The sequence below is a fragment of the Pseudomonas sp. PAMC 25886 genome (assembly GCF_000242655.1).
Classification (GTDB): Bacteria; Pseudomonadota; Gammaproteobacteria; order Pseudomonadales; family Pseudomonadaceae; genus Aquipseudomonas.
This window is the reverse complement of record NZ_AHHC01000083.1, coordinates 225,131-334,311: the sequence shown is the minus strand read 5'-3', so window position 1 is coordinate 334,311 and position 109,181 is coordinate 225,131. Positions and strand designations below refer to the sequence as shown.

General features: G+C 58.7%; 114 protein-coding genes and 1 pseudogene (2 of these 115 running past the window's edge). 35 read left to right on the top strand and 80 right to left on the bottom strand.

The genetic code is table 11. From position 1 onward, the window contains the following. The 13 genes from MUM_RS0128170 to ccoN (MUM_RS0128110) all read right to left on the bottom strand — a co-directional run. Nucleotides 1–713 carry the 5' end (the start) of a heavy metal translocating P-type ATPase gene (locus tag MUM_RS0128170; RefSeq protein WP_010176383.1) on the bottom strand. The gene continues 1,738 nt to the left of window position 1, outside the view, so 713 of the gene's 2,451 nt are visible here — the first part of the coding sequence; the start codon lies at nucleotides 711–713; the stop codon falls past the left edge of the window. Between the two features lie 135 nt (nucleotides 714–848). Beyond that, a complete protein-coding gene (locus MUM_RS0128165; protein WP_010176382.1) occupies nucleotides 849–1,388 on the bottom strand; it encodes a FixH family protein in 540 nt (179 codons plus the stop codon). A 14-nt stretch (nucleotides 1,389–1,402) separates the two neighbouring features. After that, nucleotides 1,403–2,818, bottom strand: a complete 1,416-nt coding sequence (gene ccoG / locus MUM_RS0128160; protein WP_010176381.1) for a cytochrome c oxidase accessory protein CcoG — start codon at nucleotides 2,816–2,818, stop codon at nucleotides 1,403–1,405. A gap of 207 nt (nucleotides 2,819–3,025) precedes the next feature. Then, on the bottom strand, nucleotides 3,026–3,436 hold the full coding sequence (locus MUM_RS0128155) for a type II toxin-antitoxin system VapC family toxin (RefSeq protein ID WP_029616137.1): 411 nt from the start codon (nucleotides 3,434–3,436) through the stop codon (nucleotides 3,026–3,028). Then, the gene (locus tag MUM_RS0128150) at nucleotides 3,436–3,690 is read right to left on the bottom strand and encodes a type II toxin-antitoxin system Phd/YefM family antitoxin (RefSeq protein ID WP_010176379.1); all 255 of its coding nucleotides are present in this window, start codon (nucleotides 3,688–3,690) and stop codon (nucleotides 3,436–3,438) included. Before MUM_RS0128150 ends, MUM_RS0128155 begins: the two co-directional genes overlap by 1 nt. A gap of 171 nt (nucleotides 3,691–3,861) precedes the next feature. Then, complete coding sequence (ccoP, locus tag MUM_RS0128145) at nucleotides 3,862–4,839, bottom strand: cytochrome-c oxidase, cbb3-type subunit III (protein ID WP_010176378.1); 978 nt, start codon at nucleotides 4,837–4,839, stop codon at nucleotides 3,862–3,864. After that, on the bottom strand, nucleotides 4,836–5,021 hold the full coding sequence (locus MUM_RS0128140; protein WP_008437575.1) for a CcoQ/FixQ family Cbb3-type cytochrome c oxidase assembly chaperone: 186 nt from the start codon (nucleotides 5,019–5,021) through the stop codon (nucleotides 4,836–4,838). Before MUM_RS0128140 ends, ccoP (MUM_RS0128145) begins: the two co-directional genes overlap by 4 nt. A gap of 5 nt (nucleotides 5,022–5,026) precedes the next feature. Further along, nucleotides 5,027–5,635 (bottom strand): cytochrome-c oxidase, cbb3-type subunit II, encoded by a 609-nt coding sequence (ccoO, locus tag MUM_RS0128135; protein ID WP_003193167.1) that lies wholly within the window; start codon nucleotides 5,633–5,635, stop codon nucleotides 5,027–5,029. After that, nucleotides 5,635–7,077: a cytochrome-c oxidase, cbb3-type subunit I gene (ccoN, locus tag MUM_RS0128130; protein ID WP_003219015.1), complete on the bottom strand. Its 1,443-nt coding sequence runs from the start codon at nucleotides 7,075–7,077 to the stop codon at nucleotides 5,635–5,637. The genes ccoO (MUM_RS0128135) and ccoN (MUM_RS0128130) overlap by 1 nt, the downstream gene beginning before the upstream one ends. Before the next feature lie 473 nt (nucleotides 7,078–7,550). Continuing rightward, complete coding sequence (gene ccoP / locus MUM_RS0128125; RefSeq protein ID WP_010176377.1) at nucleotides 7,551–8,498, bottom strand: cytochrome-c oxidase, cbb3-type subunit III; 948 nt, start codon at nucleotides 8,496–8,498, stop codon at nucleotides 7,551–7,553. Continuing rightward, nucleotides 8,495–8,701, bottom strand: a complete 207-nt coding sequence (locus MUM_RS0128120) for a cbb3-type cytochrome oxidase subunit 3 (protein ID WP_010176376.1) — start codon at nucleotides 8,699–8,701, stop codon at nucleotides 8,495–8,497. The genes ccoP (MUM_RS0128125) and MUM_RS0128120 overlap by 4 nt, the downstream gene beginning before the upstream one ends. A 3-nt stretch (nucleotides 8,702–8,704) precedes the next feature. After that, nucleotides 8,705–9,313 (bottom strand): cytochrome-c oxidase, cbb3-type subunit II, encoded by a 609-nt coding sequence (gene ccoO / locus MUM_RS0128115; RefSeq protein WP_010176375.1) that lies wholly within the window; start codon nucleotides 9,311–9,313, stop codon nucleotides 8,705–8,707. 10 nt (nucleotides 9,314–9,323) lie between these two features. Continuing rightward, entirely contained in the window at nucleotides 9,324–10,748 is a 1,425-nt protein-coding gene (gene ccoN, locus MUM_RS0128110) for a cytochrome-c oxidase, cbb3-type subunit I (RefSeq protein ID WP_010176374.1), read from the bottom strand. 79 nt (nucleotides 10,749–10,827) lie between these two features. Here ccoN (MUM_RS0128110) and MUM_RS0128105 point away from each other — a divergent pair, with 79 nt between their 5' ends. Further along, nucleotides 10,828–11,523, top strand: coding sequence for an alpha/beta family hydrolase (locus MUM_RS0128105; RefSeq protein ID WP_010176373.1), 696 nt, complete (start codon nucleotides 10,828–10,830; stop codon nucleotides 11,521–11,523). Nucleotides 11,524–11,628: 105 nt separating this feature from the next. Here MUM_RS0128105 and MUM_RS0128100 read toward each other — a convergent pair whose 3' ends face one another. From MUM_RS0128100 to acnA, 3 genes are all read right to left on the bottom strand, one after another. Beyond that, on the bottom strand, nucleotides 11,629–13,194 hold the full coding sequence (locus MUM_RS0128100; RefSeq protein WP_008437582.1) for a methyl-accepting chemotaxis protein: 1,566 nt from the start codon (nucleotides 13,192–13,194) through the stop codon (nucleotides 11,629–11,631). Nucleotides 13,195–13,278: 84 nt separating this feature from the next. Continuing rightward, nucleotides 13,279–14,070 (bottom strand): CPBP family intramembrane glutamic endopeptidase, encoded by a 792-nt coding sequence (locus tag MUM_RS0128095; RefSeq protein ID WP_010176372.1) that lies wholly within the window; start codon nucleotides 14,068–14,070, stop codon nucleotides 13,279–13,281. A gap of 111 nt (nucleotides 14,071–14,181) precedes the next feature. Then, nucleotides 14,182–16,923 carry an aconitate hydratase AcnA gene (gene acnA / locus MUM_RS0128090; RefSeq protein WP_010176371.1) on the bottom strand — a complete coding sequence of 914 codons (2,742 nt, stop codon included), beginning with the start codon at nucleotides 16,921–16,923 and terminating at the stop codon, nucleotides 14,182–14,184. 191 nt (nucleotides 16,924–17,114) lie between these two features. On the opposite strand from acnA, the gene rlmM reads away from it, so the two are divergent. Both rlmM and tusA read left to right on the top strand, forming a co-directional pair. Further along, the gene (rlmM, locus tag MUM_RS0128085; RefSeq protein WP_010176370.1) at nucleotides 17,115–18,188 is read left to right on the top strand and encodes a 23S rRNA (cytidine(2498)-2'-O)-methyltransferase RlmM; all 1,074 of its coding nucleotides are present in this window, start codon (nucleotides 17,115–17,117) and stop codon (nucleotides 18,186–18,188) included. A 106-nt stretch (nucleotides 18,189–18,294) separates the two neighbouring features. After that, nucleotides 18,295–18,546 carry a sulfurtransferase TusA gene (gene tusA / locus MUM_RS0128080; protein ID WP_003218998.1) on the top strand — a complete coding sequence of 84 codons (252 nt, stop codon included), beginning with the start codon at nucleotides 18,295–18,297 and terminating at the stop codon, nucleotides 18,544–18,546. Here the strand turns inward: tusA and MUM_RS0128075 are convergent. After that, a complete protein-coding gene (locus MUM_RS0128075; protein WP_010176369.1) occupies nucleotides 18,543–19,931 on the bottom strand; it encodes an MATE family efflux transporter in 1,389 nt (462 codons plus the stop codon). The two genes, tusA and MUM_RS0128075, sit on opposite strands and share 4 nt — an antisense overlap. Nucleotides 19,932–20,241: 310 nt before the next feature. Here MUM_RS0128075 and pdxB point away from each other — a divergent pair, with 310 nt between their 5' ends. Further along, complete coding sequence (gene pdxB / locus MUM_RS0128070; protein ID WP_010176368.1) at nucleotides 20,242–21,384, top strand: 4-phosphoerythronate dehydrogenase PdxB; 1,143 nt, start codon at nucleotides 20,242–20,244, stop codon at nucleotides 21,382–21,384. Nucleotides 21,385–21,435: 51 nt separating this feature from the next. Here the strand turns inward: pdxB and MUM_RS1000000134645 are convergent, their stop codons facing one another. Then, entirely contained in the window at nucleotides 21,436–21,609 is a 174-nt protein-coding gene (locus MUM_RS1000000134645; protein ID WP_010176367.1) for a PA1571 family protein, read from the bottom strand. 216 nt (nucleotides 21,610–21,825) lie between these two features. Between MUM_RS1000000134645 and MUM_RS0128060 the strand changes: the two genes are divergently transcribed. Next, nucleotides 21,826–23,634, top strand: coding sequence for an ABC transporter transmembrane domain-containing protein (locus MUM_RS0128060; RefSeq protein ID WP_177325018.1), 1,809 nt, complete (start codon nucleotides 21,826–21,828; stop codon nucleotides 23,632–23,634). Between the two features lie 54 nt (nucleotides 23,635–23,688). Here MUM_RS0128060 and MUM_RS0128055 read toward each other — a convergent pair whose 3' ends face one another. Further along, a complete protein-coding gene (locus MUM_RS0128055; RefSeq protein ID WP_010176365.1) occupies nucleotides 23,689–25,617 on the bottom strand; it encodes a transglycosylase SLT domain-containing protein in 1,929 nt (642 codons plus the stop codon). A 212-nt stretch (nucleotides 25,618–25,829) separates the two neighbouring features. On the opposite strand from MUM_RS0128055, the gene MUM_RS0128050 reads away from it, so the two are divergent. Further along, nucleotides 25,830–27,749 carry an ATP-binding cassette domain-containing protein gene (locus tag MUM_RS0128050; RefSeq protein WP_010176364.1) on the top strand — a complete coding sequence of 640 codons (1,920 nt, stop codon included), beginning with the start codon at nucleotides 25,830–25,832 and terminating at the stop codon, nucleotides 27,747–27,749. Between the two features lie 64 nt (nucleotides 27,750–27,813). On the opposite strand, the gene MUM_RS0128045 is transcribed toward MUM_RS0128050, so the two are convergent. Further along, a complete protein-coding gene (locus tag MUM_RS0128045) occupies nucleotides 27,814–28,254 on the bottom strand; it encodes a universal stress protein (RefSeq protein ID WP_010176363.1) in 441 nt (146 codons plus the stop codon). 105 nt (nucleotides 28,255–28,359) lie between these two features. Here MUM_RS0128045 and MUM_RS0128040 point away from each other — a divergent pair, with 105 nt between their 5' ends. The 7 genes from MUM_RS0128040 to MUM_RS0128010 all read left to right on the top strand — a co-directional run bounded on the left by MUM_RS0128040 (nucleotide 28,360) and on the right by MUM_RS0128010 (nucleotide 36,728). After that, nucleotides 28,360–28,797, top strand: coding sequence for a hypothetical protein (locus MUM_RS0128040; protein ID WP_010176362.1), 438 nt, complete (start codon nucleotides 28,360–28,362; stop codon nucleotides 28,795–28,797). 452 nt (nucleotides 28,798–29,249) lie between these two features. Next, the gene (fadB, locus tag MUM_RS0128035; protein WP_010176361.1) at nucleotides 29,250–31,397 is read left to right on the top strand and encodes a fatty acid oxidation complex subunit alpha FadB; all 2,148 of its coding nucleotides are present in this window, start codon (nucleotides 29,250–29,252) and stop codon (nucleotides 31,395–31,397) included. A gap of 29 nt (nucleotides 31,398–31,426) precedes the next feature. Then, nucleotides 31,427–32,602 carry an acetyl-CoA C-acyltransferase FadA gene (fadA, locus tag MUM_RS0128030; RefSeq protein ID WP_010176360.1) on the top strand — a complete coding sequence of 392 codons (1,176 nt, stop codon included), beginning with the start codon at nucleotides 31,427–31,429 and terminating at the stop codon, nucleotides 32,600–32,602. 97 nt (nucleotides 32,603–32,699) lie between these two features. Next, nucleotides 32,700–32,936, top strand: coding sequence for a DUF1653 domain-containing protein (locus MUM_RS0128025; RefSeq protein WP_010176359.1), 237 nt, complete (start codon nucleotides 32,700–32,702; stop codon nucleotides 32,934–32,936). Nucleotides 32,937–33,050: 114 nt separating this feature from the next. Then, complete coding sequence (gene topA / locus MUM_RS0128020; protein ID WP_010176358.1) at nucleotides 33,051–35,672, top strand: type I DNA topoisomerase; 2,622 nt, start codon at nucleotides 33,051–33,053, stop codon at nucleotides 35,670–35,672. A gap of 126 nt (nucleotides 35,673–35,798) precedes the next feature. Continuing rightward, nucleotides 35,799–36,320 (top strand): DUF6586 family protein, encoded by a 522-nt coding sequence (locus MUM_RS0128015; RefSeq protein WP_010176356.1) that lies wholly within the window; start codon nucleotides 35,799–35,801, stop codon nucleotides 36,318–36,320. 174 nt (nucleotides 36,321–36,494) lie between these two features. Further along, nucleotides 36,495–36,728, top strand: a complete 234-nt coding sequence (locus MUM_RS0128010; RefSeq protein WP_003218969.1) for a hypothetical protein — start codon at nucleotides 36,495–36,497, stop codon at nucleotides 36,726–36,728. 216 nt (nucleotides 36,729–36,944) lie between these two features. On the opposite strand, the gene sulA is transcribed toward MUM_RS0128010, so the two are convergent. Together sulA and lexA are read right to left on the bottom strand one after the other, a co-directional pair. Further along, a complete protein-coding gene (gene sulA / locus MUM_RS0128005) occupies nucleotides 36,945–37,418 on the bottom strand; it encodes an SOS-induced cell division inhibitor SulA (protein ID WP_010176355.1) in 474 nt (157 codons plus the stop codon). A gap of 10 nt (nucleotides 37,419–37,428) precedes the next feature. Continuing rightward, nucleotides 37,429–38,037, bottom strand: a complete 609-nt coding sequence (lexA, locus tag MUM_RS0128000) for a transcriptional repressor LexA (RefSeq protein WP_003172575.1) — start codon at nucleotides 38,035–38,037, stop codon at nucleotides 37,429–37,431. Between the two features lie 262 nt (nucleotides 38,038–38,299). Here lexA and MUM_RS0127995 point away from each other — a divergent pair, with 262 nt between their 5' ends. Further along, nucleotides 38,300–39,007, top strand: coding sequence for a TetR/AcrR family transcriptional regulator (locus tag MUM_RS0127995; RefSeq protein ID WP_010176354.1), 708 nt, complete (start codon nucleotides 38,300–38,302; stop codon nucleotides 39,005–39,007). 170 nt (nucleotides 39,008–39,177) lie between these two features. Further along, complete coding sequence (gene nagZ, locus MUM_RS0127990; protein ID WP_010176353.1) at nucleotides 39,178–40,188, top strand: beta-N-acetylhexosaminidase; 1,011 nt, start codon at nucleotides 39,178–39,180, stop codon at nucleotides 40,186–40,188. A gap of 93 nt (nucleotides 40,189–40,281) precedes the next feature. On the opposite strand, the gene MUM_RS0127985 is transcribed toward nagZ, so the two are convergent. The 3 genes from MUM_RS0127985 to mfd are packed head-to-tail and all read right to left on the bottom strand — an operon-like array spanning nucleotide 40,282 to nucleotide 47,012. Further along, entirely contained in the window at nucleotides 40,282–42,972 is a 2,691-nt protein-coding gene (locus tag MUM_RS0127985; protein WP_010176352.1) for a DEAD/DEAH box helicase, read from the bottom strand. Nucleotides 42,973–42,981: 9 nt separating this feature from the next. Next, nucleotides 42,982–43,551 carry a CsiV family protein gene (locus MUM_RS0127980; RefSeq protein WP_010176350.1) on the bottom strand — a complete coding sequence of 190 codons (570 nt, stop codon included), beginning with the start codon at nucleotides 43,549–43,551 and terminating at the stop codon, nucleotides 42,982–42,984. An 11-nt stretch (nucleotides 43,552–43,562) separates the two neighbouring features. Further along, a complete protein-coding gene (mfd, locus tag MUM_RS0127975; protein ID WP_010176349.1) occupies nucleotides 43,563–47,012 on the bottom strand; it encodes a transcription-repair coupling factor in 3,450 nt (1,149 codons plus the stop codon). Nucleotides 47,013–47,352: 340 nt separating this feature from the next. Between mfd and MUM_RS0127970 the strand changes: the two genes are divergently transcribed. After that, nucleotides 47,353–48,816 carry a glyceraldehyde-3-phosphate dehydrogenase gene (locus MUM_RS0127970; RefSeq protein WP_029616136.1) on the top strand — a complete coding sequence of 488 codons (1,464 nt, stop codon included), beginning with the start codon at nucleotides 47,353–47,355 and terminating at the stop codon, nucleotides 48,814–48,816. A gap of 163 nt (nucleotides 48,817–48,979) precedes the next feature. On the opposite strand, the gene MUM_RS0127965 is transcribed toward MUM_RS0127970, so the two are convergent. Beyond that, complete coding sequence (locus tag MUM_RS0127965; protein WP_010176347.1) at nucleotides 48,980–50,278, bottom strand: MFS transporter; 1,299 nt, start codon at nucleotides 50,276–50,278, stop codon at nucleotides 48,980–48,982. A 172-nt stretch (nucleotides 50,279–50,450) separates the two neighbouring features. Then, on the bottom strand, nucleotides 50,451–50,993 hold the full coding sequence (locus MUM_RS0127960) for a chalcone isomerase family protein (protein ID WP_010176346.1): 543 nt from the start codon (nucleotides 50,991–50,993) through the stop codon (nucleotides 50,451–50,453). Between the two features lie 64 nt (nucleotides 50,994–51,057). Here MUM_RS0127960 and MUM_RS0127955 point away from each other — a divergent pair, with 64 nt between their 5' ends. Beyond that, a complete protein-coding gene (locus MUM_RS0127955) occupies nucleotides 51,058–52,068 on the top strand; it encodes an FAD:protein FMN transferase (protein WP_050543230.1) in 1,011 nt (336 codons plus the stop codon). A gap of 189 nt (nucleotides 52,069–52,257) precedes the next feature. Continuing rightward, entirely contained in the window at nucleotides 52,258–53,652 is a 1,395-nt protein-coding gene (gene sthA / locus MUM_RS0127950) for a Si-specific NAD(P)(+) transhydrogenase (protein WP_010176344.1), read from the top strand. A gap of 42 nt (nucleotides 53,653–53,694) precedes the next feature. On the opposite strand, the gene MUM_RS0127945 is transcribed toward sthA, so the two are convergent. Next, entirely contained in the window at nucleotides 53,695–54,417 is a 723-nt protein-coding gene (locus tag MUM_RS0127945) for a glycerophosphodiester phosphodiesterase (RefSeq protein WP_010176343.1), read from the bottom strand. A gap of 66 nt (nucleotides 54,418–54,483) precedes the next feature. Next, on the bottom strand, nucleotides 54,484–55,068 hold the full coding sequence (locus MUM_RS0127940; protein WP_010176342.1) for a PilZ domain-containing protein: 585 nt from the start codon (nucleotides 55,066–55,068) through the stop codon (nucleotides 54,484–54,486). A 94-nt stretch (nucleotides 55,069–55,162) separates the two neighbouring features. Between MUM_RS0127940 and MUM_RS0127935 the strand changes: the two genes are divergently transcribed. Genes MUM_RS0127935 through MUM_RS0127925 form a run of 3 tightly spaced genes read left to right on the top strand, consistent with a single transcriptional unit; the run spans nucleotide 55,163 to nucleotide 58,407 of the window. After that, nucleotides 55,163–56,413 (top strand): lipoprotein-releasing ABC transporter permease subunit, encoded by a 1,251-nt coding sequence (locus tag MUM_RS0127935; RefSeq protein WP_010176341.1) that lies wholly within the window; start codon nucleotides 55,163–55,165, stop codon nucleotides 56,411–56,413. Between the two features lie 7 nt (nucleotides 56,414–56,420). Beyond that, a complete protein-coding gene (gene lolD / locus MUM_RS0127930) occupies nucleotides 56,421–57,104 on the top strand; it encodes a lipoprotein-releasing ABC transporter ATP-binding protein LolD (protein WP_017477213.1) in 684 nt (227 codons plus the stop codon). A 58-nt stretch (nucleotides 57,105–57,162) separates the two neighbouring features. Next, nucleotides 57,163–58,407: a lipoprotein-releasing ABC transporter permease subunit gene (locus tag MUM_RS0127925; RefSeq protein ID WP_010176339.1), complete on the top strand. Its 1,245-nt coding sequence runs from the start codon at nucleotides 57,163–57,165 to the stop codon at nucleotides 58,405–58,407. 115 nt (nucleotides 58,408–58,522) lie between these two features. On the opposite strand, the gene MUM_RS0127920 is transcribed toward MUM_RS0127925, so the two are convergent. Next, nucleotides 58,523–59,875, bottom strand: a complete 1,353-nt coding sequence (locus MUM_RS0127920; protein ID WP_010176338.1) for a heavy metal sensor histidine kinase — start codon at nucleotides 59,873–59,875, stop codon at nucleotides 58,523–58,525. After that, entirely contained in the window at nucleotides 59,875–60,555 is a 681-nt protein-coding gene (locus tag MUM_RS0127915; protein WP_010176336.1) for a heavy metal response regulator transcription factor, read from the bottom strand. Before MUM_RS0127915 ends, MUM_RS0127920 begins: the two co-directional genes overlap by 1 nt. Before the next feature lie 156 nt (nucleotides 60,556–60,711). On the opposite strand from MUM_RS0127915, the gene copI reads away from it, so the two are divergent. After that, entirely contained in the window at nucleotides 60,712–61,236 is a 525-nt protein-coding gene (copI, locus tag MUM_RS1000000133885) for a copper-resistant cuproprotein CopI (RefSeq protein WP_010176334.1), read from the top strand. A 57-nt stretch (nucleotides 61,237–61,293) separates the two neighbouring features. After that, complete coding sequence (gene queF, locus MUM_RS1000000133880) at nucleotides 61,294–62,124, top strand: NADPH-dependent 7-cyano-7-deazaguanine reductase QueF (protein WP_010176333.1); 831 nt, start codon at nucleotides 61,294–61,296, stop codon at nucleotides 62,122–62,124. Nucleotides 62,125–62,250: 126 nt separating this feature from the next. Here the strand turns inward: queF and MUM_RS0127900 are convergent, their stop codons facing one another. Both MUM_RS0127900 and MUM_RS0127895 read right to left on the bottom strand, forming a co-directional pair. Beyond that, nucleotides 62,251–62,517 (bottom strand): DUF4404 family protein, encoded by a 267-nt coding sequence (locus tag MUM_RS0127900; protein ID WP_003218929.1) that lies wholly within the window; start codon nucleotides 62,515–62,517, stop codon nucleotides 62,251–62,253. Nucleotides 62,518–62,627: 110 nt separating this feature from the next. After that, nucleotides 62,628–63,239, bottom strand: a complete 612-nt coding sequence (locus tag MUM_RS0127895; protein WP_010176332.1) for a hypothetical protein — start codon at nucleotides 63,237–63,239, stop codon at nucleotides 62,628–62,630. A 196-nt stretch (nucleotides 63,240–63,435) separates the two neighbouring features. Here MUM_RS0127895 and MUM_RS0127890 point away from each other — a divergent pair, with 196 nt between their 5' ends. The 3 genes from MUM_RS0127890 (at nucleotide 63,436) to rssC (ending at nucleotide 66,135) form a co-directional block, all read left to right on the top strand. Then, nucleotides 63,436–64,125 (top strand): MlaA family lipoprotein, encoded by a 690-nt coding sequence (locus tag MUM_RS0127890; protein WP_029616133.1) that lies wholly within the window; start codon nucleotides 63,436–63,438, stop codon nucleotides 64,123–64,125. 346 nt (nucleotides 64,126–64,471) lie between these two features. Then, nucleotides 64,472–65,653 (top strand): two-component system response regulator RssB, encoded by a 1,182-nt coding sequence (gene rssB / locus MUM_RS0127885; protein WP_003218921.1) that lies wholly within the window; start codon nucleotides 64,472–64,474, stop codon nucleotides 65,651–65,653. Further along, entirely contained in the window at nucleotides 65,653–66,135 is a 483-nt protein-coding gene (gene rssC, locus MUM_RS0127880) for an anti-sigma factor antagonist RssC (RefSeq protein WP_003218919.1), read from the top strand. Before rssB ends, rssC begins: the two co-directional genes overlap by 1 nt. A gap of 87 nt (nucleotides 66,136–66,222) precedes the next feature. On the opposite strand, the gene tal is transcribed toward rssC, so the two are convergent. Beyond that, the gene (tal, locus tag MUM_RS0127875; protein WP_010176330.1) at nucleotides 66,223–67,149 is read right to left on the bottom strand and encodes a transaldolase; all 927 of its coding nucleotides are present in this window, start codon (nucleotides 67,147–67,149) and stop codon (nucleotides 66,223–66,225) included. A gap of 328 nt (nucleotides 67,150–67,477) precedes the next feature. Next, nucleotides 67,478–68,488, bottom strand: a complete 1,011-nt coding sequence (gene dusA / locus MUM_RS0127870; protein WP_010176328.1) for a tRNA dihydrouridine(20/20a) synthase DusA — start codon at nucleotides 68,486–68,488, stop codon at nucleotides 67,478–67,480. A gap of 103 nt (nucleotides 68,489–68,591) precedes the next feature. Between dusA and MUM_RS0127865 the strand changes: the two genes are divergently transcribed. Then, nucleotides 68,592–69,743, top strand: coding sequence for a site-specific integrase (locus tag MUM_RS0127865; protein ID WP_010176327.1), 1,152 nt, complete (start codon nucleotides 68,592–68,594; stop codon nucleotides 69,741–69,743). Here the strand turns inward: MUM_RS0127865 and MUM_RS0127860 are convergent. The 9 genes from MUM_RS0127860 to MUM_RS1000000133645 form a co-directional block, all read right to left on the bottom strand. After that, nucleotides 69,718–69,993, bottom strand: coding sequence for a pyocin activator PrtN family protein (locus tag MUM_RS0127860; protein WP_010176326.1), 276 nt, complete (start codon nucleotides 69,991–69,993; stop codon nucleotides 69,718–69,720). The two genes, MUM_RS0127865 and MUM_RS0127860, sit on opposite strands and share 26 nt — an antisense overlap. A gap of 287 nt (nucleotides 69,994–70,280) precedes the next feature. After that, on the bottom strand, nucleotides 70,281–70,544 hold the full coding sequence (locus MUM_RS0127850) for a hypothetical protein (RefSeq protein ID WP_010176324.1): 264 nt from the start codon (nucleotides 70,542–70,544) through the stop codon (nucleotides 70,281–70,283). A 142-nt stretch (nucleotides 70,545–70,686) separates the two neighbouring features. Beyond that, on the bottom strand, nucleotides 70,687–70,914 hold the full coding sequence (locus MUM_RS01000000132760; protein WP_010176323.1) for a hypothetical protein: 228 nt from the start codon (nucleotides 70,912–70,914) through the stop codon (nucleotides 70,687–70,689). Nucleotides 70,915–70,957: 43 nt separating this feature from the next. After that, nucleotides 70,958–73,675 (bottom strand): toprim domain-containing protein, encoded by a 2,718-nt coding sequence (locus MUM_RS0127840; RefSeq protein ID WP_029616132.1) that lies wholly within the window; start codon nucleotides 73,673–73,675, stop codon nucleotides 70,958–70,960. A 12-nt stretch (nucleotides 73,676–73,687) separates the two neighbouring features. After that, nucleotides 73,688–73,921, bottom strand: a complete 234-nt coding sequence (locus tag MUM_RS0127835; RefSeq protein ID WP_010176321.1) for a hypothetical protein — start codon at nucleotides 73,919–73,921, stop codon at nucleotides 73,688–73,690. A 70-nt stretch (nucleotides 73,922–73,991) separates the two neighbouring features. Then, the gene (locus MUM_RS0127830; protein WP_010176320.1) at nucleotides 73,992–74,357 is read right to left on the bottom strand and encodes a hypothetical protein; all 366 of its coding nucleotides are present in this window, start codon (nucleotides 74,355–74,357) and stop codon (nucleotides 73,992–73,994) included. Then, complete coding sequence (locus tag MUM_RS0127825) at nucleotides 74,357–74,644, bottom strand: ogr/Delta-like zinc finger family protein (protein ID WP_010176319.1); 288 nt, start codon at nucleotides 74,642–74,644, stop codon at nucleotides 74,357–74,359. The genes MUM_RS0127830 and MUM_RS0127825 overlap by 1 nt, the downstream gene beginning before the upstream one ends. Then, nucleotides 74,641–75,114 carry a YmfL family putative regulatory protein gene (locus MUM_RS0127820; protein ID WP_029616131.1) on the bottom strand — a complete coding sequence of 158 codons (474 nt, stop codon included), beginning with the start codon at nucleotides 75,112–75,114 and terminating at the stop codon, nucleotides 74,641–74,643. The genes MUM_RS0127825 and MUM_RS0127820 overlap by 4 nt, the downstream gene beginning before the upstream one ends. A 29-nt stretch (nucleotides 75,115–75,143) precedes the next feature. Next, nucleotides 75,144–75,344, bottom strand: a complete 201-nt coding sequence (locus MUM_RS1000000133645) for a DNA-binding protein (RefSeq protein ID WP_010176316.1) — start codon at nucleotides 75,342–75,344, stop codon at nucleotides 75,144–75,146. A gap of 84 nt (nucleotides 75,345–75,428) precedes the next feature. Here MUM_RS1000000133645 and MUM_RS0127810 point away from each other — a divergent pair, with 84 nt between their 5' ends. Together MUM_RS0127810 and MUM_RS0127800 are read left to right on the top strand one after the other, a co-directional pair. Continuing rightward, nucleotides 75,429–75,767, top strand: a complete 339-nt coding sequence (locus MUM_RS0127810) for a helix-turn-helix domain-containing protein (RefSeq protein ID WP_010176315.1) — start codon at nucleotides 75,429–75,431, stop codon at nucleotides 75,765–75,767. 477 nt (nucleotides 75,768–76,244) lie between these two features. Continuing rightward, nucleotides 76,245–76,409, top strand: coding sequence for a hypothetical protein (locus MUM_RS0127800; RefSeq protein ID WP_238535555.1), 165 nt, complete (start codon nucleotides 76,245–76,247; stop codon nucleotides 76,407–76,409). A 38-nt stretch (nucleotides 76,410–76,447) separates the two neighbouring features. Here the strand turns inward: MUM_RS0127800 and MUM_RS0127795 are convergent, their stop codons facing one another. The 14 genes from MUM_RS0127795 to MUM_RS0127725 form a co-directional block, all read right to left on the bottom strand. Then, complete coding sequence (locus MUM_RS0127795; protein ID WP_010176313.1) at nucleotides 76,448–77,542, bottom strand: DUF6161 domain-containing protein; 1,095 nt, start codon at nucleotides 77,540–77,542, stop codon at nucleotides 76,448–76,450. A gap of 62 nt (nucleotides 77,543–77,604) precedes the next feature. Beyond that, on the bottom strand, nucleotides 77,605–78,864 hold the full coding sequence (locus MUM_RS0127790) for a phage late control D family protein (protein ID WP_010176312.1): 1,260 nt from the start codon (nucleotides 78,862–78,864) through the stop codon (nucleotides 77,605–77,607). Continuing rightward, a complete protein-coding gene (locus MUM_RS0127785) occupies nucleotides 78,861–79,301 on the bottom strand; it encodes a phage tail protein (RefSeq protein ID WP_010176311.1) in 441 nt (146 codons plus the stop codon). Before MUM_RS0127785 ends, MUM_RS0127790 begins: the two co-directional genes overlap by 4 nt. Nucleotides 79,302–79,306: 5 nt before the next feature. After that, nucleotides 79,307–81,928 (bottom strand): phage tail tape measure protein, encoded by a 2,622-nt coding sequence (locus MUM_RS0127780; RefSeq protein WP_010176310.1) that lies wholly within the window; start codon nucleotides 81,926–81,928, stop codon nucleotides 79,307–79,309. Next, nucleotides 81,918–82,037 (bottom strand): GpE family phage tail protein, encoded by a 120-nt coding sequence (locus MUM_RS1000000133640; protein WP_010176309.1) that lies wholly within the window; start codon nucleotides 82,035–82,037, stop codon nucleotides 81,918–81,920. The genes MUM_RS0127780 and MUM_RS1000000133640 overlap by 11 nt, the downstream gene beginning before the upstream one ends. Nucleotides 82,038–82,045: 8 nt before the next feature. Further along, complete coding sequence (locus MUM_RS0127770; protein WP_010176308.1) at nucleotides 82,046–82,381, bottom strand: phage tail assembly protein; 336 nt, start codon at nucleotides 82,379–82,381, stop codon at nucleotides 82,046–82,048. Between the two features lie 49 nt (nucleotides 82,382–82,430). Continuing rightward, on the bottom strand, nucleotides 82,431–82,946 hold the full coding sequence (locus MUM_RS0127765) for a phage major tail tube protein (RefSeq protein WP_010176307.1): 516 nt from the start codon (nucleotides 82,944–82,946) through the stop codon (nucleotides 82,431–82,433). A 57-nt stretch (nucleotides 82,947–83,003) separates the two neighbouring features. Further along, the gene (locus MUM_RS0127760; protein ID WP_010176306.1) at nucleotides 83,004–84,179 is read right to left on the bottom strand and encodes a phage tail sheath protein; all 1,176 of its coding nucleotides are present in this window, start codon (nucleotides 84,177–84,179) and stop codon (nucleotides 83,004–83,006) included. A 107-nt stretch (nucleotides 84,180–84,286) separates the two neighbouring features. Next, nucleotides 84,287–84,886 (bottom strand): phage tail assembly chaperone, encoded by a 600-nt coding sequence (locus MUM_RS0127755; protein WP_010176305.1) that lies wholly within the window; start codon nucleotides 84,884–84,886, stop codon nucleotides 84,287–84,289. An 8-nt stretch (nucleotides 84,887–84,894) separates the two neighbouring features. Continuing rightward, nucleotides 84,895–86,853 (bottom strand): phage tail-collar fiber domain-containing protein, encoded by a 1,959-nt coding sequence (locus tag MUM_RS01000000132755; RefSeq protein ID WP_010176304.1) that lies wholly within the window; start codon nucleotides 86,851–86,853, stop codon nucleotides 84,895–84,897. After that, nucleotides 86,850–87,467 carry a phage tail protein I gene (locus tag MUM_RS0127740; RefSeq protein WP_010176302.1) on the bottom strand — a complete coding sequence of 206 codons (618 nt, stop codon included), beginning with the start codon at nucleotides 87,465–87,467 and terminating at the stop codon, nucleotides 86,850–86,852. Before MUM_RS0127740 ends, MUM_RS01000000132755 begins: the two co-directional genes overlap by 4 nt. Continuing rightward, on the bottom strand, nucleotides 87,467–88,378 hold the full coding sequence (locus MUM_RS0127735; RefSeq protein ID WP_010176301.1) for a baseplate J/gp47 family protein: 912 nt from the start codon (nucleotides 88,376–88,378) through the stop codon (nucleotides 87,467–87,469). The genes MUM_RS0127740 and MUM_RS0127735 overlap by 1 nt, the downstream gene beginning before the upstream one ends. After that, nucleotides 88,375–88,719, bottom strand: coding sequence for a GPW/gp25 family protein (locus MUM_RS0127730; protein ID WP_010176300.1), 345 nt, complete (start codon nucleotides 88,717–88,719; stop codon nucleotides 88,375–88,377). The genes MUM_RS0127735 and MUM_RS0127730 overlap by 4 nt, the downstream gene beginning before the upstream one ends. Further along, nucleotides 88,716–89,288, bottom strand: coding sequence for a phage baseplate assembly protein V (locus MUM_RS0127725; RefSeq protein WP_010176299.1), 573 nt, complete (start codon nucleotides 89,286–89,288; stop codon nucleotides 88,716–88,718). Before MUM_RS0127725 ends, MUM_RS0127730 begins: the two co-directional genes overlap by 4 nt. A gap of 136 nt (nucleotides 89,289–89,424) precedes the next feature. Here MUM_RS0127725 and MUM_RS0127720 point away from each other — a divergent pair, with 136 nt between their 5' ends. Beyond that, on the top strand, nucleotides 89,425–89,988 hold the full coding sequence (locus MUM_RS0127720; protein WP_010176298.1) for a hypothetical protein: 564 nt from the start codon (nucleotides 89,425–89,427) through the stop codon (nucleotides 89,986–89,988). A gap of 10 nt (nucleotides 89,989–89,998) precedes the next feature. Here the strand turns inward: MUM_RS0127720 and MUM_RS0127715 are convergent, their stop codons facing one another. The 13 genes and pseudogenes from MUM_RS0127715 to MUM_RS0127655 form a co-directional block, all read right to left on the bottom strand. Continuing rightward, a complete protein-coding gene (locus tag MUM_RS0127715; RefSeq protein WP_010176297.1) occupies nucleotides 89,999–90,457 on the bottom strand; it encodes a phage virion morphogenesis protein in 459 nt (152 codons plus the stop codon). Further along, nucleotides 90,447–90,929 carry a phage tail protein gene (locus MUM_RS0127710; RefSeq protein ID WP_010176296.1) on the bottom strand — a complete coding sequence of 161 codons (483 nt, stop codon included), beginning with the start codon at nucleotides 90,927–90,929 and terminating at the stop codon, nucleotides 90,447–90,449. The genes MUM_RS0127715 and MUM_RS0127710 overlap by 11 nt, the downstream gene beginning before the upstream one ends. After that, a pseudogene (gene lysC / locus MUM_RS1000000134840) lies at nucleotides 90,926–91,111 on the bottom strand (Rz1-like lysis system protein LysC); the annotation flags it as partial. The pseudogene lysC and the gene MUM_RS0127710, both read right to left, overlap by 4 nt. Further along, nucleotides 91,026–91,469 carry an Rz-like lysis system protein LysB gene (lysB, locus tag MUM_RS0127700; RefSeq protein WP_010176295.1) on the bottom strand — a complete coding sequence of 148 codons (444 nt, stop codon included), beginning with the start codon at nucleotides 91,467–91,469 and terminating at the stop codon, nucleotides 91,026–91,028. The gene lysB and the pseudogene lysC, both read right to left, overlap by 86 nt. Beyond that, nucleotides 91,466–91,669: a hypothetical protein gene (locus tag MUM_RS0127695; protein WP_010176293.1), complete on the bottom strand. Its 204-nt coding sequence runs from the start codon at nucleotides 91,667–91,669 to the stop codon at nucleotides 91,466–91,468. Before MUM_RS0127695 ends, lysB begins: the two co-directional genes overlap by 4 nt. Then, entirely contained in the window at nucleotides 91,666–92,511 is an 846-nt protein-coding gene (locus MUM_RS0127690; RefSeq protein ID WP_010176292.1) for an N-acetylmuramidase domain-containing protein, read from the bottom strand. Before MUM_RS0127690 ends, MUM_RS0127695 begins: the two co-directional genes overlap by 4 nt. After that, nucleotides 92,508–92,786 carry a phage holin family protein gene (locus MUM_RS0127685; protein ID WP_010176291.1) on the bottom strand — a complete coding sequence of 93 codons (279 nt, stop codon included), beginning with the start codon at nucleotides 92,784–92,786 and terminating at the stop codon, nucleotides 92,508–92,510. The genes MUM_RS0127690 and MUM_RS0127685 overlap by 4 nt, the downstream gene beginning before the upstream one ends. 1 nt (nucleotide 92,787) lies before the next feature. Then, complete coding sequence (locus MUM_RS0127680; RefSeq protein ID WP_019818195.1) at nucleotides 92,788–93,141, bottom strand: putative holin; 354 nt, start codon at nucleotides 93,139–93,141, stop codon at nucleotides 92,788–92,790. A gap of 27 nt (nucleotides 93,142–93,168) precedes the next feature. Next, the gene (locus MUM_RS0127675; RefSeq protein WP_010176289.1) at nucleotides 93,169–93,381 is read right to left on the bottom strand and encodes a tail protein X; all 213 of its coding nucleotides are present in this window, start codon (nucleotides 93,379–93,381) and stop codon (nucleotides 93,169–93,171) included. Next, nucleotides 93,381–93,842 carry a head completion/stabilization protein gene (locus tag MUM_RS0127670; protein ID WP_010176288.1) on the bottom strand — a complete coding sequence of 154 codons (462 nt, stop codon included), beginning with the start codon at nucleotides 93,840–93,842 and terminating at the stop codon, nucleotides 93,381–93,383. The genes MUM_RS0127675 and MUM_RS0127670 overlap by 1 nt, the downstream gene beginning before the upstream one ends. Before the next feature lie 101 nt (nucleotides 93,843–93,943). Further along, a complete protein-coding gene (locus MUM_RS0127665) occupies nucleotides 93,944–94,645 on the bottom strand; it encodes a phage terminase small subunit (RefSeq protein WP_010176287.1) in 702 nt (233 codons plus the stop codon). A 4-nt stretch (nucleotides 94,646–94,649) separates the two neighbouring features. After that, entirely contained in the window at nucleotides 94,650–95,672 is a 1,023-nt protein-coding gene (locus tag MUM_RS0127660; RefSeq protein ID WP_010176286.1) for a phage major capsid protein, P2 family, read from the bottom strand. Between the two features lie 40 nt (nucleotides 95,673–95,712). Beyond that, entirely contained in the window at nucleotides 95,713–96,543 is an 831-nt protein-coding gene (locus tag MUM_RS0127655; RefSeq protein WP_010176284.1) for a GPO family capsid scaffolding protein, read from the bottom strand. Nucleotides 96,544–96,698: 155 nt separating this feature from the next. On the opposite strand from MUM_RS0127655, the gene MUM_RS0127650 reads away from it, so the two are divergent. Beyond that, nucleotides 96,699–98,456 (top strand): terminase ATPase subunit family protein, encoded by a 1,758-nt coding sequence (locus tag MUM_RS0127650; protein WP_029616129.1) that lies wholly within the window; start codon nucleotides 96,699–96,701, stop codon nucleotides 98,454–98,456. Further along, complete coding sequence (locus MUM_RS0127645; RefSeq protein ID WP_010176282.1) at nucleotides 98,456–99,505, top strand: phage portal protein; 1,050 nt, start codon at nucleotides 98,456–98,458, stop codon at nucleotides 99,503–99,505. The genes MUM_RS0127650 and MUM_RS0127645 overlap by 1 nt, the downstream gene beginning before the upstream one ends. A 37-nt stretch (nucleotides 99,506–99,542) precedes the next feature. On the opposite strand, the gene MUM_RS1000000134385 is transcribed toward MUM_RS0127645, so the two are convergent. The 3 genes from MUM_RS1000000134385 to MUM_RS0127635 form a co-directional block, all read right to left on the bottom strand. Continuing rightward, nucleotides 99,543–100,301 carry a hypothetical protein gene (locus MUM_RS1000000134385; RefSeq protein WP_141629563.1) on the bottom strand — a complete coding sequence of 253 codons (759 nt, stop codon included), beginning with the start codon at nucleotides 100,299–100,301 and terminating at the stop codon, nucleotides 99,543–99,545. A gap of 49 nt (nucleotides 100,302–100,350) precedes the next feature. Then, nucleotides 100,351–101,718, bottom strand: coding sequence for an AAA family ATPase (locus tag MUM_RS0127640; protein ID WP_010176281.1), 1,368 nt, complete (start codon nucleotides 101,716–101,718; stop codon nucleotides 100,351–100,353). Nucleotides 101,719–102,723: 1,005 nt separating this feature from the next. After that, nucleotides 102,724–102,903, bottom strand: a complete 180-nt coding sequence (locus tag MUM_RS0127635) for a hypothetical protein (RefSeq protein WP_010176280.1) — start codon at nucleotides 102,901–102,903, stop codon at nucleotides 102,724–102,726. A gap of 221 nt (nucleotides 102,904–103,124) precedes the next feature. On the opposite strand from MUM_RS0127635, the gene MUM_RS0127630 reads away from it, so the two are divergent. Beyond that, nucleotides 103,125–103,673 (top strand): hypothetical protein, encoded by a 549-nt coding sequence (locus MUM_RS0127630; RefSeq protein ID WP_141629562.1) that lies wholly within the window; start codon nucleotides 103,125–103,127, stop codon nucleotides 103,671–103,673. A gap of 27 nt (nucleotides 103,674–103,700) precedes the next feature. Here MUM_RS0127630 and MUM_RS0127625 read toward each other — a convergent pair whose 3' ends face one another. The 6 genes from MUM_RS0127625 to MUM_RS0127610 form a co-directional block, all read right to left on the bottom strand. Next, entirely contained in the window at nucleotides 103,701–104,054 is a 354-nt protein-coding gene (locus MUM_RS0127625) for a hypothetical protein (protein ID WP_010176278.1), read from the bottom strand. Nucleotides 104,055–104,380: 326 nt separating this feature from the next. Continuing rightward, nucleotides 104,381–104,902, bottom strand: coding sequence for a hypothetical protein (locus MUM_RS1000000134380; RefSeq protein WP_141629561.1), 522 nt, complete (start codon nucleotides 104,900–104,902; stop codon nucleotides 104,381–104,383). Between the two features lie 2 nt (nucleotides 104,903–104,904). Continuing rightward, on the bottom strand, nucleotides 104,905–105,690 hold the full coding sequence (locus tag MUM_RS1000000133635) for a TIGR04255 family protein (protein WP_081480142.1): 786 nt from the start codon (nucleotides 105,688–105,690) through the stop codon (nucleotides 104,905–104,907). 213 nt (nucleotides 105,691–105,903) lie between these two features. Beyond that, the gene (locus MUM_RS0127620) at nucleotides 105,904–106,113 is read right to left on the bottom strand and encodes a hypothetical protein (protein ID WP_010176277.1); all 210 of its coding nucleotides are present in this window, start codon (nucleotides 106,111–106,113) and stop codon (nucleotides 105,904–105,906) included. Between the two features lie 437 nt (nucleotides 106,114–106,550). After that, nucleotides 106,551–106,919: a type II toxin-antitoxin system RnlB family antitoxin gene (locus MUM_RS0127615; protein WP_010176276.1), complete on the bottom strand. Its 369-nt coding sequence runs from the start codon at nucleotides 106,917–106,919 to the stop codon at nucleotides 106,551–106,553. Then, complete coding sequence (locus MUM_RS0127610) at nucleotides 106,916–107,950, bottom strand: RNase LS family HEPN domain-containing protein (protein ID WP_029616128.1); 1,035 nt, start codon at nucleotides 107,948–107,950, stop codon at nucleotides 106,916–106,918. Before MUM_RS0127610 ends, MUM_RS0127615 begins: the two co-directional genes overlap by 4 nt. 70 nt (nucleotides 107,951–108,020) lie before the next feature. Here MUM_RS0127610 and MUM_RS1000000134515 point away from each other — a divergent pair, with 70 nt between their 5' ends. Beyond that, nucleotides 108,021–108,197: a hypothetical protein gene (locus MUM_RS1000000134515; RefSeq protein ID WP_158000318.1), complete on the top strand. Its 177-nt coding sequence runs from the start codon at nucleotides 108,021–108,023 to the stop codon at nucleotides 108,195–108,197. 564 nt (nucleotides 108,198–108,761) lie between these two features. Further along, nucleotides 108,762–109,181, top strand: partial view of a hypothetical protein gene (locus MUM_RS1000000132865; protein ID WP_141629560.1) — the beginning only. The gene runs 684 nt beyond the window's last position; only the first 420 of its 1,104 coding nucleotides appear in the window; its start codon is at nucleotides 108,762–108,764; the stop codon falls past the right edge of the window.

Below are 109,181 nucleotides of genomic sequence, written 5' to 3'. Positions count from 1 at the left end.
ATCGCGCCCTTGAAGAACGGCGCGCAGCTGTAGAACACGATCGGTGTGGTGAGAAACATCGCGACCCAGCGCAGGATCACGTGCAGCTCCGGGCTCAGGTCGATATTGAATTCCGGCCACGTGGCCATCGTCGCCATCATCGCCTGGAACCACAGCAGCCCGGCCACGCCCAATTGGCGCAAGGCCAGGCGGTTTTCGCTGGCCAGCTGTTCGGCGGCGCGGTCGGCTTGGTACGGGTGGGCGGCGTAGCCGATGTGGCGCAACTCGCCGAGCAGTTGGCTCAGCGGCAATTGCCCGTCGGCCCAGCGCACGTGCAGGCGATGGTTGGACAGGTTCAGTCGCGCCTCGGCCACGGCGGGCAGGCTGCGCAGGTGTTTTTCGATCAGCCAGCCACAGGCGGCGCAACTGATGCCTTCCATCAACAGGGTGGCTTCCGACAGATCGCCGTCGTGGCGTACGAAGGGTTTTTGCACATCCGCACGGTCATACAGCGCCAGCTCGTCCACCAGTTGCACCGGCAGCGCCTCGGGGTTGGCTGAGGCTTCGCTGCGGTGCTGGTAGTAGCTTTCCAGGCCACCGGCGACAATCGCCTCGGCCACCGCCTGGCAGCCCGGGCAGCACAGTTCGCGGGGCTCGCCGAGGATCACGGCAATGAACCGGCTGCCGAGGGGAACGGGCAGTGCGCAGTGGTAGCAAGGGGTTGGGGTGGTCATGGCTCAGTTCCGATGATCGTTCCCACGCTCTGCGTGGGAACGCCTCGCTGGACGCTCCGCGTCCGCTCTTGTGACGCGGAGCGTCACGGGCTGCATTCCCACGCAGAGCGTGGGAACGATCGAACAGGTACGGTGCTATTTTTTCAGGTCTTCAGCACCCTGCAGCGGCTCGTCGCCCAGCAGCAAGTCCTTGTCATGGCTGACCTGTTCTTCTTCAAACATGCGCCAGGTCCGGTCGCCTTCCACACCGAGCAATTCGACGAAGCGGCGGCCTTCGACCTTGTCGGTCACCTGGCCAATGTAACGGCCGGGTTCGCTGTCGCTGCGGGTCAGGATGATCTTGCGGTCCTTCTCCGGCTGGGTCGGTGAAATCAGGTTGAGTTCCAGGGTGCCGGGCCCGCTGTTACCGGTGAGGTGCAACTCGACTTCGCCGGTCAACTCGTCCAGGTGCACCTTGGCGCGCAGTTGCAGGGTCTGGGCCAGCAACTCGCGGTCCAGGGAGCGATTGATGCCTTTGCCGGCCTCGTAGTAGTTGTCGTTGACCAGGTTGTCGGGGTTGTTCACCGCGATGGTCACCATGGACAAGGTCAACGTTACCGAGCACGCCAGGATCCCAATGATGATCCAGGGCCAGAGGTGCTTGTACCAGGGGCTTGCGGCAGTAGCTGCGGGCATTGTCGTGCTCTCTATTAACGAACTTGTGGGCCGATGAATCGGCTCTTGGCTTCAATGTGAACGCTTTGGTCATCAGCGTCCCTGAGGATGAATTTCACCTCGTTGGTGCTCGACGGCAGTTGCTCGGGTGCGCTCGACAGCTCCACCGGCATGCTGAAGATTTCCCCGGCAGCCACCTTGATCTCGCGCCGGCCTTGCAGCTTGAGGTCTGGCAGGCCAGCGGCGTCGAGCACGTAGGTGTGGTCGCGCTGGTCCTTGTTCATGATCTTCAGGCTGTAGACGTTTTCGATCCGGCCTTCGGCGTTTTCGCGGTACAGCACGCGGTCCTTGCTGACATCGAAACCCACCAGCGAACGCATGAAAAACGCGGCCACCAACAGACTGATCATCGCCAGCAGTACCAGGGCGTAACCGATCAGGCGCGGGCGCAGCTTATGGGTTTTCTGCCCCGAGAGGTTGTGCTCGGTGGTGTAGCTGATCAGGCCGCGAGGATATTCCATCTTGTCCATGATGTTGTCGCAGGCGTCGATGCAGGCGGCGCAGCCGATGCATTCGATTTGCAGGCCGTCACGGATGTCGATACCGGTGGGGCATACCTGCACGCACATCGTGCAATCGATGCAATCCCCCAGGCCTTCGGCCTTGTAGTCGATGCCTTTTTTGCGCGGGCCACGGGTTTCGCCACGGCGCGGATCGTAGGAAACAATCAGGGTGTCCTTGTCGAACATCACGCTTTGGAAGCGCGCATACGGGCACATGTAGATACACACTTGCTCCCGCAGCCAGCCGGCGTTGCCGTAGGTGGCGAGGGTGAAGAAACCGACCCAGAAATACGACCAGCCATCGGCCTGGCCGGTGAAGAAATCGAATACCAGTTCACGGATCGGCGAGAAGTAGCCGACGAAGGTCATGCCGGTGACAAAACCGATGATCAGCCACAGGCTGTGCTTGCTGAACTTGCGCAGGAACTTATTGGCGTTCATCGGCGCCTTGTCCAGCTTGATGCGTTGGTTGCGGTCGCCTTCGGTGACCTTTTCGCACCACATGAAAATCCAGGTCCACACGCTTTGCGGGCAGGTGTAACCGCACCAGACACGGCCGGCGTATACCGTGATGAAGAACAGGCCAAACGCCGCCACGATCAGGATGCCCGACAGCAGGATGAAATCCTGGGGCCAGAAGGTCGCGCCAAAAATGAAGAACTTACGCTCCGGCAGGTTCCACCAGACGGCCTGATGGCCACCCCAATTCAGCCACACGGTACCGAAGTACAGGAGGAACAGACCGGCGCCACCGAGCATCCGCAAATTGCGAAACAAACCGGTGAAGGCGCGGGTGTAGATTTTCTCCCTGGATGCGTAGAGGTCGACGGTGTTGTTCGAATTTTTGGCAGGCGGGGTAACGTTCTGTACCGGTATTTGGTTGCTCATCATTGCATCCCACGGCGGTGGAGATTTGCCTCGGCCAGTACGTGCCAACCGGGGTCAAAATAGGGGTGTTGCAGTGGCGTAATGATACGCCCCTGATCCCCTTCAACGGGTGCGACCTTTGGTCGCGTTGGGGGAAATCATTTGATGGTGTACGTGATCTGGATCAATTGACTTGTGAAGTATGGACGGTTTTTGCAGCCTTACCGGTCATTCGTCCCATGGATTGATCAACGCGACACCGCTGGATTGAAAGTCACTGATGTTGCGGGTAACCACTGTCAGCCCATGAACCAGCGCGGTCGCAGCGATCAGCGAGTCACATTCGTTTGCTTGGTCTGGCACATGCAAGCTGGCACAGCGCAGGGCAACTGCTGCATCAATTGGCAGGATCCGGGCATCAAACGCCGGCATTACCTGGCGCTTGAGCCATGTGCGCAAAACCTTCCCCTGAGCGGGATCACGCCGCTCCATTCGCAGGACCCCTGTTTCCAGTTCCTTCAAGGTAATGGCTGAAATATACATCCGTGGTGCGATGACACTTTTTGCCCAGGCGACCACGTTTGCATCGGCCTGGGGTTTGCGCAGTTCAGAAATGACATTGGTGTCGAGTAGATACATCAAGAGAAGTCCACGGGGCGATGAATGATCACGGCGCGTTCGGTTTCGAACTCGATATCGGCCGCTTCTGGCATCACCAACAGGTCAACGATGTCGGCATTGAGGCCTGTCAGTTTTTGGTAGTCCTCAATGCTTAGCAGTACATGGGCAGGCTTGCCCCGATCAGTGATAAAAACCGGGCCCTGGCGGGCGGCTTTTTTGGCACCGCTTGTGTCTTGATTGAATTCACGGCTGGAGATGGTGGTGATGGTCATGGGGGCTAGCCTCCTCATGGGGTGCGAATGTAGATACATTACTACTGAGGTTTTTCTTGATCAACCTCAAATGTAGATACGTTGCTAGGTAGCGCCGGATTTTTTGGATTGAAATCAAAAACGGCCCCGCCAATCTTCACTGGCGGGGCCGTTTTTTATTGCCTTTCTGCCTTACTCGGCCTCAGCCGCCTTATCCCCATGGGACAGGCTGTAAACATACGCCGCCAGCAAGTGCACCTTGTCATTACCCTGCAACTGCTCCTGCGCAGGCATCTGGCCCTGACGGCCATAACGGATGGTCTGCTGCAGTTGCGCGAAGCTCGAACCGTAGATGAACGCGCCCGGATGCGTCAGGTCAGGTGCGCCCATCGCTGGCGTACCCTTGCCCTGCGGACCGTGGCAGGCCACGCAGTTGGCGGCGAACAGTTTCTCGCCATTGGCCACGTCCGCCTTGGCACCTTCCGGCAGTTTGCGCCCGTCGAGGTTGGTCACCACAAACCCGGCCACGTCGGCCACGCCTTGCTCGCCAATGACTTCGGCCCAGGCCGGCATCACCGCGTGGCGGCCTTTCATGATGGTTTCCTTGATGGTCGCCGGCTCACCGCCCCAGCGCCAGTCGGCGTCGGTCAGGTTGGGGAAACCGTAGGCGCCCTTGGCGTCGGAACCGTGGCACACCGAGCAGTTGGAGGCGAACAAACGGCCGCCCATCTTCAAGGCTTGCGGGTCCTTGGCCACTTCTTCAATCGGCATGGCTGCGAATTTGGCGAAGATCGGCCCGAACCGGGCGTCCGACTTGGCCATTTCCTTTTCCCATTCGTGCACGCCGGTCCAGCCGGTCTGGCCGTTGGCAAACGGGGTTTGCTTGTCGTTGTCGAGGTAGGCGTAGCCCGGCAGCAGGCCTTTCCAGTTGCCCAGGCCGGGGTACAGCGCCAGGTAGCCGAGGGCGAAGATGATGGTGCCGACGAACAGCATGAACCACCATTTGGGCAGCGGGTTGTCGTACTCCTCGATGCCGTCGAACGAGTGGCCAACGGTTTCATCGGTTTGCTCGGCGCGCTGGCCCTTGCGGGTCGACAGCAGCAGCCAGGTCAGGGCGAAAATGGTACCCAGACTGAGGACTGTGACGTACAGACTCCAGAACGTAGTCATTCTTTGTTACTCCTAGACGCTTCTACGACGTGCTTGATGGCTTCGGGATCATCCGCGAAGGGCAGCAACGTCGCGTCTTCAAACTCCGACTTGCGCTTGGGGCTGAACACCCACAAGGCCAGGCCGATAAAGGCCACCATCACGACAACGGTGCCCAGGCCTCGAATCATCCCGATATCCATCCAGATCACCGTTTGCTTTTGATGATGGTGCCAAGGCCTTGCAAGTAGGCCACCAGTGCGTCCATTTCGGTCTTGCCCTTCACGGCCGCGGCCGCGCCGGCGATGTCTTCGTCGGTGTAAGGCACGCCCAGGGTGCGCAAGACTTCCATCTTCTTGGCGGTGTCCTTGCCGTCGAGTTTGTTTTCGACCAGGAACGGGTACGCCGGCATTTTCGACTCGGGCACCACGTTGCGCGGGTTGTACAAGTGCGCACGCTGCCAGTCATCGGAGTAACGACCGCCGACACGGGCCAAGTCCGGGCCGGTACGCTTGGAACCCCACAGGAACGGGTGGTCCCACACGCTTTCACCGGCCACCGAGTAGTGGCCGTAGCGTTCGGTTTCGGCGCGGAACGGACGGATCATCTGCGAGTGGCAGCCGACACAACCGTTGGCGATGTAGACGTCGCGGCCTTCCAGTTCAAGGGCGGTGCGCGGCTTCATGCCTTCCACCGGCTTGTTGGTCACGTCCTGGAAAAACAGCGGAACGATCTGGGTCAGGCCGCCGATACTCACGGCGATGACCATGAAGAAGGCCAGCAGGCCGATATTCTTCTCGACTACTTCATGCTTCATCAGTGAGCTCCCACAACGGCGATCTTGGTAGCGGCTTCGGCTTCTACAGGGTCGGAGGCACGCACGGTGCGCCACACGTTGTAGGCCATGAACAGCATGCCGCTGGCAAAGATCGCACCGCCCAGGGCGCGCACGATGTAACCCGGATGGCTGGCTTGCAGCCCTTCGACGAAGGAGTAGGTGAGGGTGCCGTCATCGTTGATTGCACGCCACATCAGGCCCTGGGTGATGCCGTTGACCCACATCGAGGCGATGTAGAGCACGGTACCGATGGTGGCCAGCCAGAAGTGCGTGTTGATCAGGCTGACGCTGTGCATCTGCGCACGGCCGAACAGTTTCGGGATCATGTGGTACAGCGCGCCGATGGAGATCATCGCTACCCAGCCGAGAGCGCCGGCGTGTACGTGGCCGATGGTCCAGTCGGTGTAGTGGGACAGCGAGTTGACGGTCTTGATGGCCATCATCGGGCCTTCGAAGGTCGACATGCCGTAGAACGCCAGGGAGACCACGAGGAACCGCAGGATCGGGTCGGTGCGCAATTTATGCCAGGCGCCCGACAGGGTCATCATGCCGTTGATCATGCCGCCCCAGCTCGGGGCCAGCAGGATGATCGACATCGCCATGCCCAGGGACTGGGCCCAGTCCGGCAGTGCGGTGTAGTGCAAGTGGTGCGGACCGGCCCAGATGTACAGGGTGATCAGTGCCCAGAAGTGCACGATGGACAGGCGATAGGAGTAGATCGGACGCTCGGCCTGTTTCGGCACGAAGTAGTACATCATCCCCAGGAAGCCGGTGGTGAGGAAGAAGCCTACGGCGTTGTGGCCGTACCACCACTGGATCATCGCGTCGGTCGCCCCGGCGTAGGCCGAGTAGGACTTGAAGAAGCTCACCGGCAAGGACGCGTGGTTGACGATGTGCAGCATCGCCGTCACCAGGATGAACGCCCCGTAGAACCAGTTGCCGACGTAGATATGCTTGGTCTTGCGCTTGACGATGGTGCCGAAGAACACCACTGCGTAGGTCACCCAGACGATGGCCAGCAAAATGGCGATCGGCCATTCCAGCTCGGCGTATTCCTTGGTGGTGGTGTAGCCCAGCGGCAGGGTGACGATCGCGCCAACGATGACCGCTTGCCAGCCCCAGAAGGTAAAGGCAGCCAATGCATCGGAAATCAGTCGCGTTTGGCAGGTTCGCTGCACGACGTAGTAAGAAGTGGCAAACAGTGCACATCCGCCGAAGGCGAAAATCACCAGGTTGGTGTGCAACGGGCGCAGGCGTCCAAACGTCGTCCATGGCAGGCCAAAATTCAACTCTGGCCAAACCAGTTGCGAGGCAATGAAAACGCCGAGCCCCATGCCAAGGATCCCCCAGACCACCGTCATGATGGCGAACTGGCGGACTACCTTATAGTTATAAGCAGTCGGACTGATTGCTGTGCTCATTCTAAGGTTCCACGGTTTAGGTTTTTTTATAGGGTAAAAATCGGTCGCAAGTATGGAGAAAGCAAGATTCCATTGCAACGCAAGGTGACCTGCGTCAATGCGTTCCAAACCAGATTCTGCGCCCTTTCCATGTTTGGCGTAAGGACAAAATTCAGGGTTAAAAGCTGACGACTTGGACAGGATTTTAGAGGGGTCGAAGGTACTTGTAACTAGGTGTGTGTAAACAAGCGGCCCGGGTGACGAATGGTCAGTGGCACGACAGCCGGTAAGTACCAGCCTTTGCGCCTGTCATCGAGCAGAAATGTTTCAACCCATCGAGTGCAAGTCGGCCATCGACCGGCCAATGCCGGTCCACTGTGCAAACAAGCGTAGACCCGAATGGCAGGAGGGGAAAGTCAGCGATCGGAAGGGTGCGACAATGGGTCGCAAAAAAGCCGCACCTGAATCAGGCGCGGCGTTTGGGTAGTGCTGGATTACTCGGGTTGGCTGTCAGGCGTTGCGCCATCGGCATTGTGGGACAGGCTGTAAACGTAGGCAGCCAGCAGGTGCACCTTGTCATTGCCTTGCAGCACTTCCTGCGCAGGCATCTGGCCTTGGCGGCCGTGGCGAATGGTTTGCTGCAACTGTGCCAGGCTGGTGCCGTAGATAAAGCCACTTGGCTGCGTCAGGTTCGGTGCGCCCATGGCTTCCACGCCATGGCCTTGCGGGCCGTGGCACGCCACGCAAGTGGTGCTGAACGCGACCTGGCCTGCGGCGACATCCGCCGTGCTGTCGGCTGGCAACGGCAGGCCCGCCAATTCGTGGCGCACATAGGCGGCGACGTTTTTCACACCGTCTTCACCCAGTACTTCACCCCAGGCCGGCATCGCGGCATGACGGCCATTCATGATGGTCATCTTGATTGCCTCCGCCGAACCGCCCCAGCGCCAGATGTTGTCTGCCAGGTTCGGGAAGCCGTAGGCTCCCTTGGCGTCCGAGCCGTGGCACACCGCGCAGTTGGAGGCAAACAGGCGGCCGCCCATTTTCAGCGCTTGCGGGTCCTTGGCGACTTCCTCCACGGGCATGGCTGCAAATTTGGCGAAGATCGGCCCGAATTTGGCGTCGGCCTTGGCCATTTCCTTGTCCCATTCCTTGGTCTGGGTCCAGCCGTCTTCATAGCCCGGCAACACGCCTTTCCAGTTGCCCAGGCCCGGGTAGAGGATCAGGTAGCCGACGGCAAACACCAGGGTGCCGGCGAACAGCATGAACCACCATTGCGGCAGCGGGTTGTCGTATTCCTCGATCCCGTCGAAGGCGTGGCCCATGGTCTGGTCCACGCTGCCCTTGGTCTCGCCCTTGCGGGTGCCGATCAACAGCCAGGTCAGGCCGATCAGGCTGCCGAGGGTCAGTACACAGATCCATGTACTCCAGAAGGTAGTCATGGCCGGTTGCTCCTTGTTGCAGGCTCTTCTTGAGCGTCGGGGGTTGGCGGTAGCGGTTCATCGGCAAACGGCAGCAGGCACGCCTCGGCGAACTCCGAATTGCGCCGGGCATTGAATACCCACAGCGACAGGCCGATGAAGGCGATGGCCACGACCAGCGTGCCGAGGCCGCGGATGGTTCCAGCATCGAATTCAAATCCCATGGCTCACCTCTTGCTCTTGATGGCAGTGCCGAGCACTTGCAGGTAGGAAACCAGCGCGTCCATCTCGGTCTTGCCCTTGAGGGTGGCCACGGCGCCGGCGATGTCGTCGTCGGTGTACGGCACGCCCAGGGTGCGCATCACTTTGAGCTTGGTCTCGGTGTGGCTGCTGTCGACCGGGGCGGTGACCAGCCATGGATACGCCGGCATCTTCGATTCCGGCACCACGTTGCGCGGGTTGTACAAGTGCGCGCGGTGCCAGTCGTCCGAGTAGCGCGCGCCGACGCGGGCCAGGTCTGGCCCGGTGCGCTTGGAGCCCCACAGGAACGGGTGATCCCACACGCTTTCACCGGCGACCGAGTAGTGGCCGTAGCGCTCGGTCTCGGCGCGGAACGGGCGGATCATCTGCGAGTGGCACTGCACGCAGCCTTCGCGGATGTAGATGTCACGGCCTTCCAGCTGCAGCGCGGTGTAAGGCTTCATGCCTTCCACCGGCTTGTTGGTCACGTCCTGGAAGAACAGCGGCACGATCTGGGTCAGGCCGCCGATGCTCACGGCGAGCACCATCAGCAGCATCAGCAGGCCGACGTTCTTTTCAATGGTTTCGTGTTTCATCATCGACTCCTCAGGCCATCTGCGCGGCGTTGGCGACTTCGGCAGGCTGTGCCGAACGCACGGTGCGCCAAGTGTTGTAAGCCATCAGGAACATGCCGCTGAGGAAGATCGCCCCGCCCACCAGCCGCACGATGAAGCCCGGGTGGCTGGCCACCAGGGTTTCGACGAAGGAGTAGGTCAAGGTGCCGTCTTCGTTGACCGCACGCCACATCAGGCCCTGGGCGATGCCGTTGACCCACATCGAGGCGATGTAGAGCACGGTGCCGATGGTGGCCAGCCAGAAGTGCGCGTTGATCAGGCCGAGGCTGTACATCTGCTCGCGACCGAAGATTTTCGGGATCATGTGATACAGCGCACCGATGGAAATCATCGCCACCCAGCCGAGGGCGCCGGCGTGTACGTGGCCGATGGTCCAGTCGGTGTAGTGGGAGAGGGCGTTGACCGTCTTGATGGCCATCATCGGCCCTTCAAACGTCGACATGCCGTAGAACGCCAGGGACACCACTAGGAAGCGCAGGATCGGGTCGCTGCGCAACTTATGCCAGGCGCCCGAGAGCGTCATCATGCCGTTGATCATCCCGCCCCAGCTCGGTGCCAGCAGCACCAGGGACATCACCATGCCCAGGGACTGTGCCCAGTCCGGCAGCGCGGTGTAGTGCAAGTGGTGCGGGCCTGCCCAGATGTACAGGGTGATCAGTGCCCAGAAGTGAACGATGGACAGGCGATAGGAATACACCGGACGCTCGGCCTGTTTTGGCACGAAGTAGTACATCATCCCCAGGAAGCCCGCAGTGAGGAAAAAGCCTACCGCGTTATGCCCGTACCACCACTGCACCATGGCATCCGTCGCACCGCCGTACAGCGAGTAGGACTTGGTCAGGCTGACTGGGATTTCCAGGTTGTTGACGATATGCAGGATGGCCACAGTGATGATGAACGCACCGAAGAACCAGTTACCGACGTAGATGTGCTTGGTGTTGCGCTTCATCACCGTGCCGAAGAACACGATGGCGTAGGCCACCCAGACGATGGTGATCAGGATGTCGATCGGCCATTCCAGCTCGGCGTATTCCTTGGAGCTGGTGTAGCCCAGCGGCAAAGTGATCGCGGCCAGCACAATGACCAACTGCCAGCCCCAGAAGCAGAACTGGGCGATCTTTGGCGCAAACAGTTGCGTTTGGCAGGTGCGTTGCACCGAGTAGAAGGAACTGGCAAACAGCGCGCAACCGCCGAAGGCGAAGATCACCGCGTTGGTGTGCAGCGGGCGCAAGCGGCCGAAACTGGTCCAGGGCAAATTGAAGTTGAGTTCGGGCCATACCAACTGGGCGGCGAGAAAAACCCCGAGCCCCATGCCGACGATGCCCCACACCACCGTCATAATGGCGAATTGGCGGACCACCTTGTAGTTATAGGCGGTACTTAAAGTAGTGTTCATGGTTCCCCATCCACGGTTCAACCCAAGCAAATGCGGCACTTGGGCTGGAGTTATAGGCAGACTAAAAAGCGAGGCAAGCATGGGCAAAGAGCACAAGGCCAGTATTGACGGGGATCAATGGGCGCAGTGTGTGCGGGAACGCGGCTGGTTGTGGAATGCCGCGACAGGGTCTATCGCGCGCGCGCCGGTGACGCTGATCCTGGCCCACGGTGCAGGTGCGCCGATGGACTCGGGCTTTATGAATGACATGGCTGCACGCCTTGCCGGGCATGGCGTGAACGTGTTGCGCTTCGAGTTTCCCTACATGGCCCAGCGTCGTGTGGACGGCGGCAAACGTCCGCCCAATCCGGCCCCGAAATTGCTGGAATGCTGGCGCGAGGTGTATGCCGAGGTGCGACGTCATGTCGCTGGGAAACTGGCGGTTGGCGGCAAGTCGATGGGCGGGCGGATGGCCAGTCTATTGGCGGATGAATTGGGCGCAGATGCGCTGGTGTGCCTGGGTTATCCGTTCTATGCGGTGGGCAAGCCGGAGAAGCCGCGGACCGAGCATCTGGCCGGGCTGAAGACGCCGACGTTGATTGTGCAGGGCGAGCGGGATGCACTGGGCAATCGGGCGGCGGTGGAGGGGTATGTGTTGTCGCCGGGCATCGAGGTGATGTGGCTGGTGGCGGGGGATCATGATTTGAAGCCGTTGAAGGCGTCGGGGTTTAGTCATGAGCAGCATCTGGAGGCTGCGGCGGTGAAGGTGGCTGGGTTTCTCGCGGGTCTTGAGTGAAACCTGTGGCGAGGGAGCTTGCTCCCGCTGGAGTGCGCAGCGCTCCTGTTTTGGGGCCGCTACGCAGCCCAGCGGGAGCAAGCTCCCTCGCCACAATTGAATCAATTACCGGTTAAAGCGCTCTACCAGCGAATACTGGGTATTCGCCGTATGCGTCAGCTCTTCACTCAACTGTGCCGAGTTCAGGGCCTGTTCCGATGTCTGGTCCGCCAGCAGCGCAATGGTGCTGATGTTGCGGCTGATCTCCTCAGCCACCGAGCTCTGCTCTTCAGTCGCTGCAGCAATCTGCGCCGTCATGTCGGTGATGTGCGCCACTGCTTCGCTGATCCCGATCAGCGCCTGATCCGCTTCCATCACCCGCGCCACACCTTCCTCCGCCTGGCGATGCCCGGCGTCCATGGTCTGCACGGCGGCGCTGGCAGTCTGCTGCAACTTGGCGATCAGCGCATGAATCTGCCCGGTGGACTCGCTGGTGCGCTGGGCCAATTGACGCACTTCGTCTGCCACCACCGCAAAGCCCCGGCCCATCTCACCGGCACGGGCCGCTTCGATGGCCGCGTTCAGTGCCAGCAGGTTGGTCTGGTCGGCGATGCCCTTGATCACATCCACCACGCCGCCGATCTCGTCGCTGTCCTTGGCCAGTTGGGTCACGGTCACGCCGGTTTCGCCGACGGCAACCGACAGGCGCTGAATCGCCTCGCGGGTTTCACCGGCGATATCACGGCCACGCCCGGTCAGGCGATTGGCTTCCTGGGTGGCATCGGCGGTGCGTTGCACATGGCTGGCAACTTCCTGAGTCGTTGCGGCCATCTGGTTGACGGCCGTGGCTACCTGTTCAGTCTCCACGCGCTGGCGCTCAAGACCGCTGGAGCTGTTGTGCGCCAGGGTGTTGGACTGTGCCGCCTGGTCGTTGAGGTGCTCGGCGGTGTCCTGCAAGCGCGTCAGACACGTCTTCAGGCGCGCCTCTTGGCTGAGGATCGACATCTCCAGGCGCGCCTGGGCGCCGCGGCTGTCGGTGTACATCTGTGCGATCAACGGGTCGGACGTGGTCTGCTCGGCCAGGCGCAGCAAACGCTTGAGCCCGCGCTGTTGCCAGCTGAGGCCCAGCAGGCCGAGCGGCACCGAGAGCGCGGCGGCCAGGGCAAACCCCCAGTGGGAATTGAGCCAGACGCCAATCAGAAAGCTCAACTGGCTGACCAGGATAAAAGGCAGCCAGTCCTGCAACACCGGCAGCCACTTGTCGCGGCGCGGAATGGCTGGCTTGCCCTGGTTGATGCGCTGGTAAAGCGCTTCGGCACGGCGGATCTGCTCGGCGGTGGGCTTGACCCGCACCGACTCGTAGCCGATCACCTGGTTGCCGTCGAAGACCGGTGTCACATAGGCGTTGACCCAATAGTGATCACCGCTCTTGCAGCGGTTCTTGACGATGCCCATCCATGGCAAGCCTTGTTTGAGCGTGGACCACATGTGTGCGAACACTGCCGCCGGAACATCCGGATGACGAACCAGGTTGTGCGGAGCACGCAGCAGTTCGTCATGGGAAAACCCACTGATCTCGACGAAAGCGTCGTTGCAGTAGGTGATCACGCCTTTGGCATCCGTGGTGGAGATCAACCGTTGCTGAGCGGGGAAGGTACGTTCGCGCTGGGTAACGGGTTGGTTATTACGCATGATTGTTCAATCCGCAAGGCTTTGACAGGTTGTCGACCGTCGCGGGGTTTTATTTAACTTATTTTTGCAACAATCGACTCAGCCTCAACCCGCCAGCATCGGATAGGTAAACAACCCGAAATGCAGCAGGTTAAGCCCGAAGTGCGTAACGATCGCCGCGCCTAACCCGCCAAAGCGATACGCCAGGCCGTAGCCCAGGCCGGCGATGGTCGCCAACAGCGTCCACTGCCAGCCCGCGCCCAGGTGCACCAGGCCGAATAGCAGTGCTGCCAGCAGCAGCGCGAGGTTTTCACCATAGGGCAATTGCTTGAACCGCCGGCTCAGGCCGCCCTGGATATAGCCGCGAAACAGCGCTTCCTCCACCAGAGTCACCAGCAGCAGGTTGTTCAGCACCCAGAGCCACGCCTGTTCCGGCCATTTCGGCGCCCAACTGATGACGCCCAACAACGCAGCGCCACCCAGTGCGGCAATCGCAGTAAGGGTCAATGCCATCGCCGTCGCATAGATCGACAGGCGCAGGGAGCGCCGCGCCACAATCCACGGGCACGCCAGCAGCAGCCAGAAGCCGATCAGCGGCTTGTCCTGGTTCAAATACATCGAGAACGGCACGGCATCATCAGTAAAGCGCTGCGGCGCGATCCCGCGTCCGTTGTAAAAACCCGGCAACCAGTGCATTGCCAACCCCAACGCGAGCACGATAAACAAACCGTGGCCCAAATATCGCACCCAAGGGTTTCGCTGTTGGCGCACGGCAAACCCGGCCAACAGCAACATGGCGACGGACAACCCCGCCATTAAACCCAGTTGCCCGAAGCTCAAGGCAAGTACATAGCCGATGGAAAGAAGCGCCAGGTACAGCCATGGCATCGCGAGCATGGGAAATCCTTGTGACTATCAAAATCTGAGGCCGGCAGTATAACGACCGTCTTGCGCCGCAAAAATGAAAACACCGCCTTTGTAGGCGGTGTTTTGTGTCGCGGGTGTCAGTTACGAGGCAATCAATTGTCGCAACACGTAGTGCAGGATCCCGCCGGCCTTGAAGTACTCGACTTCATTGAGGGTGTCGATGCGGCACAGCACCTCGACTTTCTCGCTGCTGCCGTCTTCACGGGTGATCACCAGTGTCAGGTTCATGCGCGGTTCGATCTCGGCATGGGTCAGCCCCAGGATGTCGATCTTCTCCTTGCCGGTCAGCTTGAGGGCCTTGCGGTTCTGGTCCAGCTTGAACTGCAGTGGCAACACGCCCATGCCCACCAGGTTGGAGCGGTGAATCCGCTCGAAGCTCTCGGCGATCACCGCCTTGACCCCCAGCAGGTTGGTGCCCTTGGCGGCCCAGTCGCGGCTTGAGCCGGTGCCGTATTCCTGGCCGGCGATCACCACCAGCGGGGTGCCCGACGCCTGGTATTTCATGGCGGCGTCGTAGATCGGCATTTTCTCGCCGGTAGGGATGTAGATCGTGTTGCCACCTTCTTCCCCGCCGAGCATTTCGTTGCGGATGCGGATGTTGGCGAAGGTGCCGCGCATCATCACTTCATGGTTACCGCGACGTGAGCCGTAGGAGTTGAAGTCCCGCGGTTCGACCCCTTGCTCGCGCAGGTATTTGCCGGCCGGGCTGTCGGTCTTGATGTTACCGGCGGGGGAGATGTGGTCGGTGGTCACCGAGTCTCCCAGCAGTGCCAGCACGTTGGCGCCCTTGACGTCCTCGATCACCGGCAGTGGCCCGCCAATGTCATCGAAGAACGGTGGGTGCTGGATGTAGGTGGAATCCTTTTGCCAGACGTAGGTAGCGGCCTGTGGCACTTCAATGGCTTGCCACTGTTCGTCGCCGGCAAACACCTCGGCGTATTCCTTGTGGAACATCTGGGTGCTGACTTGCGCGACGGCGTCGGCAATTTCCTTGCTGCTGGGCCAGATGTCCCGCAGGTACACCGGTTTTCCGTCGGAGCCGGTGCCCAAAGGTTCGCTGCTGATGTCCATGCGCACGGTGCCAGCCAGGGCGTAGGCCACGACGAGGGGCGGGGAGGCCAGCCAGTTGGTTTTCACCAGTGGGTGCACCCGGCCTTCGAAGTTACGGTTGCCCGAGAGTACCGAGGCCACGGCCAGGTCGGCTTTCTGGATGGCTTTCTCGATCGGCTCGGGCAGCGGCCCGGAGTTGCCGATGCAGGTGGTGCAGCCATAACCCACCAGGTCGAAGCCCAGCTTGTCGAGGTACTGGGTCAAGCCCGCCGCTTTATAGTAATCGGTGACCACTTTCGAGCCGGGCGCCAGGGAGGTTTTCACCCATGGCTTGCTCTTCAGTCCTTTCTCCACGGCTTTTTTCGCCACCAGGCCGGCGGCCATCATCACGCTCGGGTTGGAGGTGTTGGTGCAGGAGGTGATCGCCGCGATCACCACCGCGCCGTTTTTCAGGCGATAGGTCTGGCCTTCGAAGTCGTAATCGGCTTCACCGATCAGGTCGGCATTGCCGACGGCCACACCACCACCGCCTTCACTTTCCAGGCGGCCTTCTTCTTTGTTGGTCGGTTTGAATTGCAGGTCGAGGAAGTCGCTGAAGGCCTGGCCGACGTTCGGCAGAGAGACGCGGTCCTGCGGGCGTTTAGGCCCGGCCAGGCTGGCTTCGACGCTGCCCATGTCCAGGGCCAGGCTGTCGGTGAAGATCGGTTCCTGGCCAGCGTTGCGCCACAGGCCCTGGGCTTTGGTGTACGCCTCTACCAGTTTGACGGTTTCTGCAGGACGGCCCGACAGGCGCAGGTAGTCCAGGGTCACCTCATCCACCGGGAAGAAGCCGCAGGTGGCGCCGTATTCCGGGGCCATGTTGGCGATAGTGGCACGGTCGGCCAGGGGCAGGTCAGCCAGGCCATCGCCATAGAATTCGACGAATTTGCCGACCACGCCTTTTTTACGCAGCATCTGGGTGACGGTCAGCACCAGGTCGGTGGCGGTGATGCCTTCTTTCAGCTTGCCGGTGAGCTTGAAGCCGATCACTTCCGGGATCAGCATCGATACTGGCTGGCCGAGCATCGCGGCTTCCGCTTCAATCCCGCCCACGCCCCAGCCCAATACGCCGAGGCCGTTGATCATGGTGGTATGGGAGTCGGTGCCTACCAGGGTGTCGGGGAAGGCGTAGGTGCGGCCGTCTTCATCCTTGGTCCACACGGTGCGGCCGAGGTATTCCAGGTTGACCTGGTGGCAGATGCCGGTGCCTGGCGGTACCACGCTGAAGTTGTCGAAGGCGCTCTGGCCCCAGCGCAGGAAGGCGTAGCGTTCGCCGTTGCGCTGCATTTCGATGTCGACGTTTTCCTGGAAGGCGCCGGTGGTGGCGAACTTGTCGACCATCACTGAGTGGTCGATCACCAGGTCTACCGGTGACAGCGGGTTGATGCGCTGTGGGTCACCGCCGGCCTTGGCCACCGCGGCGCGCATGGCGGCGAGGTCGACCACAGCGGGAACGCCGGTAAAGTCTTGCATCAGCACCCGGGCCGGGCGGTATTGGATCTCGCGGTCGGAGCGGCGCTCCTTGAGCCAGGCGGCAATGGCCTTGAGGTCGGCGCCGGTGACGGTTTTTTCGTCTTCCCAGCGCAGCAGGTTTTCCAGCAGCACCTTGAGGGACATCGGCAGCTTGTCCAGATCACCCAGGCTCTTGGCGGCTTCGGGCAAGCTGAAGTAGTGATAGGTCTTGTCGTCGATCTGTAGGGTTTTAAGGGTTCTCAGGCTATCAAGGGATGACATTACATGACTCCTTATGGTCCGCACGGCTACGGACCTGACGGGACGAACAGAGCTTACAAATTAGCCCTGTTTTAAGTAGCTGGCTAATTACTGGACTCTATCAATAAGTCCAAGGTTCCGAACTCGGCTATCATGCGCGCGTTTTCATGACAGGCATTGCGCTATAGCAAGCCCGTGATCCAGGAGAGTTGATGAACACCCTTTTTATGCACTGCCGCCCGGGTTTTGAAGGCGAAGTCTGTTCCGAGATCGCGGAACACGCCGCGCGCCTGAACGTTTCGGGCTACGCCAAGGCCAAGACCGGCAGCGCCTGCGCCGAATTTGTGTGCACCGAAGAAGACGGCGCCCAGCGCCTGATGCGCGGCCAACGCTTTGCCGAGCTGATCTTTCCAAGGCAGTGGGCGCGTGGGGTGTTCATCGATTTGCCGGAAACCGACCGCATCAGCGTCATCCTGGCGCACCTGCGGGATTTCCCGGTGTGTGGCAGCCTGTGGCTGGAAATGGTCGACACCAACGATGGCAAGGAACTGTCGAACTTCTGCAAGAAATTCGAAGGGCACCTGCGCAAGGCACTGATGGCTGCCGGCAAGCTGGTGGAAGACGCCGCCAAGCCGCGCCTGTTGCTGACCTTCAAGAGCGGTCGCGAAGTGTTCATGGGCCTGGCCGAGTCGAACAACTCGGCGATGTGGCCGATGGGCATTCCCCGCCTGAAATTCCCCCGGGACGCGCCAAGCCGCTCGACCTTGAAGCTGGAAGAGGCCTGGCACCACTTTATCCCCCGTGATCAGTGGGACGAGCGCCTGCACAGCGACATGACCGGCGTCGACCTCGGCGCAGCGCCGGGCGGCTGGACCTGGCAACTGGTCAACCGCGGCATGCTGGTGACCGCCATCGACAACGGCCCGATGGCCGAGAGCCTGATGGACACCGGCCTGGTGCAGCACTTGATGGCCGATGGCTTCGTCTACACGCCCAGGCAGCCGGTGGACTGGATGGTCTGCGACATCGTCGAGAAACCGGCGCGCAACGCGGCCTTGCTGGAAACCTGGATTGGCGAGGGACATTGCCGCGAGGCGGTGGTCAACCTGAAGTTGCCAATGAAGCAGCGCTATGCGGAAGTCAGGCGCTTGCTCGACCGGATCGCGGAAGGCTTCAAGGAGCGGGGCATTCGGGTGGAGATCGGTTGCAAGCAGCTGTACCACGACCGTGAAGAAGTGACCTGCCATTTGCGTCGGCTGGATGTGAAGAAGCCAAAGGCCCGGTAAACCGCCCCCTGTAGGAGCGAGCTAGCTCGCGAAAACCTTGAGGGCGCCGCTGACTACCTGGCGCCCCGCGTTACCGTTAAAATGCCGGCCTGTTTAGGAGTAAACCATGAGCCTGACCCCTGATTTACCCGTCGATGCCGTTCTCGACGCCACCGGCCTCAACTGCCCGGAACCAGTGATGATGCTGCACCAGCACATCCGCGACCTGGCGCCCGGTGGGTTGCTCAAGGTGATCGCGACCGATCCGTCGACCCGCCGCGATATCCCCAAGTTCTGCGTGTTTCTTGACCACGAACTGGTGGACCAGCAGGAACAGGCCGGCACTTACCTGTACTGGATCCGCAAGAAGTCCGCTTAAACCCGGCGAATCCGCTTGCGTGCACTGCGCACCAGGCGGATCACCAGCATCGCCGCCGCACAGCTCAGGCCCACGATCAGGCCCTGCCACAAGCCACTCGGGCCGCCGGCCTGGCCTAGCCAGTCGGTCAGCCCCAGCGCGTAGCCCACCGGCAAGCCCACGCCCCAATACGCAAACAGCGTCAGCACCATGGTCACCCGCGTGTCCTGATAACCGCGCAGCGCACCGGCGGCCGTGACCTGGATCGCGTCCGAGAACTGAAACAGCGCCGCAAACACAATCAGCATCGCCGCCACCTGGATCACCAGCGGGTCCTGGGTGTAAATGGTGGCGATCTGTTCGCGAAACAGTAGCATCAGGCTGCAGGACAGGCAGGCGTAAACCAGCGCCGTGCCCATCCCCACACCGGCGGCGAAGCGCGCTTCACGGGGTTCGCCACGGCCCAGGGCCTGGCCCACGCGCACGGTGACCGCCATGCTCAGGGAGTAGGGGATCATGAACACCAGCGAGCTGAAATTCAGCGCGATCTGGTGCCCGGCCACCACCGTGGCGCCGAGGCTGCCGATCAGCAGCGCGATCACCGCGAAGATGCTCGACTCGGCAAACACCGCAACTCCGATCGGCAAGCCAATGCTCAATACGCGCTTGATCACCGACCACTGCGGCCAGTCAAAGCGCTTGAACAGCTCACTGCTCTGATAGACCGGCGCCCAACGGGTCCAGGCGGCGAGGCCGAACATCATCACCCACATCACGATCGCCGTGGCCCAGCCACAACCGATGCCGCCCATGGCCGGCACGCCGAAGTGGCCGTAGATAAACACATAGTTCAGCGGAATATTCAGCGCCAGCCCGCACAGGCCCATGACCATGCTCGGCCGGGTGCGGCCCAGGCCGTCGCTGAAGCAGCGCAGCACGTAATACAGCGCAATCGCCGGCATGCCCGAGGCGATGCCGTGCAGGTAGCCCATGCACGGCTTGATCAGCTCGGGATCGACCTTCATCAGGTGCAGGATCGGTTCGGCGCTGATCAGCAACAGCAGCGCGGTAATCCCCACCACCAGTGCCAGCCACATCGACTGGCGCACCAGTGGGCCGATTTCACCGTGAGTGCCGGCGCCAAAACGCTGGGCGACCTTCGGCGTGGTGGCCAGCAGGGTGCCGGTCATCAGCAGGTATATCGGGATCCAGATGGAGTTGCCCAGGGCGACCGCCGCCAGGTCCCGGGCGCTGACACGCCCGGCCATCACCGCATCGACAAAACCCATGGCGGTGGTCGCCAGTTGCCCGATCATGATTGGCAGGGCCAGGGCCAGCAGGTTACGCACCTCAAGGCTGACGCGGGCTGGGCGGGAGAGGGCGGTGGTGGTTGCGGCAGTGTTCACGTACGGATGTCCAGAGAGGCGGAGCGCAGGACGGCGCATTCTACGCCCTGACGTGTTGGTCAGGAAAAAACCTGTGTTGTGGATTTGTAAGCACAGCCCAGAGCAAATATTGCTGTTTGTGGCGAGGGAGCTTGCTGTGGCGAGGGAGCTTGCTCCCGCTGGGCTGCGCAGCAGCCCCAGGACCGGCAACCGACGTGTACCTGAAAAAACATGTTGCTTCATTTGGGAGCGCTCCGCACTCCAGGGGGAGCAAGCTCCCTCGCCACAAGGAAAACCGCTGTACACTGCTGATCCGCGAAAGGAGCCTGCCATGCTGATTGTTGCCGACGAAAATATCCCGCTGCTCGATGCATTCTTCGAAGGAATTGGCGAGATTCGCCGGGTCCCGGGCCGGTCCATCGACCGCGCAACCCTTGAGCAGGCCGATGTGCTGCTGGTGCGCTCGGTGACCAACGTCAACCGGGCGTTGCTCGAAGGCACGCCGGTGCGGTTTGTCGGTACCTGCACCATCGGCACCGACCACCTCGACCTCGAGTACTTCCAGCGTGCCGGCATCCAGTGGTCCAGTGCCCCGGGTTGCAACGCCCGTGGCGTGGTCGACTATGTGCTGGGCAGCCTGCTGACCCTGGCCGAGATCGAAGGCGCCGACCTGGCCCAGCGTACCTACGGCGTGGTGGGTGCCGGTGAGGTCGGCGGGCGCCTGGTCAAGGTGCTCAAGGCTTTGGGCTGGAACGTGTTGGTGTGCGACCCGCCCCGGCAGATCGCCGAGGACGGTGATTACGTCAGCCTGGAACAGATTGTCGAGCAGTGCGATGTGATCAGCCTGCACACGCCGCTGAACAAATCCGGCAACGGTTCGACCTGGCACCTGTTTGACCGCGAGCGTCTCAATCAGCTCAAGCCCGGCGCCTGGCTGATCAACGCCAGCCGCGGCCCGGTGGTGGACAACGCAGCCCTCAAGGACGTGCTGCTGGAGCGCGAAGACCTGCAGGCGGTGCTGGATGTGTGGGAAGGCGAGCCCCAGGTGGATGTCGACCTGGCTGACTTGTGTGTGCTGGCCACCCCGCACATCGCCGGCTACAGCCTGGACGGCCGGCAGCGCGGCACGGCGCAGATCTACCAGGCGCTGTGCCGGTATCTGGGCCAGGAGCCAACCATTCAACTCAGCGACTTGCTGCCGGAACCCTGGCTGGCCGAGGTCAGCCTCAACGCCAATACCGACCCGGCCTGGGCGCTGGCGGCCCTGTGCCGTGGCGTGTACGACCCGCGCCGTGATGACGCGGACTTCCGCCGCAGCCTGGTAGGCACCGTGGACGAACAGCGCAAGGCGTTTGACCAACTGCGCAAGCACTACCCGCCGCGGCGTGAGATTGATGGCCTGAAGGTACGGGTCAGCGGCGAGTCTGCCGCCCTGTCGAATATCGTGTCGGCGTTGGGCGCACAGGCAATCTGAGGGCATAAAAAACCCGGCCCTCAAGGCCGGGTTTAAAAGAGCGTGGGCGAATCAGCCTCGCTTGGCAGGCTTGACCAATTTCTGCTCCAGTTCGGCGCAAGCGCTCTGGATCATCTCTTCAGTGATTTGCACTTCGCGGCCTTGAGCGTCGATGTACGAGCAAGGCAACTGCTGCGGCTGGCGGATCACTTCAATCTTGGCGTTGCTGCTGTTTTGCAAGGACATGGCCCGTCTCCTCATCAGGTTGTGTACCTACTTTAAAACCCCCGCGTGACCGCGTTGTTACAACTCCTTACACGGTCAGCGGATCGAATGCCCAGTCCAGCAGAAACCGCTACGAATTTCCAGCCAGGCCTTAGACCGATAGCCTCTAGGGGCTATGTTCGGTAAGCATAATTAACCTGACTCATTGTGATTCGCCCAAGTTCCCCCCATGTAGCTATGCAGGTTCCCGTCTCCAACCCTCAGGTGAAACCCTCCATGCTCTCAGCCCGTCAACGCCGCGCGATTCGCCTGGCCAGTCGCTTCGTCGCACCCTACCGCTGGCAGGCCCTGGGGGCCTTGTTGGCGTTGATCGTCACCGCCGGCATAACCTTGTCCATGGGGCAGGGCATCCGCCTGCTGGTGGACCAGGGCTTCATGACCCAGTCACCGCACCTGCTCAACCAGTCCATCGGCCTGTTCATGATCCTGGTGATTGGCCTGGCCGTGGGCACCTTTGCGCGGTTTTACCTCGTGTCGTGGATCGGCGAGCGGGTGGTAGCAGATATCCGGCGGCAAGTATTCAACCACTTGATCTACCTGCACCCGGGTTTCTATGAAAACAACCGCAGTTCGGAAATCCAGTCGCGCCTGACCACTGACACCACCTTGCTCCAGTCGGTGATCGGCTCCTCGCTGTCGCTGTTCCTGCGCAACGCCTTGATGGTGATTGGCGGGATCGTGCTGTTGTTTGTCACCAATCCCAAGCTCACCAGCATCGTGGTGATCGCGCTGCCGTTGGTGCTGGCGCCGATTCTGATCTTCGGTCGCCGGGTGCGCAGCCTGTCGCGCCTGAGCCAGGACCGTATCGCCGACGTCGGCAGCTACGTGTCCGAGACCCTCGGCCAGATCAAGACCGTGCAGGCCTACAACCACCAGGTGCAGGACGAGCAGCGTTTTGCGCTGACGGTGGAAGAGGCTTTCACCACTGCCCGCAAACGTATCCTGCAGCGCTCGTGGCTGATTACCCTGGTGATCACGCTGGTGCTGGGCGCCGTGGGGGTGATGCTCTGGGTGGGCGGCATGGACGTGATTGGCGGGCGGATTTCCGGTGGTGAACTGGCGGCGTTCGTGTTCTACAGCCTGATCGTCGGCAGTGCTGTTGGTACCTTGAGTGAAGTGTTGGGCGAGCTGCAGCGCGCGGCCGGTGCGGCCGAGCGAATTGGCGAGCTGTTGCAATCGAGCAATGAGATCAAGGCACCCGAGGCCGGCGTGATCAAGCTGCCGGAGCGCGTCAGCGGCCGCCTGGACATCCAGGACCTGCGCTTCTCCTATCCTTCGCGCCCGGATCGTTTTGCCATCGACGGCTTGAGCCTGAACATCAATGCCGGCGAAACCCTGGCCCTGGTCGGCCCCTCCGGTGCGGGCAAATCAACCCTCTTCGACCTGTTGCTGCGTTTCTATGACCCACAGCAAGGCCGCATCCTGCTGGAAGGGCAACCGCTGACCGAGCTTGATCCGCTGGACCTGCGCCGCTGTTTCGCCCTGGTGTCCCAGAGCCCGGCGCTGTTTTTCGGCACCGTTGAAGAAAACATCCGCTACGGCAACCCGGCGGCCACCTCTGCCCAGGTCGAAGAGGCGGCGCGCATCGCTCACGCCCACGATTTCATCCTGCAAATGCCCGACGGCTACCAGACCCACCTGGGCGACGGTGGCCTGGGGCTCTCCGGCGGCCAGCGCCAACGCCTGGCCATCGCCCGGGCGTTGCTGGTGGATGCGCCGATCCTGTTGCTGGACGAAGCCACCAGCGCCCTGGATGCCCAGAGCGAACACCTGATCCAGCAAGCGCTGCCGCAGTTGATGGAAGGGCGCACCACCCTGGTGATTGCCCATCGGTTGGCCACGGTGAAGAACGCTGACCGGATTGCCGTGATGGACCAGGGGCAGCTGGTGGCGGTGGGTACGCATCAGCAACTGATCGCGAGTAATCCGCTGTATGCGCGGTTGGCGGCGTTGCAGTTCAGCGATGGCGAGTCCAGCGCCCACTAAATAACCGCCCATAAAAAAGCCCGCATATGCGGGCATTTTTATCGGGTGCGTTACTTACTGATCATCAAAATACCGCTCATGCCAATCCACCAGCGGCTGGGGTGCATTGAGCTTTTGCCCGTAGATCACCGAATACGACAGCACGTTCTGCACATACTGGCGGGTTTCGTCGAACGGAATGCTCTCCACCCACACGTCGAAGCTCAGGTGGTCGGCACCGCGCAGCCATTGGCGCACACGGCCGGGGCCGGCGTTGTAGGCGGCGGTGGCGAGCACACGGTTACCGTTGAACTGAGCGTGAACCTGGCTCAGGTAGGCCGCACCGAGCTGGATGTTCTTGTCGGGGTCGAGCACCTGCTGTTGCGAGGCCAGCGGAATGCTGAACTTGCGCGCAGTCTCCTTGGCGGTGCCGGGCATCAGTTGCATCAGGCCGGTGGCGCCAACGCCGGAGCGGGCGTCGTCCATGAAGGCGCTTTCCTGGCGGGTGATTGCAAACACCCAGCTCGAATGCACACCGCGGATCTTGGCTTCACGCACCAGAGTGTCGCGGTGGGCCATCGGGAAGCGGATGTCCAGGTCGTCCCAGTATTGCGCCTGGCTGATGGTGCGGATCGCCGGGAAGTACCACTTCATGTCATAGGCCAGCTTGGCCTGGGCGACCATTTCGTCACGGTTGAAGTGCCGGCTGACGTGGTACCACTCGCGACGGCCATCGACGATCTGGCCACGGGCGTAGAACTCCAGGGCGCGACGTACGCCCGGTGTATTACGCACCTTGTTCATCAACGCCTGGCTCATCATCAGCGGCTTGTTGTTCAACTGGTACGGCGACTGGGAACGATCCGCCGCCAGGAAACCGTAGAAGTCACGCTCCTTGGCCAGGCCCTTGTACAGCACCAGGGCTTGCGGGTTCTTCGGCTCTGCCAGTTCCAGGCTGCGGGCCTGCCAGTAGCGCCAGCGGTTGGTGGTGGCCAGGTCCTGAGGCAGTTTACGGGTCAACTGGTAGGCGTCTTCCCAGCGGGCCAGGCGCAGCAGCAGGCGCAGGCGCCATTCGGAAACGGTGTTGTCCCGCAGCTCCGGGTCGTATTTGGTCATCACGTCGAGGGCGCGCGGGTCATAGCGGCGTGCCAGGGTCAGGCCGATTTCCCGGGCGATCGACACTTTTTCGTCACGAGAGAAGTGCATGCTGCTGGCGTAACCATCGAGCAGTGCCATGGCCTTGTCCGGGTCCTGGCGTGCCAGGCGGCGAAGCCCCAGGCCGACGGCGTCGGACATGGCCTCGTTGGCCGGCAGGAAGCGCGACGGGTCGCTGAGCATGTCGGGCTTCTGCGCCACGTCCACCATCAGGCGGCCTTGGGCGCCGAGGGTCGGCAAGGTTTTTACCAGGCTGTTGGCCAGCGGGTAATTGCGGGCTTCGGCGGCGAGTTTGGCGCGGTCCCAGATTTTCTGTTCGGTCAGTTGGCCGTCAGCGGCCCACTGGCCGAACGTTGCATCACAGGCGGCAGGCTGGGATTTACCGGTCAGCCACAGCTTCTCGGTGGTTTTGTAGCCTTCGGCTTTTTGGTTATGGGTCAGCTGGAATTGGCCATGGAGGCAGTCCAGTTCGACGAAATTGAGTTTTGGGTCGTAGTACTTTTCAAAGGTTTGCCAGTCGCCACGGTCGGCCAGCCAGCGCAACCAACGCAGTTTCATCCAGTTGGCCTGTGGCAGGTCGCCGTTCTTGGCGAGGAATTGTTCGATTTCCTCATTGCTGGCGGTTTTCAGGCGTGCGGTCAGTTCGTCGTAGGCCAGGTATGGCGTCAACGGGTAGTCGGCCAGGGCCTGGCTGTATTGGAAATACGGGCCGCTGTCGCCTTTGGCGAGGGCTCGTTTGGCTTCATCGTAATATTGACGTTGGGTGGTGAGGTCCACGGCCTGGGCGGATTGAACGGCGGTGGCAGAAAGAAGCAGACAAGATAAAAAGCTGAAAAGGCGACTGCGCATGAGACGTCCGTGCAGAGGAATCTGGACTAGTGCCGACGTCGCCGACACTGATTGCCCCTAGCTTAGCCTTTTGGTCGCGACCGGTGAAAGCTTTGCCGGTCGCTTCGTTCAAGTTCATCTCAAATGTCCAACAGAACATGTCAGCGGCGAAAATGCCGGCCGCCTCGCGCCCTAAGTCAGGTAGAATGCGCGCCCAGTTTTTGGAGAAGCGTATGACCCTGCTCAAATTCAGCGATGTGTCCCTTGCTTTCGGCGCTATGCCGTTGTTGGACAAGGTGTCCTGGCAGATCGCCCGTGGTGAGCGGGTGTGCATCATCGGCCGCAACGGCACCGGCAAGTCCAGCATGATGAAGCTGGTAAAAGGCGACCAGAAGCCCGATGACGGCTCTGTCTGGCGCGCCCCGGGCCTCAAGATTGGCGAATTGCCGCAAGAATTGCCGGTGGCCGACGGACGGACAGTGTTCGACGTGGTTGCCGAAGGCCTCGACGGTGTGGGCGCACTGCTCGCCGAATACCATCACCTGGCGCAGAACTGCGTCACCGAAGCCGACCTGGACAAGCTGATGCACGTCCAGCAAGACCTCGAAGCCCGTGATGGCTGGCGCTTGCAGCAACTGGTCGACAGCACCCTGAGCCGCCTGCAACTGCCGGCCGACAAGACCCTCGCCGAATTGTCCGGCGGCTGGCGTCGTCGTGTCCTGCTGGCCCAGGCCCTGGTGTCCGAGCCGGACCTGCTGCTGCTCGACGAGCCGACCAACCACCTGGACATCGGCGCCATCGCCTGGCTGGAAGAAGCCCTCAAGGATTTCCAGGGCGCCGTGCTGTTCATCACGCACGACCGTTCCTTCCTGCAGAACCTGGCAACCCGCATCCTCGAACTGGACCGTGGTGGCCTGATCGACTGGAACGGCGACTACGTCAGCTTCCTGGTGCACAAGGAAGCCGCACTGTCCGCCGAAGAAACCGCCAACGCATTGTTTGACAAGAAGCTGGCCCAGGAAGAAGTCTGGATCCGCCAGGGCATCAAGGCCCGCCGCACCCGTAACGAAGGTCGCGTACGTGCCCTGAAAGCCCTGCGCGTTGAGCGCAGCGAGCGTCGCGAACGCACCGGCAAGGCCAATATCCAGCTGGATACCGCCGACAAGTCGGGCAAGCAGGTGATGGTGCTGGAGAACGTCAGCTTCCATCACCCGGACGGCCCGTTCCTGATCAAGGACTTCTCGATGGTCCTGCAGCGCGGCGACCGTATCGGCCTGCTGGGCGCCAACGGCACCGGCAAGACCACCCTGCTCAAGCTGATGCTCAACGGCCTGCAACCTACCAGCGGTAAAGTGGAAGAGGGCACGCGCATCGACGTGGCTTACTTCGACCAGTTGCGCCACCAGTTGGACCTGGAAAAAACCGTGATCGACAACGTCGCCGAAGGTCGCGACTTTATCGACATCGACGGCCAGAGCCGCCACGTACTGAGCTACCTGGGCGACTTCCTGTTCAGCCCGCAACGTGCGCGTACGCCGGTCAAGGCCTTGTCCGGAGGTGAGCGTGCGCGCCTGCTGCTGGCCAAGCTGTTCAGCAAACCGGCCAACCTGCTGGTGCTCGACGAACCGACCAACGACCTCGACGTTGAAACACTGGAGCTGCTGGAAGAGGTCTTGCTGACCTTCAACGGTACCGTACTGATGGTCAGCCACGACCGGGCATTCCTCGACAACGTGGTCACCAGCACCCTGGTCTTCGAAGGCGAAGGCAAGGTTCGTGAATACGTCGGTGGTTACCAGGACTGGCTGCGTCAGGGCGGCTCGCCGCGCCTGCTGGGCGTGACCGAGAGCAAATCCGGCAAGGCTGACCTGACTTCGGCCGTGGTCGCCCCGGTGGTGGCCGCTCCGGCGCCAGCCCAGGAAGCGCCTGCTGCGAAGAAGAAACTCAGCTACAAGCTGCAGCGTGAGCTGGAAGCACTGCCGGGTGATATCGACGCCAAGGAACAGCAGATCGCGGCCGTTGAAGCTGAAATGGCTGACGCGGGTTTCTATCTGCGTCCTGCTGCAGAAACCGCCAAGGTGATTGCCTCCCTTGAGCAGTTGAACAGCGAGCTGGAAGCACTGGTTGAGCGCTGGGCCGAGCTGGATGCCTGAGTGACACCGCAGCAATAAAAAAGCCCGGCCTCACGGATGTGAGCGCCGGGCTTTTCATATCGGTTTACTTCGGTTCTTTGACCAGTTTCACTGCCAGCACATCGCAAGGAGCGCCGTGCAGCACGTCATTGGCGGTGGAGCCCAGCAACAGCGCCAGGCCGTGGCGGCCATGGCTGCCGACCACGATCAGGTCGCAACCTTGCTCCTTGGCCAGGTGGTGGATTTCCTGGCGCGGCTGGCCGTAGGTCAGGTGGCTCTGGTCTTTTTTCAGGGCGGGGTACTTGTTGATCAGTCGCTCAAGGCGTTCCTTGGCCTGGTCGAACTGCTGCTGTTGCAGTTGGGACAGGTCCATCGGCACGTCGCCACCAAAGGCCATGGCCATCGGTTCGACGATATGCACCAGGGACAGTTTCACTGAGTCGCCTGCAAGGCCTACGGCCCGCTTGATCACGGGGTCGCATTCTTCGGTCAGGTCCACGGCGACCAGAATATGTTCGTAGGGCATGAGGAGTTCCTCCAAGGGAAAGCGATAAGTTCAGTATGGCTGGTTTCAAGCGGATGGGGTTGCGTCAGGTCAAATCCGCTCATCAAGAAATTCGGGAGTACACATATGACGGTCTGGATAGTGGTGTCAATCCTTGCGCTGGTTTTAAGCCCTCTGGCGTGGTTGCGTCCTTCGCGCCATTCGAGCGGGCGTATGGCCCTGCGCATGGAGGCGCGGCGCATTGGTTTGGCCATGCAACTGACGCCTCAGGAGTGGCCGCACTGGCTCAAGCACGAGCCGCCGAGCCCGTGTGCGCAATACCACCGGCCACGGCGCGGCACCAAACGGGTCACCTGGAGTTATTGGCAGTTGGAACCGGGCGTTTGGGTCAATCAGTGGCAGGAAATCTGCGTCGATGAAAAGTTGTTGCCACATTTTGCGACGCTGCCGGCGAACGTCTACAAAGTCGAAGCCGACAAGCAAATGATCACCCTGTACTGGGGCGAGAAGGGCGAGTTGAGCGTGTTGCAGGACATTGATACGGTGCTCAAGGCACTGGCCTGAGTTTACTGCGGGCATTAAAAAGCCCGAAAGCATCATCGGGCTGGAGTTGGCCAGGCAGGCCGGTAATTCGTTAAACGTGCCGCTAGCCTAGCCGCATATTCGGTTCTGTACAGCCCTTTAAATCAAATTTCTTATTATTGATTTCGTGAATGATAAAACATTGGCGGGGCGATACCGGCTGCCCCGGGTTCTGAAATGACTGAAAAGTCGCGTTTTTGCGGGCCTTTCGAGCGATTGACAATTCTTCGGATTTGGCTGAAGGTGATGTACCCAAATCAAACGGGCGTATGAATTGAGCGTTTGTCTTTCAGACCGTTCGTACAGAATCCCGACTATCGCGTTGGCGGGTGTGCCTGGCAAATTGGCGTTAGCATCGACGGTAACGTCAGTGCCTACGCTGAATCCTGCGTCCGACGTGTACTGTTCAGCTTCCATATCGTGGAGATCAGTTGATGATTTACGAAGGTAAAGCCATCACGGTTAAGGCTCTTGAAAGTGGCATCGTCGAATTGAAATTCGACCTCAAGGGTGAGTCCGTCAACAAGTTCAACCGTCTAACCCTGAATGAATTGCGTCAGGCCGTAGACACCATCAAAGCAGATGCTTCGGTCAAGGGCGTGATCGTCTCCAGCGGCAAGGACGTGTTCATCGTCGGCGCTGACATCACCGAATTCGTCGACAACTTCAAGCTGCCCGATGCCGAGCTTGTGGCTGGCAACCTCGAAGCCAACAAGATTTTCAGCGATTTCGAAGACCTCAATGTGCCGACCGTTGCCGCGATCAATGGCATCGCCCTGGGCGGCGGTCTGGAAATGTGCCTGGCTGCCGACTTCCGCGTGATGTCGGCCACCGCCAAAATCGGCCTGCCGGAAGTCAAGCTGGGCATCTACCCGGGCTTCGGCGGTACCGTGCGCCTGCCGCGCATCATCGGTGCCGACAACGCCATCGAGTGGATTGCCGCCGGCAAGGAAAACCGTGCTGAAGACGCGCTGAAAGTCGGCGCCGTGGATGCCGTGGTTGCTCCCGACAAGCTGGCAGAAGCCGCACTGAACCTGATCAAAGGCGCCATCAGCGGCGAATTTGACTACAAGGCCAAGCGTCAGCCAAAGCTCGAAAAACTCAAGCTCAACGCCATCGAACAAATGATGTCGTTCGAAACCGCCAAAGGTTTCGTGGCAGGCCAGGCTGGCCCGAACTACCCGGCGCCGGTTGAAGCGATCAAGACCATTCAGAAGGCCGCGAACTTCGGTCGCGACAAAGCCCTGGAAATCGAAGCTGCCGGCTTCGTCAAACTGGCCAAGACCTCTGCTGCGCAGAGCTTGATCGGTCTGTTCCTGAACGATCAGGAGCTGAAGAAAAAGGCCAAGGCCTACGACGAAATCGCCCGCGACGTGAAACAGGCTGCCGTACTCGGCGCCGGTATCATGGGCGGCGGTATCGCCTATCAGTCGGCGTCCAAAGGCACGCCGATCCTGATGAAGGACATCAACGAACACGGCATCGAGCAGGGTCTGGCAGAAGCCGCCAAACTGCTGGTGGGCCGCGTTGATAAAGGCCGCATGACCGCAGCGAAAATGGCTGAAGTGCTTAACGGCATTCGTCCTACGCTGTCCTACGGTGATTTCGGCCACGTCGACCTGGTGGTCGAAGCGGTTGTCGAGAACCCGAAGGTCAAGCAGGCCGTACTGGCTGAAGTTGAAGCCCAGGTTAAAGAAGACACCATCCTGGCGTCCAACACCTCGACCATTTCCATCACCTTGCTGGCCAAGGCCCTCAAGCGTCCGGAAAACTTCGTCGGCATGCACTTCTTCAACCCGGTGCACATGATGCCGCTGGTGGAAGTGATCCGTGGCGAGAAGTCCAGCGAGCTGGCGGTTGCCACCACCGTTGCCTACGCCAAGAAAATGGGCAAGAACCCGATCGTCGTTAACGACTGCCCGGGCTTCCTGGTCAACCGCGTGCTGTTCCCGTACTTCGGCGGTTTCGCCAAGCTGGTCAGCGCCGGTGTGGACTTCGTGCGCATCGACAAGGTCATGGAAAAATTCGGCTGGCCAATGGGCCCGGCATACCTGATGGACGTGGTCGGCATCGACACTGGCCACCACGGTCGTGACGTAATGGCTGAAGGCTTCCCGGACCGCATGAAAGACGACCGCCGTTCGGCGATCGACGCTCTCTACGAAGCCAAGCGCCTGGGCCAGAAGAACGGCAAGGGCTTCTACGCCTACGAGGCCGACAAGAAGGGCAAGCAGAAGAAAGTGGCCGACCCGTCGGTTCACGAAGTACTCGCGCCGGTCATCTACGAACAGCGTGAGGTGTCCGACGAGGACATCGTCAACTGGATGATGATCGCCCTGTGCCTGGAAACCGTGCGCTGCCTGGAAGACGGCATCGTTGAAACCGCCGCCGAGGCCGACATGGGCCTGGTGTACGGTATTGGTTTCCCTCCATTCCGTGGTGGTGCGCTGCGTTACATCGATTCCATCGGTGTGGCCGAGTTCGTTGCCCTGGCTGATCAATACGCTGATCTGGGCCCGCTGTACCACCCGACTGCGAAGCTGCGCGAGATGGCCAAGAACGGCCAGAGCTTCTTCGGTTAAGTGCCCAGACGACTAGAGCGAGAATATTTATGAGCTTGAATCCAAGAGACGTCGTGATTGTCGACTTCGGTCGTACTCCGATGGGCCGCTCCAAGGGCGGCATGCACCGCAACACCCGCGCTGAAGATATGTCGGCGCACCTGATCAGCAAATTGCTGGAACGCAACGTCAAGGTCGACCCTAACGAAGTCGAAGACGTGATCTGGGGCTGCGTCAACCAGACCCTGGAGCAGGGCTGGAACATCGCCCGCATGGCTTCCCTGATGACGCAGATCCCGCACACCGCTGCCGGCCAGACCGTCAGCCGCCTGTGTGGCTCGTCCATGAGCGCGCTGCACACCGCTGCTCAAGCGATCATGACCGGTAACGGTGATGTGTTCGTGGTCGGCGGCGTGGAGCACATGGGCCACGTCAGCATGATGCACGGTGTCGACCCGAACCCGCACATGTCCCTGTACGCGGCGAAAGCCTCGGGCATGATGGGCCTGACCGCAGAAATGCTCGGCAAAATGCACGGCATTACCCGCGAAGCCCAGGATGCATTCGGCCTGCGCTCCCACCAGCTCGCCCACAAGGCGACCCTGGAAGGCAAGTTCAAGGATGAAATCATCCCGATGAACGGCTACGACGAGAACGGTTTCCTGAAACTGTTCGACTACGACGAAACCATTCGTCCGGACACCACCCTGGAAAGCCTGGCGGCCTTGAAGCCTGCCTTCAATCCAAAGGGCGGCACCGTGACAGCCGGTACGTCGTCGCAGATCACCGACGGTGCTTCGTGCATGATCGTGATGTCGGCCCAGCGTGCCCAGGACCTGGGCATCCAGCCGATGGCCGTGATCCGTTCGATGGCAGTCGCAGGTGTGGACCCGGCAATCATGGGCTATGGTCCAGTACCGGCCACACAAAAAGCATTGAAGCGCGCAGGCCTGACCATCTCCGACATCGACTTCTTCGAGCTCAACGAAGCTTTCGCCGCACAGGCCCTGCCAGTGCTGAAAGATTTGAAAGTGCTCGACAAGATGAACGAGAAGGTTAACCTGCACGGCGGCGCGATTGCCTTGGGTCACCCGTTTGGGTGCTCCGGTGCGCGTATCTCCGGCACGTTGCTTAACGTGATGAAGCAAAATGGCGGCAACCTCGGGGTTGCAACCATGTGCATTGGTCTCGGCCAAGGCATCTCCACCGTCTTCGAACGTATCTAAACGTTTCGCTGACGGAAGCCGGGGCCCAGTGCCCCGGTTTTTGTTTTTTGGAATTTTTTATATTTTTTTTTAACAAATTTTGTAAGAGGGCCAGAGCATGAAAGTCGAACCAGGGCTCTACCAGCATTATAAAGGTCCCCAGTACCGCGTTTTTAATGTGGCGCGGCATTCCGAGACCGAAGAGGAAGTGGTGTTTTACCAAGCACTGTATGGCGATTACGGCTTTTGGGTGCGTCCCTTGAGCATGTTCCTGGAGACCGTCGAAGTTGACGGCGAACAGGTCCCGCGCTTTGCTTTGATCCAGGTCGAACCCAGCCTTTTTTCCGCGCAATAAAGGCAGGCCGCGCAGAATGCTGCGCTTGACCTCACCTTGTTGCCACTATATATAGCGTTGCCGCGTCAGGCGCCAACCGCCTTTCACTTCTCGAATTCAGGAATTTTCCGATCCATGGGCAAATCGCTGGTCATTGTGGAATCCCCGGCTAAGGCCAAGACCATCAACAAGTACTTGGGTAACGAGTACGTGGTGAAGTCGAGTATCGGCCATATCCGAGACCTGCCCACCAGCGGTTCGGCTAGCGCCAGCAAGGAGCCTGCCGCCAAGCGCGGCAAGGCGGCTGCGGGCGAAGGTCCGGTGCTCACGCCTAAAGAGAAAGCGCGCAAGCAGCTGGTCTCGCGCATGGGTGTCGATCCCGATCACGGCTGGAAAGCCAAGTACGAGATCCTCCCGGGCAAAGAAAAGGTCATCGAAGAGCTGCGCCGGCTCGCCAAAGATGCTGACACCATCTATCTCGCAACCGACTTGGACCGCGAAGGGGAGGCTATTGCCTGGCACCTGCGGGAAGCCATCGGTGGTGACGACAGCCGCTACAAGCGCGTGGTGTTCAACGAAATTACCAAGAAGGCGATCCAGGAAGCCTTCTCCAAGCCGGGCGAACTGGACATTGACCGCGTCAATGCCCAACAGGCCCGTCGCTTCCTCGACCGCGTGGTCGGTTACATGGTCTCGCCGCTGTTGTGGGCGAAGATCGCCCGTGGCCTGTCCGCCGGCCGTGTGCAATCGGTTGCAGTGAAGCTGGTAGTGGAGCGTGAGCGCGAGATTCGTGCGTTCAACCCCGAAGAATACTGGGAAGTGCACGCTGACCTGGGCACTGCCAAGGGCAACAACGTGCGCTTTGAAGTGGCCCGCGAGAAAGGCGAGGCCTTCAAGCCGCTCAACGAAGCCCAGGCCATGGCCGCGCTGGAGAAGCTCAAGGCTTCCAGCTACAGCATCGTCAAGCGTGAAGACAAGCCCACCAGCAGCAAGCCGTCGGCGCCGTTCATCACCTCCACCCTGCAGCAGGCCGCGAGTAACCGCCTGGGCTTCGGCGTGAAGAAGACCATGATGATGGCCCAGCGTCTGTATGAAGCGGGCTACATCACGTATATGCGTACCGACTCCACCAACCTGTCGCAAGACGCGGTGGCGATGGCGCGCACTTATATTGAAAGCGAGTTCGGCAAGAAGTACCTGCCGGAGAAGCCGAACGTCTACAGCAGCAAGGAAGGCGCACAAGAGGCTCACGAAGCGATTCGTCCATCTGATGCCAACACCGAGCCAAGCAAGCTGAGCGGCATGGAGCGCGACGCTGAGCGCCTCTACGAGCTGATCTGGCGCCAGTTCCTGGCTTGCCAGATGCTGCCGGCCCAATACCTGTCCACCACCGTCAGCGTGGGGGCTGGTGACTTCGAGTTGCGCGCCAAGGGCCGTATCCTCAAGTTCGACGGTTACACCCGCGTGATGCCGCAAATTGCCAAGCCAGGCGACGATGATGTACTGCCGGACATGGCCCAGGGCGACGTGTTGAAGCTGATCAAGCTCGACCCGTCCCAGCACTTCACAAAGCCGCCGGCGCGTTATTCGGAAGCCAGCCTGGTCAAGGAAATGGAAAAACGCGGTATCGGTCGTCCTTCGACCTACGCGGCGATCATCTCCACCATCCAGGACCGCGGCTACGTAGCGCTGCACAACCGTCGTTTCTACTCGGAAAAGATGGGCGACATCGTGACCGAGCGCCTGTCCGAGAGCTTCTCCAACCTGATGGACTACGGCTTCACCGCCGGCATGGAAGAGAACCTCGATGACGTGGCCCAGGGCGAGCGCGACTGGAAAAACGTGCTCGACGAGTTCTACGGCGACTTCAAGAAGAAACTTGAAGTAGCTGAAAGCGCCGAGAACGGCATGCGTGCCAACCAGCCAGTGATGACGGACATTCCGTGCCTCACTTGCGGCCGCCCGATGCAGATCCGTACGGCGTCCACCGGCGTGTTCCTGGGGTGCTCGGGTTACAGCCTGCCGCCGAAAGAGCGCTGCAAGGCTACCGTCAACCTGGTGCCGGGCGATGAAATCGCTGCCGATGACGAGGGTGAATCCGAGTCGCTGGTATTGCGTGGCAAGCACCGTTGCCCGATCTGCAGCACGGCGATGGACGCCTACCTGCTCGACGAGAAGCACAAGTTGCACATCTGCGGTAACAACCCGGATTGCAACGGCTACGAGATCGAAGAGGGCACTTACCGCATCAAGGGCTACGAAGGTCCGAGCCTGGAGTGCGACAAGTGTGGCAGCGAGATGCAGCTCAAGACCGGCCGTTTCGGCAAGTTCTTCGGTTGCACCAACCCGACCTGCAAGAACACCCGCAAACTGCTGAAAAGCGGTGACGCGGCGCCGCCGAAGATGGACCCGGTGAAGATGCCTGAACTCAAATGCGAGAAGGTCAACGACACCTACATCCTGCGTGATGGCGCTTCGGGGCTGTTCCTGGCTGCCAGCCAGTTCCCGAAAAACCGCGAGACCCGTGCCCCGCTGGTGCTCGAGATTGTGCCCCACAAGGACGAGATCGATCCGAAGTACCACTTCCTCTGCGAAGCGCCGAAGAAGGATCCGGACGGTCGCCCGGCCGTGATCCGCTACAGCCGCAAGACCAAGGAGCAGTACGTGCAGACCGAGGTTGAAGGCAAGCCTACCGGCTGGAAAGCGTTCTATGACGGTGGCAAGTGGAAGGTCGAGGACAAGCGCCAGGGCGCTTGATTCGATCAGCCGCATCAACAAAGGCCGCCTGTATAGGCGGCCTTTTTTTGCGCTTGCAGTGGACTTGGTTGATCCGTGACACTGTTCAGCCAGCATCACGCCTTATTCGTTGTGGAGACTGCCTTCATGGCCAACGAACTCTATACCCGTACCAACCAGAAAATTTACTTCGCGGGTTTGTCCCTGGAAGCCCTTGGCCGTGCCGAGGAAGGAAAGGAGATGAACGCTATCGCGCTGGTACAGGCCGGGCGTGAAGCCGCGCTGTTCCACCTGTACGGCGCCTTGCTCGGCCTGTGTCATGAGATTGCCGGGTTCTATCGCTTGCCTCAGGCCGGTTCGCCGCGTGCAGAGATGATCATCAACCGTGAGGTGCTGGAGGCCATGGCCATCCCGGAGTTGGCCGAGCTGGTGGAGATGGCCCAGAGCCCGGACAGCTGGCTGGCGCGTTTGCTGGTGGCCCACGCTGAGATGTTCCAGCCGCCACGGGTGAAACACACGCCCAAAGGCGACGTGACCCAGCCGCTGATCGTGGCCGTGAGCCTGGACGAAGAGGGGCCTGAGCCGTTGAGCCGGGACGAGCTGGAAAGCTGGCGGCAGGAGCTGAAGAAGTTGGCCATTCGGTTTCGGGATGGGTTGAACGAGTGTTGAGGGCCCAGGCTTTTGTGGCGAGGGAGCTTGCTCCCGTTGGGCTGCGAAGCGGCTCCGAGGTTTTTCAGGGCCAGTAGTGTCAGCTGTCGGGGAGCTGCTGCGCCGCCCAACGTCGGCAAGCCCGCTCGTCACAACACTGATATAATGCCGGCCTTTCGTGGAGAACAGACTTTTATGCCAACGTCCTTTCTGGAAATTGTTGAACTGCCCGACGGCCGAATCGAGCTGCGCCGGGCTGAGGACGAGGGTTCTCTGGTGATTTTGGATTTTTCCGAGGACGCGAAAGCGTTCCTGCAAGGCCAGCACGTGGAAGTGGCAAAAGCCATGTTGAGCGTAGGCGTGCAGATGGCAGGGCGCCTGGCTGAAGGCGAGCCTGAGAAGGAAGACGGTCCGCGAATTCTTCACTGATTGTGTTGAGTGGGCCTATTGTGGTGAGCGGGCTTGCCCCGCGCTGGGCTGCGAAGCGGCCCTCAATAGAATGAACGCGATGTATCAGGTATTCCACAGTGCCTGTTTTGGGGCCGCTTCGCAGCCCGACGCGGGGCAAGCCCGCTCACCACAATAATCCCTGCCACAAGCCCCTCCACAGGGCTGGCCAGTGGCACATCGTAGCGGCACATCGTTTTATCCCAACCGAATATTCAAGCTCTGCGCATCGCCCGTACGTGCGGCGCTGACCAACTGTTGCCTGGCCGCTGTAGTCAGCGGGTTCAACCAGCTGACTACCGTATGGCTACGGCCCAGGCGCAAGGCTTCGCAGGTCAGTTGCTGGGCGCTCTGAGCACCGCGGGGTTGCAGCAACAGGATACGCTCGCGATTCAGGCCGGCGTCCCGCAGCCAGGCCTGGGTCAGGCTGGAAGGCGGGGCAATCAGCGTCAGCCAGCGTGCATCCTGCTCCTCGCTCAATTCGCGAAGAATCGGCGCCAGCAGGCTGAGGCAGCTCCCGGCAGCACCGCGCAACGACAGTTCACTGAACGCCTCGGGTTCGGCGCTCCAGGGCGCTTCGACCGTTTCCTTGAGGATGGGCGCAAGGGGCTGGGCCATAAAGGCCTCAAACAGCGACAGCTGAGTGTGTTGTGGGGTCTGTAGGAACTGCATGATGCCTCCGTTAGCGGCGAATTACGCCGACGCTCAAGCCTTCAATCACCAGGTCCTGATCCTTCAGGTTCACTTCAATCGGCGCGAACTCAGGGTTCTCGGCCAGTAGCCAGACCTTGCTGCCTTCGCGCTTGAAGCGTTTGACCGTCACTTCATCGCCAATACGGGCGACGACGATCTGGCCATTGCGGGCTTCACGTGTGGTGTGGACGGCCAACAGGTCGCCGTCGAAAATGCCCACGTCCTTCATGCTCATGCCATGGACCCGCAGCAGATAGTCGGCACGGGGATGGAAGAAGGTCGGGTTGATGTTGCAGGATTCCTCGACGTGCTGCTGCGCCAGGATCGGCGCACCGGCTGCGACCCGGCCGATGATCGGCAGTGTCGACTCGTCGGCCTTGGCTTCGAAGCCAGGGATACGAATGCCGCGTGAAGCCCCCGGGGTCATCTCGATCGCACCTTTGCGGGCGAGGGCCTTGAGGTGTTCTTCAGCAGCGTTGGGCGACTTGAATCCCAGTTCCAGCGCAATTTCCGCCCGGGTCGGCGGGTAGCCGTTGTCATCGAGGCAGCGCTTGATAAAAGCCAGAATCTCAGCTTGGCGTGGCGTCAGTTTTAGCATGTTGATCGCTCTGTCTTTTTATACAGTGACTGGGATTATATACAGTGGACTGCGCTTGGCAATCACCGTTTTCAGTCACTCCGCTGGACGGTCATTTGTCACCTGTCCTACACGGGGAAGACAGCGCTGCCTACAGACCTTGGCGAATGTGATTAAATGGCCATGAAATCGGTGACCGGCCGGCCGCAAACGGACCTGCAGGCTTGACAAGACATAGCTTGAAACGTATGTTTCAAACAAGTGTTTGTCAGGCGGAGTAGCCATGGCCCAGTCGGAAACCGTTGAACGCATTCTCGATGCTGCCGAGCAGTTGTTCGCGGAAAAAGGATTTGCTGAAACCTCATTGCGGCTGATTACCAGCAAGGCCGGGGTCAACCTGGCGGCAGTGAATTATCATTTCGGCTCCAAGAAAGCGCTGATACAGGCTGTGTTCTCACGGTTCCTGGGGCCTTTCTGCATCAGCCTCGACCGTGAGCTGGAGCGTCGCCAGGCCAAGCCTGAAAACAAGCCAAGCCTGGAAGACCTGCTGGAAATCCTCGTCGAGCAGGCGCTGGTGGTCCAGCCTCGCAGCGGCAATGACCTGTCGATCTTCATGCGCCTGCTGGGCCTGGCATTCAGCCAGAGCCAGGGCCACCTGCGTCGTTACCTGGAAGACATGTACGGCAAGGTGTTCCGCCGCTATATGTTGCTGGTCAATGAAGCCGCACCGCGTATTCCGCCAATCGAGCTGTTCTGGCGCGTGCACTTCATGCTCGGTGCCGCAGCATTCAGCATGTCCGGGATCAAGGCCCTGCGTGCGATTGCCGAGACCGACTTCGGCGTCAACACTTCCATTGAGCAGGTGATGCGCCTGATGGTGCCGTTTCTTGCCGCCGGCATGCGGGCCGAAACCGGTGTCACCGACCAGGCCATGGCCGCCGCCCAGTTGCGCCCGCGCAGCAAGTCGGTGCCGGCGCCGGCCAAGGTTTAACCCCTTTCGGGTGTGCGCGGCCGCTTGCATCCGCTAAGCTAGCCGCCCATGCCGATTTCAGCTATTTATCCACAGCCCGTTGCGCTCGCTGAGCGTCCGTCTCCTGATTTAATCTTGGTGATGCGATCTCGCGAGGGCTCCGGGCTGCGTGCGTTATTTAAGGAAGTTTTATGACTCAAGCCCTGCAAGGCTCTTTGATGGTGGACGTCGCCGGTACCTGGCTGACGGCTGAAGATCGTCACTTGTTGCGTCAGCCCGAGGTGGGCGGCCTGATCATTTTTGCGCGCAATATCGAGCACCCACGCCAGGTGCGTGAGTTGAGCGCCGCGATTCGTGCGGTGCGCCCGGACCTGCTGCTGGCGGTCGACCAGGAAGGTGGCCGGGTGCAACGTTTGCGCCAGGGGTTTGTGCGGCTGCCGGCGATGCGCGCCCTGGCTGACAATCCGAATGCGGAGCAACTGGCCGAGCAGTGTGGCTGGATCATGGCGACAGAGGTGCTGGCGGTTGGCCTGGACCTGAGTTTCGCCCCGGTGCTGGACCTCGATTACCAGCGCAGCGCCGTCGTGGGCACGCGCGCGTTCGAAGGCGACCCGGAGCGCGCCGCCGTGTTGGCGGGTGCCTTTATCCGAGGCATGAACAGCGCCGGCATGGCGGCCACCGGGAAGCACTTTCCCGGCCACGGCTGGGCTGAAGCCGATTCCCACGTCGCGATTCCCAATGATGAACGCAGCCTGGAACAGATTCGCGCCAATGACCTGGTGCCTTTCGCACGGCTGAGCAAGCAACTGGCGGCCGTTATGCCGGCCCACGTGATTTATCCACAGGTGGATGCGCAACCTGCCGGCTTCTCCCGGCGCTGGTTGCAGGACATCCTGCGGGGCGAGTTGCAGTTCGACGGGGTGATCTTCAGTGACGACCTGTCCATGGCCGGTGCGCATGTGGTCGGTGATGCCGCCAGCCGTATCGAAGCCGCGCTGACGGCCGGCTGCGACATGGGCCTGGTGTGCAACGACCGCGCCGCCGCCGAGTTGGCCCTGAGCGCGGCCCAGCGCATGAAAGTCACGCCGTCGGCGCGTATCGCGCGGATGCGTGGGCAGGCGGTGGCGTCGACCGAGTACAAGCAGGATCCGCGTTGGCTGGCGGCATTGAGTGCGCTGCGGGATGCTCAATTGATTGATTAAGACCGTGTCGCGTCCATCGCAGGCAAGCCAGCTCCCACAGGGAAATGCATTCCAAATGTGGGAGCGGGCTTGCCCGCGATAGCGGTCTTAAAGTCAGCGCTTCTCTTGCTTGTGAGGCAACGGCGCAAACAACGCCTCGATGTCCTCATTCCCCAGCTTCCAATCCCCCGTCGTCCGCCCATCCAGAACGCCCGCCGCCAGATCAGACTTTTCCTTCTGCAAATGCTGGATTTTCTCTTCCACCGTGCCCCGGGCAATCATCTTGTAGACGAACACCGGCTTCTCCTGGCCGATGCGATACGCGCGGTCGGTCGCCTGGTTTTCCGTCGCCGGGTTCCACCAAGGGTCGTAGTGAATCACCGTGTCCGCTTCCGTCAGGTTAAGCCCCACGCCGCCTGCTTTCAGGCTGATCAGAAAGATCTGCAGCTTGCCGCTCTGGAAGTCTTTCACCGGTGTGCGCCGATCCCGGGTTTGCCCGGTCAGCAGCGCGTAGGCCACGCCACGCTTCTTCAGTTCGGCTTCGATCAGGCTCAGCATCGAGGTGAACTGGGAAAACAGCAGGATCCTGCGCCCTTCGGCAAACAACTCTTCGAGCATCTCCATCAAGCTGTCGAGCTTGCCCGAGCTGCTGCCCTTTGCCGGCAGGGTTGCATCATTGACCAGGCGTAGATCACAGCACACCTGCCGCAACTTGAGCAGCGCTTCCAGGATGATGATCTGGCTGCGGGCCACGCCTTTGCGGGTGATCTCGTCGCGGACTTTCTTGTCCATCGCCAGGCGCATGGTTTCGTATACGTCGCGCTGGGCTTCGTTGAGGTCGACCCAGTGAATGATCTCGGTCTTGGGCGGTAGCTCGGTCGCCACCTGCTCCTTGGTACGGCGCAGCAGGAACGGTTTGATCCGACCATTGAGGTGCTGCAATCGCACGTCGCTGCCGCGCTTTTCAATCGGCACGCGGTAATCGCGATTAAAGCTTTTTACATCCCCCAGCCAACCCGGCAGCAGGAAGTGGAACAGCGACCACAGCTCGCCCAGGTGGTTTTCCAGCGGCGTACCTGAAAGACACAGGCGCTGGCGGGCATTCAGCTCGCGGGCTGCCTGGGCGGCCTTGCTGTTGGGGTTCTTGATGTACTGCGCTTCGTCCAGGATCAGCACGTGCAAGGGCAGGGCGGCCAGTGGCTCGATGTCCTTGGGCAGCAGGGCGTAGGTGGTCAGCAGCAGGTCGTAATCCTGCAACTGCGGGAAATGTTTCTTACGCCCGGCGCCATACAGCGCCAATACTTTGAGCTGCGGCGTGAAGTGCGCGGCTTCGTCGAGCCAGTTCGGGATCAGGCTGGTGGGCATCACCACCATGCACGGCCGGTCCAGGCGCCCGGCGATTTTCTCGCTGAGAATATGCGCCAGGGTTTGCAGGGTTTTGCCCAGGCCCATGTCATCCGCAAGAATCCCGCCGACGTCGAGCTGGCGCAGCGACTGCATCCAGCTCAAGCCTTCCAGCTGGTAAGGGCGCAACGTCGCATTCAGCCCTTCGGGCGCTTCGCAGCTGAAATCCTTGATGTCCCGCAGGCGCTGGGCGAAGTTGCGGATCTTTTCGCCACCTTCCCATTGCAGCGGCAGGTCTTCCAGCGGGTTCAGGCGAATGGCGTCTGCCTTGGCCAGGCGCAGCGCGGTGGTACCGGGTTCTTGCAGGTAGAACTCGCCAAGGGTTGCCAGCACCGGTTTCAGCCGGCCATAAGGCAGCGCCACTTGCAGCGGGCCGTGGCCATTGGGCAGGCCGGGGATGTTCACTAGGATCAGTTCGTCATCACGGCGCCGGGCGAGTTTTTCCGGGTTGAGGATCTCGGTGTGGGAGCGCATCAGGTTCAGCAGGATCGGCAGCAAACTCAGGCGTTCGCCGTTGACGATGATCCCCAGCTCCAGGTCGAACCAGTCGCGCTCCGGCGTTTCGTCGACGCTGGCGTACCAGTCGTCGACGGCGCTCAGGTCGAAACCGAAATCCTCATCGATCTGCAATTCCCAGCCCTGGGCACGCAGGGTCGGTGACGCGTTCAGGGTGAAGTTCAGCCAGGCGCTGTCATTGACCATTTCGAACAGTTCGCCGGCACTTTCCGGCAGGGCCTTGCTCTGGCGCGTGGCGATCTTGAAGCCCAGCAGGCGCAGCTGTTCGCGAAACTGTTGCTCCACCTCGGGGTGACGCTTGATCCGCAGGCTCTGCTGTTCCTGGCGCACGATGATGTCGGCGTTTTTCTGGCCGCTGACGTAGTTGCCCAGATAGTTGAAGGACAACGCCGCGCGATGTTGGATGTAACGCTGCATCTTGCCGTTGCGCGGTTCGAAGGCGCTGAACTCGATACTGGCCAGCCACAAGCGTGGCACCGGCTGTACGTCCTCCATCACCACTTGCGGCAGCACCACGCGGTTGTCCAGCACCGCCTGGAGCTTCTCCAGCAGCTCGGCATCCTGCGCCGCCGCCGGGTAGGCCAGGGTTTCCTGGACCTTGAGCAGCACCGCGGCGATGTGTTTGCAGTTGGTGTGCACGGGGCAGGTGCAGCGGCTGTCCACCAGGATCAGCGTGCCCTTGGCGGATTCGCGCAGGGAGATGGTCTGGCGGTAGACATTGCCCCCCGAGCCTTCACAGCTGGCAATGATGGTGCTGTCGCCGGACTCGACGATGCGCACGCGGTTTTCCAGGGCGTAGCGCCGGCCGCGCTCAAGGCTTTGCTCTTTAAAGCGATTGGCCCACGAAGGGGCCAGGGGTTTGGTCAACGACGACGTCAGGGGCATGGTGCTGGATCAGTCCTGGACGTCGGGCGGTGGAGCGCTGGGCGGCTTGGCGGTCAGCGAAGTGATCTTGATCAGCAGGGCGAGGTGGCCGCCGTCCAGGTAGTTGAGCTGGTTATTCTTGGTGCGCACGTCTTGCTGGCTGAGGTGCTCGCTGGCGATGACGCTGCCGTTGGCGTCGAACTGGTTGATCCAGAAATCTGCGTCGATATCGGTAAAGCGCCCCAATTGCAGGCTCAGTGTGCCCTCGATGGGAAACTGGCCGAACTGTTCCTGACCGTCGCTGATGGCCAGTTTCACGGGTTGGTCACCGAGGTTCTGGTCCCAGGCGCGGTGCAGTAGCACAGTGTAATTACTGTCGGCGCTGAGTTTGTCGACGATGTTGCCCAGCCGCGGCGGGCTCATTTTGTCGGCCGGTAGGCGTGGCGCGCCGGCGTCCCAGTTTTCCGGCGCCGCGCGGCTATTGATCACCGGCTCGGCGTTCTGGCGCACCAGGATCATCTCCACCAGGTACGGGCTGTCGGCAAACGCCGAAGGAGCAACGACCACCAACAACAAGCTCAAAATGCGGAACAGGCGCATTGGGGCGTCCTTCAAGCAGATTTCGGGATGAGGCGCTCAAACAGCGCCTCCAGTGTATTAAAGCGTTCTTCGGCACGTTCCATCGGTACCATGAATTTGAACAGCGTAGCCCCTTCGAACTTGTAGCGATTGGGCTGGCCCTGAATCAGCTTGATCAGCACCAGCGGGTCTACCGGCGTTTGCGCTTCAAACTCGATACGCCCGCCTTGCGGCCCGGCGTCGACCTTCTTGATACCCAGTTGCTCGGCCTGCAATTTGAGCAGGGTCAGGCGCACCAGGTTCTTGGTCGGTTCCGGCAACAGGCCGAAGCGGTCGATCATCTCCACTTGCAGGTCCTTGAGGCCGTCTTCGTCAGTGGCCGAGGCGATGCGTTTGTACAGGATCAGCCGCGCGTGCACGTCCGGCAGGTAGTCTTCGGGAATCAGCGCGGGCAAACGCAGGTTGATTTCCGGGCCGCCACCCAGCGGTTGGTCGAGGTTCGGTTGTTCGCCCTTGCGGATGGCTTTCACCGCGCGCTCGAGCATCTCCATATACAGGGTGAAACCCACGGCCTGGATCTGCCCGCTTTGACCGTCGCCCAGCAGTTCGCCGGCGCCACGGATTTCCAGGTCGTTGGTGGCCAGCACAAAACCGGCGCCGAGGTCCTGGGTATTGGCGATCGCTTCCAGGCGCTTCTCGGCGTCGGACGTGATCTGCTGGCGCGGCGGCGTCAGCAAATAGGCGTACGCCTGGTGGTGACTGCGCCCGACCCGGCCGCGCAACTGGTGCAACTGCGCCAGGCCGAACTTGTCGGCCCGCTCGATGATGATGGTGTTGGCGCTTGGCACGTCGATGCCGGTCTCGATGATGGTCGAGGCGATCAGCACGTTGAAGCGCTTGTGGTAGAAGTCGCTCATCACCTGTTCGAGTTCGCGCTCGCGCATCTGTCCGTGGCCGATGGCGATCCGGGCTTCCGGCACCAGTTCGGCCAGGTCGGCGGCGCATTTCTCGATGGTTTTTACGTCGTTGTGCAGGTAGTAAACCTGGCCGCCGCGCAGCAACTCACGCAGCAGGGCTTCCTTGACCGTGCTTTTGTTCTGTTCCATCACGAAGGTGCGCACCGACAACCGGCGCGCCGGTGGCGTGGCGATGATCGACAGGTCGCGCATGCCCGACACCGCCATGTTCAGCGTGCGCGGAATCGGCGTGGCGGTGAGGGTCAGGATGTCGACTTCACTGCGCAGGGCCTTGAGTTGTTCCTTCTGACGGACACCGAAGCGGTGTTCTTCGTCGATGATCACCAGGCCAAGGTTCTTGATCTTCACATCGTCCGACAGCAGCTTGTGAGTGCCGATCACGATGTCGATCTTGCCTTCTGCCAGGTCGGCAATCGCCGCGTTCACTTCCTTGGCCGACTTGAAGCGGCTCATCACTTCCACGGTCACCGGCCAGTCGGCAAAGCGGTCGCGGAAGCTGTTGTAGTGCTGTTGGGCTAGCAGGGTGGTCGGTACGAGGATCGCCACCTGACGGCCGCCGTGCACCGCAATAAAGGCTGCGCGCATGGCGACTTCGGTCTTGCCGAAGCCCACGTCGCCGCACACCAGGCGGTCCATTGGCTTGGGCGCCAGCATGTCGGCGCGCACGGCGTCGATGGTGGTTTGCTGGTCCGGGGTTTCTTCGAAGGCAAAGCCGGCGCTGAAGGTCGCGTAGTCGGCCTTTGGGTCGGCAAACGCATAACCTTCGCGGGCGGCGCGACGGGCATAAATGTCGAGCAATTCGGCGGCCACGTCGCGCACTTGCTCGGCGGCCTTGCGCTTGGCTTTCTGCCAGGTCTCGGAGCCCAGGCGGTGCAACGGCGCGAGGGCGTCGTCGCTGCCGGTGTAGCGGGCGATCAGGTGCAGGTTGGCCACGGGCACGTAGAGCTTGGCGCCCTCGGCGTATTCCATGGTGAGGAATTCAGCGACCTGGTTGTCGATCTCCAGGGTTTGCAGCCCCAGGTAACGGCCCACGCCGTGGTCGATATGCACCACCGGCGCGCCTTCACGCAGCTCGGTGAGGTTCTTGATCACCGCGTCGTTGTTGGCATCGGCACGTTTTTCGCGGCGGCGACGCTGCATCACGCGCTGACCGAACAGCGGGCTTTCGGCAATCAATGCCAGGGCCGGGTCGTCCAGCAGCAGGCCTTCGTCCAGCGGAGCGATGGTGATCGCCAGACGATCCTTGCTCGCGACAAAGTCCGGCCAGCTGTCGACGGTTTTCGGTCGCAGCTTCAGGCGTTCCAGCAACTCCAGCAGCACCTCACGGCGCCCGGCGGACTCGGCGGTAAACAGCACACGGCCAGGGAAGTCACCGAGGAAGTTCGACAGCGCTTCCAGCGGCTGGTTGGCCTTGGCTTCAATCGCCAGGTTCGGCAGCGCTTGCGCCGGGAAGCGCTCGCGGCCAGCGCCTGCATCCACGTCCTGTTGGCTGGCGACTACGCGCGGCCAGTTTTTCAGACGGGCGAAGCAGTCTTCCACCGGCAGGAAAAGCTCGGCCGGTGGCAATAAAGGACGGGACGGGTCTACGCGGCGTTCTTCATAACGGTTGCGCACGTCATTCCAGAAGTTCTCTGCCGCTTGTTCAATGCCCGGCAGCGAGAACACTTGGGTGTCCTGGGGCAGGTAATCGAAGAGGGTGGAGGTTTCGTCGAAGAACAACGGCAGGTAGTACTCGATACCGGCGGGAGTAATCCCGCTGCTCAAGTCCTGGAAGATCGGGCAGCGGCGGAAGTCCACGTCAAAGCGTTCGCGGAAACGTGCCTTGAAGCGCGTGACCGCATCTTTTTGCAGCGGGAATTCCCGGGCCGGCAGCAGCTTGACCGATTCCACCTTGTCGATGGAGCGCTGATTCTCGGGGTCGAAGGTGCGCAGGGTTTCGATTTCATCGTCGAACAGGTCGATCCGGTACGGCAGTTTGCTGCCCATCGGGAACAGGTCGATCAACGCGCCACGTACCGCGAACTCGCCGTGCTCGTACACCGTGTCGACGCAGCGATAGCCGCTGGCCTCAAGCCGGGTGCGCATTTGCTCCACGTCGAGCTTCTGGCCGATATCCAGCACCAGGCTGCTGCCCAGCAGGAACTTGGTCGGCGCCAGGCGGTGCAAGGCCGTGGTGATCGGCACCACCAGCACGCCGTGGGCCAGTTCCGGCAAGCGGTACAGGCTGGCGATGCGCTGGGAAATGATGTCCTGGTGCGGCGAGAACAGATCGTAGGGCAGGGTTTCCCAGTCCGGGAAATGCAGCACCGGCAAATCGGGGGCGAAGAAACTCAGCTCCTGTTCCAGCCGCTCGGCACTTTGGCTGTCGGCGGTGAGCAGCAGGGTAAAGCGCTTGGCAGCGCTGGCAGCCTCGGCGATGGCCAGGCTCAGGGCGGCACCGGGCAGATTGCCCCAGTGCTGTTTACCTGCCGCAGCAGGGAGAAGCGGTAGACGCAGAACGGGCACGGAAGGTTGAGCTCCAAGCGTTGCGACAAAGTCGGTAATTGTAACGGCCCGGAGTGCCGCCTGTCAGTTGCTGACTGAGCCTATTACGGTTTGTAGGAAATGTAGTGGCTAAGACAAACAAAGGCGTCTTTTGACTCATTATGTAGTGCCGAAATCGGCGTATGTTTCGGAGGGTTACGGACACTTTGTCACATTGGCCCACAAGGGGGTGCTCTGGAAGCCACGTGTTTACTGGGCTCCAGCGGGGCGTTATTTTTTTTGCAAGGGGTTTTGTTGCTGGCCGCGCATTGCTCCGAAGGCGGTCGGGCGGCATAATGTAGCCCCTTTTTTCTGCCCCTACATGTGGAAGGTTCCCGTGACTCAGAAGCCCGACCAGTGTCTTGGTGAATGGATCGACCGTGAAGCACTCGCTGAAGCGATGATTCCGCTTATCGGTCAGCTCTACCGCAATAACAACGTGGTGAGCTCGATCTATGGCCGCAGCCTGATCAACCAATCAGTCATCGCGATTCTCAAGGCTCATCGCTTTGCTCGCCATCGTTCCGCCGACGACAGCGAACTCTCCGTCCACGAAACATTCCCTCTGCTTAAAGCCATGAGCGAGCTCAAGCTCGGCGCGGCCTCGGTAGACCTGGGCAAGCTGGCCTACAAATTCCGCAAGGAAGGCGCTGGCCGTACCGCCGAGCAGTTCGTGCGTGAAGAAATGGCCGATGTGGTTGGCCAGCAAAACGCCGCAGCCCGCAAAGGCACCGACGTTGTGCTTTACGGCTTCGGTCGTATCGGCCGCCTGCTGGCGCGCATCCTGATCGAAAAAACCGGTGGTGGCGACGGCCTGCGCCTGCGTGCCATCGTGGTGCGTAAAGGCGCCGAGAACGACCTGACCAAACGCGCCAGCCTGCTGCGTCGCGACTCGGTACACGGTCCGTTCAACGGCACCATCGTCATCGACGAAGAAAACAACACCATCACTGCCAACGGTAACCTGATCCAGGTGATCTACGCGAAGAACCCGGCTGAAGTGGACTACACCCAGTACGGCATCAAAGACGCACTGCTGGTGGACAATACCGGTGTGTGGCGTGACGCCGAGGGCCTGGGCCAGCACCTGGCTTGCCCGGGTATCGACCGCGTTGTGCTGACTGCGCCTGGCAAGGGCAAGCTGAAGAACATCGTGCACGGCATCAACCACGGTGAAATCACCGCTGACGACAAGATCGTGTCTGCCGCTTCCTGCACCACCAACGCCATCGTGCCGGTGCTGAAAGCTGTAAATGACAAGTTCGGCATCGTTAACGGTCACGTTGAAACGGTTCACTCGTACACCAACGACCAGAACCTGATCGACAACTTCCACAAAGGCGATCGCCGTGGCCGTAGCGCCGCGCTGAACATGGTCATCACCGAGACCGGTGCTGCCACCGCTGCTGCCAAGGCCCTGCCTGAGCTGGCCGGCAAGCTGACCGGTAACGCGATCCGTGTTCCGACGCCGAACGTGTCGATGGCCATTCTCAACCTGAACCTTGAGAAAGCCGCCACCCGTGAAGAGATGAACGAGTACCTGCGCTACATGGCGCTGCACTCCGATCTGCACAAGCAAATCGACTTCGTCAATTCCCAGGAAGTGGTGTCCACCGACTTCGTGGGCTCGCGCCACGCCGGTGTGGTGGACGCTGAAGCGACCATCACCCAGGATAACCGCGTTGTTCTGTACGTCTGGTACGACAACGAATTCGGTTACAGCTGCCAGGTGGTTCGTGTGATGGAAGACATGGCCGGGGTTAACCCGCCAGCATTCCCGCGCTAAGCATCAGCGGTAAATGAAAAAAGCCCCGACTGGTTCGGGGCTTTTTTATGCCTGTTGGTTTTGTGTTGTTTGTACCGGCCTCATCGCAGGCAAGCCAGCTCCCACATGTTGATGTGTGAATCCACTCAAATGTGGGAGCTGGCTTGCCTGCGATAGCGATCCATCAAGCGCCGCCGACTATCGAAGCCTGCGCAGTCCGCAACTCATGACGGTTGCCTTTAAACAAAATCAACGTGGCAATCAGGCCCAACACCGCCGCACCGCTAAGCCAGATCCCCGGCGCCGCCTTGTTGTCCAGCACGTGGATCAGGTAGGTACAGGCCGCGGGCGTGAAGCCACCAAAGGTCGCCGTCGCCAGGCTGTAGGCCAGGGAGAAACCGGTGGTACGCACTTCTACCGGCATGATTTCGGTCAGAGCCACCACCATCGCACCGTTGTACGAGCCGTACAGGAACGACAGCCAGAGCAACACGATCAGCAGATGGCTGAAGCTCGGGTTGGCAACCAGCCAGGACAGCGCCGGATAAGCCGTGAGGGTTGCCAGAATCGTCGCCCCCAGCAGCAGGGGTTTACGGCCGATCTTGTCGGACACCGCGCCCATCACCGGCAGCCAGATGAAGTTGGAGATGCCCACGCATACGGTTACCAGCAACGCGTCGAAGTCCGACAGGTGCAGTTCGGCCTTGCCGAAAGTCGGGGTGTAGGCGGTGATCAGGTAGAACGACACAGTGGTCATCACCACCAGCGCCATGCCGGCGATCACGATGCCGAAGTTCTGACCGATGGAGCGCACGATTTCCTGCAGGGTAGGGCGATGTTTGCGCGCCTGGAATTCAGGGGTTTCTTCCAGGGAGCGACGAATCACGAAGATCACCGGCACGATCAGGCAGCCGATCAGGAACGGCACGCGCCAGCCCCAGTCACCCATTTCTTCCGGGCTGAGCCAGTGGTTCAGGCCCACACCCAGCAATCCTGCGAATACCACCGCAGCTTGCTGGCTGGCGGACTGCCAGCTGACGAAGAAGCCTTTGCGGCCCGGGGTGGCGATTTCCGCCAGGTACACCGACACGCCGCCCAGTTCCACGCCGGCAGAGAAGCCTTGCAGCAAGCGGCCAAACAGCACCAGCAACGGTGCCGCGACGCCCAGGGTGGCATACCCGGGAACGCAGGCAATCAGGATGGTGCCGGCAGCCATCAGCGCCAGGGTGATCACCAGGCCCTTTTTACGGCCGTGACGGTCGATGTAGGCACCGAGGAAAATTGCGCCCAAAGGGCGCATCAGGAACCCGGCGCCAAAGGTCGCCAGGGACAGCATCAGGGAGGCAAAAGCGCTGTCGGTGGGGAAAAAGGTCTTGGCAATGGCCGTGGCGTAGAAGCCATAGACCATGAAGTCGAACATCTCGAGGAAGTTACCGCTGACAACGCGAAAGATCGCCTTGCCCTTGCCCGTTGTAGTGGACATGTCATGCACTCATTTTGGCTATCTTATTAGTAATCCCTGGTCGCAACCGTCCTTGCTGTTAAAGCCTCGGCACGAAGCTCGCGCTGAACAGTTTTGTAACCATATGTGTATAAGCCACCACAGGCAACAAAAAACCGATAGCAAGCTGGCGAATTGCCGCAGGGTGCGGAGATTAATTCAGGAGGGTATTGCGCAGGCTGTCGGACAGGCCTTTCGGTGCCAGCCAGATGCCGAGATACGCCTTGGCCAGCTCGTCATTGCGACTGCTGAACACCACTGTGCCGTTGATTTCCAGGCTCAGGCCGCGCTGAGGCCGAAAATCCAGCGCATAACGGTCACCACTGCGGATATCGCGAAAACTTTTGTGCAGTTGATCCAGTTCAGGCTTCAGGCGAGCGAGGGCCGCGGGTGTTTGCTGGCGTTCGAGGGTGGCGGTGGCGGCCTTGATCACATCGTTGCGGTCGATGTCGCGAAAGTAATACAGCTCCAGGCGCAGGTCTTTCTGCTGATCCAGGGTCTGTTTCGCGCTCAGGTCTGCCTGGGCGAACAGCGCCGCCGCATAGACGTCTGCCCACAGGTAGGTCAGGACAGCCTGGTTTTTCAGTCGCAACTGATGAGATTGCGCGGGAAAACCGGCTTGTTTGAGCCGATCCGCCTCATTCGCCAACACCGGCACCGAAAACATCAGCAATAAACAGATAACGACATGCCGCATAATGCCCCGTCCTGAAAAGGTGCTTGCCTACAGGTTAATTCAATTTTCGACAGCGAAAGGTTTTATGGGCTGCGTGCGGCATATCTTGGTTTTATGCGGACTTGCAGCGCTGGCCGGATGCGGCGGCGATTCGCTGGAGCGCTTCGGTGGCCCGACCATGGGCAGCACCTATTCGATCCAGTATGTGCGTGCGCCTGGCGTGCCCGGCCCCGCCGAGGTCCAGCGCTTGGTGGAGGGCATTCTGGCCGAGGTCGACCGGCAGATGTCGACCTACCGCAGCGACTCCGATATCGAGCGTTTCAACGACCTGCCGGGCCACAGTTGCCAGCCCATGCCGGCGCCCATCCTGCACCTGGTGCGTACCGGCGAGCAGTTATCCCAGGCCAGTGACGGCGCTTTTGACCTGACGGTCGAACCGCTGATGAACCTGTGGGGCTTCGGCCCGCAGGCCCGTGAGATAAAAGTCCCGGACGCGACAGCCCTTGAGCAGGTCCGCCAGCGCGTCGGCCATCAGTATTTGCACATCGACGGTAACCAGCTGTGCAAGGACGCTGCCGTCGCAGTCGACTTCAACAGCATCGCCGCCGGTTACGCGGTCGACCGTATTGCCGCGCAACTCACTCAGCTTGGCATTCATCGCTACCTCGCCGAAGCCACCGGCGAACTCAAGGCCGCTGGCGTCAAACCCGACGGCTCGCCCTGGCGCATCGCCCTGGAAGAACCCCGGGACGATCAGCAGGTGGCCGAAAAAATCATCGCCGTGGATGGCGTTGGTGTATCGACATCGGGTGACTATCGCAATTATTTCCAGCAGGATGGTCGGCGTTATTCCCACACCCTGGACGCCCGGACCGGCGCGCCGATCACCCATCAACTGGCATCGGTGACGGTGTTGCACCCTTCGGCATTGATGGCCGATGGATTATCGACGCTGCTGCTGATCCTCGGACCCGAACAGGGTTGGGAATACGCCGAAAAACACCAGGTCGCCGCGTTTTTTGTGATGCGTGAGGGCGCTGGTTTCGTCACACGGAGCAACAAGGCATTCGAGCAACTGACGGCAGTGAAGCCGTAACGAACGCCGTGTAGTAAAGGCAAAACTGGCCTACGACGCGACCAAGGGTTAATGTGCGCGGCGTTAAGCCTTCTATAGACTGTGCCCCGGCTCACACACTGAGCCTATTTGATCCTTCATGACCGCTGGCCGCGGCATGATTTAGCCTGGCGCCCAACCGTGCGCCATGGCCTGTTCTGAGGAGTACGCATGGCTGTCTACAACTACGACGTGGTAGTACTGGGTTCCGGCCCTGCTGGAGAAGGTGCGGCGATGAATGCCGCCAAAGCAGGGCGCAAGGTGGCGATGGTCGATAGCCGTCGCCAGGTCGGCGGTAACTGCACCCACCTGGGTACCATCCCGTCCAAGGCCTTGCGTCACTCGGTGCGCCAGATCATGCAGTTCAACACCAACCCGATGTTCCGGGCCATTGGTGAGCCGCGCTGGTTCTCGTTCCCGGACGTGCTCAAGAGCGCTGAAAAAGTCATTTCCAAACAGGTTGCCTCGCGTACCGGCTTCTATGCCCGTAACCGCGTCGACCTGTTCTTCGGCACCGGCAGCTTCGCCGACGAGCAAACCGTCGAAGTGGTCTGCGCCAACGGCGTGGTCGAGAAACTGGTGGCCAAGCACATCATCATCGCCACCGGCTCGCGCCCGTATCGCCCGGCGGATATCGATTTCCACCACCCGCGTATCTACGATAGCGACACCATCCTCAGCCTGGGCCACACCCCGCGCAAACTGATCATCTACGGCGCCGGCGTGATCGGCTGTGAATACGCCTCGATCTTCAGCGGCCTGGGTGTATTGGTTGAGCTGGTGGATAACCGCGACCAGTTGCTGAGCTTCCTCGACTCGGAAATTTCCCAGGCGTTGAGTTACCACTTCAGCAACAACAACATCACTGTGCGCCACAACGAAGAGTACGAGCGGGTCGAAGGCCTGGACAACGGTGTGATCCTGCACCTCAAGTCCGGCAAGAAGATCAAGGCCGACGCCTTGCTCTGGTGCAACGGCCGTACCGGCAACACCGACAAGCTGGGCATGGAAAACATCGGGGTCAAGGTGAATAGCCGTGGCCAGATCGAAGTGGACGAGAACTACCGCACCTGCGTGACCAACATCTACGGTGCCGGTGACGTGATCGGCTGGCCGAGCCTGGCCAGTGCCGCCCACGACCAGGGGCGCTCGGCCGCTGGCAGCATTGTCGACAACGGCAGCTGGCGCTACGTCAACGACGTGCCGACCGGGATCTACACCATTCCCGAGATCAGCTCGATCGGCAAGAACGAGCACGAACTGACCAAGGCCAAGGTGCCTTACGAAGTTGGCAAGGCGTTCTTCAAGAGCATGGCGCGTGCGCAAATCGCCGGTGAGCCGCAAGGCATGCTGAAGATCCTGTTCCACCGTGAAACCCTGGAAGTCCTCGGCGTGCATTGCTTCGGTTACCAGGCGTCGGAGATCGTGCACATCGGCCAGGCGATCATGAACCAGCCGGGTGAGCTGAATACCCTCAAGTATTTCGTCAACACCACCTTCAACTACCCGACCATGGCTGAAGCCTATCGGGTAGCGGCCTACGACGGCCTCAACCGGCTTTTTTGAGCGGCTCCGGCCGGTGGCCTGAGCCGGCCGGGGAGACCGATTTCAGTAATTCCCGAGGGTGGCAGTGGCCAAACCGGGAAAGTCTGTAATCAGGCTATCTACGCCGAAGTCGGCGAGCCTGCGCATCAGCGCGGGTTCGTTGACTGTCCACACGGACACGTGCAAACCCTGGCGCTGGGCTTTTTCCAGACGTTCAGGGGTGCACAACGTCCAGTTCAACGCCAGAATCTCACAGCCATAGTTGGCCGCCACTTTCAACGGGTCGAGCCAGGCGTATTCGGCTACCAGCCCACGGGACAGGTCCGGAGTGAGGTCCAGCGCGGCTTTCAATACTTCCCGCGAGCTTGAGGTCACGGTGACCTTGTCCATCAGCCCGAAACGCTGAGCCATTTCACGGATGGCCAGTACGGTGGTTGCCGCACGGGTGCGCGATGCGCTTTTGACTTCCAGTTGCCAGTGGTCGAAGTCGCACTGTTCGAACAGCTCTTCCAGGCGTGGGATCGGGCAGGGGGTGACCCAGCCCGGGCCGCCTTTGCGTGCGTCCATCTTCACCAGGTCGGCGGCCGAATACTCGACGACCTTGCCGCGTCGGTCGGTGGTGCGCTTGAGGGTCGGGTCGTGGATGACCATCAATTCGCCGTCCATGGACAGGTGCAAATCCAGTTCGCAACGGCGCACGCCGTGCTTGAGGCATTCCTGGAAGCTGGTCAGGGTGTTTTCCGGTGCTTCGCCTTTGGCACCGCGGTGGCCATAAATCAGGGTCACAGTTGCTCCTTTACGCCAGGGTTCCTGGCTGGATGGATGGCGCGACGCGCCATTCAGTGTTCGTATTCAGGTGTCGGACTCTTCGCTTTTTTCCCGTGCCAGGCGCCGTTCCTGAGCCTGTTTCTGCAGGATATAGCGCGCCAGCAACTGGCGTTGGGCATCGGTCATGGCTTCGAATTCAGTGCCGACTTCAAAGCCGCCGGTCTTGGCATCGCAATGGGTGACCTTGGCCCGCAGCAGCAGGCCGAGGGCTTGTGGCATCAGCACCAACTTGACCGCCAGGTGGCTGTCGGGCTGGATTGCCGTAGGGTTCAGGAACTCGATGCCGCCTTCGGAGATGACCACGGGCTGCGGGGTACCGATCTCGCCCAGCAGGCTTTGCGCCATGATCTGGCTAAGCAGGTCGATACGTTTGTTCTGCACTTTGAGGAAGGCGGCCAGGGTGCGGTCCCGCTCGCCGATCTGGCGCAGCAGGTGCTGGGATTCGAATTCGCTCAGGTGCAATTCGCTGAGCAGATTGAACAGCGGGGAATCATCCAGCAACACTTCCTTGCTCAGCGCTTCCGGGCCCGACAGCGGGGTAATTTCCAGTGCGATCATGTCCTCGATACGGTAGTATTCGCGGCGATCTTCTTCATCTAATGTCGACATGGCGAACCCAAGGCAGCGGTGATGGTCTGAGTGTAAAGCTGCTTACCTGACCCCGCCACAAGGACGTCTTCTTTTCCTCCGAACAAGCCCCGACATGTTCAGACCTCTCTTCGTATTTATTGGCACGCGTTATACCCGTGCAAAACGTCGCAATCATTTTGTGTCGTTCATTTCCTTGACCTCGATTATCGGGCTCGCCCTTGGCGTTGTCGTGATGATCGTGGTGCTCTCGGTGATGAACGGCTTCGATCATGAGATGCGCACGCGCGTGCTGGGCATGGTGCCCCACGCGACCATCGAGTCGGGTGAGCCCATCAGCGACTGGCAAAGCCTGGCCGCCAAGGTCAAGCAGAACCCCAAAGTGCTGGCGGTTGCGCCTTTCACCCAGATGCAGGGCCTGTTGACCAACGACGGCAAGGTGCAGAAAGTCCTGCTCAATGCCATCGATCCGGCGCAGGAACGCAACGTCTCGATCATCGATAACTTCATGCAACAGGGCAAACTGGACGACTTGTCGCCCGGCAGCTTTGGCATTGCTATCGGCGACAAGGCCGCGGCCAAGCTCGGCGTGGGCATCGGCGACAAGCTGACCTTCGTCGCACCGGAAGTCACCGTGACCCCGGCCGGTATGTTCCCGCGCATGAAGCGTTTTACCGTGGTCGGCATCTTTCATGTCGGCGCCGGTGAGATCGACGGCTACCTGGGGTTGACCAACCTGACCGACCTGGCCCGCCTGCATCGCTGGAAGCCGGACCAGGTCCAGGGCCTGCGCCTCAAGTTCAACGACCTGTTCGACGCGCCGCGTACCTCGTGGGAAATTGCCCAGCATCTGGGTGAGAACCAGTACTACGCCCGCGACTGGACCCGGACCCACGGCAACCTGTACCAGGCCATCCGCATGGAAAAAGCCATGATCGGCCTGCTGTTGCTGCTGATCGTCGCCGTGGCCGCCTTCAACATCATCTCCACGCTGGTGATGGTGGTGAACGACAAGAAGGGCGATATCGCGATCCTGCGCACCCTCGGCGCCACGCCGGGGCAGATCATGGCGATCTTCATGGTGCAGGGCACGGTGATCGGCGTCGTCGGTACCTTGATCGGCACCGTGGTGGGGATTCTCGCCGCGCTGAACGTCAGCGCCGCCATCGCCGGGCTGGAAGTGTTGATCGGCCACAAATTCCTGAACTCCGACGTCTACTTCATCGACTACTTGCCGTCCCAGGTGCAGAGCCAGGACGTGTTGATGGTCGGCGCCGCCGCGTTGGTCCTGAGTTTCCTTGCCACCCTGTATCCAGCCTGGCGCGCGGCACGTACCCAGCCGGCGCAGGCTTTACGTTATGAGTGAATCGGGCATGAGTGAAAAAGCAATCCTGAGCTGCCGCAACCTGGGCAAATCCTACGAGGAAGGCCCGGAATCCGTGGTGGTGCTGTCCAACCTGCAGCTGGAACTGCACCCGGGCGAGCGCGTGGCGATCGTCGGCAGTTCCGGTTCCGGCAAAAGTACCTTGCTCAACCTGTTGGGCGGCCTTGATACGCCGTCCCAGGGCAGCGTCTGGCTGGCCGGCGAAGAACTGTCGGCCCTGGGCGAGAAAGCCCGCGGCCAGTTGCGCAACCGTTCGTTGGGCTTTGTGTACCAGTTCCACCACTTGCTGCCCGAGTTCACCGCCCTGGAAAACGTCTGCATGCCACTGTTGATCGGCAAGACGGCGATCCCGGAAGCACGCCAGCGTGCCAAGGCGTTGCTGGAACGGGTCGGCCTGGGCCATCGCCTGGAGCACAAACCGGCTGAATTGTCCGGCGGCGAGCGCCAGCGTGTGGCGATTGCCCGCGCCCTGGTCAACAACCCGGGCCTGGTGATGCTCGACGAGCCTACCGGCAACCTCGACTCCCACACCGCCCAGGGCATCAAGGACTTGATGCTGGAGCTGAGCACCCAGATGCGCACCGCGTTCCTGGTGGTGACCCATGACATGAGCATGGCCCGCCAGATGGACCGCGTGCTGCACCTGCAGGAAGGTCATCTGGTCGCCATCTGACCTGTTTCAAGCCCGGCGCCTGACGCCGGGTTTTCTATTTTTTCAACGGTGCCCGCGAATGTTCAGACCGTTATCGATTTTCATCGGCACGCGCTATACCCGCGCCAAGCGCCGCAACCGTTTTGTTTCGTTTATCTCGATGACCTCGATGATCGGCCTCGCCCTGGGCGTGCTGGCGATGATCGTGGTGTTGTCGGTGATGAACGGTTTCCAGCGGGAAATGAGCTCACGCATCCTCGGCATGGTGCCCCACGCGACCATCGTTGGCGTGAAGCCCATCAGCGACTGGCAGCCGGTGGCGGATGCGGCGATGAAGAATCCGGAAGTCACGGCTGCGGTACCGTTCACACAGATGGACGGCATGCTCTCCTACAAGGGCGCGATGCAGCCGATCGAGATCAGCGGCGTTGATCCGGCCCAGGAAGGCAAGGTGTCGATCGTGGCCCAACATATTGTCCAGGGGCATCTGGAAGACCTGAAACCGGGCGAGTTCGGTGTGGTGATTGGCGAAATCACAGCCCGGCGTTTCCGCCTGAATGTGGGCGACAAGCTGACGCTGATCGTGCCGGAAATCAGCAGCGCCCCCGGTGGCATCACCCCACGCATGCAGCGCTTGAATGTGGTGGGTGTGTTCAAGGTGGGGGCTGAGCTGGACGGATCCATGGCCCTGATCCACATGGCCGACGCCGCAGAAATTCAGCATTGGGAGCCGAACCAAGTGCAAAGCGTGCGCCTGGCGGTGAAAGACCTGTACGCGGCGCCCAAGGTGTCGGCGGACATCGCCGCCAGCCTTGGCGCCGATTACAAGGCGGACGACTGGACCCACACCCAGGGCAGCCTGTTCAGCGCGATGAAGATGGAAAAAACCATGATCGGCCTGCTGTTGCTGATGATCGTTGCCGTGGCCGCGTTCAACATCATCGCGACCCTGATCATGGTGGTTAACGACAAGGGCGCGGACATTGCGATCCTGCGCACCATCGGCGCCACGCCGCGGCAGATCATGGCGATTTTCATGGTGCAGGGCACGGTGATCGGCATTGTCGGTACGTTGATAGGCGGCATCCTCGGCGTGATCGCGGCGCTGAACGTCAGTGAACTGGTGGGGTGGCTGGAGCGGGTGACCGGGCAGCATATCTTCAGTTCGGACGTGTATTTCGTCAGCAACCTGCCTTCGGAATTGCAGGGCGGGGATGTGTTGCTGATTTGCTCGGCAGGGTTTGTGTTGAGCTTTTTGGCGACGATCTATCCGGCGTATCGGGCGGCGAAGATCGAGCCGGCGCACGCCCTCAGGTATTCGTAGTTCTTAAGGCCGCTATCGCAGGCAAGCCAGCTCCCACATTTGACCGAGTTCGCCAGAACAACTCAGCCTAATGTGGGAGCCGGGCTTGCCCGCGATGAGGTCGGAACAGCTTGCATCAATGCCCCTGCGGCAACTCAATCACAAACCGCGTCCAACCCGCCGCCGACTCACAGAAAATCCGCCCGCCATGGGCCCGAACAATTGACTGGGTAATCGCCAGCCCCAGCCCCGCATGCTCGCTACTCCCTTCATGCCGCGCCGGATCTGCCCGGTAAAACCGGTCAAACAACCTTGGCAACAACGCCTCTGGAATGCCTTCCCCGGTGTTTTCCACGCTCAACCTCACGCTTTGCACACCCTCGACAATCCGTACGCTGACTTCGCCACCCGGCGGGGTGAAGCGCAATGCGTTATCCAGCAGATTGGAAATCGCCCGGCGCAACATGCTGCGGTCACCTGAGGTATTGGCGCCGCCTTCCTGAACCAGCCGCACCTGGACGTCTTCCGCCAACGGCGCAAAAAACTCCAGCAAGGCATCCACTTCGTCCGCCAGCGCCAGGGTTTCGCGCTTGGGCACCAGCAGCCCATGGTCCGCCTTGGCCAGGTACAACATGTCATTGACCAACTGCGCCATCCATTGCAGCTCTTCCAGATTGCTGTGCAGGGCTTCGCGGTAGTCCTCCAGCGCCCGTGGCTGCGTGAGGATGACCTGGGTCTGTGTCAGCAGATTCGACAGCGGCGTGCGCAATTCATGGGCGATGTCGGCAGAAAACGCCGAGAGCCGCTGGAAGGCATCGTCCAGGCGGCCGAGCATCGCGTTGAAGGATTGGGCCAGCTCCGCCAGCTCGGCGGGCATTTGGCCCTGGGGCAGGCGTTGGGTCAGGGAATGGGCGGACACGTTGCCGGCGACTTCGCTCATGCGCCTCAGTGGTCGCAACCCGCTGCGGGCGGCCCAGGCACCAAGCAGGGCGGTGGCCAGGGCGGATAGGCCGACGGTCAACCAGATCAGATGCTGCATGCGTTGCAGGAAGTGTTGGTGATGGGTGATGTCGAGCATCAGCGTCAGTTGGGGGGCGTCCGCGTTCCCGGGAACGAGCGGCGCGTTGTACACGCGGTACTGGGTTCCGGCGTTCTGCACACTGTGCAGGCCAGGTGTCCGGGGCAGGGTGACGCCCGGTGCGCTGTCGAACCAGCGCTGATCGCCTGCAGTAATGCGTAGCGCGAGATCGGGCTGACGATTGAGTTCTTCCCGCAGCTTTGGTTCTTGCCGCGCAAACATGGCGGGCGTGTCGGCACCCTTTAGCGTACTGCGCAGTGCCAGCAGCTTGCCGTCGAGCAACTGTTGGTCCAGCTCGATAAAGTGCGCCTCGCTGGCGTGGTTGAACAGCACGCCGGCCAGCAATGAAACCACGGCGGTACAGCCGGCAAACAGCAGCGCCAGGCGGCTGGCCAGGGAAATCCGTTTCATCAACTGAACCGCTCCTCAAGCACGTAGCCCATGCCGCGCACCGTGTGGATCAACTTGTTGGGAAAGTTATCGTCGACTTTCAAGCGCAAGCGGCGGATTGCGACCTCGATGATGTTGGTGTCGCTGTCGAAGTTCATGTCCCACACCTGGGAGGCAATCAGCGACTTGGGCAACACTTCGCCCTGGCGGCGCAGCAGCAGTTCCAGCAGGGAAAACTCCTTGGCCGTGAGGTCGAGGCGCTGGCCGTCGCGCTCTACCCGGCGGCGGATGAGGTCCAGGCGCAGGTCGGCCAGTTGCAGGCTGGTTTCCTGGGGTGTGCTGCTGCCACGGCGTAACAGGCTGCGCACCCGGGCCAGCAATTCGGAAAACGCGAACGGCTTGACCAGATAGTCGTCGGCGCCCAGTTCCAAGCCATGCACCCGGTCTTCCACGGCGTCCCGCGCGGTGAGGAACAGCACCGGCATGTCCAGCCCGGCCCCGCGCACGGCCTGAAGGATTTGCCAGCCATCGCGGCCCGGCAGCATCACGTCGAGGATCAACAGGTCATAGTCGCCGGTCAGCGCAAGGTGCTGACCGCTGGTGCCATCGGCCACCAGTTCGGTGTTGAACCCGGCCTCGGCCAGGCCCTGGCGCAGGTAGTGGCCGGTTTTCGGTTGGTCTTCGACGATCAGCAGTTTCATGGGCGGCTCATGGCGTTACGTAAACACAGACTTTATACAGCGCACACCCGGCGGTAGGCTCAAGCTGACAAAGTTGTAATCTGACAGTCAGGTGGCTGGCAGCCGTGCGTTCGTAAAGTGTCCCACAGACTGATTCCGAACCCTTGGAGTGTGAGCATGTTTTTGCGTAAATCCTGGCTGTTGGCTGGCTGCTTGATGGCGCTGAGTTTTCCAGTGCTGGCATCCCCGGCTGAAACCTTCGCCTTCGGTGAGGCTGCACCGGCGGCCAAGGCCACGCGTACTGTGGAAGTGGTGCTGCAGGACATTTCCTTTTCGCCCAAGGCCATCGATGTAAAAGCCGGTGAGACCGTGCGCTTTGTGCTGGTCAACAAAGGCCAACTGCTGCATGAGTTCAACCTTGGCGACGCCGCCATGCACGCGGCCCATCAGAAAGAAATGCTCCAAATGCAGGCCAGCGGCATGCTGACGGCCACAGGCATGGGCAAAATGGACCACAGTGCCATGGGCCATGGCGACATGGGCGGCATGAAACACGACGACCTCAACAGCGTGCTGGTAGAGCCGGGCAAGACCGCTGAATTGACCTGGACCTTTGCCAAGGCTACCGGCCTGGAGTTCGCCTGCAACATCCCCGGCCACTACCAGGCGGGCATGGTGGGCAAGCTGACGGTCAGCCAGTAAGCAACTGGGGTGCAAAGGCGGGTAGAATGGCCGCGTTTATTTAGCCAGGTTTCCGCCATGCATCCCGCAGCCGAACATTCGCCGCTGGGCAAGTCCAGTGAATACATCTCCACTTACACCCCGTCGTTGCTGTTCCCGATCCCTCGCGCCGCCAAGTGGGCCGAGCTGGGCCTGAGCGCCGAGACCCTGCCGTATACAGGCGTGGATTTCTGGAACTGCTTCGAACTGTCCTGGCTGCTGCCATCCGGCAAGCCGGTGGTGGCCATCGGTGAGTTCAGCATTCCGGCCGACTCGCCGAACATCATCGAGTCGAAGTCGTTCAAGCTGTACCTCAACTCGCTGAACCAGACCGCGTTTGCCGATGTGCAGAGCCTTGAGGCGACCTTGCGCTCCGACCTGAGTGCCGCCGCCGGCAAGCCTGTTGGCGTGCGCATCCGCAGCCTGGGCGAGGTTGAAGCCGAAGGCGTGGTTGCGTTGCCGGGTGTGTGCATTGATGACCTGGACATTACCGTCAGCAACTACGAGCATCCGCGTCCGGAGTTGCTGCGTTGCGACGATTCACGTGTGGTGGAAGAGAGCGTCCACAGCCATCTGCTCAAGTCCAACTGCCCGGTGACCAGCCAGCCCGACTGGGGCAGTGTGGCAGTGGAATACCGTGGTGCGGCGCTGGATCATGCCAGTCTGCTGGAGTATCTGGTGAGCTTCCGCCAGCACTCGGACTTCCATGAACAATGCGTGGAGCGGATCTTTCTCGACCTGCAACGCCTGCTCAAACCGGAGAAATTGACGGTATATGCGCGGTATGTGCGTCGGGGCGGGCTGGATATCAACCCGTACCGCAGTACGGAAGCTGCGCAGTTCCAGAACGTGCGTCTGGCGCGTCAGTAGCCTTCACCCAAAACAAATGTGGGAGCGGGCTTGCTCGCGAAAGCGGTGTATCAGCCAGCCTATGTATCAGCTGACGGACCGTATTCGCGAGCAAGCCCGCTCCCACATTTGATAGGTGTCGGGCTATTAGATCCCGATGTTACCCAGGGTCACCACAATATTGCGCAAGGTCCCGGCAATCCCCGGGTGGTCCAGCTCAAAGCGTTCCACCGCCAGGTTCACACCGTCGGCGATACTCGGATCCTGAATGGCGCCTTCCAACGGCTCCTGAACTTCCAGTTCGGCAATCAATGTTTGCAGCTCTTCGCGCTTTTCGAGTGGCATTTCTGGATTCTGATCCAATTGCTCGCGCAAAATTTTGACCTGTTCTTGCAGTTGTTCGCGGGCAGGCATGGCGTTCTTCCTTTTATCGATAGGCACTGGCATAGACCGCGGCACGCCGTGAAAGGTCTACGGGCTGACCTGTAGATTAATCCACTGGCGCCGACTGTGCATGATCTCGATCAGGGCTTCTCGCCCTTGAGCTGGCGTAGGCTGATGTCTGCCAGGCAGGTGGGCAGTTCGCCGAGGTGGTCAATCACCGAATGCACGCCCAGGCCATAGAGCGCGACAGTGGCCTTGGCGCGCTTCTGTTCGCGTTCCTTCTCGGAGAGTGCCTGCCAGTGCGCCGGCGAAAGCCCGCACAGCGAGCCGCAGGAAGCCAGGCCGATGGTCCACAGCCCGGCGTTGAGCCCTGATTGCAGCAGGCGCGGCTCGCCACTGACCAGGACGCAGCCTTCCAGGCGTTCGATGTTCAGTTCCATCAATGCCTGCCAGCACGCATGGGGCGCGGGCCAGCGGGTGGAGGAGGGCTGGGTGGCCTTGACCCAGCGGGGCAGCCCGGCGGCCAGGGGCGTGGAAACCGCCACGGGGAGTTCGTCCAGCCAGGCGCACGGGACGCGCTGTTCTTCGAGGCTGCGCAGGATCTTCAGCGCGCCGACAGTGGCGTGTGTGTCATTTGAGGGGGCGGAGTCGGCACGGGCCTGGGAACCAAAGTCCACCAGGCAGCCACTCAGCCCGAACAGTACGGCCGTCAAGGACGGGGCGCTGGCAACAACAACTTCGGCGTGGGGCATTTCGACGTCCCTGAAATAGCAGTCACGCTAGCGGACGCCGATGACAAGCAGGTTACATCGGTTCTATTTGTAGGAATTTTGTGCATTTACCGGAATGACATTTCTGCAAGGCTGCCTAATCTGACACTTCCGTCATATACTGACGGCCACATTCAGGGCATAGCGCCCATGACAGACCATTCAAGGAGTTCAAGCTATGCGCTGGAGCCAATGTCTAGCTCAGCTATCCGTATGTGCCAGCGTATTGCTGGTTCCTTTCGCGGCCCAGGCGGCCTCGGAAGATGATCCATGGGAAAGCGTCAACCGCCCGATCTTCACCTTCAACGACACCGTTGACACCTACGCCCTCAAGCCGTTGGCTCAAGGCTATCAGTTCGTGACCCCGCAATTTGTGCAGGACGGCGTCCACAACTTCTTCCGCAACATCGGCGACGTTGGCAACTTTGCCAACGACGTGTTGCAACTCAAGCCGCACGCTGCCGGTGTCGACACTGCCCGCTTGCTGGTGAACACCACGTTCGGCGTGCTGGGCTTCATTGATGTCGGCACCAAAATGGGGCTGCAACGCAATGACGAAGATTTCGGCCAGACCCTCGGCCACTGGGGCGTTGGCAGCGGTCCTTACGTGATGCTGCCGCTGCTGGGCCCAAGCACCCTGCGTGATGCGCCGTCCAAGTACGTGGACAGCTACACCCAGCCCTACCGCTACATGAACGATATCGGCTGGCGCAACAGCACCTTCGGCCTGAATATCGTCGACACCCGTGCCAGCCTGCTGTCCTCCGAGAAGCTGATCAGCGGCGACAAATACACCTTTATCCGTAACGCCTACTTGCAGAATCGCGAGTTCAAGGTCAAGGATGGCAAGGTTGTAGACGACTTTTAAGCCTCGGGCTTAAATGAAAAAGGCGGCCCTCGGGTCGCCTTTTTCGTGGGCGGGATTCGAGGTTTATCCGTGGGTTACGTCCTTACTTTAAGTCGCGGTTTTATACGTTCTTATAACTACCGGTGATTTGCGATGTAAAGACGCCCGGCGACCATCGGCATGAGCTTGAAACCCCTGGCGGATGGGAGTACCGTCTGCGCCTTAGAAGGGCACCTCTGCTTTACCTTTGTGCATGGGCAATATCCCGGTACTTTGTAGGACAGAGAGGCTAGAAAGCGAATCCAGTAGTAAGCCCGGCCATTGTCGAGCTGCCTACGCCAACCTAATTCTGGCGCCGTTTGCCCACATGCAAAAAACCAGTGCCACGCTGCTGATAATCGATGACGACGAAGTAGTGCGCGCGAGTCTCGCGGCCTATTTGGAAGACAGTGGCTTCAGCGTCCTGCAGGCCAGCAACGGCCTCCAGGGTCTCCAGGTGTTCGAGCGCGACAAGCCCGACCTGGTTATCTGCGACCTGCGCATGCCTCAGGTCGGCGGTCTTGAGCTGATCCGCCAGGTGACCGACATTGCCCCGCAGACGCCGGTGATCGTCGTGTCCGGTGCCGGCGTGATGAACGATGCCGTCGAGGCCTTGCGCCTGGGCGCCGCCGACTACCTGATCAAGCCCCTGGAAGACCTGGCCGTGCTGGAGCACTCGGTGCGCCGCGCCCTGGATCGTGCACGGTTGCTGCTGGAAAACCAGCGTTACCGTGAAAAGCTCGAAACCGCCAACCGCGAACTCGAAGCCAGCCTGAACCTGCTCCAGGAAGACCAGAACGCCGGTCGCCAGGTGCAGATGAACATGTTGCCGGTGAGCCCGTGGAGCATCGACGAGTTCAAGTTTGCCCACCAGATCATCCCGTCGCTGTACCTGTCGGGTGATTTTGTCGACTACTTCCGCGTTGACGAGCGGCGTGTCGCGTTCTACCTGGCCGACGTTTCCGGCCACGGCGCCTCTTCGGCATTCGTGACCGTGTTGTTGAAGTTCATGACCACACGGCTGTTGTTCGAATCCAAGCGCAATGGCACCTTGCCGGAGTTCACCCCTTCGCAAGTGCTGGGCCACATCAACCGGGGCCTGATCAGCTGCAAGCTGGGCAAGCACGTGACGATGGTCGGCGGCGTGATTGATGAAGAAACAGGTCTTTTGACCTACAGCATTGGCGGTCACCTGCCATTGCCGGTTTTATACACTCCAGACAGTGTGCGCTACCTGGAAGGGCGTGGTTTGCCAGTGGGCTTGTTCAATGAAGCCACCTACGAAGACCACATCCTGGAGCTGCCGCCGACGTTCAGCCTGACGCTGATGTCTGACGGTATCCTGGACCTTTTGCCAGAGCCTACACTCAAAGAGAAAGAAGCCGCCTTACCCCAACGGGTCAGGTCGGCGGGCGGCAGCCTGGATGGCCTGCGGCAGGTTTTTGGATTGGCCACGCTAGGGGAGATGCCGGATGATATCGCCCTATTGGTGTTGAGCAGGAATCTTTGATGAGTACCGGAAGAATCCAGTTCGCCGAGCAAGACGGGACTTTTGTCCTGAAGTTTGTCGGTGAAGTGCGCCTGACCTTGTGTTCGGCGCTGGATGCGACGATTGAGCGGATTTTCACAGCCTTGAATTTCTCGGCGATCGTGATCGATCTGACCGAAACCCGCAGCATCGATAGCACCACCCTTGGGCTGTTGGCCAAGTTGTCCATTCTGTCTCGGCAGAAGGTCGGACTGCTGCCGACTGTCGTCACCACCCACGAAGACATCACCCGTCTGTTGCAGTCCATGGGCTTCGATCAGGTGTTCAACATCGTTGACCGCCCGATCCCGTGCCCGGAATGCCTGACCGACCTGCCGTCCCAGGACCAGTCCGAGGAAGTGGTACGGGTCAAGGTGCTGGAGGCCCACAAGATCCTGATGGGCTTGAACGACTCCAACCGCGAGGCGTTCCACGACCTGGTTAATGCGCTGGAACGGCATTGAGTTTATAGCTGCCTCTTTTAAAAAAGAGCCAGGCACGAAAAAGGGCGGTACCCGCGAGGGTACCGCCCTTTTTGCCGTCGCCCGTTTTTAGAGCTTGGCGGTCAACAGCGCTTCGAGTTTTTCCTGGTCGCGGGCGAACTGACGAATACCCTCGGCCAGTTTCTCAGTGGCCATCGCATCTTCGTTGGATTCCCAACGGAACTGCGCTTCGGTCAAGTGCACACGAGCTTCGCCCGCGTGGCCCGGCGCCAGCTTGCGCTCCAGTTTGCCGTTGTCGGCGGCCAGTTTTTCCAGCAAGTCCGGGCTGATGGTCAGGCGGTCGCAACCGGCCAGCTCCTCGATCTGGCTCAGGTTACGGAAGCTCGCACCCATCACCACGGTCTTGTAGCCATTGGCCTTGTAGTAGTTGTAGATGCGCGTCACCGACTGCACGCCCGGATCATCGGAACCGGTGTAGTCGTTGCCGTTGGCCTTCTTGTACCAGTCGTAGATACGGCCCACGAACGGCGAAATCAGGAACACGCCGGCTTCAGCGCAAGCCACGGCCTGGGCGAAGGAGAACAGCAGGGTCAGGTTGGTCTGGATGCCTTCCTTCTCCAGTTGCTCGGCAGCGCGGATGCCTTCCCAGGTGGAAGCGATCTTGATCAGCACACGGTCGCGGCCAATGCCGGCCTTGTCGTACAGGTCGATCAGACGGTGCGCGCGCTTGAGTACGGCGTCGGTGTCGAACGACAGGCGGGCATCCACCTCAGTGGAAATGCGGCCGGGCACCACTTTGAGGATTTCCTGGCCGACGGCCACCGCGAAACGGTCGCTGGCCAGGCCTACGTCACCGTTGCAGTCGGCAACAGCCTCGTCCAGCAGCTTGGCGTAGCCTGGGATCGACGCGGCCTTGAGCAGCAGGGAAGGGTTGGTAGTGGCGTCTTGCGGCTTGAGCTTGGCGAGGGTAGAAAAATCGCCGGTATCGGCTACTACAGTGGTGAATTGCTTGAGTTGTTCCAGCTTGGAAGTCATGGGCGTGCTCTGTCCTGTGGGTCTGATGACATTACCCGAGCGCTGACAGCCGCTCAAGGGCGCAAATGCATTCGATCGTTTGCGAGGGCAACAACCTGAAAACAGCCGTTTGAATCACCGGCTACTGCTGGATAGGAGGCCAAAACAGCCGGCAGGTTCAACCCAACTGCCCGATGACCACCCCGCTAAACTGTGGGAGCTGGCTTGCCTGCGATGAGGCCCTCAAAACAACACCAATCTTCCTGACACACCCCCACCCAAAATGTGGGAGCGGGCTTGCTCGCGAAAGCGTCGTGTCAGCCGCCAGATAAACCCACTGACACCCAACTCACCGCCCCTCCAACAACTCCCCCGCCTTATCCAGCAACGCCAACGGATCAGTGGCCTTATGAATATCCACCGACAACAACTGCCGAAACTTCCGAGCCCCCGGAAAACCCGTCCCCAGTCCCAGAACATGGCGGGTGATGTGATGCATCGAGCCACCTGTCGCCAGATGCTCGGCTATATAAGGACGCAACTGCGCCAACGCCTCGGCGCGCGTGATCACCGGCGCAGTGCTGCCAAACAGCTGTTGATCCACCTCGGCCAGCAAATACGGATTGTGATAAGCCTCACGGCCCAGCATCACACCGTCGAACGTCTGCAGATGCTCCTGGCACTGCTCAAGGGTCTTGATCCCACCGTTGAGAATGATCTCAAGCTCAGGGAAATCCTGCTTCAACTGCGCCGCCACGTCGTAGCGCAATGGCGGAATGTCCCGATTCTCCTTCGGTGACAGACCTTCCAGGATGGCGATTCGCGCATGCACGGTGAAACTGGTGCAGCCTGCGTTTTTCACCTGGCCGACGAAATCGCATAGCTCGGCGTAACTGTCCCGGCCATTGATACCGATGCGGTGCTTTACCGTCACCGGGATCGACACCGCGTCCTGCATGCCCTTCACACAATCTGCCACCAGAGCAGGGTGCGCCATGAGGCAGGCGCCGATCATGTTGTTCTGCACCCGGTCGCTGGGGCAGCCGACGTTGAGGTTCACCTCGTCGTAGCCGGCGTCCTGGGCCATGCGGGCACAGGCGGCCAGGTCGGCAGGAACGCTACCGCCCAACTGCAAGGCAAGCGGGTGCTCGGCCTCGTTGTGGCGCAGGAAGCGTTCGTGGTCGCCGTGGAGGATTGCGCCGGTGGTGACCATCTCGGTGTAGAGGAGGGCGTTTTTGGACAGCAGGCGCAGGAAGAAGCGGCAGTGTCTGTCCGTCCAATCCATCATGGGTGCAACGCTAAAGCGCCGAGACAGTGCGGGGCTTGATTCTGCTGGGCTAAAGCTTTGTTTATCTAGCATTTTACTCAACGTGTTCTAGGCGTGTTTTAGGGCGTTTTCAGGCGTTTTTGAGGGCTCGGTGGTACGATGTACCACTTCAAAACTGACGCGTACCACTTTCGATATGGCGACTATCAGGGCAAGAAAACTGGCGGATGGGACTGTGAGCTACACGGCTCAAATCCGCATCAAACGCGACGGAGTGCAAGTCTACCAAGAGAGCCAGACCTTCGCCCGAAAACAGGCTGCCCAGGCATGGGCGCGCAAGCGTGAATCGGAGCTGGACCAGCCTGGAGCGATCGAGCGTGCGAGCCGGCAGCGCGTCACCGTCAAAGAAATGATCGACCAGTACCTGCTGGAAGTGGAAAAGGCCCGGCCGTTGGGCAAAACCAAGAAGGCCACACTTGAGGCCATTGGCAAGATGGATATCGGAAAGCTCAACGATACCGACGTCACAACCCAATGCCTCGTCGACTTCGCCCTCTGGCGAATGAGCGGAGAGGGTGGCGGGGTTCAGCCACAGACCGCTGGCAACGACCTGGCGCACCTCGGCGCTGTTCTGGCGATCGCCAAAGATGCCTGGGGCTACCAGGTCGACCCGCTAGCCATGGGGGGCGCCCGCCGGGTGCTGCGCAAGTTGGGCTATAACCTCAAAAGCCGTGAGCGTGACCGCCGCCCGACTTTGGACGAGTTGGGAAAGGTGCTGGCGCACTTCCAGTCCATGCAGGGGCGGCGGCCAACCGTCATCAATATGCTGAAAGTCGTGGGCTTTGCCCTGTTCTCCACGCGCCGATTGGATGAAATAACCCGTATCCAGTGGGCGGACGTCGACGAGCCAGGCCAGCGAGTGCTGGTGCGTGACATGAAAAACCCCGGGCAGAAGATCGGCAACGATGTTTGGTGTTATCTGCCGGACGAAGCGTGGCAGATCCTCCAGTCAATGCCGAACGCCGGCGACGATATATTCCCCTACAGTCCTGAGTCAGTTTCCACGTCCTGGGCGAGAGCCTGTAAGTTCCTCGAAATTGTGGATCTGCACTTTCATGACCTTCGCCATGAGGGCGTCAGCCGACTGTTCGAAATGGATTGGGATATCCCGCGTGTGTCAAGTGTGTCTGGCCACCGGGATTGGAATTCAATGAGGCGCTACACACACCTACGTGGCAAGGGTGATCGCTATGTGGGCTGGGAATGGCACGGAAGGATACTGAGGGCGCCCGTCCAACTGGGCGCCGCATCAGAGAAGCGGCTCAAACGGCGTGTTTTATCCCGTTGAGCTGGTTGTGCTCTTTAACCGCGGCCGCGCGTTGTAGATCGAGGTAAGCTGCCAGGTCGGTGAGGTGGATGCCTTTGGCCGACTTCTGGCTAGGTTCCAGGCGAGTGATCGGCAACTTGATCTGACCACTCATCACCTTGCGCTGGAACATGTCTGGCGTCAGGTGCGTGAAGTAATCCCGGCAAACCAGCTCCAGCGAGATAATCGCTTGGCCCTCGTATTGGGCCATCAGGATAAACGCTGTGTTCATGATGTTCCCCTTACATCCGAAACGATTGATGGGTGAACCTCGCCTGGACCGTGAGTTCTACAGGTTGTGCTCCGTCATCCTGGACCTCGCAAACAAACCGGTGTCGTTCCCGGTTGGGCGCACTCAGGGCGGCGGTGAGGCCCGGTACAACATTGGTGCATCGCTCGTATGCGTGAGGCCCGCTCCAGCGTTCAGCCCTCACCACCTGGCAATCCGTTCGTGTCGCATCCGCGCACAGGTAAAGCAGAAGAAATACGGTCATACGCCAACCTCCTGCTGAGCCATGATCACTGCCCTCCCATGAGCATGCGTGTGAGCGCATTGGGCTGGCCTTCGGGCGTCAGCTTGTCGAGAGGTTGGGTGATGCTGCGACCGTTTGCAGCGCACAAGGTGGCGACGTTGCCATCTATCCCAACAAGCACGCCTTTACGAGCGGCGAGACGGTATTCCCGGCCACCGCCGCTCATTTCGACATAGGTGACCGTGTCGCCGATTGCCAACGGGGTTGTGGTAGCCTCATCGGTACCGCCTTTGGGTTGATTCACTTGCATGGTGCTTCTCCTTTGGGTGGTCGGTGTCGAGGGGTTGCAGCCCCTCGACACCACCTTCTTACTGGCTTTCGCCGGTTGGGTTTTGCTTCCGCACCAGGTGCAGCAGCAGGTTTTCAAACTCGACAACTTCATCTGATGCTGACTACCATTCCAGGACTGCCTGGATCTGTTCTCGGCTGCACTCCAGCACTAGAAGCTCCTGTTCCGTGGCACTACGGACTTCCAGAATCTCGACCAGGCCAGCGGTGCTGTATGCCTCGGCGTGTACCAATTGGGTTGCTTCGCCGATCCACTCATGCAGTTCCTTCAAATGCTTAAGCTGTTTCGTGGCACCGTTCGGTCCCTCGCCGGTGATGACTTGTATATGCATGGTGCTTCTCCTTTGGGTGATTGGTGCCGAGGGGTTGCAGCCCCTACGCGCCCTGGAATACCCAGCAGCGAATGGTTTTAGGTTTGTCGAAAGCGTCGACCTGGCGCGCCGAGTTGACGGGCTTGTTCGACTCCAGAAACTTGGGTGACTTGCTGGTCTTGAGCAGGCGCTTCAGGTCGCTCAACGGGGGAACCTGCTGCCGCTTGTTGGCAGCCATCTCCACGAACTCGTTGAGGTTCACGGCGATCAACCCATCGCGGCGCGCATGGTTCAACGCGGCTTTCTCATCCATGCCATTGAGGAATTCGTACAGGTCCCAAAATTCGCGCACGGTCGGGTGGTCGGCGTTGATTGCCTGCTGCCGCTCCAGGGCCATACGGCTGATTTCGGCGTGTGCGAGGGCCTTGCGACGCTCGCCGAGCGGCACGACCCCGGCCAGTGCGTCCACCAGGCTGCGCAGTTGGGCGTGGTTCTTGGCGATACGCACGGTGCGCACACCGGGCTGGGCCAGCAACTCCTGTTCGTAGCCGGAGGTGTTTTCCTCCAGCAGCCGCATGGTTTCGGCTTCGCGTTGCAGCGCCTTGACCAGGAAGCCGCTGATGCTGTCCATCGGCATGCGCTCCAGCTGCTCGGCGTACTGCTTGGTCTCCGGCGTGTGGTGCTCGCGTGTCAGGTGGACGTGGCAGATACGCTGCAGGATTGGCTCTGATGCGTTCACTGGGTTGTTTTGCGCAATCAGCAAGGCGGCGCGAAACGGCGGTTCGTGGGTGTCGTTGCCGTTGTTTTTAACGCCCGTGGAGCGAACGCTGCGGCCGTTGTAGGCGGTTTTCAGTTCGTCCCAGTCGAAGTGTTTAACCGGCTGGCCTTCCTTTTGCTCACGCTCTGACTCGATCAGCACGACCGGCAGGTTGCTGACCTGCGAGAAGTTGCGCGCACGGCTTGCGGCCGTCGCTTTGGACGGGTCGAAGCCTTCGTAATCAGTCCGCCCGACCGACTTCCACAGCAGCTCCACCAGGGTGGTCTTGCCCGAGCCGGCTTCACCCACCAGCTCCAGGAACATCAGTGACTTGTGGATCTGGCGGATTTGCTCTGCGTGCAACGCACCCAGCCACCAGGCCAGTACCACAAGGCCCTGTACGCCAAAGCAGCGCCAGTAAATGTCGAACCAACCTTCGTTGTAGGCATTGAGGTCGGTGTTAATGTGCAACACCGGCGACTGGCTCTGTGACTTGATGCTCAGCTTGCCGAGGTCAAAAAAGTCTTCCTTGTTGCGCACCTGGACCTTGCCGCCGTGAAAAGCGAGGTCGTTGAAGACGTAGGCTCCATGGTCGCGGCTGTAGCCGATCCATTCGATGGTGTTGACGGTTTTGAGGTTGTCGAGCTGGGGCGCCAGAATTCGTTTCAGCTGCTGGGCGCTGCCCTCGAACATCGCTCCGTTTGAGACGTTTAGTAGGCGATTTGCGAACTCGGGCGCCGACGTGAGTTGCTTGGCCGTGAACGTGCTTTTAATTGCCGGCCCCTGCGGGCGCTCGATGCGGAAGTAGTACCAGGCCTCATCGGTCAGGTCGTTGCGCATGTAATACAGCGCTTGGAAATTGCAGTTGGCGATGCTGGTCACTGAGCCAGATTGCCGCAGTGCCTTGTAGCGCTTTTGGTCGTCGTTGAGCAGTTGGTCCTCATGGCGGTCTGAACTCTCCAGATCGGCCATGGCACGGTCGTACCGCTCAAGGTCCAGCCGAAACCAGTAAAGGCGCTTGCGGAAGGTGAAGTTGAATTCCTTGCGCTCGTCGCGCAGGTAGATGAGGAACCCCTTTTCTTCAGCCGAGTCAGCCAGCAGCAAATCGCCGTGGTGACGGGCTTCGTCCAGATCCTGCTCGATCCGCTCGGCGCGCTTGTCCTCACCCTCGATCGGCTTCCACCGTAGGTGCAGGTCGTTCCAATCAACCTTTTTGCCATTGGGCTGTGGGATCACCGCAGCCTTGCAGGTGAAGCCCAGTTCGCGCGCTTCCTTCGCCCAGCGGCGCATGTTGGCCTTGGCGACGGGCTCGTTGTCGAGGGCCCACACCAGCAGCGGCAAGCGCTTGTCAGCGTCGTGGCGCAGCTTGGCCAGGGCCTTGAGTGAGTCGATGGGGCAGGGAGCGCTGGACATCATCGACACGGCTGGCACTTCGTTGTGCACCAGTGCAATGGAGTCGAAAATTCCCTCTACTATGAACAGCTCGTCGATTTCCAGCAGGTCGACGCTCGGCGGGCACCACCAGACGCCTTTGTAGCCGGACAAACCATCGCCGGTGGGGCGGAAGCGCGCTTTCATCTTGCCGAAGCGATCTGGCCGATCGATCAGCCGTTCCCAGTACCCACCCTTTTCCAGTGCGAAACGCACCGTGGCGCTACCGATGTTTAGCCGGCCATCCCAGTAGTTGTCCTGGGTGAACCAACCGGCAATCAGCTCAAATTTGAAGCCCCGTGCAAATTCAAGGTATGCGCGTGCCGTGGCCTGGGGGTTGTCTGGCGTCGACGGGGCGGTCTTGCTCCAGTCGTTGAACAAGTCGTCGTAAACGTCCTTCACATGGACGCGGTGGTCGCACTTTTCCGGACGTCCGCAGATCAGTGTCCAGGGCGAGTCGTAGAAGGTGTAGAGGGTCTTCTGGCCACAGGCAGGGCAAACACCCTTACGCATATAGGCGGTACCGCGCATGTACTTGAGCTGGTAATCCCGCTCAATGCGTTGGATGACGTCGGCGCGCAGCCTTTCTTTCATTTCCATCGTGGCTTACTTCGCTTCGTCGAGGCTGTGTTTAAGGGCGCCCATCAGGGTTTTTCTTGCTGCCAACCCGGGGAAGGCCATCAGCAATGAACCGTGCCGCAAACCCTCGGGGATCATGCGAAACCGATCGTCATACCAGTGCTCGTTGAGCAGTGCCGAGTACTGCACGCGCAGGTCCTGGAGCAGGGCCTCTGCCTGGTCGCGGGGCAGTTTTGCGGTGATGGCGATGTCGATTTCCATGGTCCACCTCGGATTGCGGGCAAAGCTCACCCAAACCCATTGGAAACGGGGCCGGGGGGGGAGTCGGGGGTTACGGTGTTACGAGGCGCAGTCGGCGGTTTTCCGGTGCGTTGATGATGCGTTGGTAGATCAGGCTGACCGGGACGGCCCAGGTCATTCCGCTGGCCGGGTCCGTGATGACAGCCACGGCACCGGAGCTTGCATCGACGTCCAACTGGTGGCGGTCGTTGTTGGATTTGAGTTCACCGTAGGCGCGGCTGACCAGTTTTTCAGCCATGTGCAAAGGCACTTCCAAGCTGCTGACCAGGTGCTGCACCGCGCGGCAGAAAAGCAATTGGTCGTTGCCGAGGTACTCGCCCTGGTGACGTTGCAAGAAGGACAGGCCAGCGGTTTGCATGGTCGCCTGGTATTCCTGGTAATCGGTAGCAGTATTCATCACGCACCCTCCATTTCCATTTGGTCCAGCAGATCAGGTTGATCATTGGCGGTTTTCATTGCCTGGCGACGAATGACCACATCTGCAACCGGGAGGCGGACAGCCGGGTTAGGCATGCCGCTTGGGCTAAGCTCGTGGGTCATTTGAAATTCAGCACGCACTGCCCAGCCGCAGGCCTCGTTGGTGCATTGCATGTAGGTGATGCGCAGAAAAATGTGCTGGCCTTCGCTGGTGCGGATGCGCATCCGGCTGTGGCAGTGAGGGCACACCAGTTTGTAGGTACTCACTGGGTAGCTCCTGCGCTGTAGAGCTGAATGGTTGCGAACACCTCGGCGTACCGGGCCGACATGTAGGTGATCAGGGCCGCGATGATTGCGTCTGCTTCACGCTTTTCGATGACCCCGTCATCCAGGGCAGCAGACATGATCTGGTCGACCTTGCCCCGTTTGGCTGAGGCCTTGAGCGAGCGGCTGTACAGCTCCACGTTGTCCAGGGTTTCCGGGAGGCTCAGTGGCACGAACATGCCGCCGTACATTGAGGCGATGTAGTCGGGCAGGAACGTGGTACCGGCGACCTTCTCCAGGCGATGGATGTGTTCGTCGGTCAGCGGGCGACTGCCTGCATTTTCGTAGGCTTGGTTGTCGAACTTCTTAAGCGGCATACCGAGGTCTGCCGAGGCGTACGAACGACCGCCGGGGTAGGCGCCGATGACGGCCATAACGACCTTTTTTCTGCTGTCTAGAACTGGGCGTTTCATCTTCTGGTATCCCTTTGGAGCCAGAGGCCCTATTTTGTGATCTGGCCGTCTTTGATCCCGAGCAGTACGGCTGCTCGATGCGCTTCTCCGCGGAGACCCTTTTTACGGCCGTTCAGCAGGTCGCTGACCAGATTTTTGTTCAAGCCATGTTGGCGGCTAAATTCGGCAATGCTTTTGCCCTCGCGATCAAGGACCGCACGGGCTTGCTCGGGGCTCTGTGGTGCATGCATAGTGTTCGTCCGTGTTTAATCGTGTTCGACGAAAAGGATTCTTGAGCAGATTTCTGCTCAAGTCAATTAATATTGATCAAAAAAATGCTCATTTCTTCAGGGGTTGGTGGACGTCTGCGGGAAGAACGCGAGCGGCTGGGTAAAAACCAGACCGACTTTGGCGTTACCGCTGGGGTAAGCCGTGGGACTCAAAAGGCCTATGAGCTTGGGACCAGCTCTCCTGACGTACGCTATCTCTCTGGCCTTCAAGGCCTTGGAGTTGACGTGCATTACGTGCTGACCGGATCCCGCGTAGATACAGAGGTCAACAACATGAGCGACACCGAGCTGACGGTGTTGGGATACATGCGGGAAATGTCGAACTCCGACCGCGCGACTCTTGCGCACTTGGCGTTTGCGATGGCGCAGGTGTCTAAGCCGTGAAGCACATGAATCAATTCCAACGAGGAGGCGATGCGTGATGTGATATTTCGGTTTTGCTGGCTCTGGCTGGCTGAGGTTGCGAAAGGACCTAGATAGTCACTCAAGCCAGATACGGCGAAAATTGACCTTCCACCGTCGAGAAGGTCGATCTGCGTTGAGGGGACGGGCCTCCGTCGGCATTGGTGAAAACCGAAGACGGGAAGCTCTAAGCGCTGAATGGCAGCGCGCGATCCAGAATGTCAAAGAATGGCTGGCTCAATTTGCGATCAATTACCGAGCCAAACTCAAGCTTTTTTTCTGGTACCACAATGGATTGCAGCGAGATCACTGCTCGCACAACGAAACTCTGCACCTTATACGCGGGATGGAGCCACGTGCCCGATCCCCTTTGGTCGAAGGTAGCATTTTCCAATCTCTCCGAAAGGTCTTTTTATGCATGAGCACATGCATATTACGGACGACAGGAGTAATAGCGACATGTTGGATCAACAAGGGGAAATGGGATCGCGATCAGAGCAGGAAGACGGAGTGCTCAATCTGAAGGAACAGATGTTGCTGGTATTGTTTCGGCGCCTCTCAGACGTCAATCAGGATCGTGTTTTTCGTTGTGCAGAGGTGCTTTCTCAAATACCCGAAGAGTAATGTTCCCCCCCCGGCGTGGCCGGGGGTTTAGCTAAGGGTTAGGTTTTCTTCTGTAGCATTGCTTCTATTATGCGAATGTATTCAGGGGAAGTTGAATCATCCGTAAGGCTGTTGTTGGATGGTTTGAAGAGCGTAGAGTAAAACAGCATTCTTATTTCTTCGGCTTGTTCTGCTTTTGCGTTGTCCATAGCAATGTATGTTCTAATCATAGTCGATCGCTCTAAGGCTTCAATTTCTAGAGCGAGATTAGTCATCATGAGTTTTACTAGGACTCGGATTATCCAGATCGCAGACGTTGTTGCAATAATAAGCAGTGCGATACTGAATTTTTCAGCAGGCAACGTTATTGGAAATCCAAGTACTATGTATTGCTCCCCGTTTTTATAAACAGAGAGAGAGAGTATGACAAGCACTGCTATAAAAGAGACTGACGCAAGTCCAATAAGCCAAAGGAAGGCTTTCGCCTTTTTTTTATGCTTGTCTTCTCGATCGATCCAATATTTTACCGGTTCTGCTGAAAGAATAGCACTAGTTGCGGCAGTGACTGTATTTTTTATATTTTGTTGTGCGTCGTTTAATTCGCTTTCAAGTTGGGTGATGATGGTTTTTTGTGATTTTTCAATGGACTCATTTAGTTTGGATATTTTTTCTGATAAATCATCGTCGTATCTTTTTAGTACTGTATCGGTGTTTGATTGAAAGCTTTCTTCAATGGACTGCAGATGTTTGTCGTAAGTCTTCAGGTAATTTTTGTGGTTGGAGTTTATTGAAACTTCAAACACAAACCTTGCTACTGAAAATTGTCCTTTGTAAGTTAGTGGAAGTAAGTGTTCGCTAAATACCAGGTCGTCGTGAAATGGGAGGGGGGTTTCATTTTGAACATGAACGAGCGAGCTTATATCACCGTCTGCAATAAGTGCGAATTCAACCATATTGAGATAATTGTCGACTACGTTTAGATTATTTTTTTCTGTTTTGTCAGTGTTAAGTTTTCCTTTTAGCGCTAATGCTATACTTGTCCAGAATTTTTTTTCTTCGGCTAGCCAAGATTTTATATCATGTTTTGACATTGTATTCAGTCGGCCAAAACGGTTTTCGTGGCTGATTTGCCCATTTTCAGTTTGCATTTCCATTATGCTCTTTTTTCCTGTGATGTCGGAGTGCTACCAAATAATGACACAGCCGTCCGTTTTTATTAAGTTGTGAGCCTGGAAAATTCGCGGGCTGCTGCTATTTTTGCCGTTTTTTCGCAAGCGTATAACCAACGCAACCTCCTCGGTTTTTTCTGATCCCCCGCCGTAATCGTCTTTTCCTTACCTGTTTTCTGATCGCGGTAATACGCGATGATTCCCGTGTAATCGCCCTTGTTCTCTTCTGCCAGGTCTTCAACGTTGTCTTCCGGAAGCTTGCTTTCCAGCTCCAGGCTCACCGTATAACCACCGTCGGCAGTGAGACTATGTTGCACGTTGCCGCCGTACCAGATGATCTCGTCGATTTCCGCCTTCACGCCCTGGAGCGTATAGGTCAGTTCAGGGATCAGGTCCGGCCGTCCCATGGCCAGGGTGTAACTGAGCGTGGCACTGCCGCGCTGCAGGCGCCGAAACTCCGCACGGGCGGCGCGCAGGGCTGACTGCTGGTCGCTGTAGGTGTGGCGCAGGTCTTTGAGGTTATCGCCGCCGCCGGCAATAGCTTCCTGTTTCTTGGCGCTGTTCACGTCGTAGTAGTACGCACGCACGCCGTCATAGCTGTCGCGGTCGGCTTGAAGATAGCGGTGCTGGTCGCCGTCTGCGCGGGTGAGGGTAATGTGGGGCAGGTCCAGGCCGCTGGCGGTCTTGCCGCCACCCGCCGGCAGGCACAGAAGGCAGCCTGCTTTGACGCTGGCTACCGCGTCGAATTCTTCACCCAGGCGGCTGATCAGGTTCGCGTCGGATTCATTGGCCTGGTCGAGCTGCAGAATGGGTAAACCGTCGAGGGCTCCGGCGATGGTGGCGGTGAGGCCGTTGCCAATGGCGATGTCGCCCAGAACGTCGCCGAGAGTGGTGTTGCTCCAACTACGCTCTCGTTTGGTTTTAAGCCCCTTGCGCAGATCTGCCGATCGAGCGCGAATGCTGAGTACATCCGGCGCGCCGCTGTGTTCGGTTTCGTCGACGGTGTAGGTGCCCTTGTCCACCAGGCCGGTATCGCTCCAGCCCAACCATAAACGCAACACCGCACCCTTTGGCGGGATCGACAGCAGACCATCATGGTCGCTGAGGGTGATGCTGAGTTGGTCGGCCTCGACGCCGCGATTGTCGGTCAGCTCCAGGCTCATCAGCCGCGGGCTGATCAGTTTCGCAATGTCCAGTCCATCGACGGTGAGCCGAAAGGCCGGCACGGGATAGGCCGCGTCACGGACGTACTGCTCGGCGGTACTGCGCACGTAGCCGGTGACCTTGGAGATGATTGAGTCGATCACAGCAGGCCTCGCAAGATGTTGACGCCAATGCTGGTGCCGGCGCCGAGCAGATCGATGCGGTCGCCGTCGATGCGCTTGAGGCTCAGGGTGAATTCAATGCGCCGTGGGGTGCCGTCCATGAAAAAGATGGTCTTGTTCTCGCTCAGGCTCTCTATCACCCACAGGCCGTATATCCGCCCGTTGCCTTCGACCATGGGCCAGGCCTTGCCGGTATTCGCCATCAGACGTATCGCGTCGAGGCTCAGGGCGCTGCCAGCCAGCTCGGGTAAGATGATGCCGGGGAGGGTTATGGCATCGTCACCACGGCCGAGGAACTGCCGCGCGGGCGCCGCGCCGATCCGGCTGTTGCTGGCATGGCGCCAATCGGTTTGGCGCTGCAGCTCCTGGTAGGCGGCAGTGGACAGGCTAAACACGAACATGCCGAGGGCCATCATCATGGTGGTTATTCCAGGTCAGAAAGTTTGCTGCGCTGACGCGCTTTCTTTTCGTTTTCGATGCGGGCCATCAGTGCACGCACGCTTTTTTCCAAACTTTGCATGTCCGTGCCTGGCCCCGCCGTAATGGTGAATTCGTAGGTGTCGTGGCTGTCGTAGACGGCTGTTGCGGGTGTGCTGCTGATCGGTGCCGTAGTGTCCACGGAAAACGCCGGCATTGCGGTTGTGCTCAGTGCCTGGGTGCCCGCCGCTGTCATCTGCTTGCTCATGCTGGTCAGGGCGTCCAATGGGCCTTTCTGTCCACCTTCCAGGCCCTGTGTCAGGCCTGCCATGGTGAACCCGCCCAACTCAGCGAACACCCGCGACGGGCTGTGAATGCCGAGCTTTTCCTTGAACCAACCAATGCTGGCTTCGCCGATTGAGCTGATGGCCGTTTTGACGCTGCCAAGTCCAGCCATCAGCCCGGTGACCAGGCCATTGACGATCATGTTGCCGAATTCGGTGAACCGGTTTGGTAGATCCACGCCCAGGTAACTCAATACTCCAGCGAACGCCTGGTAAATGAGGCCGACGGGACTGAAGTTGGTGAGGGTATTGATGATGCTGATGATCCCGCCGTCGAACCCCGATTTGATTTCGGTCCAGGCGTTGGCGAAGTAGGTTTTTACCGCGTCCCAGTTCTTGTAGATCAGGTACGCGCCGCCGGCCAGTGCAGCGACAACAGCAGCGATGACCAAGACAATCGGGTTAGCGGAAAGCCCCCACAACACTATGCCAACCGTACGTAGTGCGGTCACCAGGGGACCAATCAAAATCCCGCCCAGCGTTCGCAGAACCGTGCCGAACACCTTGAAAATACCGATGACGCCGGGCAGGCGAATACCGAACATGGCCAGGCCGAAGCGTAGAAACAGGAACGGACCCAAGATGCCGGCGAGTGTGAGGGCGAGTCCGCCGAAAACCGCTGACAACACCGCCACACTGGCTACGATCTTCAGCAAGGTCGCCGTCAACGTCGGGTTGGCTTTGACCCAGGCATTTACCCTGTCCAGCACACCGCCTATAGCGTCCATGACGTCGACCATGGTCGACCGGACGGCCTCACCTGCGCCGCTTTTTGTGTTGAATAACTTGTTCCGCAGCACCTGCCAGCGACCTTCGATCGCATCGGCCCGGATATCCATTTCGCGCTGCATCGAGCCATTGCCTGCGGCGTCATTCACCAGGTCGAGCTGACGTTTCAGTTCGTCGAGGTTGTTGACCAGCTTGCCGGCGTCCTTTCCGAATTCTTTGCCGAATATCCGCGTTGACGCTTCAGTCTGTTGCTCAGGTGACAGCTTTTTGATCCGCTCCAGGACACCCATCATTGTGCCCATGGCGTCCTTGCTCATTCCGCTCTGCACAGCCTTTGAGTCAAGGCCCACCATGGCCACGCCTTCCTGGAACTTCTTGCTCTGCATGGTGGCGATGGAAAGTTCACGGACCATCGCCCTGGAAGCGCTCGCGGCGACTTCTGGTGCCGAGCCCAGCGATAGGAACGTACTGCCCAATGCTGCGGCCTTGCGGTAGTCGAGCTTGTCGGCTACGTCGCTCATGCGGGTCAGCGTTTCGATGATGTCGCCACCCTTGGAGCGAGTGTTGTCGTCCAGGTAGTTGAGCGCGTCACCCAACTCGGAGATGTTCTTGATCGGTACCTTGTACAAGCCGGCGATCCGGCCCATGTCCTCGCCCACCTGTTCCGCCGGCAGATCGAACGCCACGGCGGCGGTGGCCGATACCTTCGCCATGGTCAACAGGTTTTCTTTGCCCTGAATACCGGCCCGGGCCTGGGCTTCGACCAGAGCGGCGAACTCGGTGGTGGCAATAGGCATTTCGTTGCTGGCTGCTTTGATCGCGTCCGCAAATTCGTAATAGGTGGCGGTGAGCTTGCCGTTGTCGTCCCGCGCGCCGTCGACCTGCTTGGCTACGCCCATCATGGCGGTTTCGAAGTCGACGTATTCCTTTACCACGCCGATCACGGGGCGGCTGGCTGCGTACGCAACGCCCAAGCTGGAGCCCCCGGCCACGGCCGCGTTGCCCGCGAACTGCTTGCCCTTGTCGTAGCTGCCCCGGGCCATGGCCGCGCGCTTATGCTGGGCGCTCAGCTCCGCCATGCGCTTGCCTTGCGTGCTGATGCTGGCGTTGGTGGCTGTGAGCTGCTCGCGCAGTTGGCGTTCGTGGGCCACCAGATTTTTAGTGCTGATGCCGGCGTCATTGAGTTTTGACCGCAGGCCTTGCAGTTGAACGCTCTGCTGCTGGTGTTGCTGCTTGAGCTTTGTGGCCTCGCGTACCGCTGACTGAAACTCGCGCGTCATTGCCCTAGTTGGCGCGCCGGTCGCGGCAAACTGCTGACTGAGGGCTTTGACTTTATCGCGTGCCGCGGTGAGTGCGGTGCCGGTCTGGTCGGCGGCGGCACGCTGAGCGCGCCAGGCGCTGACGTCTTTCTGCTGAGTATTGAGTTCTTTCAGGCGGTCACGTGCAGCCTTAAGCGCGCGGGCGGTCTCAAGGCTGCCGTTGTTGATTTGCTTCAACGGGCGGGTGGCTTTGTCAATGGCATCCAGCACCACCTGTAGCCGCAGATCATTTGCCATCGGTGGAACTCCGCACCCTGGCACGCTCGCGCCAGTCCATCAGTTCTTGCAGGCCCAACTGATCCATGTCAGCCGGTGCCCAGTGAAAAGCCACGGCCAGATCGGCCATGGCCTCCTCTACGCAACGAGGGATGCATCCGTCTTCGTCGATTTCTGTAGCAAAAAACCCGTGATCTTCGTGCTGAGCGCGACCAGGTCGGCGGGGTCCATGGACGTAACTTCAATGGTGGTGAGGGTCGGCGAACTGATGCGCGGTAACACCTTGATCAGGCTGTTGACGTCCATCTGCAGCAGCTCGGCCAGGCTCACGCCTCGCAGCTCGCCCGAGTTGGGTTTGCGCAGGGTGATGCTATCGATGGTGCTGGTGCCACGGCGGATTGGGGTATCGAGGATGACGGTGTTTTCGTCAGTCAGTGATTGAACGTCAGGTTGTTCGGTGGCTGCGGTTTTCATGGGTAGAGCTCCTGGTGATATGTGAGCGTGTTGCGTGGTGGGTTAGGGTTCAAAAGCCCAGGGCGTTGCGCTGTTTCTCCAGCATGTCGACGCCGCCGACTTTCTCGATGAAGTTGAGCAGGTCGATTTCGATGATTTCTTCGTTGTCCACCGTCAACTTGTAGTAGGTGCAGGTGGTGGTCATCGAATGTTCGGTGTCTTCGCCTGGCTGGGCGTCACCCATTTCGATGGTTTCGTGCCGGCCGCGCACAACGATTTCCACGGCGCTGACTTCGCCTGTGTCGTCCTGCTCATAGGCGCCGGAAAAGCGCATGGCGACACCCGACGCATTGACCATGCCGAATTGCTTCAGGCTGATCAGGTCCAGCCCGCCGGTCTTCCATTCCAACTGGATACCGTCGTCGGAAAAGCCCAGGTCAGCTTTGACCGGGCCATTCATGCCGGCTCCACGATAGGCCTCCATCTTGCGGCCCAGGGCGGGCAGGGTGACGGACTTCACCACCCCCCTGTAGATGTTGGCGTCGTTGAACAGCATGAGATTTTTGAGTTTGCGTGGCATGGCCATGGCGGTGTTCTCCGGGTGTTTGGCAGCGGGTTAACTCCCCTTTCGGGGAGCTCCGGTTTAGCCGTTGATCTGGCTGGCGAACTGCATCAGGTATCTGTCGGTAATACGCTGGCGCAGCGTGAGGTCTTCCAGGGGCGGCACTGGTGTGTAGTCGTAATCGATCGTCAGCTTGCCGGCCTTGAGGGTGTCCTTGTCGTTGATATCTTCCGGGTACCAGGCGCTGCCGCCGATCAGGTAGCCCTGCGCAACCAGCTCGCGGAACTTGGCATTGATGCCTTCAAGGATGTCCCGCACCAGGGAGGCGTGCATGGGCTTGTCCACAGCCCACATGTGCGCCTCGGCCATTGTATCGGCGAGGATCTGCGCGGTACGGGTGTAGTTTTCGAAGGTGAACAGCGGATCGTCGCTGCAGGTACGGCTACCCCAGAAGCGGAAACCACCCTCGTTGATCAGGGTCGTGACCTCATTGCTGTTGAGGTAGTTGGCATCGGTAGCCGGGTTTTGCAGATCCCAGAACACGTCGGCGCTGATGCCGGTCACGCCGTTGACGGCAACGTTGGAGAGAGTCTTGTGCCAGCCGGTTTCCTGATCGATCTTCGCCCGCAGGCCCAGGGCCCGTGCCACCGCCGAGGCGGTAACGGTCTTGCTGGTGACGGTGTCCCAGTTGAGGAAGTCCGGCCAGATCACCATGGTTTCGCGCGCGCCGAAATTCTCGCGGTAAGCAACCACCTCTTCCTTGGTTTTGCAGTTCCAGGCGCTGACGTAGGCGAAGGCGCGCAGGTCCTGGGCAACCGATACCAAGGCGGTGGCCACCGGCAAACTGTCGAGACCAGGTACGCCGAGGATGCGCGGCGTCATGCCCACACGGGCCTTGGCGGCAAGCAGGGCTTTCATGCCGGTGTACTTGCCGTCGGCTGTAGTAGTGCCGATCAGGGCGCTTTTAGTGGTCGCTTCGTCGGCGCCTTCCTTGACCCGCACCACGATGGTGTATGGCTTGGTCTGATCGGCAATGGCCTGCAGGCTGGACGCCAGGGTCCCCTTAACGCCGGCTTTGCCGATGGCGGCTTGAACGCTGGTCAGAAGGACAGGTGTGTCCAGCGGGAACATAAGCGGATCCGCATCCTCAGCCGTGCATACCAGGCCGATGACTGCGGTGGGGATGGTGCGAATGGGGCGAGTGCCGTCGTTGAGTTCGATGACCCGCACGCCGTGGAGATAGTCTGAACCGGCCATGGGTGGTTGCCTGCGCTGTGATGGAATGACAGTGCACAGGCTGCCGCGCGCGCGCCGGTTGGGCGAGCGCGGGGGCTTGTAGGGGGAGGCGTTACAGGTTCTTGCGACTACTGTGACTGATCGGTAACCCACGCCGGTGGGGTGGGGCGGCCATCCATTGACGGGAAGGTGGAAGCCTGCGGCCAATCGCGCAAGGCCTGAATGTAGACCAGTAGCTCGTTAAATTGAATCGCTGAAAGAGAGGGCGTTACCCCAATTTCCTGCTGATCTCGATGACGTTCTCGCAGCCATTTGACCGACTCGATTTCGCTATCGCGCCATTGGCGCTCGGCGTTGATCAAGCCAGTTTGACGCAGGTTTTCGTCAAGTAACCAATCCTGGCCGCCCCAACGAAATCCCATACCAGGGAATAGCTTGTCAGTGACAAAGTGAGGGAGAGCCCCAAAAGTCTCCCACTGCATCGGCTGACCTGTTTCTTTCTGGTAAACCGTGCCGCGATGGTCTGCGAGCTGGGTCCACACCTCATCACTCCCAGGCACATGCACGACCGCAAAACCTGGCTTAGGCTCGGGTGGCTTTTCAACAAATGCCATGCCAGGAATCAGCCAGTTTCCCTCCACTATGGGATCAAGATCGGCTTGGCACGGCCCAAGGTATTCACCAGTCACAGGGTGGGCTTGATGCACCACCAGCGCAGAGTCATTCATGGATCACCTCAATATTTGATGCACATAAGTCGTGCGGTGTTGCGTGGGCGTGCTTCGCTTCCGCCAGAAGAGGAGGTCGCATACTGCGCCTGACCAGGGCTCACACCTGCAATGCCGGTTGCGCTGAGGCCGTAGCTGTTGTTGTGAATCGCACCGTAGAGGTGGTTGTGATCCTTGTTTTGCGAGTCCTGCCAACTGCCTACGCTGCGGCCTGGATCAACGCCTCGACCATCATCTGCGCCTCGGGGAAACTCGCCCCTGGATTCGGGCAGATTGAACGTCGTAATGCCGTCCCCGGCGCCATAAGTGGTGCCGATCACTGCGAACAGGTTCGCGTAGGCAATGCGAGAAACAGCCGCGCCGTTTTCTTTTAGGAATCCAGCCGGCGGTGTCGGTCCTGCAAACAGGATGCTCGTGCCTGTCGGGAAGACCAAATTCGGGTCCAAGTTACCGCTGTGCCACAGCTTGCGGGTATTGCCCCATACACCGCCTGCGCGGGCGCCACGCACATAGATATCAGGCTCAACCAGCCCTTGGCGAAAGCCAAGTTGGCCCGCGTATCCATTGTTTCCGTACGGGATGTTCACCAGGCCAACGTTATTGGCAAACCCGGTGTTTCCATCGCCGAAGTAGTAGAACCCACCAGGCAAGCCCACAGTGTCAATGGCTGCCGTAGGCGCAGTGGATCCGCCCACACCGTACTGTCCGGTTTTCACGGCATCAGTGATGCCGTAACCCGCCAAGCTGGTGGCTTTATCCGCTTTGGTGCCAAGCGCCGTCAGTATCGTCGTCGAGAAGTTCGGGTCATTACCCAGTGCCGTCGCCAGTTCCTTAAGCGTATCAAGGGCGCCCGGCGCGCCATCCATTACCGCCGTAATCGCGTCTTGAACCGTTTTTTGAACAAATGCCGCGTTAGCGATCAGTCTGTTATTTGAACCTGTAGGAGCGGTAGGACACTCCGGCAGGCCGGTCAATATCGGGTTATTCGCGGGAGCTTTAAGATTCAGCGCCGTGTCGATCTGCGTGGCGGTATAGCTATTGGTAATGCCATAACCTGCCAGGGTAGTGGCCAGATCTGCCTTGAGTGACGGATTGAAGTTACCGGCGTGCCATAGCTCTCGCGCCATGCCCCAGGTGTTGGACGCTTTGCAGCCGCGAACAAATACCCGTGGCTCAATGTTGCCCTGTTCAAAACCTATTTGGCCGGCGTAGGTTTTTGCGCCGTAGGGGATGTTTACCAGGCCGATGTTATTGCCGAAACTGGTGTTACCGGCCCCAAAGTAATAGAAGCCACCCGGCAAACCGACAGTATCGATACCCATTTCCGGCGCTGTAGTACCACCCAGCCCGTATTGACCAATAGCCAGGGCGTTGGTGATCCCAAACCCTTCCAGGGTGCTGGGATTGCGCCCAGACTGCACTACACCGCGCTTATCAGTTGTCACTTGAAAATAGGTGCCAGGTGTCTTGTTGGCCGGCAGCACCGAATCAATCGACAGGTCCACATACTCCCGCGTGGCCAAGACAATTGCGGGGTCGATCTTCAACACCACGTTGGTGATGCTGGAAACAATGAAGTTCATGCGCACGATTTGAGTGCGGCCAGAGCCTTGAGCCAGCAGCGGCTTGAAGCTCGGTGCGCAGTTGGCTACCACGACCAGATCACCGTCGGCATCGTAAAGACCAATTTCACGCACCCACCAGCCCCCTACATCGGCGGGGATGACTTGCTCGGCGACCAGTACCGAGGGGTTGGCGGGATCGATTTTGAGCTGATTGAGCAGCGCGCGGCGGCGTTCGTTGATCAGTCTGGTTTGCAGACGATTGGGAATGGGGTCCGTGCCGCTCGCATCGCCGACACCCATCTGAGTGAGTTTCCATGGAACGCCCAGGGCGTTTGCATTGGCCTGTTTGGCTTCGCCAACAGCCGTCAGAATTGCAAAAAATTGCGAGTTGGAATCGATCATGGGTACACGTCCAGGGTATCAATGGTGTGTTCGCGGCCAACGGCGCCGAGATAGCCGGTGACTTCAATGTCGTGTTGCGTGGGCGGGTAAACGTTGATTTCATCGCCCTCGTAGACGGTCACCCCAACGCCGAGCAGCCCTCTTGTTTCTAGGCTGATAGCGAGCCCGGTGAGGTGCCGGCTGCGGGGCTTGGCGTCATCGATCAGGAAGGTAAGTTCCTGATACATCTCTTCGGTAATGCCGGTGTCGAGGACGCCAACCTTGAGTGCGAACGTACCTGGCTCTCCGTTCGGGGCGGTCTGCCACCATTCGATAATCTCGATCAGATAACCCAGCGGCTCGACCACTCTGCGAAGGGCGCCAACGGTGCCTTTGCGCGAGTGGATGTAGTACGCCGCACGAATGGCTGCTCGTTTGGTGGGCTCCGACCAGGTGCTGTCCCAGCGGTCCACAGAAAAGGACCAGGCGAGGTAGGGCAGGACAGCCAGCGGGCACAGGTCTGGATTCCACAGCAGGCGCAGCGGGATGGGCACCCGCTGAATTTGCGCTAACGCCACTGCGGCCTGACGCTCCAGCGGCGTCGAGTTACCAGGCAGCAGGTGTTGGGCGCCCATCATTCCACCCCAACCGATAGCTGAATGGCAGAGCAATACGGGGCCTGGTAGGGCGTAGCGACGATATCAACCCAGTTCTCTAGCTCGACCTTGCGCACACCTTCAACGTGCAACGCGGCGTGGATCGCAGATTCGGAGACCTCCATGCCCAGCCGGCGACGCTGGTGCACATAGGCGCGCAGGCGCTGTTCCGCAGCGGCGCGGGCGGGCTCGGTTTCAGGTCCGCTGGTGAGTAGGTAGAGCTTGGCTTTGACCTGGTAGCGCAGGATCTGCGCCGCCTGAACCGTCAGCCGGTCGGCCACGGGGCGGCGGTCGTCGTCGCTGAGGTAGGTCTTCACCACTTCCAGCAAGCCCGGCTCAGCGGTGCCGTCGGCCAGCATGCCCTGCACGGTCACCACCACGACTGCAGGTGATGGACTTTCCGCAGTGGCGTCGGCCACTCGCCCATCCGCTGCGCGGGCGTGAAAGATATAGCTGTTACGTGGGCCCGCCGTGCTGAGGCCTTCCCAGGCCATTTGCGTGCGTTCGCGCAGGCTGTCGTCGGTCTCCATCACTTGCGGGATCGGCGGCGTCGCCGTGGTGTTGGCTGGTTGAATCACCAGGCGCTTGACGTTGTAGTTCGCGGCCAGGTTCTCCAGATCACTGCCCTTTGCGAAGGCGATGAGGTTGGCGGTTGCCGCTTCATTGACCCGCTGACGCCAGATGGTTTCGCGGTAAGCGTTCTCCTCGAGCAGCTTGGTCAGTGGCTCCGACTCCATTTCGAGACGCGCGGCAATTGTCGCTTGTTCTTCGATCGGCCAGAGGCTGATGGCGTAGGCCTTGCGCTCGGCGAGGATCTGCTCGAAATCAATCTGCTCAACGATCTGCGGAGCGGGTAACAGGCTGAGGTCGATGGCGGCGAAGGTGTTCATACGCTGCCTCCGAGCTGGAGGGGCAGGCTCAGGCTGAACGGTTCATTGCTGTCGACCACGCTGCCCTCCAGGTCCAGCACTGACTTGCCTTGCAGGTTGGCACCCACAAATTGCACTCGGCTGAGGCTCACCCGCGGTTCCCAACGCATCAGGGCCATGACAGCACCCGAATACACCCGCAGGCGTGTGACGTCATTGAAGGGGTGATCCACCAGCTCGGGCAGCAGGCTGCCGTATTCGCGGCGCATAACGCGACTTCCGATGCGGGTGGTGAGGATGTCAGTCAAGCACTGGGCGATATGGTCCAGCTCATCGATGGCGGCGCCGGTTTCTCGGTTCATTCTGGTTTCCCCGTCTTGCCATTGCCTGGCATCACGCCGCCGTGGCGGTGGTTGACCAGGCTGATGCCGGCCGCGATTACGTCGGTGGTAACGGTCACGGTGCCGGTGACGTTTTGGTTTCCAGTTTGGGTGTAGTCGCCCTGGTGATTGATGGGGCCGATGATGCTGATCCCGCCCTTGCTGACCAGGCGGGTGGTGCCGGTGTCGGGCAGGGTGGCATTCAGGTGGTGGGCGACACTGTCGTACTCAACGACCGCGCCGTCGGCGTAGGTGCGGCGGTGTAGGCCAGGGCGGTTGCCGTTGGCTGGAATGTGATCGCTGGGTAAACCGGTGATTACAACGCCGTTGGCGAGCTGGCCGGATGGGCTGAACAGGATGACCTGCTCGTTGACGGTGGGCGGATCCCACTCACGGTCGGATCCCGCGCGCAGTGCCAGCCATGGCAGCCAGGCGGTGGTCAATTCACCGGTTTTGACCTGCACGCGCGGGGGTTCCATCTGCACGGCGGCGATGACGCCGAAGCGGATGAGGTTTTCAAGCATGCGGGAGAGGGCGGCGAGGTCGTTCATGGCGCTGATGGTGGCGCTACGCGCGAGGGAGTGCAGCTCATAGTGCTTGTAGGCTCTTCCCCTACACAGCGCCATAGACATTTCAGTACCAAAAAAGTAGGTTGCTGCGTTCCTGAATCAAACAAGGACGTAAGTAATGATCTTAGATGTGTTTCAGCAAGTACCCTCTGAGGCTTGGGTTGGTCTCGCAGGTGTCGTATTCGGCTCCCTACTAACCACCTTTGGAGTGTCATTAACTAATAAAGCAAATTTAAAACACCTGAAGCAGCAACTGGAACATGAGGAAAAGCTAGTTAGCAGAAGGGCAAAAAAGGAACGTCTCGAAGAGTTGTATGTGTTGGTGAGTCATTGGGGTAATGTTTTCTTCGGAAATTTTTTAACTCTTTCTTTAGTTATGAAGGGGCAAATTGATTATAATTCATATCTTGATGAGATAAATGCTTCCACCAAAAGAGATATCGACTTTAATAGGATAGGTATGATTGTTGATATTTATGGTGCGGAGTTGGAAGAAGCTTATCAAGCTATTCTTGATATTCGTGATGAAATAAATAATATTGAACTCGCTCATAAAGAAGATTACAAGCACGGGAAGCCGGGCGTGAAGTATTTGGAACCGGCAGCTAATGCTCAACTTAAGTTAGGTAAGGCGTGCGATAATTTAAAGGCGCTTGTTTCTACTGTGGCTAGAGATGTTTAGTGGTCTGGCGTCACTTTGTTAAATGACTCAAAAGGCTATCGCGGATTAGATCAAGGTCTGAATCCGTAAAGCCCAGTACCTCACGCTGCTCATATCGGGTCTCGGGTGCACCTCGCTCAGCGCGGTCCTTCAATCCATACTGGTGAACCCTTGCAATTCGGGCGAGACGCCCGGTGAAGCCTACGGTAACGGCGGTGGCGTCACCTCTCACCTTCATGTATCTGGCGGTTCTCAGTTTCTTAAACATCGCCAACTTCTGCCGAACCCGGCCCTGTTTACCTCGCAGGTCCCGCTTTTTGCGAGGGGCATACTTGCTCCCGTCCGGGTTTTCCTGTCCCATCACGCGCTTCTGCTGACTGCGACGCAACTCCTGTCCAATGGTCCGAGCCAGTTTGCTGCGCTCCCCAGGCTCCAACCGTGCCAGTAGAACCGCTGCCCAGGTCTCCAGCGCCTCCAGGTTACTTGCCATCGGGCACAATCCATTCACTGGTGTTGCCCTGGGCCCCCGGCTTCCATTTCGGATCGAGGTAGCCCGGCACGTACTGTGGTTCATTCGGGTGTTTGACAGTGGTGTTGCCCTGGTCGTCATTGCCCACGACGACGCGCTCTGTCAGCTGCAGGGTGATGCTGAGGTCCACCTTGTTCTTGTCCAAAATGTCGGCTTCGAACTGAATGCCGTCCTTGACCTTGTCGAGGCTTTCCAGCAGTTCTGACTGATTGACGCTGGCCCAACCTAGTATCGGCAGCATCACGCTGTCGGGATGACCGGCGAACTCGGTGAGGATGATCTGCAGGTCAAAGCTGTATTCAAACGACAGGGTATGTGCAGCCGTGCAACGAACCCGGCCGTTGTCGATGAAGATCAGCAGGCGGTCAGGGTTGTGTTTGAACTCGGCAACGGTGGCCAGCAGGTGGGCGCGCAGGCTTTCGGGCTTGTTCATGGTTGGGCCTGCTGGTGCTTGTAGACCATGTCGACCTGGGCGGCGCAATCGGCCCAGGCAGCTTCGGTGCGGTCCTGATCGGTCAATTGGTCCCCGTTATTGCGCGGGCTGGTCGCTGGTAGTTGGCACGGCACCACGGCCGGACAGCCAGTCACTGTAAGCTGCGGCGCCGGTGAGAGCGGGGCGCTCGCGCAGCCGGCGAGCAGCGTCAGGCAAAGGCTGATCAGCCCAATTGCGTAGTTCGGCGTTTTCACGTTTCAGGTCCTCTATGGTTCGCTCGCGTTTCGCCAGACCCTGGCGCAGTTGATCCTGTTGGACGCGCAGGTTGCTCTGGGCGTCGCGCTCCTGTTTCAAGGTAGCGATGAGGGTGTTGGCGGTTTCCAGGTTGCGGTCAGCGTCCTTCTGGGCATCCGTGGCCTCCTTTGCTGCAAGCTTGGTCTTGTTCTCTGCGGCATTGATACGCTGTTGTTGGCCCCAGATAATCAGCAACAGGGCGCCCAGCAGGGCGAGGCCATACAGGGCCTGGCGCAGGGTGCTCACGCGCGGTACCAGCCGAGTTTGTTCATGGCTGCGGTGTCGAGCTGCTTGATGGGGCCACGCACGATCACGGCCCGGGCGCCGTTCATTATCTGGATGGACTCGGCCAGGAGCTGCATGTCGTCATGTTCGGACGACGCGGGCACCACCAGCACGTCACCGTCCTGCACCCGTAGTTTTTCTACCGCGTCGAAGTCGATCATGCCGCCACTCCTTGCCCACACTCGCAACCGGCGTGCCGCTCGTAGGCGCGCTGGAGCTTGGTGTCGTAGAGATTCCGTAGGTAGTCCGGCCCGTTGTAGAGCTTGGCGAACTCGGCCCATTTGCGAGCTTTCAGGGCCTTATGTAGCACCGGATCGGTCTCAATGAAGCGGGTGAAGGCGTCGAACTGCTGTGATTCGCCGGCACTCATTGCTGCCACAAATTCCTGCACGCTGGCATAGCCGAGACGCTTCCAGTGGAACCCCATGATCTGGAAGGCGCCCCAGGAAGCCGACTCTAGGGCGGCGGTATCATCGATCAGGCGGGCCATGGCCAGGCGTTGGTGCTCGGCGGTACCGCCGATGTATCCGCCAGGCTTTGGATTGACCAAGGCGGGGTTGGCGGTGGCGAGCTGATCGGCGTGACGTTTGAGTTCGGCAGGGTCATCGCCCGCGTTTCGAGCCGTGGCGAGCTGGCGGTACATGATGTGGCGTTCGAACAGGATCACCGGCTTGCCGTTGTCGAGAAAGCCCTTGCCCTTGGATTCCACTTCGTTGACCGCGTAGATGCTCGCCAGCGGTACGCCGAGACGTTCGGCAGCGACCACTAGGTCGTTGTTGCGTACCAGCTGGGTACAGTCGCCACCGGCAAGACTGGCTTGAGTCTTGGTGCCGGCAACGCCATCGGCGACCAGGCCCACTTTGACCTGGTACGCGCGGACGGCGGTTTCTGTGGCGTCGCCGTAGTCACCGTCCGGCACGACGTTGGCACCGTTCTTGTTGAGACTCTTTTGCAGCATCAGCACCGCTTGTGAACGGTCGCCGTGGCGGAGGGTGGTGGTCATGCGCTGGGCCTCAACAGGGCGGCGACGTTGCCGCGTGAACGGAAAATCAGGGTGCAGAGCAGCACGATGGACACGGCCTGCCAGAGGCTGGTTGGCTGGCGGTCAAGGAGAATTTCCAGACCGCAGATGCACAATGTGGCGCCAAACAAGCTCGCCAGTAGCGAAATGCTGCGCCGATATCGCGCATCGCCTCGGATGTAGCAAGCCAGGCGCAGGGCGCTCAGTAGGTAGGCGATTGCCGTGATGACTTGAACAGCCAGTTCGATGTTCTGCATATCAGGTGCCCCCTCTGATTCGACGCCAGATGTCCCAGATATCCGCCTTTTCCACCCAAACCATCAGTTTGATGCTGATCGGGATGACCACCAGTGCGCAGAGAAAGGCGCTGCCACCGCTGGTGATAAACGGAATTGCCTGTAAAGCCATCGGTGCGAACAGGTAGCCCACGCCGGCCGACAGGAATAGTGAGCCCAGCCGTTGCCAGACCTTCAGGTCACGCTTGGTGCTGGTAACCAGCCAGGCACCGAGGATGGCGCCGAATAGCGCGCCGTCATCAATGACTGGCGTGACGCTGGCCAGGCCCAAGCCAATGAGCAGGCCAGACACAACGCTGGAAGTCGGATCAGCCATCATGTGGGTTTCCTTGGTTGCAGAGGGTCAGTTCCATAGCTGCACCATCTGCCGCTGGGGCGCGCTGGTTTGGGCTTCGGGCATGTTGACTACAAGGCCTTGCGGCAGGATTGGGCCGTGATCGGCTAGGCCGGGGTTGGCATCAAGTACCGCCTCTGTGACGCCTGCGGTGCGGCCGTAGAACCGCCAGCAGAGTGTGTCGACGGTGTCGTTTTGATTGGCGCGGACGGCGACGGGCATCAGATCAGCTCCACGGTGGTACGAGTGCGACCGAGGAAGTCGCGCACAGCCCAGCGCAGGTCGCGTCGGTAGTCGTCGATGTTTGGGGTTAGGGCTTCAGCTTTGTCGCTGCCGGTGTTGGTTGCGCTGTAGTCTCGATAGCGCTCACAGACCTCGGCGCCGGTGCCAGCCTCGATCGCGCGTCGGTAGAGGTGGACCTTTACCGACACATCCTTGATGCGATCACTTGGTACGTCCGCCAGCGTCGCGTGGCCAGCGGCTTGTTGGGCGACTCGCCATTCGCTCAGTTCGTTGTTCAGATTGATCGCGGCTGCGATCACTGCGGTCTCAAGGCGGGCCGGGGTGACGCTGGAGTCGATGCGCAGGCTGGCGCGCAAGCCATCCAGGTCAATCGACGGCCAGAAGGGGTCGGTGTTGATATGGTCGCTGTCGACTGTGCCGCTGGCTACAAATGCGCTCATGACTGCACTCGAAATAGGTCGCCGGTGGTCGGGGCTTCACGTTCAGGAGGAGCGGCCTGGCCGATCCGCCCCGAGCCGGCGGGGTGCGTGGGGACGCTCGGTTAGCTGCTGGTGGCAGCGTGTTTTTTCAGGAGGCGTTCGGCGCCGTCCAAATCCTTCTTGCCGCCGCAGCCGTCGTGCAACTCGATGGCACGTTTAAGCAGGTCAATACCAGCCTGGACCTGTCCGGGTTGGCCTGGTTCTTCGGCGGTTATGCCTTCCAACGTTGCGCGACCTGTTGCCAGGTACAGCTTGGCGCGGGCCTGATCCGGCATGTCTTCGGCGTCGGTCAGCTCGACAGTTCGGTGCAAGATGCTCAGGTCGAAACTGCCGTTGGTTTTTTGCGCTTTAAGTGCGGCGGTGGCGATTTCTTCCGCCACCAGGCACCCCGTAGTGCGTTCGAAACGGTCCGGCATGATCAGCTTGTGCTTGAGCACGTAGTCGGCAATGTCCAGGGCGCCGCTGTAGTCCTCGACGTCGACACGCCAGATCATGACGGTGGTCATGACGTCGTCCTGGGCGCCGTTACCGGCCTCGAGCACTCCCTCGACATACGGGATGTACTCAGGCAGCAGTTGCAGCTTTAACGCGGCCTTGCCCTCGTTGGACTGGATGGCTTTCAAGCGCAAACGGTCCTGCAGCAGCTGATTTAGCTGATGCTCGTAAGCAGTGGCACCGGCCATTGATTGCTGGGGTGCCGTCTTTGCCGCCTCCATGGCCGCGCGGGCGCGGCGCTGGTGGGCTTGGGCGATGCTGAGAACCATGGGGTTAACCCTCGCTGCCGGCTGCTTCGACTGGGGTGATGTTTTCCAGCAGGCAGCCCAGGCCGTATTCCTCGACTACATACGCTTCATTCGACGATTCGAAGTTGCTGACGCGGTTCCACTCTGGCTCTTCCTTGAGGTAGCGGCGGCGCCCGCCGATCTGCCAGTACACCGACAGGTTGGCGAAGGTGGTGATGAGGATTGTGCCTTCAGGGATGTAAGGCACCTCGTACAGCGGCAGGCCACCGACGCGGCGTTGCGAGATGATCAAGTCGCTGGCCAGGGTGTTGGTCGCGTCCTGGTCTTTGTTGACCAGGGCCAGAAACTTGTCGTGTACCAGTTCGCGGCCGGTCAGCACCACCAGGCCAGGATTGCGGCGATACCAAGGGTCGAGCAACTGGATGGCGTCGTAGACCAAGGCGTCGATGTTCTTGAAATCGCCGGTTTTGCCGATGGTGATCTTGCCGGCGACGGCCCCCTCTTTCAGCACGCGGTCGGGTGCGTGAGTGCGATATTGCTGGAGCCAGCCAATGTTGACGTCTTCCAAGAGTGGGTGCGCCGTGCGGTCGGTTTGCTCTGCAGCCGAAACGCCGTAGAAGCCGATCTGGATGCGGTCGAGCGCCTGGCGTTGAGCAATGGCGCTGGACAGGCGGGTCTGGAAGTCCGGGAACTTGGCCCAAGCATCGAGCTGCTTGTAGCTGACGAAGGTATCGAAGTCGGTTTGTTCTGCCTTGTACTTGTCGCTCGACAGCGTGCCAATGCTGCGCGGCTCACGTTTTTTGACGTTGGTGTTGGTGCGGCTGGCAACGGTGCCGCCCACGCCCAAGCCAACCTTTTCGCCTTCCTGTTCATCGACGCCGATGACGTTGACCTTGGTCAGGAACTCGCTCGACTCCTGAATCTTGGTTTCCAGACGCTGCTGAATGGTTGGGTCGACGCTGAACGTGGCTGTGGCCGATTCAACGCCATTGAGCTGTGCGACCTGGCTGAGGTAGCCGGTGAAGAGTTTTCGAGTATCGTTACGCATGGGTGTCTCCGATAGTGGGCTGGGCGGTGAAGGCCGCAGGTCAGAATTCAGCCAGGGCTGTTTTGCCGCCGCCGGTTACCGGTGGGCGCTGGGTTTGGGAGTGGTCTTGGGTGTCACCGAGAACGGTTTTCAGCTCGATCAGGTCTTTGCTGAGCTGCTCGACCTTGGTGTTCAGCTCGCCGGAGAATTTCTTCTCTGCCGCCAACTGCTCGGGCAGATCCTTTACGTGGTCGGCAATCGCTTCGACGGCCTGACCCATCTGGGCGAACTCGGCATCGTCCTTCGTTTGTTTGCCGCCCAAGAGCGCCTGCACTTTGCTGAAAAGCTGGGCGCCGAGGCTGGGCTTGTCTTCGATTTCTTCAAATTGCAGCTCGGTTTCCACTGCCTCGGTGAACATCGACGTCGCGGAGTAATGACGGTCTTTGAATGGGCTGGATTCTGGCTTCTGCGCGGAGAAAGACAGTACGTCGGTGCCCAGGCTGGCCGGGGAGTCGGTCACCGCCAGGCCGACGATGTAGGCCTCGCCAGTGTCCGAGAAGCTGTCGTCGATTTCGATCGAGGTGTAAATCTTTTGCTTGGCCTTGTTCATGGCGATCAGATCGGGCGTCGGCTCCACCTGGGCGAACAGAGCCAACTTCTTCTGGCCGTTGATTTCCACTTCTTCGGCCTTGACCGCAAGCACGTCACCGTAGGCCTTGAAAGGGCTATCGGGCAGCAGGCTGCGGAAGTGCTCCAGCCAGATGCGAGCACCATAGGTGGCAGGATTGAAGTTCTTCGCTGCCTGTTCCAGCCAGCTGCGTTTGATGGTGCGCTTGTCAGAGGTAGCGCCCTCGACGGCGACGCGGAACCAATTGCTGCGAAATTTCTTCATGCCGGGAATCCTCAATGCGTTGGGCGCTAAGTGCGTTGCAATGAGGGGCATGGTCGTGACGCGCGCGAGTTGCGGCAACGGGACGGGATTGTAGAGGGCGGGACTACAAGGGGCGGTGCTACTGACTCGCAGGCGCGGGCGGCAGCATCGCGGCCATGACTACGACTGAACTGCTCCCAATCGATCCCCGACGCCAATCCAAGTTCCTGTATTGGATGGGTTGGCGTATCTGCGAGATTGCCGAGGCTACGGGCGAAAAGGAAAAAACGCTACACAGCTGGAAGGCCCGCGACGAGTGGGACCGGGCGGATAACGTCGAGCGCATCGGCGGGGCGCTGGAAGCGCGTTTGGTGCAGTTGATCCTCAAGGAAGGTAAGAGCAGCGGGGATTTCAAAGAGATCGATCTACTGCACCGGCAGCTGGAGCGACAGGCCCGCATTCAGCGCTTCCAGGGAGGTGGTACCGAAACCGAACTCAACCCCAACCTCGCTAAGCGTAACGAAGGTCCGAAGAAAAAGACCCCGAAAAACGACATCAGCGAAGATCAGATCGAGCTGCTGCGTGAAGCGTTTATCGATGGGTGCTTCGACTACCAGAAAGACTGGAACCGGGCGGGCAATCAGCGCACCCGCGTCATCCTCAAGAGTCGTCAGATTGGTGCCACCTACTACTTTGCCCGCGAGGCGTTCATTGATGCGCTGGAGACCGGGCGTAATCAGATCTTCCTGTCCGCGTCGAAGAACCAGGCCTACCTATTCCGGGGCTATATCCAGGCGTTTGCCCGCGAAGTCATCGGCGTTGAGTTGACCGGTGATCCTATCGTGCTGCCGAACGGCGCAGAGCTGTTCTTCCTCGGTACCAATGCGCGTACCGCTCAGGGCTACCACGGCAATTTCTACTTCGATGAATTCTTCTGGACGTTCAAGTTTGAGGAGCTGAACAAGGTCGCGTCGGGTATGGCGATGCACAAGAAGTGGCGCAAAACCTACTTCTCGACACCGTCGACCATGGCACACGAGGCATACACCTTCTGGACGGGCGAGCGCTTCAACAAGGGCAAGCCGGCGGCGCAACACACAAAGGTCGATGTTTCCCATGGCGCGCTCCAGCAAGGGCGGTTCTGTGAGGACCGTCTGTGGCGCCAGATCGTCACCATCTTCGACGCGGAGCAGGGCGGTTGTGACTTGTTCGACATTGAGGAACTGCGACGGGAGTACAGCCCCGAGGCGTTCGCCAACCTGCTGATGTGCGAGTTTGTCGACGATGGCGCGAGCATCTTCCCGCTGACGGTGTTGCAGCCCTGCATGGTCGACAGTTGGGTTGAGTGGGCTGAAGACTACAAGCCGTTTGCCATGCGACCGTTCGGTGACCGCCAGGTGTGGGTGGGTTATGACCCGGCGGAAACCGGCGACTGCTCGGGCATGGTGGTGGTCGCGCCTCCGCTGGTACCGGGGGGCAAGTTCCGGGTACTCGAGCGGCATCAGTTTCGCGGCATGGACTTCGCGGCGCAGGCTAGCTTCATCAAAGCTGTATGCGATCGCTACTGGGTGACGTACATCGGGATCGATGTCACCGGCCTTGGCAGCGGCGTGGCGCAGCTGGTGCGCCAATTCTTCCCCAACGTCACCACTTTCAGCTATTCGCCCGAGGTGAAAACCCGCCTGGTATTGAAGGCCTACGACGTGATCCACAAGGGCCGGCTGGAGTTCGATGCCGGCTGGACTGACATGGCGCAGTCGCTGATGGCGATACGCAAGACCATCACCGCAGGCGGTCGCCAATTCACTTACACCGCCGGCCGCAACGACAACACCGGCCACGCCGATCTGGCGTGGGCGCTCTTTCACGCATTGCACAACGAACCGCTGGAGGGGCAGACCACTGCCAACACCGGGCGGATGGAGATTTTTTGATGTCGAACCGCCGCAGAAACACCAAACAGTCGGCCCTGGCGCCCGCCGTGGGTACTCAGGAGTTTATCCCTCGCAGTCACAGCAAGATGGAGGCATTCAGCTTCGGCGATCCGTCACCAGTGCTGAGTGGCCGGGAGGTGTTCGATTATCTGGAGTGCTGGTTTAACGGGCGGTGGTATGAGCCGCCCTTATCCCTTGATGGTCTGGCACGGTCGGTGGGTTCCAGCGTGCATCTGCATTCCGGTTTGATGTTCAAACGCAACTTGTTGAGCAAGACCTTTATCCCGCACCGGTTGCTGTCGCGCGCGGCATTCGAACAGTTCGCCCTGGATTTCCTTTGCCTGGGCAACGGCTATCTGGAAAGGCGGCGCTCGATGCTCGGCCCGGTGCGTGAGCTGGTGCCGCCCTTGGCGAAGTACATGCGCTCGGGTAAAGACGGTCGGCAGTTCATGGTCCAGGGCTGGAAGGAGGAGCACGAGTTTGAGCCTGGCACCGTATTCCATCTGCGTGAAGCGGATCTGCATCAGGAAGTTTATGGCCTGCCCGAGTGGATCAGCGCACTGCAGTCGGCGCTGCTGAACGAGTCGGCCACGCTGTTTCGTCGCAAGTATTACGAAAACGGCAGTCATGCTGGCTTCATCCTCTACATGACCGACGCCGCTCAGAACGAAGCAGACGTCGACTCCCTGCGCAAAGCGCTTAAGGACTCTAAAGGCCCTGGCAACTTCCGAAACCTGTTTGTGTATTCGCCGAACGGCAAAAAGGACGGGTTGCAGATCATCCCGGTCAGCGAGGTCACGGCCAAGGATGAATTCAACTCGATCAAAAACCAGACCCGAGACGACGTGCTTGCCAGCTTGCGCATTCCGCCGCAGTTGATGGGCATCGTTCCGCAGAACGCGGGTGGGTTTGGGTCGATCAGGGAAGCGGCGCAGATCTATGCAGCCAATGAACTGGAGCCGATTCAGGCGCGTATGGCGCAGGTGAATGACTGGCTCGGGGATGAGGTCGTGCGCTTCAAGTCCTATGAAATTCCTACAGGTTTATAGGACGATGGTCTGATGTTTGAGTTTGTTCTGATATGGCCTAGAAGGACTTAAAGTTTGAGATGTTTTTTTCAATGTCAACAACAGATAGTATTTTAACTATGTCGGTGATGCCAGTCGCCTCAAAAGTTCGCCTTACTGTCGCGGTGTCGCTTATATGGTCTGCTTGAAATCTGTTGGGGATGAAAGGCCAGCCATGAGTCATGCATCCATTGTTTTCCAGTAGTGCTACTTCTGTTTGTCCATTGTATTCATAGGTTATCGCAAATTTTACATTGTTGTTGTAAGTTATTCCCTTGTAGCTTTTAATTGTTGAGGTTATATATGTTAGTTCTGAAAACTTTTTAGTTGCTAGATTTTCTGGATAAGTCATTGGCAGGCATTTAAAGATTTTATCGGTGGATGTTATGAATATCTCTACATGTTTTCCACTACCAAACGGATTGGTGATGGTGTCAGATTTTACATTGTATTCAGAGACCGGTGGCGGGTTTATGTTTACTGTTTCGAGTCCTTTTAATATAAGGGGGTGTTCAAATTTCTGGATGGTTAACCATTGTTCTTTGTTGATCCTGGCATGTAGTGCCCATATGACAAGAGGCTTGTCTTTTAAGTTTGCTATTACTATGTCTGATAGTCGTGGTGCTGTTACTCTATTCATGCTAATTGAAAATGTTGCAGAAGCTTTGTGACTAATTTTTTTCCAAAAAAAATATATTGAGAAAGGCAGTAGTACTAAGCCTGGAGCTATTTTTAGGAAGTCTCCAAGTAGTGAAGTAATCGTACTAAGTGTTGTCATTTTTTTCTCGATTGTATTGATGGTGCTAATTATTTTTAACACTCATTTATTAGTCGTCTTTGAGTCCGACGCCATGTGGTACTAGAGATTGGTAACGAGTAGAACTACCCATAGGCTGTGGTCTTGGATGAATCAATTGCTTAGGCGCTTTTGCTTCTTGAATCCACAGTTGTACCCCGTGAGTTTCAGCTAACAATCGCACAAAGCCTCGTAGCATGTTTTCAGAAAATTGGTACCAGCCATTTCTATTTTCATTCATTTTTCGAAGGACTGCCCCATGGCTCTCTTTTGTGAGCGTACTTAGGCGTTGTGAGAATTTTTTGCGATCTATGGGCGGTATTTTTTCAGACTGCTCAACTTTACTCAGGTCTCGGAGTATTCGCTCGTAAGAGGAGTACATTGAATCGATATTTCTATGAAGATTATCTGATTCAGCTGCTGCCCAGATAATGTGGTGAAAATCTTGGCTGTGCCTCAGTGTTGCTTTGTCGTATGGTTTTCTAATGTGCTCTTGAACATCTTTTACAGCGTTTTCTAAAGCTGTTAGATAGTGTTTTGAAGTAGCTTTTTTGCTTGAGTCTTCATCGTCGTAAATTGCCCACAGTAAGTGTTCAGTAATCAGGTGGACATAATAGGGGAATCCATCGCTTATACCTGCTACTCGGTATTTTATTTCTTCATCAAAGTCAATATTAAAAGCTTCAAGGGCCTCTACGAGAATGTCCCATCTTGAATTCCAAGAGATTGGGTTAAGTTGTATTGGTTTTAATTGCCTGATGCTTGATAAGTGACCACCTAGTAGGTCGTCAAGAGAGGTCGCTATTCCACTAAAAATTATTGGAACATATGTGCCGGAGTCTCCCATTTTTTTCAAAAATTCTGCGAATTTAAAACGCTCTTCTTGATTGCTTATGGCGTCAAATTCATCAATAACTATTATGGGTTTGTCGGAGTGTATCTCACGAACGTCTGAGATTACATCGAGCGCTTGATCCATGTTTAAAACTTTTGGGGTCTCAGGTTTTTTTGATGTCTTGTAAGTTATTTCTAGGTTTATTATTTTAAGGTTGAGGCCACCTTTGGTTTGTATCTCGGTAGCATCTAAGGAATCTATTAGGTGTCTGGCGATACTTTCCATTATCTCTAGAAAAGTGCTGGTTTTAGTGCAGCCAATTTGGATGATGGAGGCGTCTGCAGATTGATATTGATAGGCCGCCGTTTGTGCAAGAGAGGATTTTCCAATCCCACGGTCACCGTAGATGAAAATATGCCGTCCTTTTGCAAAGAGTGCTCTTCGAATCTCGTCTAATTCGTCCTGACGACCTTTGAGTAGCTCTAATGTGTCAATCGGTTCAGATGGGCGAACATGCTTGTGAATTTCCTCACCAAACTCCTCCTCTGAGTAACCTTCGATCAATTTTTCGTTCCTTCTATGAACGTATCAAGGTTGGCAAATCCATCACTTATTGCTCATTGAACGGGTAGATGGGGCTCATTCCAGTTTTCATTTAGCGCACATTGAGCCCTTGGGATCACCGTTTCGAGAGAGTCGTGGCTATCTCGTGCGCGTACGGACCCAAGTCTAACTGAATGCCTCGACTCAGAAAAATGCTGAATAGCCAAATACGTTGGCGAGAACGGTATTTGAGTCAGTAGACAGCCAGGTCTGAGACTCCTTTCTGAAAGCATTTCTTCGTTACTTTAATGCTCTTTTTTGGTGCGTTTTTTTGGAGCGAGCCACTCTGTTACTGGCGCGCGCCGTCGTCCCCCCACCTCGCCTGCGGGCTAAATGGGTCGTTTTTTCTGCGCCCCTGCGGACTACTCCGGGCAGCTCAGGCTGGGCGGTAGCTTGGCGTTGTGGGGAGGTCGAAAGCCTGCGGAACCCTGCACCGAGGCGGTATTTCTTCTGAAGGTCTGGAGGCGCTGCTGTGATGTTAGAGGGGGGGGATTTCAAAAAGAGTAATTTCAGTAATCACCTTCGGGAAAGGGGCTGGAGGCCGCGTATTCCGTGGGCTTTGAGATTACAAAAAGGAGTAACAGAGAAGTAATTGAAAAGGTAATTATTTGCCAATATATTGATTTTAAAGGGCTTTTTTGAAGTGGAGAATTACATTTATAAAGAGTAATCAGATTACTTCAATATTACTTAAAAATTACCTTTTGATCGAAATTATAAATCCTTTATTTTCAATGGCTTGAGCGTAAAAATCGGACAAGATTACCTATATTACTCTTTTTTTTAGCCCGGAAGATTTTGGCAATCATGGTCTTCACATGCAGGCGTGCACGTGTAAACGGCGGTTATCGATCATGCGATGTCTCTGGTCTGCGCCGACACAAAAAAGCCCCCGCACCAGGCTCGAGTGCGGGGGCTTTTTTACATAAGTGGCGTTATTGGTAGCGCGATGACCTACCCTTCGTGTCAGTCCAAAATGCCACGACCCGGCTCGGCTGGCTTGCCAAGCACATAGGCCACATGCGAAACGCCAACGTTATTCGCATTGGGCACTACGGCCAACAACTTCCAGCCCTCGGCCAGCTTCTTGTTGGCACTGGCTGCACCGGCCACCTGAACAACTTCTACCGCGTCACTCATCTGCATACGTCCTACTCCCTGTGGTGGTGGCCTATTGTAAGCGCAGTCGCAGATAAGGTGGGGATTCCTTTCAGATCGGATGTTGTAGAAACTGATTTGACTCAGCGCGTACTTGGGCTTAGACGTCGCAAAAAACCTATAGGGAAAAATTTATGCCCTTACTACATCGATACGAATCCCTACTGCTTAAAAAAAACGTATGCCTATCAGAGTCCTACGCGCATCGTATGAGCCAGTGCCTAGCATTACGGCTTCAATACTGTGCATCGCTCAGAACGATCAATAAATTTTCGGTATTAGATGAGATCGCACTGCTTGAAAAACTATCGACAAGTCGGCCTACGGGTACAAAAGCAGCTGAAAAATTCAGAGGTCCCATTTTAGGACGGTTCTGGCACAAGCATTACTTTGACGCAAAGCATCTGCCCCAGAACATCTTGAACAAATGGTTCGGCGATTACGCAGTGAAGCAGGGACTGCTGAAGATGAAGCTACATGAAGTATTGATGTCGGACGAGGATGATACGGATATGGAAAAGTACTGGGAGGCTAAGGCCAACCGTGTGGCACATGCACTCGTCTATGGCGGGGTTGAAGCGAGAAGAAATAGAGGGGCGTTGACAGGCGAATGGATAATTTATTATGAGCACGCCGGACTGAATTATTATTTAGATTTAGCTAACCACAAGGAATTAGAAAATCAGCAAAAACTTTTTGATCGCCTAATGGATGAATGCGCGTGGGAGTACCCCTTCGCGTTCAGCTCGTCAGATTAGTGGAAAGTTTAGGTTGTTTTATTGGTGTTAAGACAATGCGACGCCGAAGCGTTCTTTCTTAAGAGGAAGTGGAGGTTTTGTTCCTGTTAGGTTTTGAATTAATGTTTCTGTTAGTTTGATGTCTTCATCTATGTCCTTTATTTCTTTTTCGTAATCGTCGAGTGAGATTTTATTTGCTTTAAGAAAATCGGAAAGTTGTTTTTGTTGGTCGTGAAGAGAGGCCAATTCTTTTGTGGTGATTTTTAATGCGTGCAGAGTGGTTTTTCTGAACTCTACCTGTGTGTTTTCGTTGAGTTGCAGTAGTTCTTCGGTATATTTGCCAAACTTTGAGTGGGTGAGCATTGTGCCATTGGCTGCATCAAATTTTAGGTGCTTGCTCATTATGTAGTCACAGGGGTTAACAATGTAAGGCCCTTTCTTTTCGTCTGTGGGCCAATCATTGTTTTTTCGTGAATTACAGCTGCCGCAGCAGTAGTACAGATTTTGATAGTCACAAACCAGTCCGGCAAATTTTAAGATGCCTTTAGGTTTATAGTGATCAACGCCAAAGTTCAGGTTTGGGGCGCTACTGTCTGGTTGACGGCAATAAACGCACGTTCTTGAGAATTCGTGCTGCAAATAGCGTTTATAGGTTTGATATCGTTTGAATAGTCTAGGCGTCAAGGATCTTGAATGCTTTGACTTTGGGTATTGAAATACTGTGATTGTCAAACTGATAGTCCTAGGCGTTGGGCGCGATTCAATCTCGATTGCTCAACTGACTTTATTGAATCTATAGAACTTTCCAAGTGGCTAATTTGCTCCGCCGTAACTCTTGGGGATTTTTCGATAAGCCTAGAGTTAAGAATTTCTAGTCGTGCAATCATTTCTGCTGACACAGAGTCGTTCGCGTATTTTATTGCAAGGAGTCTTATGCGTGATTCCGCAATCTTACTGACTTCTATATCCTTGGCGCTGACTTGATGTTCGTTGCCCAAAGCGCGGAAGGGAGCGCAATCAACAGCCTTCGGTACCAATAACGTTGAGTCAAGTTGACTGGTGGTTTTGGCGAGTTTTTGGAACGATTCAATGTTTCGATTAGCAGAGTTCGTGCCAGGATATGCTGTGGCTAAAAACTGAGTTGCGCCAAAGATCGAGTTGCTCGCTGGAGGATTAGACCTCAATGGTGCTTGCGACGTATAAAACATCGAAGGAGAAGGAACGGGGGCGACGTCTACGTAATATTCCATATTTAAACCCCTTTTCTAGATCTTAAGTCCGTTGATAGGAACTCTCTAGCTTTCTCAGTAATCGACCAGTCGAAAATGTCAAATGCCTGGCGGTGCATCACATCTACTGCGTCCAAGGCATCTGACACTAAGACTTCGGTACGATAAGTGTCAGTGTCAATTAAATAACTAGGTCTTACTGGCTGTTCCGGATTTCCATGGTTAAGTTGAATTCCATGTTGGAGTAGGCAACCCCCATCGTCAGCCAATAGCTGCATTCTTCCCCCAAAGTCATTAATGCCAATGAAATGTCTGGAGGTAATAGATGCCGTCAATAGTGGGTTGACCCAGGCTGTTATGTCTTCATCTGAGGTTTTCAGTATGTTGATATATCGAAGCCCAATTCTAGTGAAAAAGTCCGAGTCAATTATTTTTTCTGCAGCATCTATGACTTGAAGGATTCTTTCTCGTAGATTGCTAAATCCAGAATAAGTAGTTGTTTCAATCGCTATGCTATTTTCTTTTAAAGAAATGTTCCAGTTCGACTTAGCAGATCTAAATACGTGAACATTGCTGGAGCCTGCGCTATTTGATCCGACGCCGAGAGTAAATTCATTATTCATCTCCAGGATTGGATAGTCTTTACGAAGCGCTTTCACAAATGAGGAAGGTGGGCGTTGTTCGCCCAGCTCAATTAGCGTCGGAAATCGTAATTCGCAAACAGCCTGCTTCAAAAAGTTATGCTTGAAGCGATTCTGGTTGTCAGACCGCGTAAGTACTAATTCGTCAGCTTTCCAACTTGCGCTCATGAGGTACTCGTCGCTAGGTACAAAAAAGGTGGCTATGATTGCACGGAATCTAAGTGCTGTCAGTATCCTAGGCGAAATCAGCCACACCTGCCCTAAAAAATCAAGCTATTCGTTCAAGTTGGCAAAGATTTTCCTTAATTTACGGTCGTTTGGCTTTCATCGTCCGAATGACTCACGGGAAAAGTCTTTGTGGCTCATCGCCATTCACGGGAGTTATTCGCGTCTTCTCAATCGAGCTAGTCCCTGTTTCACAAAGCCTGAGTTTTCACCAATGGCATGAAGCGCACCTCGCGCGTTCTCCCCGGCCTCCGAGCCGTTTTGCTGCTCTACCCATAGCGTCAGCTCCATGACCGCTGCCTCTAGGGCCAGTTGGTTGAGGTACATCCTTTCAAGCACGTCTACCAAAGAATATTCGTGTGCCATTGTCGGCTCCTGCATCAGACTGGTTTGAGCATAGCAGCGGCATTGAGCGGCTTAGATTTGATATTTTGATAACCCTCGCTCGTTACCAGGCGGTCGTTCACTCATAAGGCAGCGTGGGTGCTCGGGAATGTTCTACTTGGTACGAAAGTGGTACGGCCGATTAAGGGCAGCGCTGTAGTGCCCGTATTGTGAGGCCTGTAGGTTTAGGCGTTCCAATCCATCATCGGAGCAACAGAGAAGCGACGGGAGAGGGCTTGCGGTGGAGCTATGACTGAGGGCATTGGGATCTGGGATGGAGAATACGAAGGGTGACAGTTTATCAGGAATGGTTCAGAGACGGGCTGGGTGTTGATCTGCGACGCGAGAGCCTGTGCTAAGTGAAGTTGTCATCTTTGGGGCGTTGGGGTTATATGTGGTCTGACCCTGATGTATTTGTCCTAAAAGGGTGTGCCGATTTTTAGTGCATATTTCATTGCGTTGGTCAGCAATGAGTCGTCAAGTTGTTCGGTGTGCTCACTCAGAGTCGCAGCGCAAACTTTAGAGAAGGAGGAGTACTTGTCGTCAGCATTCTTTAATGATTGTAATGAAATATGATTGCCATCAAACTCAGCGATGAAGAATCTATTGATCTTTGAGCCGTTTGCCAAAAGCATATCAAAAAGAATTTTTCCCTTAATCTTGCTTTTGCACAGTTGCTTCTCGATATTTTTTATTTCGTCAAAAGGACTCTGTGGGCTTGTCGCGAAAATGACCGCCCTCAAGTCAGGAGATGGAGTGTTAGTCAAGGTGCATAGGTAGTTTTTCATGGCTGCTCGCAAAGTAGGGCTCGTGAAGATGCTTCCACCAGTTCGAACACATGCGTAACGACGCTCCTAGCCTCATTCGCATCTAAGCGCCGTGTTGTCTGAGTGTCAACGCTATCCATATGGAAAAGCCGATGTCGTTGGTCTGACCAGTAAAGATAGCATTGGTTCAGAACTTTTGCTTTCACAACTCCGGCATGGTTAGCTTGATCACGTCGCATTTTCCCTTCATCAAAATACTCTCCAAAGCCCAATTTCGGCTGCACTTGATAACCCGCAGCTCTGAGGACATCCTTTAGAAAACCTTCCAAGCCTCGTAATGCCGGAAAAGTTATATAGGAGTGGTCTTCGATATCTAATTCGACTTTAGTAAGAGTCAGCGCTGCCGAGAGCTGGATTCTGACAGCTTCACTAATATATGAGCATGCCGCAGGAATTCTCTCTGCGAGTTCGTCCTTTACTTCTGAAACCGTTAGGGCAACCGAAAAAATCTCTATTTGACTCCGTAGGACGTCATCTAAAGATAAGATATTGCTTAAAAAGTCAGATAGCTTAGTTGAAAGATCTAGGCGCTTTCCTTGAAACTGAACTGTGTCGTTTCTATGTATTTTTATTGTGAGCGTGTCTCTCTGTGGCCCTCTCATGCGAAGTCGGCGGCCAGTTGCATCAGCTACATCTTCTTCAATTAAAGCACCTTCGTGCAGGAGATAATCAATTATCTCTTGAGCGCGATTAGCAAGATTTGATTTCGAATAATTAAACGGTGTGTCGTCACCCGCGCACTCACTGACTATTTTTTCCGCAAAAAATTTGAAGGTTTCTTTGCAGTAGCCAGTGCATTGGCCAATAGTGAATGTTCCATTTCCCAAAATAAATAAACTGAATTTGTGGGGGATTTCTTTGTGTAAGTATTCATAGATGTGGGGGCTGTTTTTCGATGTGTCTATGCCGACAACTGATGCACCGTTACGCGCCAAGCAATCTGGTATCTGCTGTGATTGCAACGCAATTTTCTGAAACGGGTTTTTAGCCATCGAAGCCATCCATGAACAAGGTCCACCGACCGTTTATCGTCAACGGATCGGCAAAAAGGAGTGACTATACATGATGTGGCTTTTTGATTGCATTAGGGAGGTAGTCCTTCCATCTGATTTCGAGATTGTAAAACGGCTTGCGCCGTCGTCCGCCCACCTCGCCTGCGGGCTAAATGGATTTTTTTCCGTAGTGCTGCACCTGGACGAGCGCGGCAAAGGCCGGGTGTTGGTTATCGAAAAAGGGTAACTCCCGTAGATGGGTCAGCCGAGCGCTTTGCCACTTACTCATGCAGATGATGAAGAGACACTCTCCCGCAGGTCTTTTTTACCCACATGCCAACGCTTGTAAGAAGTGACGGGGATTGGCGACAGGTGCGTGTGCTGACGAAGCGAGAGGAAAGTCGCTTGTCCCGGCTGGGTAAAAGGAGATGGGTGGCACGAAAGTGGTACGTACGTCTCTTGATGGCGCTGGAGGCCTGGTGTTTCGAGGCCTGTAGAATTAGCCGTGCCAATCCATCATGGGGGCCACGGAGAAGCGGCGGGGTAGGTCTCGCGGTGATCTGTGTCTGAGGGTATTGGATCTGGCATGGAGAATGCCAAGGGTGATCGGTTTATCAGCAATGGGTTAGGAGGGGCGGGGTGTTGATCGTTAGAGTTCTATCTTGAAGGTACTTATAGTGCTTTGCCGGTAGGTCAGTTGTCGGTATTGCGTTGACTGGCACAGTGCTATTGCATATGTTCCTTGACAATTGATCAGGGAGCGATAGCAGTGGCAGACTCAAGGGTTGTCGGGTTTTTCAGATCGTTTGCGATGTGGCTGCTGTTTGCGGTTTTCTTAATTGTTGCCCTAGGCGCTATGTTCACCAGCTTCCTGTCTGGTTTGATCATGCTTCTCGCAGCCAGCATGTTCGTACCAAAGATCAACAGACTGATCAAAGACAAAACCAATATCACCATCACACCAGGTGGCCGTACTGTCGTTGCCTTGGTTTGCTTTGGTCTTTTTTTCTACACGAGCAACAAGGCTTTGGATGCTGATCGCGCCGAGCGATCTGCTCAGCAAGCGATAGTCAGCCAGCAGAAGGCGGAGCAGGCCTTGAAGGAAAAGCGCGATTACGTTTCCGCTAACAAAGATGCAATCCTAGCGGAGATGAATGCCTTGACCGACAAGCAGGATTACGCCGGGGCCACCGCCTTGGGCGCTAAGTACGGTAATGCTGGCAGCTTTGAG

Excerpts from the sequence above, each read along its gene's own strand:
- MUM_RS0127725 (WP_010176299.1), bottom strand. The coding sequence starts at position 89,288 with ATGAACGACCTCGCCGCCCTCTCCCGCATGCTTGAAAACCTCATCCGC.
- MUM_RS0128010 (WP_003218969.1), top strand. The coding sequence starts at position 36,495 with ATGCCAACGTCCTTTCTGGAAATTGTTGAACTGCCCGACGGCCGAATC.
- MUM_RS0127835 (WP_010176321.1), bottom strand. The coding sequence starts at position 73,921 with ATGGAAATCGACATCGCCATCACCGCAAAACTGCCCCGCGACCAGGCA.
- MUM_RS0127830 (WP_010176320.1), bottom strand. The coding sequence starts at position 74,357 with ATGAATACTGCTACCGATTACCAGGAATACCAGGCGACCATGCAAACC.
- MUM_RS0127800 (WP_238535555.1), top strand. The coding sequence starts at position 76,245 with ATGTTGGATCAACAAGGGGAAATGGGATCGCGATCAGAGCAGGAAGAC.
- MUM_RS0127895 (WP_010176332.1), bottom strand. The coding sequence starts at position 63,239 with ATGCCCCACGCCGAAGTTGTTGTTGCCAGCGCCCCGTCCTTGACGGCC.
- MUM_RS0127720 (WP_010176298.1), top strand. The coding sequence starts at position 89,425 with ATGATCTTAGATGTGTTTCAGCAAGTACCCTCTGAGGCTTGGGTTGGT.
- MUM_RS0127680 (WP_019818195.1), bottom strand. The coding sequence starts at position 93,141 with ATGGCTGATCCGACTTCCAGCGTTGTGTCTGGCCTGCTCATTGGCTTG.
- MUM_RS0127635 (WP_010176280.1), bottom strand. The coding sequence starts at position 102,903 with ATGCAGATGAGTGACGCGGTAGAAGTTGTTCAGGTGGCCGGTGCAGCC.
- MUM_RS0127850 (WP_010176324.1), bottom strand. The coding sequence starts at position 70,544 with ATGCAAGTGAATCAACCCAAAGGCGGTACCGATGAGGCTACCACAACC.
- rssC (WP_003218919.1), top strand. The coding sequence starts at position 65,653 with ATGAGTACCGGAAGAATCCAGTTCGCCGAGCAAGACGGGACTTTTGTC.
- MUM_RS0127645 (WP_010176282.1), top strand. The coding sequence starts at position 98,456 with ATGTCGAACCGCCGCAGAAACACCAAACAGTCGGCCCTGGCGCCCGCC.
- MUM_RS0127810 (WP_010176315.1), top strand. The coding sequence starts at position 75,429 with ATGCTCATTTCTTCAGGGGTTGGTGGACGTCTGCGGGAAGAACGCGAG.
- MUM_RS0128015 (WP_010176356.1), top strand. The coding sequence starts at position 35,799 with ATGGCCAACGAACTCTATACCCGTACCAACCAGAAAATTTACTTCGCG.
- MUM_RS0127630 (WP_141629562.1), top strand. The coding sequence starts at position 103,125 with ATGAGCCAGTGCCTAGCATTACGGCTTCAATACTGTGCATCGCTCAGA.
- copI (WP_010176334.1), top strand. The coding sequence starts at position 60,712 with ATGTTTTTGCGTAAATCCTGGCTGTTGGCTGGCTGCTTGATGGCGCTG.
- MUM_RS0127925 (WP_010176339.1), top strand. The coding sequence starts at position 57,163 with ATGTTCAGACCGTTATCGATTTTCATCGGCACGCGCTATACCCGCGCC.
- MUM_RS1000000134515 (WP_158000318.1), top strand. The coding sequence starts at position 108,021 with ATGATGTGGCTTTTTGATTGCATTAGGGAGGTAGTCCTTCCATCTGAT.
- MUM_RS0127685 (WP_010176291.1), bottom strand. The coding sequence starts at position 92,786 with ATGCAGAACATCGAACTGGCTGTTCAAGTCATCACGGCAATCGCCTAC.
- MUM_RS1000000134645 (WP_010176367.1), bottom strand. The coding sequence starts at position 21,609 with ATGTCCTTGCAAAACAGCAGCAACGCCAAGATTGAAGTGATCCGCCAG.
- MUM_RS0127960 (WP_010176346.1), bottom strand. The coding sequence starts at position 50,993 with ATGCGGCATGTCGTTATCTGTTTATTGCTGATGTTTTCGGTGCCGGTG.
- MUM_RS0127795 (WP_010176313.1), bottom strand. The coding sequence starts at position 77,542 with ATGGAAATGCAAACTGAAAATGGGCAAATCAGCCACGAAAACCGTTTT.
- MUM_RS0127840 (WP_029616132.1), bottom strand. The coding sequence starts at position 73,675 with ATGAAAGAAAGGCTGCGCGCCGACGTCATCCAACGCATTGAGCGGGAT.
- sulA (WP_010176355.1), bottom strand. The coding sequence starts at position 37,418 with ATGCAGTTCCTACAGACCCCACAACACACTCAGCTGTCGCTGTTTGAG.
- MUM_RS0127655 (WP_010176284.1), bottom strand. The coding sequence starts at position 96,543 with ATGAAGAAATTTCGCAGCAATTGGTTCCGCGTCGCCGTCGAGGGCGCT.
- MUM_RS0127935 (WP_010176341.1), top strand. The coding sequence starts at position 55,163 with ATGTTCAGACCTCTCTTCGTATTTATTGGCACGCGTTATACCCGTGCA.
- MUM_RS0127995 (WP_010176354.1), top strand. The coding sequence starts at position 38,300 with ATGGCCCAGTCGGAAACCGTTGAACGCATTCTCGATGCTGCCGAGCAG.
- MUM_RS0128120 (WP_010176376.1), bottom strand. The coding sequence starts at position 8,701 with ATGGGATTTGAATTCGATGCTGGAACCATCCGCGGCCTCGGCACGCTG.
- acnA (WP_010176371.1), bottom strand. The coding sequence starts at position 16,923 with ATGTCATCCCTTGATAGCCTGAGAACCCTTAAAACCCTACAGATCGAC.
- MUM_RS0127665 (WP_010176287.1), bottom strand. The coding sequence starts at position 94,645 with ATGGTTCTCAGCATCGCCCAAGCCCACCAGCGCCGCGCCCGCGCGGCC.
- MUM_RS0127940 (WP_010176342.1), bottom strand. The coding sequence starts at position 55,068 with ATGTCGACATTAGATGAAGAAGATCGCCGCGAATACTACCGTATCGAG.
- MUM_RS0127740 (WP_010176302.1), bottom strand. The coding sequence starts at position 87,467 with ATGGGCGCCCAACACCTGCTGCCTGGTAACTCGACGCCGCTGGAGCGT.
- MUM_RS0127980 (WP_010176350.1), bottom strand. The coding sequence starts at position 43,551 with ATGCGCCTGTTCCGCATTTTGAGCTTGTTGTTGGTGGTCGTTGCTCCT.
- MUM_RS0127610 (WP_029616128.1), bottom strand. The coding sequence starts at position 107,950 with ATGGCTAAAAACCCGTTTCAGAAAATTGCGTTGCAATCACAGCAGATA.
- MUM_RS0127760 (WP_010176306.1), bottom strand. The coding sequence starts at position 84,179 with ATGGCCGGTTCAGACTATCTCCACGGCGTGCGGGTCATCGAACTCAAC.
- ccoN (WP_003219015.1), bottom strand. The coding sequence starts at position 7,077 with ATGAGCACAGCAATCAGTCCGACTGCTTATAACTATAAGGTAGTCCGC.
- MUM_RS0127615 (WP_010176276.1), bottom strand. The coding sequence starts at position 106,919 with ATGAAAAACTACCTATGCACCTTGACTAACACTCCATCTCCTGACTTG.
- MUM_RS0127675 (WP_010176289.1), bottom strand. The coding sequence starts at position 93,381 with ATGCCCGTCGCCGTCCGCGCCAATCAAAACGACACCGTCGACACACTC.
- lolD (WP_017477213.1), top strand. The coding sequence starts at position 56,421 with ATGAGTGAAAAAGCAATCCTGAGCTGCCGCAACCTGGGCAAATCCTAC.
- ccoO (WP_003193167.1), bottom strand. The coding sequence starts at position 5,635 with ATGAAGCATGAAGTAGTCGAGAAGAATATCGGCCTGCTGGCCTTCTTC.
- MUM_RS0128100 (WP_008437582.1), bottom strand. The coding sequence starts at position 13,194 with ATGCGTAATAACCAACCCGTTACCCAGCGCGAACGTACCTTCCCCGCT.
- MUM_RS0127690 (WP_010176292.1), bottom strand. The coding sequence starts at position 92,511 with ATGACCACCACCCTCCGCCACGGCGACCGTTCACAAGCGGTGCTGATG.
- dusA (WP_010176328.1), bottom strand. The coding sequence starts at position 68,488 with ATGCTAGATAAACAAAGCTTTAGCCCAGCAGAATCAAGCCCCGCACTG.
- MUM_RS0127735 (WP_010176301.1), bottom strand. The coding sequence starts at position 88,378 with ATGAACACCTTCGCCGCCATCGACCTCAGCCTGTTACCCGCTCCGCAG.
- MUM_RS0127890 (WP_029616133.1), top strand. The coding sequence starts at position 63,436 with ATGCGCTGGAGCCAATGTCTAGCTCAGCTATCCGTATGTGCCAGCGTA.
- nagZ (WP_010176353.1), top strand. The coding sequence starts at position 39,178 with ATGACTCAAGCCCTGCAAGGCTCTTTGATGGTGGACGTCGCCGGTACC.
- MUM_RS0127985 (WP_010176352.1), bottom strand. The coding sequence starts at position 42,972 with ATGCCCCTGACGTCGTCGTTGACCAAACCCCTGGCCCCTTCGTGGGCC.
- fadA (WP_010176360.1), top strand. The coding sequence starts at position 31,427 with ATGAGCTTGAATCCAAGAGACGTCGTGATTGTCGACTTCGGTCGTACT.
- lexA (WP_003172575.1), bottom strand. The coding sequence starts at position 38,037 with ATGCTAAAACTGACGCCACGCCAAGCTGAGATTCTGGCTTTTATCAAG.
- MUM_RS0127785 (WP_010176311.1), bottom strand. The coding sequence starts at position 79,301 with ATGATGATGGCCCTCGGCATGTTCGTGTTTAGCCTGTCCACTGCCGCC.
- MUM_RS0128045 (WP_010176363.1), bottom strand. The coding sequence starts at position 28,254 with ATGCCCTACGAACATATTCTGGTCGCCGTGGACCTGACCGAAGAATGC.
- MUM_RS0127820 (WP_029616131.1), bottom strand. The coding sequence starts at position 75,114 with ATGAAACGCCCAGTTCTAGACAGCAGAAAAAAGGTCGTTATGGCCGTC.
- MUM_RS1000000133640 (WP_010176309.1), bottom strand. The coding sequence starts at position 82,037 with ATGGCCGATCTGGCCGTGGCTTTTCACTGGGCACCGGCTGACATGGAT.
- ccoN (WP_010176374.1), bottom strand. The coding sequence starts at position 10,748 with ATGAACACTACTTTAAGTACCGCCTATAACTACAAGGTGGTCCGCCAA.
- MUM_RS0127730 (WP_010176300.1), bottom strand. The coding sequence starts at position 88,719 with ATGAACCGAGAAACCGGCGCCGCCATCGATGAGCTGGACCATATCGCC.
- MUM_RS0127765 (WP_010176307.1), bottom strand. The coding sequence starts at position 82,946 with ATGGCCATGCCACGCAAACTCAAAAATCTCATGCTGTTCAACGACGCC.
- rlmM (WP_010176370.1), top strand. The coding sequence starts at position 17,115 with ATGAACACCCTTTTTATGCACTGCCGCCCGGGTTTTGAAGGCGAAGTC.
- MUM_RS0128060 (WP_177325018.1), top strand. The coding sequence starts at position 21,826 with ATGCAGGTTCCCGTCTCCAACCCTCAGGTGAAACCCTCCATGCTCTCA.
- rssB (WP_003218921.1), top strand. The coding sequence starts at position 64,472 with ATGCAAAAAACCAGTGCCACGCTGCTGATAATCGATGACGACGAAGTA.
- MUM_RS0128150 (WP_010176379.1), bottom strand. The coding sequence starts at position 3,690 with ATGACCATCACCACCATCTCCAGCCGTGAATTCAATCAAGACACAAGC.
- MUM_RS0128140 (WP_008437575.1), bottom strand. The coding sequence starts at position 5,021 with ATGGATATCGGGATGATTCGAGGCCTGGGCACCGTTGTCGTGATGGTG.
- MUM_RS0127860 (WP_010176326.1), bottom strand. The coding sequence starts at position 69,993 with ATGAACACAGCGTTTATCCTGATGGCCCAATACGAGGGCCAAGCGATT.
- MUM_RS1000000133635 (WP_081480142.1), bottom strand. The coding sequence starts at position 105,690 with ATGAGCGCAAGTTGGAAAGCTGACGAATTAGTACTTACGCGGTCTGAC.
- MUM_RS0127780 (WP_010176310.1), bottom strand. The coding sequence starts at position 81,928 with ATGGCAAATGATCTGCGGCTACAGGTGGTGCTGGATGCCATTGACAAA.
- MUM_RS0127865 (WP_010176327.1), top strand. The coding sequence starts at position 68,592 with ATGGCGACTATCAGGGCAAGAAAACTGGCGGATGGGACTGTGAGCTAC.
- MUM_RS0127955 (WP_050543230.1), top strand. The coding sequence starts at position 51,058 with ATGGGCTGCGTGCGGCATATCTTGGTTTTATGCGGACTTGCAGCGCTG.
- MUM_RS0127770 (WP_010176308.1), bottom strand. The coding sequence starts at position 82,381 with ATGAAAACCGCAGCCACCGAACAACCTGACGTTCAATCACTGACTGAC.
- MUM_RS0127620 (WP_010176277.1), bottom strand. The coding sequence starts at position 106,113 with ATGGCACACGAATATTCTTTGGTAGACGTGCTTGAAAGGATGTACCTC.
- queF (WP_010176333.1), top strand. The coding sequence starts at position 61,294 with ATGCATCCCGCAGCCGAACATTCGCCGCTGGGCAAGTCCAGTGAATAC.
- ccoP (WP_010176377.1), bottom strand. The coding sequence starts at position 8,498 with ATGACTACCTTCTGGAGTACATGGATCTGTGTACTGACCCTCGGCAGC.
- MUM_RS1000000134380 (WP_141629561.1), bottom strand. The coding sequence starts at position 104,902 with ATGGAATATTACGTAGACGTCGCCCCCGTTCCTTCTCCTTCGATGTTT.
- pdxB (WP_010176368.1), top strand. The coding sequence starts at position 20,242 with ATGCTGATTGTTGCCGACGAAAATATCCCGCTGCTCGATGCATTCTTC.
- MUM_RS0127755 (WP_010176305.1), bottom strand. The coding sequence starts at position 84,886 with ATGAATGACTCTGCGCTGGTGGTGCATCAAGCCCACCCTGTGACTGGT.
- topA (WP_010176358.1), top strand. The coding sequence starts at position 33,051 with ATGGGCAAATCGCTGGTCATTGTGGAATCCCCGGCTAAGGCCAAGACC.
- MUM_RS0128165 (WP_010176382.1), bottom strand. The coding sequence starts at position 1,388 with ATGCCCGCAGCTACTGCCGCAAGCCCCTGGTACAAGCACCTCTGGCCC.
- MUM_RS0128105 (WP_010176373.1), top strand. The coding sequence starts at position 10,828 with ATGGGCAAAGAGCACAAGGCCAGTATTGACGGGGATCAATGGGCGCAG.
- tal (WP_010176330.1), bottom strand. The coding sequence starts at position 67,149 with ATGACTTCCAAGCTGGAACAACTCAAGCAATTCACCACTGTAGTAGCC.
- tusA (WP_003218998.1), top strand. The coding sequence starts at position 18,295 with ATGAGCCTGACCCCTGATTTACCCGTCGATGCCGTTCTCGACGCCACC.
- MUM_RS0128095 (WP_010176372.1), bottom strand. The coding sequence starts at position 14,070 with ATGCTCGCGATGCCATGGCTGTACCTGGCGCTTCTTTCCATCGGCTAT.
- MUM_RS0128155 (WP_029616137.1), bottom strand. The coding sequence starts at position 3,436 with ATGTATCTACTCGACACCAATGTCATTTCTGAACTGCGCAAACCCCAG.
- MUM_RS1000000134385 (WP_141629563.1), bottom strand. The coding sequence starts at position 100,301 with ATGACAACACTTAGTACGATTACTTCACTACTTGGAGACTTCCTAAAA.
- MUM_RS01000000132760 (WP_010176323.1), bottom strand. The coding sequence starts at position 70,914 with ATGCATATACAAGTCATCACCGGCGAGGGACCGAACGGTGCCACGAAA.
- MUM_RS0128055 (WP_010176365.1), bottom strand. The coding sequence starts at position 25,617 with ATGCGCAGTCGCCTTTTCAGCTTTTTATCTTGTCTGCTTCTTTCTGCC.
- MUM_RS0127715 (WP_010176297.1), bottom strand. The coding sequence starts at position 90,457 with ATGGCAAGTAACCTGGAGGCGCTGGAGACCTGGGCAGCGGTTCTACTG.
- MUM_RS0127670 (WP_010176288.1), bottom strand. The coding sequence starts at position 93,842 with ATGAGCGCATTTGTAGCCAGCGGCACAGTCGACAGCGACCATATCAAC.
- ccoG (WP_010176381.1), bottom strand. The coding sequence starts at position 2,818 with ATGAGCAACCAAATACCGGTACAGAACGTTACCCCGCCTGCCAAAAAT.
- MUM_RS0127965 (WP_010176347.1), bottom strand. The coding sequence starts at position 50,278 with ATGTCCACTACAACGGGCAAGGGCAAGGCGATCTTTCGCGTTGTCAGC.
- MUM_RS0127915 (WP_010176336.1), bottom strand. The coding sequence starts at position 60,555 with ATGAAACTGCTGATCGTCGAAGACCAACCGAAAACCGGCCACTACCTG.
- sthA (WP_010176344.1), top strand. The coding sequence starts at position 52,258 with ATGGCTGTCTACAACTACGACGTGGTAGTACTGGGTTCCGGCCCTGCT.
- MUM_RS0127710 (WP_010176296.1), bottom strand. The coding sequence starts at position 90,929 with ATGAACAAGCCCGAAAGCCTGCGCGCCCACCTGCTGGCCACCGTTGCC.
- MUM_RS0128050 (WP_010176364.1), top strand. The coding sequence starts at position 25,830 with ATGACCCTGCTCAAATTCAGCGATGTGTCCCTTGCTTTCGGCGCTATG.
- MUM_RS0127695 (WP_010176293.1), bottom strand. The coding sequence starts at position 91,669 with ATGATCGACTTCGACGCGGTAGAAAAACTACGGGTGCAGGACGGTGAC.
- MUM_RS1000000133645 (WP_010176316.1), bottom strand. The coding sequence starts at position 75,344 with ATGCATGCACCACAGAGCCCCGAGCAAGCCCGTGCGGTCCTTGATCGC.
- MUM_RS0127625 (WP_010176278.1), bottom strand. The coding sequence starts at position 104,054 with ATGAGCAAGCACCTAAAATTTGATGCAGCCAATGGCACAATGCTCACC.
- ccoP (WP_010176378.1), bottom strand. The coding sequence starts at position 4,839 with ATGACTACGTTCTGGAGTCTGTACGTCACAGTCCTCAGTCTGGGTACC.
- fadB (WP_010176361.1), top strand. The coding sequence starts at position 29,250 with ATGATTTACGAAGGTAAAGCCATCACGGTTAAGGCTCTTGAAAGTGGC.
- MUM_RS0127900 (WP_003218929.1), bottom strand. The coding sequence starts at position 62,517 with ATGCCTGCCCGCGAACAACTGCAAGAACAGGTCAAAATTTTGCGCGAG.
- ccoO (WP_010176375.1), bottom strand. The coding sequence starts at position 9,313 with ATGAAACACGAAACCATTGAAAAGAACGTCGGCCTGCTGATGCTGCTG.
- MUM_RS0128025 (WP_010176359.1), top strand. The coding sequence starts at position 32,700 with ATGAAAGTCGAACCAGGGCTCTACCAGCATTATAAAGGTCCCCAGTAC.
- MUM_RS0127660 (WP_010176286.1), bottom strand. The coding sequence starts at position 95,672 with ATGCGTAACGATACTCGAAAACTCTTCACCGGCTACCTCAGCCAGGTC.
- MUM_RS0128040 (WP_010176362.1), top strand. The coding sequence starts at position 28,360 with ATGACGGTCTGGATAGTGGTGTCAATCCTTGCGCTGGTTTTAAGCCCT.
- MUM_RS01000000132755 (WP_010176304.1), bottom strand. The coding sequence starts at position 86,853 with ATGATCGATTCCAACTCGCAATTTTTTGCAATTCTGACGGCTGTTGGC.
- MUM_RS0127970 (WP_029616136.1), top strand. The coding sequence starts at position 47,353 with ATGTGGAAGGTTCCCGTGACTCAGAAGCCCGACCAGTGTCTTGGTGAA.
- MUM_RS0127920 (WP_010176338.1), bottom strand. The coding sequence starts at position 59,875 with ATGAAACGGATTTCCCTGGCCAGCCGCCTGGCGCTGCTGTTTGCCGGC.
- MUM_RS0127650 (WP_029616129.1), top strand. The coding sequence starts at position 96,699 with ATGACTACGACTGAACTGCTCCCAATCGATCCCCGACGCCAATCCAAG.